A 115,343-nucleotide genomic window follows, 5' to 3' on the forward strand; every position below is an offset into this window, starting at 1 on the left:
AGACGCAAGTTCAATCTCCCGGGAAAAGCGCCACCCTGGGTGGAGCGGCCCGGGAAGACGCCCCGGGAACGGGCACCCCACGACACGATCAGGCCGGCAGTGCGGCCGGCTGGAGGGAACGCGATGGGACGGACACTGGCGGAGAAGGTCTGGAACGACCACGTGGTGCGGCGCGCGGAGGGCGAGCCCGACCTGCTCTACATCGACCTTCACCTGCTGCACGAGGTGACCAGCCCGCAGGCCTTCGACGGCCTGCGGTTGGCCGGGCGTCCGGTCCGCCGCACCGATCTGACGATCGCCACCGAGGACCACAACACCCCGACGCTGGACATCGACAAGCCCATCGCCGACCCGGTCTCCAAGGTGCAGTTGGAGACGCTGCGCCGCAACGCGGCCGAGTTCGGGGTCCGGATCCACTCGCTGGGCGATGTCGAGCAGGGCGTCGTCCACGTGGTGGGCCCCCAGCTGGGACTGACCCAGCCGGGCATGACCGTGGTCTGCGGCGACTCCCACACCTCCACCCACGGCGCCTTCGGCGCGCTGGCGTTCGGCATCGGCACCAGCCAGGTCGAGCACGTGCTGGCCACCCAGACGCTGCCGCTGGCGCCGTTCCGGACCATGGCGATCACCGTCGAGGGCGAGCTGCCCGAGGGCGTCACCGCCAAGGACCTGATCCTGGCGATCATCACCAAGATCGGTACCGGCGGCGGCCAGGGCTACGTCCTGGAGTACCGCGGCCCGGCGATCCGCGCGCTGTCCATGGAAGCCCGGATGACCGTCTGCAACATGTCCATCGAGGCCGGCGCCCGGGCCGGCATGATCGCCCCGGACGACACCACCTTCGACTACCTCGAGGGCCGCCCGCACGCCCCGCAGGGCGAGGACTGGGACGCCGCCGTGGCGTACTGGCGGACCCTGGCCACCGACGAGGACGCGGTCTTCGACGCCGAGGTCCTCATCGACGCGAGCGAGCTGACCCCGTTCGTCACCTGGGGCACCAACCCGGGCCAGGGCGCGCCGCTGGGCGCCTCGGTGCCGGACCCGGCCTCGTTCGCCGACCCGCAGGAGCGCACGGCCGCCGAGAACGCGCTGACCTACATGGGCCTGACGGCCGGCACCCCGCTGCGCGAGGTGCGGGTCGACGCGGTCTTCGTCGGCTCCTGCACCAACGGCCGGATCGAGGACCTGCGGGCCGCCGCCGCCGTCGTGGAGGGCCGCCAGGTGGCCGAGGGCGTACGGATGCTGGTGGTCCCCGGCTCGGTCCGGGTGGCGCTGCAGGCCGTCGAGGAAGGCCTGGACAAGGTCTTCACCGCCGCCGGCGCGGAATGGCGCCACGCGGGCTGCTCGATGTGCCTGGGCATGAACCCCGACCAGCTGGCCCCGGGCGAGCGCTGCGCCTCGACCTCGAACCGCAACTTCGAGGGCCGCCAGGGCAAGGGCGGCCGCACCCACCTGGTGTCACCCCAGGTCGCCGCCGCGACCGCGGTGCTGGGCCACCTGGCCGCACCCGCCGACCTGACCGTCAACCGTGCCGCCGGCACCGTCGCCCTGGAGGTCTGAGCGCGATGGAGAGTTTCACCACCCACACCGGTCGCGCCGTGCCGCTGCGCCGCAGCAACGTCGACACCGACCAGATCATCCCCGCCCATTGGCTCAAGAAGGTCACCCGCTCGGGTTTCGAGGACGGACTCTTCGAGGCCTGGCGCAAGGACGAGTCGTTCATCCTCAACCAGCCCGAGCGGCAGGGGGCCACGGTCCTGGTGGCCGGTCCTGAGTTCGGCACCGGATCGTCGCGCGAGCACGCGGTCTGGGCCTTGCAGAACTACGGCTTCCAGACCGTGATCTCCTCCCGGTTCGCCGATATCTTCCGTGGCAACTCGTTGAAGAACGGGCTGCTCACGGTGGTTCTGCCGCAGGAGACGGTGGAGCGGCTCTGGGCGTTGACCGAGGCCGATCCGAACGCCGAGATCACCGTCGACCTCCAGGACCGCGAGGTGCGCGCCGAGGGCGTGACGGCCTCCTTCGAGCTGGACGAGAACGCCCGTTGGCGACTGCTCAACGGCCTGGACGACATCAGCATCACGCTGCGGAACGCTGATGACATCGACGCCTTCGAGGCGGACCGGCCGGCCTTCAAACCGCGCACCCAGCCGGTCTCCTGAGCGCCTGCATTACCCTCGCGCAACCGATGGCCCGCCCCCTTCCCGGGGGGCGGGCCATCGTTCGTCGCTGCCCCGTCGCGGGGGGGAGTTCCGTCCTGACAGTGCGTGAGACCGGACAAGATACCGCCCCCGGATTTGCCGGAAGACGGGGGCGACGCGTCGCAACTCCGAACGGATGGCACAATCAAGGCATGCACCGGCACCATGAACCTCCGTACGCGGGCGGCGATCCCGCGTCGTCGGAGTTCGTGGCCCGGGAAGCCGAGAGTCGAATTGACGATCGGCCGGACGTCGAGACCTCAGTCACTGAGGTACCGGACGACCCGGAAGTCGCGGCGCTCTACGCGCTTGTGGCAGAGCGGTTGAAGCAGGCTCACGCGCGCGTCCACGCGCTCCACGTGTCCCCGGAAGCAAAGACCGCTCTCACCCGGCAACTGTTGATCGTCACCGAGACCGCCAAGCGCGATCTCCCGGCGGCGGCACGGCGGTTGGCTCGCTTTGTGCAGGACCTCGACGAGGGGCGTCCGCCCGTCGGCTGAGGTCGCAGACGCGCAAATCCATTGCGACACTAGGGTGATTCGCGCGTTTGGTAATTGAAAGTCCGCAAATACATGCCTAACGTGCGAATTGAACGGATGGAATCATCCGGCGCCCGTTTCTGAAGGGGAAGACGTGAACAAGGCTCAGCTTGTCGAAGCGGTGGCCGAGCAGCTGGGTGGTCGCAAGGCTGCCGCAGAGGCCGTCGACGCAGTGCTCGACACCATGGTGCGTGCCGTTGTGGCCGGTGACCGGGTTTCGGTCACCGGTTTCGGCACCTTCGAGAAGGTGGAGCGCTCCGCGCGCTTCGCCCGTAACCCGCAGACCGGTGAGCGGGTCAAGGTCAAGAAGACCTCGGTGCCCCGCTTCCGTCCCGGTCAGGGCTTCAAGGACCTGGTCAGCGGCAGCAAGAAGCTGCCGAAGGACGGCCCCTCGGTCAAGAAGGCCCCCAAGGGTTCGCTGACCCCGGGCAAGAGCGGCACCACCGCCGCCGTGAAGCGCGCCGCCACCAAGCGGGCCGCTGCCGCCGCCGAGGCCGCTCCCGCCACCAGGAAGACCGCGGCGAAGAAGACCACCACCGCTGCCAAGAAGGCGACCACCGCCACCAAGGCCGCTGCGGCGAAGAAGACCACCACGGCTGCCAAGAAGGCGACCAGCACCGCCAAGACGACCGCGGCGAAGAAGACCACCACCGCTGCCAAGAAGGCGACCACCGCCACCAAGGCGGCCGCGGCCAAGAAGACCGCTCCGGCGAAGAAGACCGCCACCCGCAAGACCACGGCCCGCAAGACCGCCGCGAAGTAGTCGCGGCACGGCGGCCCGGACCTCATCAGGTCCAGGCCCTGGGCATTCTGATGGTCCGTCAGGACCGAGCACAGCCGCGGCGGCCCGCCCTCAGTCATGAGGGCGGGCCGCCGCGGCTGTGCTGTGTGCGGTTGACGATCGGTCAGTTCCCTGGATCGGGGAAGGTCTGCAGCGTCACGAAGACCACTCGGCGCTGCTCGCCGCTGCCCTCGGTGCGGATCCGCACCCGCTGCCCCGGACGCAGCAGGAGCAGCCCGCCGGCGTCGAACGCCGCCGCGTCGAAGGGCAGCGGGGTGCCGTCGTCGAGCAGCACGGAGCCGGCCCGGGTGTCGGGATCGAAGGTGAACGCGGTGGCCTGCATGCCAGCAGCATAGAGCGGGCGGCCCGGACCGGCCGGACAGCGGTCGGTCTCAGACCAGCGCCGCCGCCACCGCCCGGGTGTGCGGGCCGACCCCGAGCGCCAGCGCCTCGGCGAGGTCGGCGGCGGTGTCCACGTCCCGGCGCACCGAGGGCACGTGCGGCAGCGCGAGTTCGAGCGCGCCACAGGCCGCGTGCCGTTGCCGGGAGGCGCCGCCGAAGGCCGGGCGCAGCGGTTGCCCGGCGGCGCAGGCCAGCAGCGTGGTGCCGATCCCGGGGGCGTCCGCCAGGAAGGCGCGCGCCGCGTCCGGCACCGCGGCCAGCACCTCGGCGAGTTCGGCCGGGCGCAGCGCCGGCAGGTCGGCCGAGAGCGCGGCCAGGGGCGCGCCGGGGCGCAGCCGCCGCGCGTGCGCAGCGCCGTGCGCCAGCGCGGGGTTGAGCCCGTCGGCAGCCTCCCGGATCGGTTCGTCGGTGACCAGCAGGGCGCCGAGCGCGGCCAGTCGGGCCCCGGCCACCGGGTCCCGGGTGACCACCAGGACCTGGGCCACCGCCGGGCAGCTCAACGCGGCGGCCACGGTGTCCAGTGCGAAGGCGAGCGCCAGCTCGGGCCGGCGCGCTCCGGCGTACGGGCCGAGCCGACTCTTGGCGCGGGCCAGCGGCTTCACCGGCAGCACCAGGCTCCAGGCGGCCGACCGGCCCCGCGCGAGGGGGGCAAGGGGGCGTACGGTGTGCTGGGTCATCCGTGACATTCTCGCGTCGGTCCGTCAGGCTCCGCCAGAGCGCCCCCCGGCGCCGGCGTGCGATTGGTCACTCGGCGCGGACCCGCACCCGGCCCTGCTCGACATGGCCGTTCGACCCGGCGAGGATGACCAGGGTTTCCCGGACCCGTCAGTTCGGGGACGCCCGGATGCGATCATGCGATGGATTTCTGTCGCGGCACCCCAGGTGCCGCGCGACACGATGGAGGACCTGGGGTGGCCCGCCGCTCGTACGCCAGTTTCGGCAACGCCGACTACGGAATCTGGTACCGCTTCGCCGCGGTCCTGGTGAAGCCGGTGACGACCGCACTGGTGAAGCCCGAGTGGCGCGGCTGGGAGAACTTCCCCGAGGAGGGCGGCTTCCTGACGGTGGTGAACCACAACTCGGTGATCGACCCGGTGGTCTACGCCCACTTCCAGTACAACAGCGGCCGTCCGCCGCGGATACTGGGCAAGTCCTCCCTCTTCAAGGTGCCGTTCATCGGGTTCATGCTGCGCAAGACCGGTCAGATCCCGGTCTACCGCGACTCCACCGACGCCGCGCAGGCCTTCCGGGCCGCGATCTCGGCGATCGACAACGGCCAGGTGGTGCAGTTCTATCCGGAGGGCACCATCACCCGGGACCCGCAGCTGTGGCCGATGACCGGCAAGAGCGGTGCCGCCCGGGTGGCGCTGATGACCGGCGCGCCGGTGATCCCGGTGGCGCACTGGGGCGCGCACGAGATCGTCCCGCCGTACGGCAAGGGGCTGGGCGGGCGCCCGGCCAAGGTCAGCCTCTTCCCACGGAAGAAGGTGGTGGTCGCGGCCGGACCGCCGGTGGACCTGAGCCGCTTCCAGGGCAAGGAGTTGACCAGCCAGGTGCTGCGCGAGGCGACCGGGGAGATCATGGACGCGATCACCGCCGTGCTGGCGGAGATCCGCGGTGAGCAGCCGCCCGCCGAGCGCTTCGACCTGCGCCAGGCCGCCCGGAAGAAGAACGCCGAGCGGGGCGCGGCGAACGAGGAAGCGGCCGTCGAGGCCGCCGAGCGTGACGAGGAGAGCGACCGATGACCCGCTGCGCCGTTTTCGGGACCGGCTCCTGGGGCACCCCGTTCGCGATGATCCTGGCCGACGCCGGCTGCGAGGTCGCGCTCTGGGGCCGTCGCAAGGAACTGGTCGACAGCATCGCGGCCACCCGCACCAACCCCGAGTACCTGCCGGGCCTGGTGCTGCCGGACGCCGTGGTCCCCACCACCGACCCGGCCGCCGCGCTGGCCGGCGCCGACTTCGCGGTGCTCGCCGTGCCCTCCCAGACGCTGCGCGAGAACCTGGCGGCCTGGAAGCCGCTGATCGGCCCGCAGACCGTGCTGGTGAGCCTGATGAAGGGCATCGAGCTCGGCACCACCAAGCGGATGACCGAGGTGATCCGCGAGGTGGCCGGGGTCGGTCCGGAGCGGGTCGCGGTGGTCAGCGGACCCAACCTGGCTCCCGAGATCGCCAAGCGGCAGCCGGCCGCCAGCGTGGTCGCCTGCGCGGACGAGGAGGTCGCCCGGCGCTTCCAGCAGGCTTGCCACACACCGTACTTCCGCCCGTACACCAACACCGACGTGATCGGCTGCGAGCTGGGCGGCGCGGTGAAGAACGTGATCGGCCTGGCGGTCGGGATGGCCGACGGGATGGGCCTGGGCGACAACACCAAGGCCACCCTGATGACCCGAGGGCTGGCCGAGATCACCCGGCTCGGCGAGCGGCTGGGCGCCGATCCGCACACCTTCGCGGGCCTGGCGGGGATGGGCGACCTGGTGGCCACCTGCTCCTCGCCGCTCTCCCGCAACCACACCTTCGGCTTCAACCTGGGCAAGGGCATGACCCTGGAGCAGGTGATCGCGGCCACCAAGCAGACCGCCGAGGGCGTCAAGTCCTGCGAGTCGGTGCTGGACCTGGCCCGGCGCAACGGCGTCGACATGCCGATCGTCGCGGCGGTGGTCGACGTGGTGCACAACGGGCGGCCCACCCAGGAGGTACTGAAGGACCTGATGGGCCGCTCGGCGAAGCGGGAGCGCTGACCGGGCGCAGGACGGGCGGAGCGGCGCTGACCGGGAACTGAAACGTCCGCACGGTAGTCTCACTTTCGATATGAGCATCGAATCGACCTCCCCGAACCAGGCGGCGAAGCCGCGAGTCGCGATCGTCTTCGGCGGTCGCTCCTCCGAGCACGGCGTCTCGGTGGTCACCGCCGCCAGCGTGCTGCGGTCCATCGACCGGACCAAGTACGAGGTGCTGCCGATCGGCATCACCCAGCAGGGCCGTTGGGCGCTGGTCGCCGACGAGCCCGCCCGGATGGCGATCAGCGACGGGCGGATGCCCGACGTCGACCAGATCGCCGAGTCCACCGAGGGCCAGCTGACGCTGCCGGCCAGCCCGGTCAGCCGCGAGGTGGTCTGGAGCGAGCCCGGCGCCACGCCCAAGCTGCTCGGCGAGGTCGACGTGGTGCTGCCGCTGCTGCACGGCCCCTGGGGCGAGGACGGCACGCTGCAGGGCCTGTTGGAGCTCTCCGGGGTGCCCTACGTCGGCTCCGGCGTGCTGGCCAGCTCGGTCGGCATGGACAAGGAGTACACCAAGCGGGTGCTGGAGTCCTTCGGGCTCGGCGTCGGCCCGTACACCGTGATCCGGCCGCGCGACTGGGAGAGCGAGACCGGGCGCGCCGCCGCCCGGGAGCGGGTCGGGCAGCTGGGCCTGCCGGTCTTCGTCAAGCCCTGCCGGGCCGGCTCCAGCATCGGGATCACCAAGGTCAAGGACGCGACCGAGCTCGACGCGGCGATCGAGGAGGCCCGCCGGCACGACCCGAAGGTGATCGTCGAGGCGATGCTGGAGGGCCGCGAGCTCGAGTGCGCGGTGCTGGAGTTCGAGGACGGCCCGCGGGCGAGCGTGCCGGCCGAGGTGCTGGTCGGCGAGGGCTACGAGTTCTACGACTTCGAGGCCAAGTACATCGACTCCTCCGAGGTGCAGATCCCGGCCCGGCTGACCGAGCAGGAGACCGCCGCGATCCGCCGGCACGCGGTCGAGGCCTTCGAGGCGCTCGCCTGCGAGGGCCTGGCCCGGGTGGACTTCTTCCTGCTCACCGACGGCCGCTGGGTGGTCAACGAGATCAACACGCTGCCCGGCTTCACCCCGATCTCGGCCTACCCGAAGATGTGGGAGGCCACCGGCGTGCCCTACGCGGAGCTGATCGACCGGCTGCTGCAGGCCGCCCTGCGCCGCTCCACCGGGCTGCGCTGACCTGCCGTCCGACACGCCGCGGCGCCGCCCCCGAGGACCGGGGGCGGCGCCGCGGTGTTGCGGGCGGCGGTGTGTCGCTACAGATGGACCACCGGACAGGTCAGTGTCCGGGTGATGCCCTCGACCTGCTGGATCTGTGCCACTACCAGCCGTCCCAGGTCATCGACCGTGCCGGCCTCGGCCCGCACGATCACGTCGTAGGGACCGGTGACGTCCTCGGCCTGGAGGACCCCCTCGATCTTGCTGATGGCCTCGGCCACGGCAGTGGCCTTGCCCACTTCGGTCTGGATCAGGATGTATGCCTGTACCACGGAGGACCTCCCGGCGGCTCGGGGTGGCGGAGCGGGGACAAGGAACGCGGCCCGCGCGGAATCTGGTGGGGGCGGGCACGCGGCAACGACTGGTGGATCACCACGCTACCGCGCACCGGGCCCGGGAGGGGAGACCTCGCGCGGGCCGGTGGGCGTTACGCTTCGCGCGGGGCGCGCACCGCGTGCCCGGGAGCTGACGCGGAGAGGACGGCACATGCAGGGGACCGTGGGCGAGCTCGGCGAGTTCGGACTCATCAGGGAGCTCACCGCCCGGCTGCCGCTCACCCCGGCGGTGGAACTCGGCCCGGGTGACGACGCGGCCGTGGTCCGGGCCCCGGACCAGCGGGTGGTGGCCACCACCGACGTGCTGATCGAGGGCCGGCACTTCCGCCGTGACTGGTCCACCGCCTACGACGTGGGCCGCAAGTCCGCCGCGCAGAACCTCGCCGACATCGCCGCGATGGGCGCGGTGCCCACCGCGATACTGCTCGGCCTGGTGGTGCCCGCCGACCTGCCGACCACCTGGGCGACCGAGCTGATGGACGGTCTGCGCGACGAGTGCCAGGTGGCCGGGGCGGGGGTGGTCGGCGGTGACGTGGTGCGCGGCGAGACCATCACGCTGGCCATCACCGCGCTCGGCGACCTGCAGGGCCGCGAGCCGGTGAAGCGCTCCGGCGCGCAGCCGGGCGACGTGGTCGCGGTGACCGGCTGGCTGGGCTGGTCGGCGGCGGGGCTGACCGTGCTCTCCCGCGGCTTCCGCTCGCCGCGCGCCTTCGTCGAGGCGCACCGGCGGCCCGAACCGCCGTACCACGCGGGCCCGGCGGCGGCCGAGCTGGGCGCCACCGCGATGATCGACGTGAGCGACGGGCTGGTCGCCGACCTCGGCCATGTCGCCGCCGCCAGCGCGATGGACATCGACCTGCACGCGGCCGACTTCGACGTCCCGGCGCAGATGGCCGACATCGGGCAGGCGGTCGGGGTGGACCCGCTGGTCTGGGTGCTCTCCGGCGGCGAGGACCACGCGATCGCGGCGACCTTCCCGTCCGGCGTCCAACTGCCGGCCCGCTGGCGGGTGGTAGGCGAGGTCGTCGGAGCGGCCAAGCCCGGGCGCACCGGCCGGGTCACCGTGGACGGCGCGCCCTGGGACCGGACGGCCGGCTGGGACCACTTCGCCGCCGAATGAGGCAGCCGAACGAGTGAGTGTTGGACACCGGGAGGGGCGACGGCCACCACGTAGGCTGCCCGCATGCGTATCGGTGTCCTGACCAGTGGCGGCGACTGCCCCGGGCTCAACGCGGTGATCCGCTCGGTGGTGCACCGGGGTCTGGACGTGCACGGTGACGAGATCGTCGGCATCGAGGACGGCTTCCTCGGCCTGATCGAGGGCCGGGCCCGAGTGGTCGGCCATGACGACGTGACCGGCCTGCTCACCCTCGGCGGCACCGTCCTCGGCTCGGCCCGGGTGCGCCGGGAGCGGATCGAGTGGGCGGTGCGCAACGCCCCGGAGCTCGCCGCCAACCTCGGCATCGACGCGCTGATCGCGATCGGCGGCGAGGGCACGCTGACCGCCGCCAAGATGTTCAGCGACGCCGGACTGCCGGTGGTCGGGGTGCCCAAGACGATCGACAACGACATCGAAGCCACCGACGTCACCTTCGGCTTCGACACCGCCGTGCACGTGGCCACCGAGGCGATCGACCGGCTGAAGACCACCGCCGAATCCCACCAGCGGGTCCTGGTCGTGGAGTTGATGGGTCGTCACACCGGCTGGATCACGCTCACCGCGGGCATGGCCGGCGGCGCGCACGGCATCCTGATCCCGGAGAAGCCCTTCGACATCGAGGCGGTGGCCCGGATGATCGAGGAGCGCTTCTCGCGCGGCAAGAAGTTCGCCATCATCGCGGTGGCCGAGGGCGCCGAGCCGATGCCCGGCACGCTGCGCTTCGACCACGGCGGGGTCGACCAGTTCGGCCACCGCACCTTCGGCGGGATCGGCACCCGGCTGGCCCACGAGCTGGAGGACCTGCTCGGCAAGGAGGCCCGCCCGGTGATCCTCGGCCACACCCAGCGCGGCGGCACCCCCACCGCCCGGGACCGGGTGCTCGCCACCCGGTTCGGCTGGCACGCGGTGGAGGCCGTCCACCAGGGCGCCTTCGGGCACTTCACCGCGCTGCGCGGCACCGAGATCCGGCTGGTCCCGGTGGCCGAGGCGGTCACCCGGCTGAAGACCGTTCCGCAGGACCGCTGGGTGGAGTCGGAAGCGGTGCTCTGACCGGGTCGGTGCTCTGACCGGCGGCGGTGCCGCGCGGGCCGCCGGGTAGGTTGGGGCCCATGTCCGTTGAACCCTCCGTTGCAGCCCCGCCGCGCGTCCTGACCATCGCCGGTTCCGACTCCGGCGGCGGCGCCGGTATCCAGGCCGACCTGAAGACCATGCTGGCCCTCGGCACGCACGGGATGAGTGTGATCACCGCCGTCACCGCGCAGAACTCGCTCGGCGTCCAGGGTTACTGGGAGCTGCCCGCCGAGGCGGTCCGGGCGCAGTTCCGCAGTGTGGTGGACGACATCGGGGTGCAGGCCGTGAAGACCGGCATGCTGGCCTCGATCGAGCTGGTGGAGACCGTCGCCGAACTGCTCGCCGGCCTCGACGCGCCGATCGTGGTGGACCCGGTCGGGGTCTCCAAGCACGGCGACGCGCTGCTCGCGGCCGAGGCGGTCGCCACGCTGCGCGAGCGGCTGCTGCCACTGGCCACGCTGGCCACCCCGAACCTGCACGAAGTGGCGCAGCTCACCGGGATCACCGTGCTGGAGCAGGGCGAGATGCGCCCGGCCGCCGACGCGCTGCTGGCGTTCGGCCCGCGCTGGGTGCTGGTCAAGGGCGGGCACCTGGCCGGCGAGGCCGCGGACCTGCTGGCCGGACAGGACGGTGAGGAGTACTGGTTCCGCGCACCGCGCTACGACAACCGGCACACCCACGGCACCGGCTGCACGCTGGCCAGCGCGATCGCCGCGGAGCTGGCCAAGGGCCGGGAGCTGCCGGCGGCGGTCGGCGCGGCCAAGGAGTACGTCACCGGGGCGATCCGGGCCGGCTTCCCGCTGGGTGCGGGCATCGGGCCGGTCGACCACGGCTGGCGGCTGCGCGGCTGAGAATGCGCCGCGGGGCCCGGCCGATGGCCGGGCCCCGCAACAGGAAACAAGTGCTCGGAAAAGCAGGAAGCCGATCCATCCGAGGACGGATCGGCTTACCGGAGGACCGGTCGCACCGGTCTGCGCGTCAGCGCGAGACCTTACCGGCCTTGATGCACGAGGTGCACACGTTGAGCCGCTTCGGCGTACGCCCGATCACAGCGCGCACCGTCTGAATGTTGGGGTTCCAACGACGGCGGGTACGGCGGTGCGAGTGGGAGATGTTGTTGCCGAAGCCCGGCCCCTTGCCGCAGACGTCGCAGTTGGCAGCCACAGGAGTCACTCCAAGACTTCAGATCAGTTACGTTCGAAAACCCCGGCTGATCCACCCTGGCCACTCACGTGGTTCGGATCGGTTCAAGGGGGAGCCCGGGTTGTTCCAGGCAACCGGAGCAGCATACATCGAGTGCTCCCGCTCCAAGAAACTACCATGTCCGATCGCTTGATCGCTCCGTCGCGCCGCTCCTTGATCGCTGGGCGGACCGGGTGACGGATGCCCCGATAACCTGCCAGAGGCCCCATCCGCAGCAACGTCCCGTTGCCGTCGCGTTCACCTGGAGGAGACCCGGTGCTGGAGACGCTCGACGCCCCCGCCGTCCGCACCTGGTGCCGCCTCGCGCTGTCGGCCCTCGGCCAGGCCCGCGAGGAGATCGATGCGCTCAACGTCTACCCGGTGCCGGACGGGGACACCGGGACCAACCTCTACCTCACGGTGGAGGCCGCCACCGCGGCCGTGGAGCAGTGCTTCGACCACGGCGGTGATCCCGCACTGGAGAGCGCCGTCAAGGCGATGGCGAAGGGCGCGCTGCTCGGCGCCCGGGGCAACTCCGGGGTGATCCTGGCCCAGCTGCTGCGCGGCATGGCCGAGATCCTGGCTGAGCACGGCGGCACCGCGCCGGCGCTGCGCCGGGCGCTGGCCCGGGGCACCGAGGCGGCCTACCAGGCGGTGGCCGAACCGGTGGAGGGCACCTTGCTGACGGTGGCCAGGAGCGCCGCCGAGGCCGCGGCGGCGCTGGACGGGTCGGCGTCGGACGGGCCGGGGAGCTCGGCGGACCAGCTGGCCGAGGTGGCCGCCACCGCCCACCGGGCCGCCCGCGCCGCCCTGCTGCGCACCCCCGCGCAGCTCCCGGTGCTCGCCCAGGCGGGCGTGGTGGACGCCGGCGGGCGCGGGCTGGTGGCCGTGCTCGGCGCGCTGGCCGACGCGGTGGCCGGCCAGGCGCCGATGGGCCCGGTGGCGCTCGGCGAGGACCTGCCGGCCGCATCCGCTTCCCGGGGGGAGGGTGGCTGCGCGAACGAGCCCGAGCGGCTCCCCGGCCACCCCGCCTTCGAGGTGATCTACCTGCTGGACGCCCCCGACGAGGCGCTGCCCGCGCTGCGCGCCAGGCTCGGCGCGCTCGGCGACTCGCTGGTGGTCGGCGGCGGCGACGGGCTCTGGAACGTCCATGTCCACGTGGACGACGCGGGCGCGGCGGTGGAGGCCGCGCTGGCGGCCGGCCGCCCGCACCGGATCCGGATCACCCACTTCGCCGAGGCCGCCGCCAGGGCCGGGGACCGTGCCCTGCCCGCGGCCCACCCGGGGGCCGGCAGCGCGCCGAGCGGGCGCGCGGTGCTCAGCGTGGTCACCGGAGCGGGCCTTGCCGAACTGTGCCGCACGGCCGGCGCGGCCGTGCTGGCCGCCGACCCGGACGCGCCGCCGTCCAGCGCCGAGCTGGCCGAGGCGGTCCGCCGGTGCGGCGCGCACGAGGTGATCGTGCTGCTCAACGACCCCGAGCTGCGGGCCGGTGCGGGGGCCGCCGCCGACCAGCTGCGCGAGGAGGGGGTGCGGATCGCCGTGCTGCCCACCCGCTCCCCGGTGCAGGGGCTGGCCGCGCTGGCGGTGCACGAGGTGACCCACCGCTTCGACGAGGACGTGGTCGCCATGACGTCCGCGGCCGGTGCCACCCGCTACGCCGAACTGGCCGTCGCCGAGGGCGAGTCCTGGACCATGGCCGGGGTCTGCCAGGCCGGCGACGTGCTCGGCCTGATCGACGGTGATGTGGCGGTGATCGGCAGGGGGATCGCCGAGACCGGCGCCGAGGTGCTCTCCCGGATGCTGGCGGCCGGCGGTGAACTGGTCACCCTGGTGGTCGGCGAGGGCGCTCCGGCCGGGCTGGCCGACCGCCTGGTGGCGCACGCCAGGCGACAGCGACCGGAGGTCGACACGATGGTCTTCGCGGGCGGTCAGCAGAGCGCGCCGCTGCTCATCGGGGTCGAGTAGGCCCGTTCGGGTCCTTGGCGCGCACTGTCCGCGCCGTGGTGTTCCATAGGCTCTGATGGCTGCCCTGGACGAACCCCTGACGAAGCTGGTCGGCGACCGCACCGCGAAGGTGCTCGCCGACAGCCTCAAGCTGCGCACGGTCGGTGACCTGCTGCACCACTACCCGCGCCGCTACGCCGAGCGCGGTCAGCTGACCAGCCTGGACGAGTTGGAGATCGACGAGCACGTCACCGTGCTGGCCCGGATCGAGAAGGTCACCCTGATCCCGTTCCGCGGCCGCAAGGGCGACCGCCTGGAGGTGGTGGTCACCGACGGGCGCGGGCGGCTCTCGCTGGTCTTCTTCAACCAGGGCTGGCGGCAGAAGGAGCTCAAGCCCGGTCTGCAGGGCCTGTTCGCCGGCAAGGTCGGCGTCTTCAACCGCAGCCGCCAACTCGCCTCTCCCGACTACCAGTTGCTTGACGAGAGCGCGGACTCCGGTACCGCGCAGCAGTTCGCCGGCCGGATGATCCCGGTCTACCCGGCCAGCGCCCAGATGCCCAGCTGGAAGCTCTCGCTGGCGATCGAGATGGCGCTCACCACCCACCTCGACGCGGTCGGTGAGCCGCTGCCCGAGGCGCTGCGCGCCGAGCGCGGCCTGCTCCCGCTGCCCGAGGCGCTCGAGCTGATCCACCGCCCGCGCAACCAGGCCGAACTGGAGCGGGCCCGCGACCGGCTGCGCTGGGACGAGGCCTTCGTGCTCCAGGTCGCCCTCGCCCAGCGCCGGGCCGCCGCGCACGCGCTGCCCGCGGTGCCGCGCCCGGTCCGCTCCGGCGGGCTGCTGGACGCCTTCGACGGCAAGCTGCCGTTCACCCTGACGGACGGCCAGCAGAAGGTCGGCGCCGAGATCTTCGCCGACCTGGCCAGCGAGCACCCGATGCACCGGCTGCTGCAGGGCGAGGTCGGCTCCGGCAAGACGCTTGTGGCGCTGCGCGCGATGCTCACCGTGGTGGACGCCGGCGGGCAGGCGGTGCTGCTCGCGCCGACCGAGGTGCTGGCCCAGCAGCACCACCGCTCGATCGTCGAGATGATGGGGGAGTTGGCCGAGGGCGGGATGCTCGGGGGTTCCGAGATCGGCACCAAGGTGGTGCTGCTCACCGGCTCGATGGGCGTGCCGGCCCGCCGCCAGGTGCTCAGCGACATGGCCTGCGGGAACGCCGGCATCGCGATCGGCACCCATGCGCTGATCGAGGACAAGGTGCAGTTCCTGGACCTCGGCCTGGTGGTGGTGGACGAGCAGCACCGGTTCGGCGTCGAGCAGCGCGACGCGCTGCGCGCCAAGGGCGGGCAGCCGCCGCACCTGCTGGTGATGACCGCCACCCCGATCCCGCGCACGGTCGCCATGACGGTCTTCGGCGACCTGGAGACCTCGGTCCTCGACCAGCTGCCGGCCGGCCGCTCGCCGATCTCCAGCCATGTGGTGCCCGCGCTGGAGAAGCCCAACTTCCTGGCCCGCGCCTGGGAGCGGATCCGCGAGGAGGTGGCCAAGGGGCACCAGGCCTACGTGGTCTGCCCGCGGATCGGTGACGAGCCGCCGGAGCAGCCGGGGAAGAAGAGGCGCAAGGCCGACGATGGCGACCAGGAGGACCTGGGCGCCGCCGATGACGAGCGGCGTCCGCCGCTGAGCGTGGTGGAGACCGCCGAGCTGCTGGCCAAGGGCCCGCTGGCCGGGCTGCGGGTGGAGATCCTGCACGGCCGGCTGGCGCCGGAGGCCAAGGACGACGTGATGCGGCGCTTCTCGGCCGGGCAGCTCGACGTGCTGGTCGCCACCACGGTGATCGAGGTGGGCGTCAACGTCCCCAACGCGACCGCCATGGTGATCATGGACGCGGACCGGTTCGGCGTCTCCCAGCTGCACCAGCTGCGCGGCCGGGTCGGCCGCGGCAGCGCGCCCGGACTGTGCCTGCTGGTCAGCGAGATGCCGGCGGGCAGCGCGGCCCGGGCCCGGCTGGAGGCGGTGGCCGGCACCCTGGACGGCTTCGCGCTCTCCAGGATCGACCTCGAGCAGCGCCGCGAGGGCGATGTGCTCGGCCAGGCCCAGTCCGGGGTGAAGTCCTCGCTCAAGGTGCTCTCGGTACTGGAGGACGAGGAGGTCATCGCGGAGGCCAGGACGGCGGCGGCCGCGCTGGTCGCCGCCGACCCGGAGCTGACGGATCACCAGGATCTGCGGGCGGCCCTGGCGGGTCTGCTCGACGAGGACCGCGCGGCCTACCTCGACAAGGGCTGAGCTCCCGCGCGGCCCTGGAGCGCACACCGACCACCCGCTGATTGTCAGTGCCCCGCGCGACAATGGAGGTGTTCAGGACGGAGCGTCAAGCTCCGTTCCTGACACGACACTTGGGGGTCCTGCCATGGCATTCCGTCATCTCAACGAGCTCCCGCTGGGCGACAAGGTCTTCCGGGTCGAACTCGCCAGCGACGACGACCGAGAGGTCACCCTCACCCTGACCGGCTGGCGCGAGGGGGCCGCCGCCACCCCGCTGGCCGCCGGCAAGCTCCGCCTCCCGGTGGAGGACGTCGCCAGCCTGCGGATCGCGCTCAACCGCGCGCTGCGCGCACTGGCCATCGTCGCCGACGTCTCCGAGCCGATCCCCGACCGCGATGTGCTGCGCGAGCTCTACCCCGGCCACGGCGCCCCCTGGGTGCCGCAGCACGAGGAGGAGCTGGTCCGGCGCTTCCACGAGAGCGAGACCATCGCCCGGATAGCCGCCCGCTTCGGCCGCACACCCGACTCCGTCCGCAGCAAGCTGCGTGAGCTGGGTCACGACCCGCGCCGCCCCGAGTACTGCCCGCCCGACGGCTGCCTCTCCTGGTCCCGCTACGCCTCGCCCACCCTGCTCGGCGCCGTCGCCCCGCAGGAGTAACCGCCCGCCCGTCCACCGAGTCACCGCCCGTCCACCGAGCCACCGGCCGCGCGCCCGGGGCCCGCTCCGGCCCGTCCGGTGGTCGCGGAGTGCAGCGTGCCGCGCTGCCCTGCGACCACCGGGCGGGCCGGTCCGTATAGCGTGGCCACGGCAAGCAGAGAGGGAACCGAGGACTCATGACCCGCGTCATCGCCGGGACGGCCGGCGGCCGTCGACTGGCCGTACCACCTGGCCGAGGCACCCGCCCGACCTCCGACAAGGCCCGCGAGGCGATGTTCTCCACGCTGGAGGCGCTGCGCGGCACCCTGGTCGGGGCCCGCCTGCTCGACCTCTTCGCGGGTTCCGGCGCGGTGGGCCTGGAGGCGCTGTCCCGGGGCGCGGCGCACGTCCTGCTGGTCGAGGCGGACGCCGCCGCGGCCAGGGTGGTGCGGGCCAACGTCAAGACGGTGGCGCTGCCCGGCGCCGAGGTGCGGGCCGAGCGGGCCGAGCGGGTGGTGGCCGGCGCCGGTCCCGGCGAGCCGTACGACCTGGTCTTCCTGGACCCGCCCTACTCGGTGACCGACGCCGAACTGCGCGAGATGCTGATCACACTCCGCGCTGGGGGCTGGCTCACGGACGACGCACTCGTCACCGTGGAACGCAGCACCCGGGGTGGCGAATTCGGCTGGCCCGGGGGATTCGAAGCGCTGCGCTCCCGTCGTTACGGCGAGGGCACGCTCTGGTATGGGCAAGCCGTCTGACCACGGCCGCACCGGCCGGGGACCACTACCGAGAGGGAAGTACACCGCAATGCGTCGCGCCGTCTGTCCGGGTTCGTTCGACCCGATCACCAACGGGCATCTCGACATCATCGAGCGGGCCTCCCAGCTCTACGACGTGGTGCACGTCGCGGTGCTGATCAACAAGAACAAGCAGGGCCTGTTCACCGTCGAGGAGCGGATCGCGCTGATCGAGGAGACCTGCGAGCGGTACGGCAACGTCCAGGTCGAGTCGCACCACGGCCTGCTGGTGGACTTCTGCCGGGACCGGGGGATCCCGGCCATCGTCAAGGGCCTGCGCGCGGTCAGCGACTTCGACTACGAGCTGCAGATGGCCCAGATGAACCGCGGCCTGACCGGCGTGGAGACCCTCTTCGTGCCCACCTCGCCGACCTACAGCTTCCTCTCCTCGACCCTGGTCAAGGAGGTCGCCTCCTACGGGGGCGATGTCTCGCACCTGATCCCGCCGGTGGTGCACCGCCGCCTGATGGAGCGGATCGCCGAACGGGCCGCCCAGTAAAGAAAGAGGAGCCCTCGCCCCCGGGACCGGAGCAGCGCGGAGCGCCCAGGATTCTGACGTACAGTCTGTAGTCCGCCAAGCGGTACTCACGGAAAGACAGAAGCCCCGTGGACGTGCAGAACAGAGTCGACGAGATCGTCGCCGTGGTCGAGAGCGCCCGTGCGATGCCCATGTCGGCCTCCTGTGTGGTGAACCGGGCCGAGCTGGTGGCGCTGCTGCAGGGGTTGCGCGAGGAACTGCCCGCCGAACTCGCCCAGGCCCAGTCGGTGATGGCCGACCACGAGCAGATGGTGGCGGACGCGCGCGGCGAGGCCGAGCGGATCATCCAGGGCGCGCACGCCGAGCGGGGCTCGCTGATCTCCGACACCGAGGTGGTCCGCCGGGCCCAGGCCCAGGCGGACCGGATCCTCGCCGAGGCGCGCGAGGAGGTCACCCTCAAGCGCCAGGAGGCGGACGACTACGTCGACAGCAAGCTGGCCAACTTCGAGGTGGTGCTCACCAAGACGCTCGGCGCCGTCGGCCGCGGCCGCGACAAGCTGCGCGGCGAGGGCGCCTACGGAGCCGAGGACGGCGAGGAGTTCCAGCCGACCGTCAGCCCCAGCCCCGAGGTCGACGAGTACGTGGACGCCAAGCTCGCCACCCTTCAGGCGGTACTCGGCGGCACCCTGGAGGCGGTCGGCCGGGGCCGCGACAAGCTGCTCGGCAAGGCCCCGATCGACGACCTGGGCGCCTACCTGGCCGCCGCCGACCAGGCCCAGCAGCAGAAGGACCGGGCCGAGGCGGTGGCCGCCGGCTTCGCCGCCGAGGACGACGAGGAGCAGCCCTGGTACCGGGAGGAGGTCCCGGTGCAGCAGAGCTGGCCGCAGGAGTCCCCGGTGGAGGCCGGCTGGCAGGCCGCTCCCGCTGAGGGCGCCGGCTTCGCGGCCCAGGCCGCGCCGGCCTACCCGGGCCAGGAGTACGCCGAGCCGAACGCGGTCCAGTACGCCACCGCCCAGCAGACCGGGTACCAGGACGCCTACGGCGGCGGCTACGACCCGGCGGCCGGCCACGTCGACCCGTACGCCGGCCAGTACTACCAGGGCCAGCAGCAGGGCGACCCGTACGCGGCGGGCTACTACCAGGAGCAGCAGCCGGCCGGCTACCCGCCCCAGCCCGGCTACGACCCCGGGTACTACCAGCAGCAGCCGACCCAGCCCGTCCAGGCGATCCAGCCGGCCTCACTGGACGAGACCAGCTTCTTCGACACCAGCATGATCGACATGACCAGGCTGCGGGAGCTCGGCGGCCGCTGAGCCCGGGGCCGGTCGGCGAAAGTTGGGCCTGGGCGCGCCGTCGGGTACGCTGACCACTCCGGCTCTCTGCCGCCGGATTGTTCGGCTGCCCGCGTTACCGCAGGTCGGGCCGGATCCCACAAGCAACAGATCAGTCGCGCCGCGCAGAGATGCGCCCGCCGCCAGGAAGCCAGGAACCGTGAACCGCCTCGACCACCGCGACCCGCTCGTGTTCGACACGCATGAGCTCGGCCGTCGCCCCGGCTCGCTGCGCACGGTCGAGCGGACCTTCGAGGCCCCCGAGGGCCTGGGCGTCGCGGAGGTGATCGGTGTCCCGACGGGCAGCGAGATCACGCTGGAGCTGCGCCTGGAGTCGGTGGTCGAGGGAGTGCTGGTCACCGGCACCGCCGAGGCCCACGTGACGGGTGAGTGCGCGCGCTGCCTGGAGCCGGTCGAGGACGACCTCGACGTGGACTTCCAGGAGCTGTACTACTACCCGGAGGCCGACGAGCGCGGTCGGAGCCGGAAGTCCACCGAGGACGAGCAGTCCGAGGAGGACGAGGAAGAGACTTACCGGTTGGAGGGCGATTTCTTCGACCTCGAACCGGTGCTGCGTGACGCGGTGGTGCTCGCACTGCCGCTGCAGCCGGTGTGCCAGGACGACTGCCTGGGCCTGTGCTCCGAATGCGGAGCGCGACTCAGCGACGACCCGGACCACCACCACGATGCCGCCGACCCCCGGTGGGCGGCACTGCAGGGACTCTCCGCCGCCCCCGGCGACGAGGGTGACGAGAACAAGGACAGCGACACCCGTGAGGGTCTCGCCGAGAACCAGGAGAAGTAGCCGTGGCTGTTCCGAAGCGGAAGATGTCGCGCAGCAACACGCGCCACCGCCGTAGCAACTGGAAGGCCGTCGTCCCGGCCCTCGTGGCGTGCGACCGCTGCCACGAGCCGAAGCTGGGTCACATCGCGTGCCCGAGCTGCGGCACGTACAACCGTCGCCAGGTCCTCTCGGTCTGATCGGCGGGGTGGACGGATCGATGTCGGACGCTCACTCCTCCCGCAAGTCGGGTCCCCGTAAAAGCGGGGGTGAACCGGGCGGCGGGCCGGCTTCGACCGCATACGACGTCCTGGAAGGGCGCCTCGGGTTCCAACTCGAGCGCGCCCTTCTGGTACGTGCCCTGACGCACCGCTCGTTCGCCTACGAGAACGGCGGCCTGCCCACCAACGAGCGCCTGGAGTTCCTCGGCGACTCGGTGCTGGGCCTGGTGGTGACCGACACCCTCTACCGCATCCACCCGGATGTGCCGGAGGGCACGCTCGCCAAGCTGCGGGCCGCGGTGGTCAACTCCCGCGCGCTCGCCGAGGTGGGGCGCGGCCTGGAACTGGGCACCTTCATCCGGCTCGGCAAGGGCGAGGAAGGCACCGGTGGCCGTGACAAGTCCTCGATCCTCGCGGACACCGTCGAGGCCGTGATCGGCGCCATCTATCTCGACCAGGGTCTGGAGTCGGCGACCGAGTTCGTGCACCGCCTCTTCGACCCGCTGATCGCGGAGTCCTCCCAGCTGGGTGCCGGTCTCGACTGGAAGACCAGCCTGCAGGAACTCACCGCGGCGGTCGGGATCGGCGTGCCCGAGTATGTGGTCGAAGAGTCCGGCCCGGACCACGAGAAGACCTTCAACGCGGCTGCCCGGGTGGCTGGCGAGGTCTTCGGCAGCGGCACCGGACGCTCGAAGAAGGAAGCCGAGCAGAAGGCCGCCGAGAGCGCCTGGCGGGCGATCAAGGCCAAGCACGGCGACAACCCCGCCGCTCCGGCCGCTTAGGCACCGGATCCAGGAGGCCCAGCCGTGCCCGAACTTCCCGAAGTCGAGGTGGTCCGGCGCGGTCTGGCCCGCTGGGTGAGCGGTCGCACCGTCGCCGCGGCCGAGGTGCTGCACCCGCGCGCGGTGCGCCGCCAGGCCGCCGGCGGCGCGGACTTCGCCGCCCGGCTCGCCGGGGTCACGCTCGGCGAGGCCCGGCGGCGCGGCAAGTACCTCTGGGTGCCGTTCGAGGACGGCGGTTTCGGGCTGCTCGGCCACCTCGGGATGAGCGGTCAGCTGCTGGTGCAGGACCCGGCCACCCCCGACGAGACCCATCTGCGGGTCCGATTGCGGTTCACCGACGGCGGGCGCGAGCTGCGCTTCGTCGACCAGCGCACCTTCGGCCACCTCGCGGTGGAGGAGCTGGACACCGACGGGCTGCCCCACTCGCTGGCGCACATCGCCCGGGACCCGCTCGACCCGCGCTTCGACGACGCCCGCTTCCTCACCGCGCTGCGCGCCAAGCGCACCACGGTCAAGCGCGCGCTGCTCGACCAGAGCCTGATCAGCGGGGTCGGCAACATCTACGCCGACGAGGCGCTGTGGCGCTCCAAGCTGCACTACGACCGCCCCACCGACACCCTCACCCGCCCGCTGGGGCAGCTGCTGCTGGCGAACGCGCGCGAGGTGATGACGGCCGCGCTGGCGGTCGGCGGCACCAGCTTCGACAGCCTCTACGTCAATGTGAACGGTGAGAGCGGCTACTTCTCCCGGTCGCTGGACGCCTACGGCCGCGAGGGCGAGCCGTGCTACCGCTGCGGCACCCCGATCCGGCGGGCCGCCTGGATGAACCGCTCCAGCTACTTCTGCCCGCGTTGCCAGCGGGTGCCGCGCCAGCGGGCCGACTAGGACCTGGCCGGTAGTTCAGCGGTCCGCCAGTTCGCGCCGGCTCAGTGCGCGGCGGCCTGGTGTTCGCGCGCCTCCACCTGGAGGGCGCCCTCGCCCTCGCCGTAGTGCGCCACCGCGACCGCGCCGGCCACCGCGAGCACGAAGCCCAGCAGGCCCAGCCAGCCCAGTCCGGCCCGGGTCGCGTCGCCCAGCCAGAGCACCCCGACGATCCCGGGGACCACCGTCTCGCCCACCACCAGGGCGGCGGTGGCGCCGTTGACCGAGCCGATCTGCAGCGCCACCGTGTGCAGGTACATCCCGCCCAGGCCGCCGATCAGGATCGCGTACAGCGCGGGGTCGCTGACCAACTGGCCGACGTTGAAGGGGTCCACGCCGTTCAGCACCCGCACCCCGATGCCGAGCGCGCCGAAGCCGAGGCCGGAGAGCAGGCCGGCCACGATCGCCCCCTTGGTGCCGAGCCGCCGCACCAGCAGCGAGCCGCCGCCGATCACCGCGATGGAGATCAGCAGCAGCCACCAGTGGGTGGCGATCGGTACGGTGCCGGTGCCTTCGTGTCCGGCGGCGATCGCGAGCAGCACCAGCGCGCCGCAGACCACGCCGATCGCGGTCCACTCCGGGCGCTTGAGCCGCACGCCGAGCAGCTTGATGCTGCACAGCGCGGTGATCACCAGGTTGGCGCTGATCACCGTCTGGCAGAGGAAGAGCGGCAGCAGCCGGGCGGAGAGCGCGCCGAGCAGGAAGCCGACGAAGTCGAGCACCGTGCCGAGGATGAACTCCCAGGTGACCACGGCCTTGGCGGTGGAACCCAGGCTCGGCCCGCCGTGCTCGGTGACCTGGGTCTTCGCGGCACCCGCCGACTCGGCCCGGCCCTCCTCGCGGGCCGAGCGGCGCGAACCGACGGCTTGCAGCACCGAACCGACGCCGTAGCAGGTGGAGGCCGCGACGGCGGTCACCAGGCCGATGATCACAGGAACTCCGATCGGGGCGCGCGGCGCGCGAAGGGCGGGATGGGTCCCACTATGCCTTGTGGGACAGGGCGCGGTGAAACCCTGTCCCGTCCGACGGACCTGGTCAGTCGACGCAGGGGATGCCGCCCATCTTCACCGCGGGCCCCTGCATCGGCAGGTCGGCCGCCGGGTCGGGGCCGCCGGGGGCGGCGGGGGTGGACGGCGCGGCGGTGGCCGTCGAGCCGGGCGGGGTGAAGGCGGCGCCCAGGGTCAGTTGGACGTGGCCGGCCTTGACCGCGGAACTCGCCGTGGCGGTGACGCCGTAGCGGGCCGCCACCTGGTCGGCGGCGTCCTTCGCGCCGGTGCCGTAGGTCACCGTGGTCCGGCTCTGCCGGGGGCCCTGGACCGCGCGGCCCTCGGTGAAGCCGAGCGCGGCCAGCGCCTTGGCCTCGCTCTCGGCGGCGTGCGGGACGGTGGAGGTGTTGGTCACGTCGACCGTCCCGCTCGGCTTGGCCCCCTGGTCGGGGGCCGGGCTCGGGGCGGCGGGCGACTGGGGGCCCGGCGCGGTCGTGGCGGGGGCCTGGTTCGCGCTGTCCACGGTGGTGCCGGCGGGCAGCGGGTCGTGTCCGATCAGCTGCTGGACGATCCGCTTGATCTGCACCGGGTCGACCTTGTTCACGTCCTGCCCGTTGATCGTCGCGAAGCCGGCGATCGGCAGCGTGTTGGCCTCGACGTGGCCGCCCGAGAGGTTGGGCGCCTGCTGGGCGAAGTCCAGCACGTTCCACCGGTCGTCGGTCACCACGTCCTTCTTGACCACGCCGAGCAACTGCTGCATCTTGCCCAGGTCGCCGACCACGCCCTGGTCCTTGAGCTTCTTCACCACCGAGGCGATGAAGGCCTGCTGGCGATGGGTGCGGTCGAAGTCGCCGTTGGTCAGGTTGTGCCGCTGGCGGACGAAGGAGAGCGCCTGGGAGGCGTTGAGCGTGTTGAGCCCGGCGTGGAAGTCGGCACCGGAGCCCTGGCCCGCCATCGCCGGGTCCTTGGTGTCGCGGTTGAGGCAGACCGTGATCGGCTGCACCGCCTTGGCGATGTCGTAGAAGCCGAGCAGGTTGACCTCGGCGAAGTGGTCGATCGGCACCCCGAGGAAACTCTGCACGGTGGCCAGCGTCGCCTTGCGGCCGGCCTCCCGCCCCTGCCGCTCCAGGTCGGCCTTGCTCAGGCCCTTGCCCGCCAGCTTGGCCTCGGCAGCCGCCTTGGCGATGCCGTAGGCCTCCTTGATCTTGTGCATCCTGCCGTCCGCGCCGACCGTCTGGACGTAGTCGTCGCGCGGGATGGAGAGCGCGGTGACCTGTCCGCCGTTGGCCGGGATGTGCATCAGCATCAGGGTGTTGGTGTTGTAGCCGCCGACCTCGCTGCTGGAGCCGGCGTGCAGCTCGTCCTGGACGAACTCGCCCGGCAGGTCGTTGCCGTCCATGTCCTTGCGGCTGTCCAGGCCGATCAGCAGCAGGTTCACCGAGTTGTCCAGGTGCGGCGGGGCGCCGTTCCTGATCTCGTCCAGCGCACTGGAGGTGGTCATGTTGCTGGACAGCGCGTGCACCGCGTACCAGGTGAAGCCGCAGGTGCAGAGCACCGCGAGCGAGGTGACGCAGGCCATCGCGCGGCCGGCGACCAGCAGCGGCGAGCGCCGCCGGGGCCTGGGCTTGCCGGGGCGGGCAGCGCCGGCCCGGCGGTCGGGGCTGGGCCGGTCAGCCACGGCGGCTCCTCTTCTGCTGCTCCGGACGCTGGTTGCGCTCCAGGACGATCCGCGCCGCGATCACCAGCACCGCGCCCGCCAGCGCCCAGCCCATCACCGGAAAGCTGTGCACGGCCCACTTGGCGGCGCCGGTGGCCAGCGCTTTCGTGTCGGCGTACTTCTCCCGGTCGGCGAGCAGTTCGGCGCCGGCCGTGCAGCCGAGCACCACCGGGGCGACGGCGGTGAGCACCCACCACCAGCCGGCCCGGGTGGCCAGCCAGGCGGCGGCGGCCGTGCCGAGCACGGTCAGCACCGCGAAGACCCCGCCGGGCGCGGAGCCGAGCAACTCGTCGGTGAACGCGCCGATCACCGGCAGGCCGAGCGCCGCCAGCACGGTGGCGCCCGGGTTGGGGCGACGGGTACGGGTGCGCGAGCCGGTCCGCGACCGGCCGGCCGCCCGCCCGGCCGAGGCCTGGCCCGCACCGGGCGGCGGCGCGTCCGGTCCGCGCCGCGGGGCCGGCAGCTGGGCGCCGCGGGCTCGGCTCCGGGGCCGCAGCTGGTCGCTCGTGGGCGTGCTCGCCCGTTGGCCTGCCATGTCCCCTACCTCGTCCGGTCGGCCGGTGTCGCCGGCGGTCGCCGGCCTGTGACAGTTGCGCAATCTAGCAAGCGTTGGGACGACTTCGGGCCTGTCGGCGGTTCCCCGACTCCCGCTACGTAACGCTTGCGTAAGAGAATAAGTTTTGATGTGACTTTGAATCCTACTTGGTTGACATGGTAACCATCATGGGGTTCCGAACAGTTGGCGGCTCGCAGGCCGCCGTGCGGCCCGGCGGCGGTGCATCCGCTCCCAGCTGGTCCGATGAGCCGACCGGTAGCGTCTGGTTCATGAGAATCGTTCTTCACCGTTCCCGGGCGGCCGGGCCGGGCGCGGTCCTGGCGATACTGCTCGGACTGCTCCTGCTGCTGGCCCCCGGCGCCGCCGTCGCCGCGGGCGGGCTCGACGACGCGTCCGCGGCACTCAAGCAGGGCAAGGTCTATGTCGATCCGGCGATGACCGGTCAGTTCTCCCAGGCCCAGGCCGACGCCCTGACCAAGACGATCAAGGACGCCGACAAGCCGATCCTGGTCGCCGTCGTACCGGCCACCAGCCAGTACCCGGCCGCCACGGTCATCGCCGATCTGCGCACCAAGGCCGGCGTCACCGGGGTCTACGCCGTCTGGCGCGGCACCCAGTTCGCCGTCCGCACCGACGGCGCCGCGCTGAACGAGCTGACCGCCCGCAACTACGCGCAGGCCGCGTTCGATTCCCACCACGGTGATATCAACGCGACGTTGACCGATTTCGTCACCAGTGCCGCGCCGAAGGTACGGGGCCACGCGCCCGGTTCGGGCGGTTCCGGGATCAGCGCCGCGCTGATCGTGGTCCCGCTGGCGATCCTGGCGCTGGTCGGCGTCGGCGGCTTCCTGCTGGTCCGCCGGGCCCGCAAGCGCCGGGAGGAGCAGTTGGCGGCCGAGTTGCGGGCGCTGCGCACCGTGGTCGACGAGGACATCACCGCCTTCGGTGAGGAGTTGGAGCGTCTGGACTTCACGCCGGGCGCCCCCGGCGCGGACGACGCGCAGCGCGCCGACTACGAGCACGCGCTGGACGCCTATGAGCGGGCCAAGCGCACCATGGATGAAGCCCAGCGCCCCGAGGACGTCAAGGCGGTCACCGAGGCGCTGGAGGACGGCCGCTTCTCGCTCGCCACCCTGGCCGCCCGGCGCGCGGGCCGGCCGCTGCCGGAGCGCCGCCCGCCGTGCTTCTTCGACCCGCGGCACGGCCCCTCGGTCCAGGACGCCGACTGGGCGCCGGCGGGTGGCGCCACCCGCTCGGTGCCGGTCTGCGCGGCCGACGCGCAGCGCCTGGCCACCGGCCTCGACCCGGCGATCCGCACCGTGCAGACCGACCAGGGCCCGCAGCCGTACTGGAACGCCGGCCCGGCCTACGGTCCTTGGGCGGGCGGCTACTTCGACAGCTACGGTTCGGGGCTGCTGCCGGGCCTGCTGGTCGGCACCATGCTCGGCTCGGTCTTCTCCGGCCCCGGCGGCTGGTCCGACGGCGGCTACCCCGGGGGCGGCGGCTTCGACGGCGGCTTCCCCGGCGGTGCTGAGCAGTACCAGGGCGGCGACTTCTCCGGGGGCGACTTCAACCCGGCCGACTTCGGCGGCTTCAACGGCGGGGACTTCGGCGGCGGCGGAGATTCCGGCGGTGGGGACTTCGGTGGCGGGGACTTCGACGGTGGGGACTTCTCCGGCGGCGGCGACTGGTAAGGCGCCCACCCCCGGCCCCGGGCCGGGCCCGTTCCCTCGGGAGCGGGCCCGGCCTGCTTGGTTCGAGAATGGAACTGCCTGTGGCAGGCTGATTTCGTGACCACTGCCAGCACAGCCGGCCCCGGCGCCGGCAAGTCGACCGGCCGCCCCTGCTCGATCGCCGCCGCCCTGCAGATCCTCGGCGAGAAGTGGGCGCTGCTGGCCGTGCGCGAGCTCTTCTACGGCAACCACCGCTTCGACCGGATCGCGCGCAACACCGGCGCCCCGCGTGACCGGCTCACCGCCCGGCTGCGCGCGCTGGAGGAGGCCGGCGTGATCGAGCGGCGGCTCTACCAGGAGCGGCCGGCGCGCTACGAGTACCACCTGACCCGGGCCGGCCGGGAGCTGGCCCCGGTCACCCAGGCGCTGCTGGCCTGGGGCGACCGCTGGGCGGTCGAGGAGCCGCCGGTCACCCTGCGCCACCACGGCGCCGGCCACCCGGAGCACCGGCTCGACGCGGCCTGGGTCTGCCGGGAGTGCGGCGAGGAGGTCGCCCAGCCCGGTGTCACGCTGGACATCCACACTCCTGGCTGGGAGCGCTCGGGGCCGGTCGACTAGACCGGCCGACCCGACGTCGTAGGGTCGAGGGATGCACGACGAAGACGTACGGGCCACCATCTGGGTGCGCGGCACCGTCCAGCAGGTCGGCTTCCGCTGGTGGACCCGGGCCCGCGCGCTGGAGATCGGACTGAGCGGCTACGCGAGCAACCTGGGCGACGGCCGGGTCCAGGTGGTCGCCGAGGGCCCGCACGCCGACTGCGAGCTGCTGCTCGCGCTGCTCCGCGGCCCGGACACCCCCGGCCGGGTGACCGGGGTGACCGAGATCTGGAGCGCCACGGGTACGGGGTACGACGGCTTCGCGATCCGCTGAGCGGACCTGCGCAAGCCCGCACCGGGACCTGCGCTCAGGGGGGACCGGTCGGGGCCACGGTGGTTGCCAACTCCGTCCACTCGTGGTTAACTCCGCATCGTGCAGTGATCCACCCGACGTTGGGTGGTGTCACCCGCGGCCTGTGGCGTGAGTCGACCGCCATGCAGGTGACAGCGGCGCCGTAGCACGCGGTGATCGTGTTGACCCGTAGGGTCTTTGGTGAGACGCTGGAAGCCCGCGCACGCGACCGTGATTTCGGGCAGGGCCATGCCCTGTGGCCGTACATCCACAGTGCCTGACCTGGCTGGCAAGCCGGCTGCCCGGCTTTTGCGAGCGCGCGCGTCAACCCCTTCCCCTCGACCTGTACCGTACCGGTTCGGTCACTCAGCGTGGAGGACCATACATCATGGCAAAGGCGCTTCTCGGGTACGTCGGCGGTCCCGACCCGCGAATGCTGTCCGAGATGCGGCGGCTTCAGCAGCGCGTCCAGGACCTGGAAGCCGAACTTGTTCGGATGCAGGCCGAGAACGACGCACTGGTCGCTGTCGCCGACGAGCACTCCTTGCTCGACAGCATCGGCCTCGGACAGCGGGAGCCCGCACTCACCTGAAGCACAACCCAATCGACCGGCCTGTGACCGGCCGATTTTGCCGCGCGCGGATGTTTTCCGCTTCGCCTCGGGCACCTCTGCCGATCAGCTGACCGCTGATCGGAATGGGCGCCCGGCGGTGGGACGCGATCATCGGGGACGCCCTCACCGGCGTCCCTTCGTCGTTCCTTCCTGCTCACGTTCTGTTTGTCCGATGCTGCCCACGGCCCGCCCTCCCGAAACCGGCGCGTCGGACGGATACAGTCGAACGCTGTGCACCTCAAGAGTCTGACCCTGCGCGGCTTCAAGTCCTTCGCCTCGGCCACCACCCTGCGCTTCGAGCCGGGCATCACCTGTGTGGTCGGCCCGAACGGCTCCGGCAAGTCCAACGTGGTCGACGCGCTGTCCTGGGTGATGGGCGAGCAGGGGGTCAAGTCGCTGCGCGGCGGCAAGATGGAGGACGTCATCTTCGCCGGGACCAGCGGGCGGGCCCCACTGGGCCGGGCCGAGGTCAGTCTGACCATCGACAACAGCGACGGCGCCCTGCCGATCGACTACGCCGAGGTGACCATCACCCGGACGATGTTCCGCAACGGCGGCAGCGAGTACGCGCTGAACGGCGACACCTGCCGGTTGCTCGACATCCAGGAGCTGCTCTCCGACTCCGGCATCGGCCGCGAGATGCACGTGATCGTCGGCCAGGGCCGACTGGACTCCGTGCTGCACGCCGACCCGATGGGCCGCCGCGCCTTCATCGAGGAGGCCGCCGGGGTGCTCAAGCACCGTAAGCGCAAGGAGAAGGCGCTGCGGAAGCTGGACGCGATGGCCGCCAACCTCAACCGGGTCCAGGACCTGGTGGCCGAACTGCGCCGCCAGCTCGGCCCGCTCGGGCGGCAGGCCAAGATCGCCCGGCGGGCCGCCGGGATCCAGGCCGAACTGCGCGACGCCCGGCTGCGGCTGCTCGCCGATGACCTGCTGACGCTGCGTCAGGCCATAAAGGCCGAGGTGGCGGACGAACTGGCGCTGCGGCTGCGGCAGTCCACCGTGGAGCAGGAGCTGCAGCGGGCCCGGCAGCGCGAGGCGGTCCTGGAGGCGCAGGTCGAGCAGCTCGGGCCGCGCCTGGAGGCCACCCGGCAAGCCTGGTACCAGCTCTCCGCGCTGATCGAGCGGACCAGGGGCACGATCGGCCTGGCCGAGGCCAAGGTCCGGCACGCCGCCGGCGAGGGCCAGGCCGAGGAGCGGCGCGGCCGCGATCCGCAGGAGCTGGCCGCCGAGGCCGAGCGGGTCCGGGCCGAGGAGGCCGCACTGGCCGAGGCACTGGAAGAGGCGCAGTACGCGCTGGCCGAGGCGGTGGAGACCAGGGCCGCCGCCGAACGCGCGCTCACCGAGGAGGAGCAGCGGCTGAAGACGGCCGCCCGAGCCGTGGCGGACCGCCGCGAGGGGCTGGCCAGGCTGCAGGGCCAGGCCGCCGCGGCCGCCTCCCGGGCGGCCGGCGCACAGGCCGAGATCGAGCGGCTGATCACCGCCCGGGACGAGGCCGCGCTGCGGGCCGAGGCCGCGCGGGCCGAGTGGGAACTGCTCCAGGAGCAGGTCGCGGGCCTGGAATCCGGCGACGAGCAACTGGAGGCGGCGCACGGGCAGGCACGTGAGGCGCTGGCCGGCGCCGAGCGGGAGCTGAGCGCGGCCCGCGAGGCCGCCGCCGGAGCCGAGCGCGAGCGCGCGGCCCTGACCGCCCGTCACGAGGCGCTTTCGCTGGGCCTGCGCCGCAAGGACGGCACCGGTGCGCTGCTGGACGCCGCGGGGACGCTGACCGGCCTGCTCGGCCCGGCGGCCGAGCTGCTCACCGTCACCCCCGGTCACGAGGTGGCGCTGGCCGCCGCGCTCGGCGCGGCGGCCGACGCGGTCGCGGTCGCCGACCCGGACGCGGCGAGCGCCGCGCTGCGGCTGCTGCGCGAGCGGGACGCGGGCCGCGCGGCGCTGCTGATCGCGGGCCGGCCCGACCCGGCCGACCCGGACCGGCCGACCGGGCCCGCCCCTGACGGCGCCCGCTGGGCCGCCGAGCTGGTGGCCGGCCCCGCCGAACTGCTGTGCGCGGTACGGGCCCTGCTGGCCCGCACCGCCGTGGTGGCCGATCTGGACGCCGCCCGCCGACTGCTGGCCGCCCACCCCGAGCTGACCGCCGTCACCGCTGAGGGCGACCTGCTGGCGGCCCACCTCGCCCAGGGCGGCTCGGCCGGACCACCCAGCCAGCTGGAGACCCAGGCCGCGGTGGACGCGGCGGCCCACGCGATCGAGGAGCTGGCCGCGCGCTGCGCCGGGCTGGCCGAGCGGCTCGCCGAGGCCAAGGAGCACCGCCGCGGGTGCGCCGAGCAACTGGACCGGCTGGCCGCCGAACGCCGCAGCGGCGAGAAGCAGCGCGCCGAGGTGGCCGGTTCGCTCGGTCGGCTCGGCGGTCAGGCGCGGGCCGCCGCCGGCGAGGCCGAGCGGGCCGCCGACGCGGTGCGGCGCGCGGAGGAGGGCCGCACCGCGTCGGCGCAGGCCGCCGCGGAGCTGGCCGAGCGGCTCGGCGCCGCCGAGGAGCTGGCCGGGGAGCAGGCCGCGGAGCCGGACCCCGCCGAGCGCGACCGGCTGGCCGAGGCCGGGACCGCCGCCCGGCAGGCCGAGTTGGAGGCCCGGCTCGCGGTGCGCACCCACGAGGAGCGGGTCCGCTCGCTGGCCGGGCGGGCCGAGAGCCTGGACCGCGCGGCCGCCGCCGAACGCGAGGCCAGGGCCCGGGCCGCCGAGCGCCGCCGCCACGCCGCCCGGCAGGCCCAGGTGGCCGGCGCGGTCGCGGCCGGCGCCCGGCAACTGCTCGCCGCCCTGGAGGTCTCCCAGGGCCGGGCGGATGCCGAGCGCACGGCGGTCGAGCAGGCCAGGGCCGAGCGGGAGAGCGCACTGCGCGCCAGCCGTGAGCGCGGCCGGGAACTCAAGGACGAGCTGGACAAGCTGGTCGACGCCGGACACCGGGACGAGGTGCTGCGGGCCGAGAAGCGGCTGCGGATCGAGCAGTTGGAGGCCCGCGCGCTGGAGGAGTTCGGCATCGAGGGGGACGACCTGCTGGCCGGCTTCGGCCCCGACCAGCCGGTCCCGCCGGCCACGCCGGAGGAGGGGCAGGAGCCGGGGGAGAGCCGTCCCTACGTCCGGGCCGAGCAGGAGAAGCGGCTGCGCGCGGCCGAGAAGGCGTACCAGCAGCTGGGCCGGGTGAATCCGCTGGCGCTGGAGGAGTTCGCCGCGCTGGAGGAGCGCCACCAGTTCCTCGGTGAGCAGTTGGACGACCTCAAGCGGAGCCGGCGCGACCTGCTGGAGATCATCCGGGACGTGGACCAGCGGGTCGAGCAGCTCTTCACCGCCGCCTTCCACGACACGGCCGCCCAGTTCGAGGGCGTCTTCTCCCGGCTCTTCCCCGGCGGCGAGGGCCGGCTGCTGCTGACCGACCCCGACAACATGCTCACCACCGGGGTCGAGGTGGAGGCCCGCCCGCCGGGCAAGAAGGTCAAGCGGCTCTCGCTGCTCTCCGGCGGCGAGCGGTCGCTGACCGCGGTGGCCATGCTGGTCGCCATCTTCAAGGCCCGGCCCAGTCCGTTCTATGTGATGGACGAGGTGGAGGCGGCGCTGGACGAGACCAACCTGCGCCGGCTGATCGCGATCATGGAGGAGCTGCGGGACAGCTCCCAGCTGATCGTGATCACCCACCAGAAACTGACCATGGAGTGCGCCGACGCGCTGTACGGCGTGACCATGAAGGGCGACGGGATCTCCCAGGTGATCAGCCAGCGGCTGCGTCCGGAGCACCGCGAGCGGCGGGCCCCGGGACCCCGGGAGGCAACGGTCTGAGCACGGTTACCGCCGCTGGGGCCCGGTGTCACTGATACTGGGGTGGTTATGGAATACGTGATCCTTGCCGTAGTCATCGCCGTGATCGCCGTTGGTGCGGTCGCCGGCCTCGTCGTCAGCGGCAGACGACGTAAGGAACTGCCCCCGGTCCAGCGGCCGACCACCATCGAGCCGAAGACCCCGAGCGAGCCGCAGGTCGGTGACGAGGCGGCGGCGCCGAGCCAGGCGCCGGTGCAGACCGTCGAGGAGGTCGAACTCCCCGAGGCGGCCGAGACCGTCGAGGCCGAGCAGGCCGTCGAGGCGCCCGCCATCGAGGTGCCCGAGCCGACCGCGGGCCGGCTGGTGCGGCTGCGCTCGCGGCTGTCGCGCTCGCAGAACTCGCTCGGCAAGGGCCTGCTGACCCTGCTCTCCCGGGACCGGCTGGACGAGGACACCTGGGAGGAGATCGAGGAGACCCTGCTCACCGCCGACGTCGGCGTGGCTCCGACCCAGGAGCTGGTCGAGCGGCTGCGCACCCGGGTCAAGGTGCTCGGCACCCGCACCCCGGCCGAGCTGCGCGCGCTGCTGCACGAGGAGCTGGTCGCGCTGATCGGCACCGAGGCCGACCGCTCGCTGAAGACCGCCAAGCACGAGGACGGCCGCCCGGCGGTGGTGCTGGTGGTCGGCGTCAACGGAGTCGGCAAGACCACCACCTCCGGCAAGCTCGGCCGGGTGCTGGTGGCCGACGGCCGCACGGTGGTGCTCGGCGCCGCCGACACCTTCCGCGCCGCCGCGGCCGACCAGTTGCAGACCTGGGGCGAGCGGGTCGGGGCGCGCACCGTGCGCGGGCCCGAGGGCGGCGACCCGGCCTCGGTCGCGTTCGACGCGGTCAAGGAGGGCATCGCCGAGGGCGCCGACACCGTGCTGATCGACACCGCGGGCCGGCTGCACACCAAGACCGGCCTGATGGACGAGCTGGGCAAGGTCAAGCGGGTGGTCGAGAAGCACGGCCCGGTGGACGAGGTGCTGCTGGTGCTGGACGCCACCACCGGGCAGAACGGTCTGGTGCAGGCCCGGGTCTTCGCCGAGGTGGTGGACATCACCGGCATCGTGCTGACCAAGCTGGACGGCACCGCCAAGGGCGGCATCGTGGTCGCGGTGCAGCGTGATCTGGGCGTGCCGGTCAAGCTGATCGGCCTGGGTGAGGGTGCCGACGACCTGGCGCCGTTCGAGCCGGGCGCGTTCGTCGACGCGCTGATCGGAGACTGAGACCGGCGGCTGACAGCCGCTCGGTAGCACTGGGGCGTCCTTCCCGTCGGGAGGGGCGCCCCGGCTCTTTCGCTCAGAAGGCCGGCGGCTCAGGAAGCCAGCCAGGCTGGCGACAGCATCGGCTGGACCGCCGCCCGCTCCCGCCCGCGGTGGCACGCGTAGGCGAGGGTGCCGAGCAGCAGCCGGGCCTCCGGCGGGCGGGCCGCGCTCTCCCGGCAGGGGTGGCGCAGCCAGCGCACCTGTCCCAGGCCGGGCAGCACGGTGGGCGGCGCGGCCAGATAGGCACCCTCGCCGTGGCAGCCGAGGTCGAGCGCGGCGTCGTCCCAGCCCATCCGGTAGAGCAGGTCGGGCAGTTTCTCGGCGGTGCCGCAGGCCACGAAGAAGAGCAGCCGGCCGGTGGGCGCGGCGAGCACCGGGCCCACCTGGGTGCCCATCCGCTCCAGCCGGACCAGGGCCCGCAGCCCGGCCGGCTCGGGCACGTCCAGTACGTCGAAGCCGCGCCCGGCCGGCAGCAGCACGCTGGCCTGCGGATCGCCGTCCCAGAGCGCCCGTGCCTCGTGCGCGCTCGCGCCGGCCGGTAGTTCGCGGACCGGGACGCCGTGCGGCGGGTGCAGTCCCGGAGCCGCGCAGTGCGGCCGACCGCAGGCGCAACCGCCGCCAAGCCGCGGCCGGGCACTCGACCCGGTCCGGACCGGCGAGCCGCCGAGGGCGACCGTCCAGCCCCAGCGCCCGGCGTACTCGGCCGCTGCCATGTACGCGGTGGCGCGGGTGCGGCGGCGCGAGCCGAACCTCAGATCGCCGAACAGGTTGTCCATGCCTCCCCCAACAGAATTCGGTTGCCGGCGGTTACGGGACTGTGACGTACCGTCAAATTCTCGCGTCCGGCGTGTGTTCTCGCTCGACGGCGCGCGGCGGGCAGCGCGCGCTGTTGAATGCTTTCGCCGGTGGGGCTGCCCCGGGGCGGGTCCGGCTACCAGTGAAGCGCCGGTGGCGGGATCGCGGATCCACTCGGGGGGTGGCGAATGGTGGCGTTTCCCGGCGAAGCATCCCCCGGACGGCTCATGGCAGGTTACGTTCAGCACGCGGACCAGGGCAGTGGGTACGCGGGCGGGACAAATGAGCAGACTCCGAACGGGGTCGGGCGGGACAGGGGTGGACCCTCAATGGCAGAGAAGCAGCCCAACGAGAAACTGACGGCGTGGTTCGCCCGCAGCGGCTGGTCCAAGGGCGAGTTCGCCAGGCAGGTCAACCGGCAGGCCCGCACGCTGGGTGCGCACCACGTCAGCACCGACACCTCGCGGGTGCGCCGCTGGCTGGACGGCGAGCAGCCGCGGGAGCCGATCCCGAAGATCATGGCGGACCTCTTCTCCGAGCGCTTCGGCTCGGTGGTCTCGGTCGAGGACCTGGGCCTGCGCACCGTCGTCCCCGTCTCCACGGTGGCCGGCGGCGGGGTCGACCTGCCCTGGAGCGGGCCGCAGACGGTGCAGCTGATCAGCGAGTACTCCCGCAGCGACCTGATGCTCAACCGCCGTGGCTTCCTCGGCACTTCGCTGGCGCTGACGGCCGGCGCCGCGCTGATCGAGCCGATGCAGCGCTGGCTCACCCCGGGCCCCGGCGGCTCGCCCACGCCGATCCTGGCGGCGGCCAACGGCGGTGAGCCCTACACCGGCCGGCTCTCCGAGCCGGAGCTGCAGCTACTGGAGCAGACCACCGTGATGTTCCGGCAGTGGGACGCGCAGAACGGCGGCGGCCTGCGCCGCAAGGCGGTGGTCGGCCAGCTGCACGAGGTCACCGACCTGCTGCAGGAGACCTACCCGGTGCAGGTGACCCAGCGGCTCTTCCGGCTCACCGCCGAACTCGCCCACCTGGCCGGCTGGATGTCCTACGACGTGGGCATGCACCCGAGCGCGCAGAAGTACTACGTGCTGGCGCTGCACGCGGCCAAGGAGGCCGGCGACCGCCCGTTCGGCGCGCTGATCCTCACCGACATGAGCCGCCAGATGATCCACCTGAACCGCGGCGAGGACGCCCTGGAGCTGATCCACCTGGCCCAGTACGGCAGCCGGGACACCGCCACCCCGCGCCAGCAGGCGCTGCTCTACGCGATGGAGGCGCGGGCGTACTCCAACATCGGCGAGGTCAACCGCTGCGCCCGCGCGGTCCGGTTGGCCGAGGACACCTTCACCGACGCCGGGCCGATCGAGCAGGACCCCAACTGGCTGCGGTTCTTCTCCAAGGCGGAGCTCTACGCGGAGAACGCGCACTCCTTCCGCGACCTGGCCTACCACTCCTCGCGCAGCCCGCGGTACGCCTCGATGGCCGAGCCGGTGATGGCCACCGCGGTGGACCTGTTCCGTGCGGACAAGGAGAACCACACCCGCTCCTACGCCTTCAACCTGGTCGGCATGGCCAGCGTGCACCTGCTGCGCGGCGAGCCGGAGCAGGCGGCTTCGGTGGCCGAGGAGGCGGTGGACATCGCCGGAAAGGTGCGCTCGGAGCGGCTCAACACCCGGGTCCGCAAGACCTCGGCGACGGCGAGCCGGGACTACCGCTCGGTTCCGGCCGTCAACCGGCTGGCCGAGCTGGTGGTGGATCAGATTCCGGAGTACGAGGCGGTCTGACCCTCATCCTTTCGGTGGACCCGGGGTGATCGGTTGGGTACCCCGGGTGGTGTGCGGCGGTACGGTACCTCACGGCCTGTCATGGCACGGCCGTAGTTCACGCACCCGTAACGGGTGCGTCAACCGTGTCACCACGGCGAAACACCGAGCCGCACTGGCCGAAACCCGTCTTCGGCACTCTCCTCTTCATCGCCGACACCCCGGGTGGCACGGGACAGGGATCCCGAGGGTGGCGCGGCGGACACCTGGAGGAGACGCCGATGCCGGACGGCTTCAGCGCGGGCGATACCGCCTTCGTGCTCATCAGTGCGGCCCTGGTCATGTTGATGACCCCGGGCCTGGCCTTCTTCTACGGCGGCATGGTGAGGGTCAAGAGCACCCTCAACATGCTGGTCATGAGCTTCATCTCGCTGGCCATCGTCAGCGTGCTCTGGGTGCTCTACGGCTACACCCTCAGCTTCGGCAAGGACGCGGGCGCCGGCCTGATCGGCAACCTCGACCACCTCGGGATGCGCGGCATCGGCCTGAACGACCTGAACGGTTCGATCCCGGTCACCGCCTTCGCGGCCTTCCAGCTGATGTTCGCGGTGATCACCCCGGCGCTGATCAGCGGCGCGATCGCGGACCGGGCCAAGTTCACCGCCTGGTCGCTGTTCGTCGCGCTCTGGGTGACGGTCGTCTACTTCCCGGTCGCGCACTGGGTCTTCTTCACCGACAACGGGCACGGCGGCTGGCTGGTCGACCACCTGGGCGTGATCGACTTCGCCGGCGGCACCGCCGTGCACATCAACGCCGGGGTCGCCGGGTTCGCGCTCTGCCTGGTGCTGGGCAAGCGGGTCGGCTTCAAGAAGGACCCGATGCGCCCGCACAGCCTGCCGCTGGTGATGCTCGGCTCCGGCCTGCTCTGGTTCGGCTGGTTCGGCTTCAACGCCGGCTCGGCGCTGGCCGCCAACGGCGTGGCCGGTATGGCCTTCATGAACACCCAGGTCGCCACCGCCGCCGCGATGCTCGGCTGGCTGGCCTACGAGAAGCTGAAGCACGGCGCCTTCACCTCGCTCGGTGCCGCCTCCGGCGCGGTGGCGGGCCTGGTCGCCATCACCCCGGCCTGCGGCTCGGTCTCGATGCTCGGGGCGATCGCCATCGGCCTGATCGCCGGCGCCGTCTGCGCGGCGGCGATCAGCCTCAAGTACCGGCTCGGCTTCGACGACTCGCTCGACGTGGTGGGCGTGCACGCGGTCGGCGGGGCGATCGGCTCGGTGCTGATCGGCCTCTTCGCCACCGGCCACGTCGGCCAGAGCGCCAAGGGCCTGTTCTACGGCGGCGGTCTCGACCAGCTCGGCAAGCAGGTGATCGGCGTGGTCGTGGTCGCGGTCTACTCCTTCGTGCTTTCCTGGCTGCTCGGCCAGGCGATCCAGAAGACGATCGGCTTCCGGGTCACCGAGGAGGTCGAGGTGGCCGGCATCGACCAGGCCGAACACGCTGAGAGCGCCTACGACTTCAGCACGGTGGGGGCTAGCCTGACCCGTGCGCTGGGCACCCCCGCGGCCGCCCGGCCGGCCGAGCAGGTGGCCGCCGGGGCGTCGGTCGGGAATCCGGCCGGGAAGTCCGCCGAGAACAAGTCCGACAAGACCGAGGTCGATGCCCGATGAAGCTGATCACCGCAGTCGTCAAGCCCCACCAGCTGGAGCCGGTCAAGGAGGCGCTGCAGTCCTACGGGGTCCAGGGCCTGACCGTCACCGAGGCCAGCGGCTATGGCCGCCAGCGCGGTCACACCGAGGTCTACCGGGGCGCCGAGTACACCGTCGACCTGGTGCCGAAGGTCCGGATAGAGGTGCTGGTGGAGGACGCCGACGAGCAGGACGTGATCGACGTCCTGGTCAAGGCCGCCCGCACCGGGCGGATCGGCGACGGCAAGGTCTGGAGTGTCCCGGTGGACACCGTGGTCCGGGTACGGACCGGCGAGCGCGGGCCCGACGCGCTCTGATCCTCACGCAGCAGCGGACCCGCGAACCACCCGGCGCGGGTCCGCTCGCCCGTTCCACGGAGTCGCCGTGATGTTTGACTACCAGTCGGCCCGTGCCGACCTGTTCACCAACCCCGACCTGGCCGGCCGCGAACGCCGCGGCGCGCTGGCCGAACTGACGGACCGTTGGCTCGCCGCGCTGCTCGCCGCGGCGGGCGGTGACCAGGGCGGCGTCGCCCTGGTCGCGGTCGGCGGCTACGGACGCGGCGAGCTCTCCCCGCGCAGCGACCTGGACGTGCTGCTGCTGCACGACACGGGCTCGGTCGGCGCGCTGGCCGACCGGCTCTGGTACCCGGTCTGGGACAGCGGGGTGGGCCTGGACCACGCGGTGCGCAAGCCCGCCGAGGCGCGCGCGGTGGCCGCCGCCGACCTCAAGACGCAGCTGGGCCTGCTGGACGCCCGGCACATCGCCGGCGATGCCGAACTGACCGGTGCGCTGCGTTCGGCGGTGCTGGCCGACTGGCGGGCCAAGGCCCCTGAGCGACTGCCCGAGTTGCGCGCGCTCGGCCAGGAACGGGCCGAGCGACACGGCCAGTTGGCCTTCCTGCTGGAGCCCGACCTGAAGGAGGCGGCCGGCGGCCTGCGCGACGTGGTCGCGCTCGACGCGATCGCCGCCTCCTGGCTGGCCGACGCGCCCCGGGAGGGCCTGGACGCCGCCCAGCGCCGGCTCAGCGACGTCCGTGACGCGCTGCACCTGGCCACCGGCCGGACCACCGAGCGGCTCGCGCTGCAGGAGCAGGACCAGGTGGCCGCCGCCCTGGGCGTGCTGGACGCGGACACCCTGCTGCGCCAGGTCTACCAGGCGGCCCGGACCGTCTCCTACGCGAGCGACGTCACCTGGCGGGCGGTCGACCGGCTGCTGGTGGCCCGCCGCTCCCGCGGCCGGCGCCCGTTCCGCTTCGCCTTCGGCGGCGCCGGCCGGTCGGGCGGCGCCCAGCCGGCGGCCCGGGGCGTGGTGGCCCGCCGGCCACTGGCCGAGGGCGTGGTCGAGCAGGACGGTGAGGCGGTGCTCGCGCAGAGCGCCCGCCCGGCCGCCGACCCGGTGCTGACGCTGCGCGCGGCGGCCGCCGCCGCCCAGGCCGGCCTGGTGGTCGCGCACGCCACGGTGCGCCGGCTGGCCGCCGAGAGCAAGCCGCTGCCGGTGCCCTGGCCCACCGAGGCCCGCGAGCAGCTGATCACCCTGCTGGGCGCTGGCGAGGCCTGCCTGCCGGTCTGGGAGGCGCTCGAGGTCGAGGGCCTGATCACCCGGCTGCTGCCGGACTGGGAGCGGGTGCGCTGCCGTCCGCAGCGCAACGCCGTGCACACCTGGACGGTGGACCGGCATCTGGTGGAGACGGCGGTGCGGGCCGCCGCGCTGACCCGCCGGGTGGCCCGCCCCGACCTGCTGCTGGTCGCCGCGCTGCTGCACGACCTCGGCAAGGGCTGGCCGGGCGACCACTCGCAGGCCGGCGAGGTGATCGTGCGGGACGTGGCGGCCCGGATGGGCTTCGACCAGGACGACACCGAGACCCTGGCGCTGCTGGTGCGCCACCACCTGACGCTGATCGACACCGCGACCCGGCGCGACCCGAACGACCCGGCCACCGTCGAGCTGATCGCCAAGGTGGTGGGCACTGCCCAGCACCTGGAACTGCTGCACGCGCTGACCGAGGCGGACGCGACCGCCACCGGCCCGGCCGCCTGGAGCAGCTGGCGGGCCGCCCTGGTGGCCGCCCTGGTCGACCGGGTGGCCGTGCTGCTGGCGGGGGAGCCGGCCGCCGAACCCCTGGGCACGGCCTGCGCCGAGGAGGAGCGGCTCGCGGTGGAGGCGGCCAGGACCGGCGAGCCGGCCCTGACCCTGCGCGCCGTGCTGGTCGAGCAGGACCGCACGGCCGCCGAGCCGATGGGCGTGGAGCTGGTCCTGGCCATCCCGGACCGTCCCGGGCTGCTCGGCACGGTCGCCGGGGTGCTCGCGCTGAACCGGCTCACCGTGCGCTCGCTCACCCTGTGCGAGCTGGACCCGATCGGTGCCGGACCGGTGCTGCTGTTCTCCTGGCGGGTGGCCGCCGAGTTCGGCGAGCTGCCCGAGGCGGCCCGGCTCAGGGCCGACCTGCGCCGGGCGCTGGACGGCTCGCTGGACCCCGGCCGCCGACTGGCCGAGCGCGACGCGGCGGTGCCCAGGCGCCCCGGGATCAGCACCCCGCCCCCGGTGGTCACCGTGGCGCCCGGCGGCGCCTCGGCCACCGCCACCGTGCTGGAGGTGCGCGCGCACGACGCCCCGGGCCTGCTGCACCGGATCGGGCGCGCGCTGGACGCGGCGCGGGTTCGGGTGCGCACCGCGCACGTCAGCACGCTGGGCGCGGACGCGGTGGACGCGTTCTACCTGACGGACAGCGCGGGTGAACGGCTCGGCGAGGCCGCCGCCCGCACGGTGGCCGAGGAGGTGCAGCGGGCGCTCTGCTGACCGGGTGGGGCCCAAGGCCGGGGCGTCCGGATACCCTGGGGGCGACGACCGTACTCATACCGATGCCGCAAGGGACCCGCGACCGACGTGTTCGACACTCTTTCCGACCGCCTCGCAGCGACGTTCAAGAACCTCCGGGGCAAGGGCCGCCTCAGCGAGGCGGACATCGACGCCACCGCCCGGGAGATCCGGATCGCCCTGCTGGAGGCGGATGTCGCGCTGCCTGTGGTGCGGGCCTTCATCAAGCAGGTCAAGGAGCGCGCGCTCGGCTCCGAGGTCTCCGGTGCGCTGAACCCGGCGCAGCAGATCATCAAGATCGTCAACGAGGAGCTCATCAACATCCTCGGTGGCGAGACCCGTCGGCTGCGGTTCGCCAAGACCGGTCCGACCGTGATCATGCTGGCCGGTCTGCAGGGTGCCGGTAAGACCACGCTGGCCGGGAAGCTCGGCCACTGGCTGAAGCAGCAGAAGCACACCCCGCTGCTGGTCGCCTGCGACCTGCAGCGCCCCAACGCGGTCACCCAGCTCTCGGTGGTGGCCGACCGGGCCCAGGTGGCGTTCTACGGCCCCGAGCCGGGCAACGGGGTCGGCGACCCGGTCAAGGTGGCCCGCGACTCGATCGAGTACGCCAAGCAGAAGCAGTACGACGTCGTCATCGTCGACACCGCCGGTCGCCTGGGCATCGACGCCGAGCTGATGCAGCAGGCCGCCGACATCCGGGCCGCGATCAACCCCGACGAGGTCCTGTTCACGGTCGACGCGATGATCGGCCAGGACGCGGTCACCACCGCGCAGGCCTTCCTCGAGGGCGTCGACTTCACCGGTGTGGTGCTCTCCAAGCTGGACGGCGACGCCCGCGGTGGTGCGGCCCTGTCGGTCGCGCACGTCACCGGCCGGCAGATCATGTTCGCCTCCAACGGCGAGAAGGTCGACGACTTCGACGCCTTCCACCCCGACCGGATGGCCTCGCGCATCCTCGGCATGGGCGACATGCTCTCGCTGATCGAGAAGGCCGAGCAGACCTTCTCGCAGGCCGAGGCCGAGAAGATGGCCGCCAAGCTGCAGGGCGGCGGCAAGGACTTCACGCTCGACGACTTCCTGTCGCAGCTGGAGCAGGTCCAGAAGATGGGCTCGATCTCCAAGCTGCTCGGCATGCTGCCGGGCATGGGCCAGATCCGCGACCAGATCAACAACATCGATGACAAGGACGTCAACCGGGTCGGCGCGATCATCAAGTCGATGACCCCGGCCGAGCGGACCGACCCGAAGATCATCAACGGCTCGCGCCGGCTGCGCATCGCCAAGGGTTCGGGCGTCGGCGTCGGCGAGGTCAGCAACCTGGTCGAGCGCTTCTTCGACGCCCGCAAGATGATGACCGCGATGGCCTCCGGCAAGGGCATCCCGGGCATGCCGGGGATCCCGGGCATGGGCGGCGGCGGCAAGAAGTCGGGCAAGAAGGCGCCCGCTGCCAAGGGCCGCAAGAAGTCCGGCAACCCGCTCAAGCGGGCGCAGGAGGAGGCGGCCGCCGCCGAGCGCCGGGCACTGGGCCCGGGCGCGGGGGCGCCGGAGCCGACCCAGGGCGGTGCCTTCGGGCTCGGCGCGGGCAAGGGCCCGAGCGACTTCGAGCTGCCCAAGGAGTTCAAGGACCTGCTCTGAGCGGATCCTGAGCCAGGGCCCTGAGCCCCGGCCGAGCTGACGAGTCGAAGGGCCGGTCGTGCAGACCGGCCCTTCGCATGCCCGATGATGTTCGGATGAGTCGTGTGACCATTCGCGCCCCCAGGCCCTCCGATGCCGTGCTGTACGCCGCGGCGGTGCGGCGCTCCGCCGAGCACATCGGGCGCTGGAACCCGGTGGAGCCGGACGGGCTGCCGGACCTGCTGCAGCGTCAGAGCCCCGGGCTGCGCACCTACCTGATCGTCAACGCGGCCGACGCCGGCCTGGTCGGCAAGTGCAACGTCTCCAACATCGTGATGGGCCGCTACTGCAACGCCGCGCTCGGCTATGACAGCTACCTCCCCTACGCGGGCACCGGGCGGATGACCGAGGGCATGCGACTGGTGCTGGACACCTGCTTCGCCGACCAGACCGCCGGCGGCCTCGGGCTGCACCGGCTGGAGATCAACGTGCAGCCGGAGAACGAGCGTTCGATCGCGCTGGCCCGCCGGCTCGGCTTCCGGCACGAGGGGTTCACACCGCGGATGCTCTTCCTGGCGGGGGCCTGGCGCGACCACGAGCGGTTCGCCCTGACGGTGGAGGAGTGGCGCCCGCTGCGGGCGTCCGCCTGACCGCCCCCGGCGGCGTTGCTGATGGATCGTCAGCTTTTCGGCCCGTATGGTCCGAATCGTGACCGAACCCGTGCCGCCGCGTCAGAATCCCGACCAGCCCTGGCGGTCCGAGGGTGCGCCACCCCCACCACCGCAGCCCCCACCGCGCCGCAGGATGCCCGGCGGCTGGGTCGGGCTGATCCTGACCGCGCTGGCCGTCTTCCTGATCAGCGACCTGCTGCTGAGCTTCTTCGGCAACGGCGGCGGCACCACCGTCTCCTACACCGAGTTCAACAGCGAGCTGAACAAGGGCAACATCGCCAAGATCTACGCCAAGGGCGACGCGATCGAGGGCACCCTGAAGGCCGCCGCCCCCAAGCCGGACGGCGGCAGGGGCAGCTACACGGAGTTCACCACCCAGCGGCCCTCCTTCGCCAACGACAACCTCTACGGCACGCTGCTGGCCCAGGGCGTCGAGGTCACCGCCGAGCCGGTGGTGCAGCAGCGCAGCTTCCTGGCCAACCTGCTGATCTCGCTGGCCCCGATGCTGCTGCTGGTCCTGGTCTGGCTGCTGCTGGCCCGCCGGATGGCCGGCGGGCTCGGCGGCGGACCGCTGGGCCGCAAGGCCCCGCCGAAGCCGGTGGCGCCCGAGGAGGGCAAGCGCACCACCTTCGCGGACGTGGCCGGCATCGACGAGGTCAAGGCCGAACTGACCGAGGTGGTGGACTTCCTGAAGAACCCCGCCGACTACCGCAAGCTGGGCGCCAGGATGCCCGGCGGCGTGCTGCTGGCCGGTCCGCCCGGCACCGGCAAGACGCTGCTCGCCCGAGCGGTGGCCGGCGAGGCCGGGGTGCCGTTCTTCTCCGCCTCCGCCTCGGAGTTCATCGAGATGATCGTCGGGGTCGGCGCCAGCCGGGTGCGGGAACTCTTCGCCGAGGCCCGCAAGGTGGCCCCCGCGATCATCTTCATCGACGAGATCGACACCATCGGGCGCAAGCGCGGTGGCGGCAACGCGATCGGCGGCCACGACGAGCGGGAGCAGACGCTCAACCAGATCCTCACCGAGATGGACGGCTTCTCCGGCTCCGAGGGCGTGGTGGTGCTGGCCGCCACCAACCGGGCCGACGTGCTCGACCCGGCGCTGCTGCGCCCCGGCCGGTTCGACCGGGTGGTCAACGTCAGCCCGCCCGACCGCGACGGGCGCACCGCGATCCTGGCCATCCACGCCCGCGACGTGCCGCTCGCCCAGGGCACCAGCCTGGCCGAGGTCGCCAAGACCACCCCGGGGATGACCGGCGCGGAGCTGGCCAACCTGGTCAACGAGGCGGCCCTGCTGGCGGTCCGGCGCAAGCAGCCGACGGTCGGCCAGCGCGACCTCTCCGACGCCCTGGAGAAGGTCCAACTGGGCGCCGTGCGACCGCTGGTGATGCCGGAGGCCGACCGCCGCAGGACCGCCTACCACGAGAGCGGTCACGCCCTGCTCGGCATGCTGCAGCCGGGCGCCGACCCGGTCCGCAAGGTCACCATCGTGCCGCGCGGCCGGGCGCTGGGCGTCACCATGTCCACCCCCGAGGCGGACCGCTACTCCTACACCGAGCAGTACCTGCGCGGCCGGATCATCGGCGCGCTCGGCGGGATGGCGGCCGAGCAGGTGGTCTACGGGATGATCACCACCGGCGCGGAGAGCGACCTGGAACAGGTCACCAACATCGCCCGCGGCATGGTCGGCCGCTGGGGGATGAGCGAGCGGGTCGGCCGGCTCACCGCGATCCCGGACGACACCCAGGGCGCCTACGGGCTGTCGGCCGCGCCCAGCACCCTGGACGCGGTGGACCACGAGGCCCGGCGGATCGTCGCCGAGTGCTACGAGGAGGCGCTGGGCACCCTCGCGCAGCACCGCGGCCGGCTGGACGCGCTGGCCGCGGCCCTGCTGGAGCACGAGACGCTGGACGAGGAGGCCGCCTACCGGGCTGCCGGGATTGCGCGGACTGCCGACTGACACCACGTCAGCTCGACGGCCCTGGCGTCAGGTCCGGCGGGCCAGCACGTACTGGAAGGTGTTGGCCATCCGCACCGTGTCGTCGGCCCGGGTGAACGGGTGCAGCGCCTCGGCGACCTCCTTGGCCACCGGAGCCGCGCCCGCGTAGTCGATCGCCGCGTCGAACCAGCCGGTGGCCAGCAGTCCGCGCACCGCGCTGTCCAGGTCGGGGTAGCCGAACGGGCAGGCCACCGTGCCGCTGCCGACCACCCGCAGCCCGGCGTCGGCGGCCAGCCGGGTCAACTCGCCCGCGCCGCTGAGCCGGAACGGGTCGAGGGCGTGCCGCGGGCCGCCGCGCCGCCGGGCCACCTCCAGCACCGCCGCGCTCTGGCAGGCCTGCTCTGGCCCGAAGCCGGCCAGCGCCACCAGGCCGCCGGGCAGCACCAGGCGGGCCGCCTCCCGGGCCGTCCGCAGCGGCTCCTCGGCCAGCCGCAGCGGCTCGAAGACGGTGACCACGCCGTGCGCCGACCGGGTGGCGGGCAGCCCGGCGGTGACCCAGAGCCGACGCGCCCTGGCCAGCTCGCGCAGCTCCGGATCCGGCTCCAGGCCGGCCACCCGAGCCCCGCGTCCGGCTGCCAGCAGCAGCGCGAGCCCCGAGCGGCAGCCCAGGTCCAGCAGGCTGCCGCCGTGACCGACCGCCAACCGCTCGTGCACCGCCTCGTACAGCGGTACCAGCGTGCGCTCCTGGATCTCGGCCCAGTCGCGGGCCCGCGAGGCGGGAGTCGGTCGGGTCGCCTGGAACGGTGCTGCCGTGGCCGTGCCGTGCGCTGAAGCCATTCTGGTGGCCTCCCATCAGGTCCGGTCGGACGTGCTGCGGATGCTCCCCCCACTGCGTGCCCCCGACTCAAGCGAAGCGCGGCGCGGGCGCGCCGTCCAGAGGAGCACGCCGGTGTGCGCCAGCCCGCTGGGCGTGCGCCCCCCGGGGCCCGCCGGGCCGGGTCGTGCGGTGGCCGGGCGGTGGCAGCGATTCACACTCGGCCCGCCGGGCACCGTACGATTCGCCCCATGGCAAAGGCTCCCGTTCTCACCCCCCAGGCGGACGACTTTCCGCGCTGGTACCAGGATCTGATCAACAAGGCCGAACTGGCCGACAACGGTCCGGTGCGCGGCACCATGGTCATCCGACCGTACGCGTACGCGCTGTGGGAGCGGATGCAGCAGGACCTGGACGCGCGGATCAAGAAGGCCGGCGCGCAGAACGCCTACTTCCCGCTCTTCATCCCGCTGTCCTACCTGACCAGGGAGGCCGAGCACGTCGAGGGCTTCGCCCCCGAGCTCGCGGTGGTCACCCACGGCGGCGGCAAGGACCTGGAAGAGCCGGTCGTGGTCCGGCCGACCTCCGAGACCATCATCAACGAGTACTTCTCGAAGTGGGTGCAGAGTCACCGCGACCTGCCGCTGCTCATCAACCAGTGGGCCAACGTGGTCCGTTGGGAGCTGCGCCCGCGCATCTTCCTGCGCACCACCGAGTTCCTCTGGCAGGAGGGCCACACCGCCCACGCCAACTACGAGGAGGCGCGCGCCTACGCCTCGATGATCCACACGGACGTCTACGGCGACTTCATGACCAACGTGCTGGCGATCGACGTGGTGCCCGGCCGCAAGACGGCCAAGGAGCGCTTCGCGGGCGCCATCAACACCCTCACCCTCGAGGGCATGATGGGCGACGGCAAGGCGCTGCAGCTCGGCACCGCGCACGAGTTGGGCCAGAACTTCGCCAAGGCCTTCAACACCACCTACCAGCTGCAGGGCGCCGAGCGCGAGTACGTCTGGCAGACCTCCTGGGGTGTCACCACCCGCATGGTCGGCGCGCTGATCATGTCGCACGGCGACGACAACGGTCTGCGGGTGCCGCCGCGCCTGGCCGCCACCCAGGCCGTGGTGCTGGCGATCAAGGGTGACGACGCGGTGATCGCCAAGGTCCGCGAGATCGGCGCCGCCCTGGAGGCGGCCGGCATCCGCACCGTGGTGGACGACCGCACCGACACCCCGTTCGGCCGCCGCGCGGTGGACTGGGAGCTCAAGGGCGTCCCGCTGCGGATCGAGGTCGGCCCGCGCGACCTGGAGGCCGGCACCGCGATGCTGGCCCGCCGGATCCCCGGCGGCAAGGAGCCGGTGGCGATCGAGGGCCTGGCCGCGCTGCTGCCCGGCATCCTGGAGGAGGACCAGGCGCTGCTGCTGCGCCAGTCCCGCGAGCGCCGCGAGTCCCGCACGGTGGACGTGAAGACCATCGACGAGGCCATCGAGGCCGCCGCCACCGGCTGGGGCCGGATCTCCTGGGCCGAGCTCGGCCCGCAGGGCGAGGCGAAGCTCGCCGAGCAGGGTGTCTCGGTGCGCTGCATCGTCGCCGCCGACGGCTCGGTGCCGGCCACCGACGACCAGGAAGGCAATGTCGCGATCGTCGCGCGGGCGTACTAAATGGGTTATCCGCTCGCTGATTGAGTAACCGATAGGTGACGGCGTCTCGCCTACTGACCGGTCAACTCCCAGTGCGGGCGAACTAGCGGTACGGTGTACGGCCCGTGGCCCTGTCAAAATCGCGTCAGGGCCCGGGCCGAAACAACTCGGCGCGGCGCTCTGCCGCGCCCGGGAATCGGGCGACCCGGCGACGAACGGCGGGTGCGGACACCGAGGGGGTTGGTCTTGCGTCAGAATTCGAACGCTCAACACGGGCATTGTCACACCCAGCTGAGAGTTCTCCGGGAATTTTCGGTGAGCGCTCAAGAATGGAACGTCGGAACCTTCTCCCTCGTTGGCATAGCGTGAGCACGACACAGCCCCTCGTCCTCGCGGCCGAACTGGCCGCCGCCTGGAGCGACATCCAGGCCTACCACCGCGACCTGCCCGACCTCGCCTCGCCCGAGGCGCTGATCGGCGAGTCGTCCTCGGCCTGCGGCACCCAGCTCGGCTTCGAGCGGCTGCTGCACGAGGCCGCCCACGGTCTGGCCGCCGCCCGCGACATCCGGGACACCTCCCGGGCCGGGCGCTACCACAACCGTCGTTTCCTCCTCCTCGCCTCCGAGCTGGGGCTGGCGCACCCGGTGGAGCCGCACGCCAGTAGCGGTTTCTCCCAGGTGACCATGCTCCCCGAGACCCAGGAGCGGTACGCCGCGACCATCGAGCGGCTGGAGCGCGCCCTCGGCGCCCACCAGCAAGCGGTGGCCGGGACGCCCGACGGCGGAGTGCTACGCGCGTTCCGTGGCCCGGCGGCCCGGCACGGTTCCTCGGGCGGTGGCGTCCGGGTGAAGGCCGTGTGCGGCTGCGGTCGCAACGTCCGGGTGGTGCCCTCGGTGCTCGCCCAGGCCTCGATCGTCTGCGGCGCCTGCCAGCAGCCGTTCAAGATCACCTGAGTGCGCGTTTCCCCTGACCGGGCCCGCCCCGGTCGGGGGAGCCGTGCCCGGTGTGGCACAATCGATAGCTGATACCCGGCAGCCAACAGGAACCCTCTCGCCTACGGCTGGCGTGTCATTCGAACGACCGACCCCGCAACCCCACGCGGTGTGCGGTCGCTCACCCACGTCAACTCCAGGAGAATCCACTCCCGTGGCAGTCAAGATCAAGCTCAAGCGTCTCGGCAAGATCCGTTCCCCGCACTACCGCATCGTCGTCGCCGACTCGCGCACCAAGCGCGACGGTCGCGCGATCGAGGAGATCGGCATCTACCAGCCGACCTACAACCCCTCGAAGATCGAGGTCGACACCGACCGCGCCCAGTACTGGCTGTCCGTCGGCGCCCAGCCGACCGAGCCGGTGCTCGCCATCCTCAAGCTGACCGGCGACTGGCAGAAGTTCAAGGGCCTGCCCGCCCCGGCCCCGCTGCTCGTCGCCGAGCCCAAGGTCGAGGACTTCTCGCACCTGTTCGCGAAGGCCGTCGCCGGCTTCGAGGACGCCACCACCGGTGTCGCCATCACCCCGAAGGCCAAGAAGTCGGACAAGGCCGAGGCTGACGCCGACGCCGCTTCCACCGAGGCCTGAGCGTGATCGAGGACGCCCTCGATCACCTGGTGAAGGGCATTGTCGAGCACCCCGAGGATGTCCAGGTGCGCTCGCGCAACCTGCGCCGGGGTAACACCATCGAGGTGCGGGTGCACCCTGATGACCTCGGCAAGGTGATCGGCCGTGGCGGTCGCACCGCGCGTGCGCTGCGCACCGTGGTGGGCGCGCTCGGCGGTCGCAACGTCCGCGTCGACCTGGTCGATGTGGACAACATCCGCTGACGATCACCGTCGTCTTCTGATCCGGCCGGGACGCCTCGCGCGTCCCGGCCGGATCTGTCTTTTGCGGCAATCCGGCTTCAGGTCGACGCGGCTTCGGGCCGACAACAACTTCAGGCAACACAGCTTTCAGGCAACACCGTCTCGGTACTAGTGCTCAGGAGTGCACCGTGCAGCTCGTCGTCGGCCGGATCGGCCGTGCCCACGGCATCAGGGGGGACGTCTTCGTCGAGGTCCGCACCGACGAGCCGGAGCTGCGGCTCGGACCCGGCGCGGTGCTGCTCACCGACCCCGCCGGCGTCGGCCCGCTGACCATCGAGTCCGGCAAGGTGCACAGCGGCCGGCTGCTGCTCCACTTCGAGGGCGTCAAGGACCGCACCGCCGCCGAGGCGCTGCGCAACACGATGCTGATCGCCGAGGTGGACCCGGAGGAGCGGCCGGAGGACGAGGACGAGTACTACGACCACCAGCTGATCGGCCTGGACGTGGTGCTGCTCGACGGCACCCCGGTCGGCGAGCTCAGCGAGGTGGTCCACCTGCCGTACCAGGACCTGCTGACCGTCACCAGGGCCGACGGCACCGAGGTGCTGATCCCGTTCGTCTCGAAGATCGTGCCGACCATCGACCTGGAGAACCAGCGCTGTGTCATCGACCCGCCGGCCGGGCTGATCGACGAGGCCCAGGCCGAGGTCGACGGCGGGCCGGAGAGCGAGCGATGAGCGTCCACCAGGGGATGCGGATCGACGTCGTCACGATCTTCCCCGAGTACCTCGACCCGCTGAACGTCTCGCTGGTCGGCAAGGCCCGGGCGCGCGGCCAGCTCGACGTGCACCTGCACGACCTGCGCTCCTGGACCCATGACGTGCACCGCACGGTGGACGACACCCCGTACGGCGGCGGCCCCGGCATGGTGATGAAGCCCGAGCCGTGGGGCGAGGCGCTGGACGCGGTGCTCGCGGCGGGACCCGAGGGGGAGGTGCCGACGCTGGTGGTGCCCACCCCGAGCGGGGTGCCGTTCACCCAGGAGCTGGCCCAGGAACTGGCCGGGCGGCCCTGGCTGGCCTTCGCGCCCGCCCGGTACGAGGGCATCGACCGCCGGGTGATCGAGGAGGCCGCCACCCGGATGCCGGTGGTCGAGGCCTCGATCGGCGACTACGTGCTGGCCGGCGGCGAGGTCGCGGTGCTGGTCATGGTCGAGGCGATCGCCCGGCTGCTGCCCGGCGTGCTCGGCAACGCCGAGTCGCACCGGGACGACTCCTTCGCTCCCGGCGCGATGGCCGACCTGCTGGAGGGCCCGGTCTACACCAAGCCCGCCGAGTGGCGCGGCCGGGCGGTGCCCGAGGTGCTGCTCAGCGGCAACCACGGCAAGATCGCCCGCTGGCGGCGCGAGCAGGCCTTCACCCGCACCCTGGCCAACCGGCCCGACCTGGTGGAGCGCTGGCGGTTCGAGGACTTCGACAAGAAGGAGCGCGAGGCGCTCAGCGTGCTCGGCCTCGGCTGGGACCAGCAGCAGGGCCGATTTCTTCGACCCGCCGAGGCTGTGGAAGAATAGGCCGCTGTTGTCTGTCGCCGGGACCGCTCTTCGCGGTCCGGTGGTCCGGTGCCCCCGCCACGGGGGGATCCCCGCAAGCCGAAGCGACCCGCAACGAACCCCATTGTGACGATTTCCGTGGGCGGCCCGTGGCGCCTGCGATGGAGAGCATCATGAGCAACAAGCTCGCTGCTGTCGACGCGGCCTCGCTGCGTACCGACATCCCGGCCTTCCGCGCCGGTGACACCCTGAAGGTCCACGTCCGGGTCATCGAGGGCAACCGCTCCCGTATCCAGATCTTCCAGGGCGTCGTGATCCGCCGCCACGGCGCGGGCATCGGTGAGACCTTCACCGTCCGCAAGGTGAGCTTCAACGTCGGCGTGGAGCGCACCTTCCCGGTGCACACCCCGATCGTCGAGAAGATCGAGGTCGTCACCCGCGGTGACGTCCGTCGCGCCAAGCTGTACTACCTCCGTGACCTGCGCGGCAAGGCCGCGAAGATCAAGGAGAAGCGCGACCGCTGAGTCGCTGCCCCGGGCTCGCCCCGGGAGTGCGGCACGCTCAGGGTTGGCCGCTAAGCTCAGCCCGATGAGCACCCATGAACCGATCGCGGACCGCGACGGCACCTCTGCACCTGCGGGTGCGGGGGCGCCGTCGCGGTCCGCGGCCGTTTCGGAGCCGGCTGCCGCCGCCGAGGCCGCGGCAACCGGTGGGGACGCCGCGGCAGCCGGTGGGGAGGCCGCCGAAGATGCCCTCGCGCCGGACGGGACCGAGGAGCAGCAGCCGCCCGGCTGGAGCCTGGGCTACCTGGCCAAGCTCGGTGCCGTCTGCCTGCTGGTGCTGCTGCTGGTCGTCATCTTTGTCGCACAGCCCTTCGTGGTCCCGTCCGGCTCGATGGAGAACACGCTGCGCCCCGGCGACCGGCTGGTGGTGAACAAGCTCGCCTACCAGTTCGGCGGCACCGTCCACCGTGGCGACGTGGTGGTCTTCGACGGCACCGACTCCTTCGTGCCGGGCGGCGACAACACGATCGATCTCGGCAGCGAACTGCGCAAGCTCGGCACCGCGCTGGGCCTGACCTCGGACGACTCGATCTTCGTCAAGCGGGTGATCGGCGTCGGCGGCGACCGGGTGACCTACCGGCCCGGCGAGCGGGAGCTGGCCGTCAACGGGGTGCCGCTGGCCGAGTCGGACTACCTGTACCCCGGGGACGCGCCCTCCACCGTGGGCTTCGACGTCCAGGTGCCAGCCGGCGAGCTCTTCGTGCTGGGCGACCACCGCAGCGCCTCCAGCGACTCCCGGGACCACCTCGGCGATCCCGGCGGCGGCTTCGTCCCGGTCGGCAAGGTGATCGGCCGGGCCGACTGGGTGGTCTTCCCGGTCGGGCACTGGTCCGCGCTGGACACCCCGGCGGGCTTCGCGGCGATCGCCGCGGCGGCGAGGGGCGGTGGCCATGGGGAGTCGCGGTAGGGCGGCGCAGGCCGTGACCGTCGAGGAGCCCGGGATCGTCGAGCCGCCGGGGGCGCTGGTCGGTGCCCGCGGCCGCGCCCAGCGCCGCCGCACCGCACGGCGGGCGGCCGGCCGGGGCCGGCGCGCCCTGCTGCGCGAGGTGCCGCTGATCGCCGTGGTCGCGCTGCTGATCGCGCTGACCCTGAAGACCTTCTTCGTGCAGGTCTTCGTGATCCCCTCCGGCTCGATGGAGCAGACCATCCAGATCGGCGACCGGGTGCTGGTCGACAAGCTCACGCCCTGGTTCGGCAGCACGCCGCAGCGCGGCGACGTGGTGGTCTTCAAGGACCCGGGCGGCTGGCTGGAGAGCGCCCCCGCGGACAGCGGCGGACCGGTCGGCCGCGGCTTCAGGGACGCCTTCAGCTTCGTCGGGCTGCTGCCCTCGTCCAACGAGCAGGACCTGATCAAGCGGGTGATCGGGGTCGGCGGTGACACCGTGGCCTGCTGCGACGCCGGCGGCCGGATCACCGTCAACGGCCGGCCGATCGACGAGCCCTACCTGGCGCCGGGCAATCCGCCCTCGCGGATGCCGTTCCGTGTCACGGTGCCCCAGGGGCGCCTGTGGGTGATGGGGGACCACCGCGACCTGTCGGCCGACTCGCGCTACCACATGTCCGGGCCCTGGCAGGGCACCGTGCCGCTGTCGAACGTGGTCGGCCGCGCCTTCCTGATCGGCTGGCCGCTGGACCGCGTGCACTGGCTCTCCCGGCCGACGTACGGCACGCCGGCGGCACTGGGCCCGCCGACTGCCGGACAATCCCCCGGGGTCAGCCCGGATCCCTTGGAACCCTCGCTCGTTATGGGGATGTTGGGCGTCTCGCCTGCCGTGCTGCGAGGTCGGCGCGGGGCGTTCACCGGCGGCTCACCGGCCGCCAGGCGGCGCTGGCGGGCGGCTCGGCGGTCCGCGGGCGCGGACTGACGGTTCGCCCGGTCCATCGGGCCGCCGTGTGGGAAGACCCGGGTGGACCACTCGGGGTGATAGAGAAGTGCAGACGTTCCCGGGCTTGTCCGTGGGAACGGTTCCGAAGGCTGTGCTGGTGTCCGGCCGTCCGACCACGGACGTGCGGACCCGGGTTCACGGTCGGTCACAGGCGTGGTGCCGGCTGTGCGGCACTGGTGAGCGCGGACGATGGTCGTCCGCACAGCAGGGAGGAGATGTCGTGGGGGATCTGGTGATCGGCGCCCGCGGGGCCGGCGAGCCCGAGGGCTCCGGCGGCCGCACGGCCCAGTCCACCGAATCCGGACAGCCATCCGAGCCCACCGACGGCCATGGCGGCCACGGCGAGGGCGGGTTGCCCGAGGGCGGCGCGGGCGAGCAGCCGGCGGCCGACCAGCCGCAGCTGCCGGACGTGCCGGAGGACGTGCAGGAGAAGCCCGGCGGCGAGCGCAAGCAGCGTTCGTTCTGGAAGGAACTGCCGATCCTGATCGGCATCGCGCTGGTCCTGGCGTTGGTCATCAAGACCTTCTTCGTGCAGGCCTTCTCGATCCCCTCGGCGTCGATGGAGCAGACCCTCAAAATCGGCGACCGGGTGCTGGTGGACAAGCTGACCCCGTGGTTCGGCGCCAAGCCCGACCGCGGCGACGTGGTGGTCTTCCACGACCCGGGCGGCTGGCTCGGCGACGGCGAGACCGCCCAGCAGAGCTCCAACCCGGTGGTGCGCGGGATCCAGGACGCGCTCAGCTTCATCGGCCTGATGCCGGCGGCCAACGAGAAGGACCTGATCAAGCGCGTGATCGGGGTGGCCGGTGACACCGTCGAGTGCCAGGGCAACGGCCCGCTCACGGTCAACGGCGTGGCACTGAACGAGCCGTACGTCTACACACCCGGGATGACGCCCCCCAACCCCTGCGGCGGCACGCCGTTCGGGCCGGTCAAGGTGCCGCCGAACGCGATCTGGGTGATGGGCGACCACCGCAACGACTCGCTGGACTCGCGCTTCCACCAGGACCAGCCGCCGACCAAGACCGAGCCCGGCGGCGGCTTCGTCTCGGTGAACGACGTGGTCGGGCGGGCCTTCGTGGTGGCCTGGCCGGTGAACAACTGGGCCACCCTGCCGGTGCCGTCCACCTTCAACCAGAAGGGCATCTCGGCCGAGGGCCTGGTGCCGCCGGCCCTCGGCGTGGTGGGGACGATGCCGGTCGCCCTCTGGCTGCGTCGCAAGCGCCGCAACTAGCGGGGCGGCCGGCGCGATCGGCGCCGGGCCCGCAACGGCCTTCATCCCTGCTCGGCTCTTGCGCGGGCCGTGGTACCGACGAGTAATCTGCTCGGACGTGCCACGGCCCGCCGCCGTGTCCGGCCCGCCCCCAGCCTTCGGCCGGGAGGTACCCCCACGCCACCCAGGACGGTCCCGATGAGCAGCCTCGCCGAAGAATCCTCCGGTCCGGGCGCCGCCGCACCCACCGCTCCCGCCACCCCGGCCCGGCGCCGCCCAGGGGTCGGCGCGGTGCTCCAGGGGGTGGCCCTGGTCCTGGGCCTCGGGCTGCTGCTGGGCGGCTTCGGGATGATCGCGCTGGACTACCGGCCGTACCAGGTGCCCACCGGCTCGATGTCCCCGACCATCGCGGCCGGTGACACCGTGCTGGCCCGCAAGGTGGACGGCGCCCAGGTCGGGCGCGGCGACATCGTCGTCTTCCACGACCCGACCTGGGGCAACGCGACCATGGTCAAGCGCGTGGTGGGGGTCGGCGGCGACACGGTGGCCTGCTGCGACGCCCAGCACCGGTTCACCGTCAACGGCGTACCGCTCGACGAGCCGTACGTGGCGCCGGGGGGCCCGCCGAGCGCGGCGTTCAGCGCGAAGGTCCCGGCCGGGCGGCTCTTCCTGCTGGGCGACAACCGCAGCGGCTCGCTGGACTCCCGGGTGCACCTGGACGACCTGGCCGGGACGGTCGCGACCTCGCAGGTGCAGGCACGGGTGGAGGCGACCATCTGGCCGTTCGGCCACGCCGGTCTGCAGGGGCGTACGGTGGCGTTCGACGCGCTGGGCGGCCCGGTGGCCGCCAAACCCGGGCCGCTGGTGCCGCTGGCCTGGGCGGCGGTGGCGGGCGCGGTGATCATCGTGCTGACCTCGCTGACCGGTCCGGTGGCGGCGCTGGCCCGCCGGATCCGCGGGGCGGGGCGCCGGGGGTAGTCGGGTCCGGGGCGCGGCGCGGGGGAGCCCGGTGGGCTCTCGGGTGTTCTGGTGTTCTGGTGTTCTGGCGTTCGGGGTGTTCGGGGTGTGAGGTGGCCGATGGGGCAGGGGTTCGGATGACAGCGCAGGAGCCGGTGCGACGGCGGGAGGCCGCCCGGGTGCTGCTGCTCGATGCGGCGGACCGGGTATTGCTCTTCCACGGTTTCGATCCCGCCGAACCGGCACGCACCTGGTGGTTCACGCCCGGTGGCGGGCTGGAGCCGGGCGAGGACAGCCGGGCGGCGGCGCTGCGCGAGCTGGCCGAGGAGACCGGACTGGCCGGGGTGGAACTGGGCCCGGTGGTGGCCGTCGACCTGGCGGAGTTCAGCTACGACGGCGAGCGCTACCAGCAGCGCCAGTGCTTCCACCTGGCCCGTACGGTCGGGGTCGGACCGGTCGACCTGGACAGCTCCGGCAGCGCGCCGGACGAGCGCGAGCAGTTGAGCGAGGCGCGCTGGTGGACGGTGGCGGAGCTGCGCCGGACAGCCGATCAGGTCTACCCCGAGCGCCTGGTCGAGCTGCTGGAGCTGCTGCTGCGCGGGGGAGTGCCCGTCGAGCCGGTCCGCCTCTGAGTGCGGGTGCGGTGGTCCACAATGGGGAAGGACTCGACGAGCTGAGGGGACGCCTGTATGAGCGCGGAAGATCTCGAGAAGTATGAGACCGAGATGGAGCTCAAGCTCTACCGGGAGTACAAGGACGTCGTCGGCCTGTTCAAGTACGTGATCGAGACCGAGCGCCGGTTCTACCTCACCAATGACTACGAGCTGCAGGTGCACTCGGTCCAGGGGGAGGTGTTCTTCGAGGTCTCGATGGCCGACGCCTGGGTCTGGGACATGTACCGCCCGGCCCGGTTCGTCCGCAAGGTGCGGGTGCTGACCTTCAAGGACGTCAACATCGAGGAGCTCGCGAAGAGCGACCTGGAGCTGCCCTCGGACGAGGCCGGCTTCGGGAACTGAGTGGGGGAGCAGGGCAGGGGACCAGGGCAGGGGGGCTGGAGCGTGGGGGCTGCGTGCGGGCACTGAGCGCACGACACTGAGCGCGGGCACTGCGCACAGGAACTGAGCGCATCATCGGATGAGCTCCTCGCGGCCGCGCCCGACCGGGGGAATGTCGCTGTCCACACCCCCGGGGTTCTCCACAGCTTGACGACACCCCGTGGCCGAGAAGCCCGCGCGGCGGCAACCTCCGTATCCGGAGGTGATCGCGATGCAGAACGCACACACGGCCCTGGGCCGCTACGGCGAGGAGGTGGCCGCGCGCCGTCTCACCGAGGACGGCCTGCGGGTCCTGGAGCGCAACTGGCGCTGCCCTGAGGGCGAGCTCGACATCATCCTGCTGGACGACGACACGATCGCTGTCTGCGAGGTCAAGACCCGCTCCGAGCACAGCTTCCAGCAGCCCGAGGAGGCCCTCGGCCCGGCCAAGGCCGATCGACTGCGCCGACTCGCCGAGCGCTGGCTGGTCGAACGGTGGCCGGAGCACTTCGCCCGGTTCACCCGGGCCCTGCCCGCAACGCCATCGATCCCGGCACCGCCGACGGCCCAGGGGGCGGCCGCCGGGCCGAGCGCCGTGGGCCCGGTCCTGCCGGTGCTGCCGATCGGCGAAGTGCCGCTACCGCCCGGCGGCGTACGGATCGACCTGGTCTCGGTGGTCAGCCGGGCCCGCGGTGCCGCCCGGATCGAGCACCTGCGGGGGGTGATCTGAGATGGCTTTCGCCCGTACCTGCTCGGTGGCCCTGCTCGGAGTCGACGGCGTGGTGGTCGAGGTTCAGGCCGACCTCGAGCCGGGCGTCGCCGCCTTCGCCCTGGTCGGCCTACCCGACAAAGCCCTCAGTGAGGCCCGCGACCGGGTCAGAGCGGCGGTCTCCAATTCGGGTGAGCGGTGGCCGCAGCGCAAACTCACCGTGGGGCTCAGCCCGGCCTCGGTGCCCAAGAGCGGCAGCGGCTTCGACCTCGCGGTGGCCTGTGCCGTGCTGGCCGCCGCCGAGCGGCTGCCACCGCCCGCCATCGCCGATCTGCTGATCATCGGCGAACTGGGGCTGGACGGCCGGGTCCGACCGGTGCGCGGCGTGCTGCCCTCGGTGCTCGCCGCCGCCGACGCCGGATACCGCCAGGTGGTGGTGGCCGAGCAGACCGCGGCCGAGGCGGCGCTGGTCCCCGGGGTCTCGGTGCTCGGGGTGCGCAGCCTGCGCCAGCTGATCGCGCTGCTCACCGACGAGCCGGTGCCCGAGGAACCGCCGGACACCGTGGCGGGCGGTCCGGACCCGCTGATGGCCGGGCTGCTGCTGCCCGGCACCGCTGTGCGCCGCACCACCGCCGACTCCGAGTACGGTCCCGATCTGGGCGACGTCGCCGGGCAGGAGGAGGCCCGCCGGGCGCTGGAGATCGCCGCCGCCGGGGCCCACCACCTCTATCTGAAGGGTCCACCCGGGGCCGGCAAGACGATGCTCGCCGAGCGGCTGCCCGGCCTGCTTCCGCCGCTGACCAGGACGGAGGCGCTTGAGGTCACCGCCGTGCACTCGGTGGCCGGCCTGCTGCCCCCGGGTCGCCCGCTGATCGACCTGCCGCCCTACTGCGCCCCGCACCACTCGACCACGATGCCCGCCATCATCGGCGGCGGCAGCGGGCTGCCCCGCCCGGGAGCGGTCTCCCTCTCCCACCGAGGCGTGCTCTTCCTGGACGAGGCACCGGAGTTCCCGGTCCGGGTGCTCGACGCGCTGCGCCAGCCGCTGGAGTCCGGCGAGGTGATGATCGCCCGCTCGGCCGGCTCGCTGCGGTTGCCGGCCAACTTCCTGCTCTGCCTCGCGGCCAATCCGTGCCCATGTGGGCGCCACTCACGCCGGGGCGAGGGGTGCGACTGCACGCCGACCATGGTGAACCGGTATCAGGCGCGGCTCTCCGGGCCGTTGCTCGACCGGGTGGACCTGCGGGTCCAGGTCGACCCGGTGACCCGGACCGAGCTGCTGGGGCGCGAGCGGTCGGCCGAGCGCACCCAGGTGGTGGCCGAGCGGGTGCGGGCCGCCCGGGAGCGGGCCGCAGCTCGACTCGCCGGGACGCCGTGGCGCACCAACGCCCAGGTGCCCGGGCGGGAGCTGCGGACCCGTTGGCGGCCGACGGACGGCTCGCTGGCGGAGGCCGAACGCGAGATGGAGCGCGGGCTGCTCACGGCGCGCGGGCTGGACCGCGTGCTGCGAGTCGCCTGGACCGTGGCGGACCTGGCGGGCTGTGACGCTCCCGGAGCCGTCGAAGTGCGCACCGCGCTCGCACTGCGGCGTGGCTTCCCGGGCGGCGTCCGCTCGCTCGGCGGCGAGACAGGGGCTCGGCCATGACCCGAGCGGACGAAGTGTGTGGGGCCCACGGGAGGGAGCGGATTCAGTGGACGACAAGCCGGTGGATGACAGGTCGGCGGGCGGCCCGCAGGTGCGCGCCCCGCAGGCGGACAGCGCGCCGCCCGGCGCGGTCCAGACCGAGCTGGCGCTCGGCGTCGGCGCCGCGCCGGTGTCGCCGGTGCGGGAGCGGCTGGCCCGCGTGGCGCTGACCCGGTTGTTCGAGCCGGGCAGTCCGGTCGCGGGCCGCTGGTTGCGGTCCCACCCCGCAGTCGAGCTGATCGAGCTGCTGCGCGGCGGCGGTACGCATCGGGAGCTGAAACTCGATCAGCAGCGCCTGACCGTGCTGCGACAGCGCCTCGCCCTGGCTGACCCGGTCGCCGATCTCGAACGCCTGCGCTCCCTCGGCGGCCGGTTCCTGATGCCGGGCGACGCCGAGTGGCCCAGCCAACTCACCGACCTGGCGGACGCCGCGCCGATCGGCCTCTGGGTGCTGGGCACCGGATCGCTGCGCCTGCTCGCGCTGCGCTCGGTCGCCGTGGTCGGCTCCCGCTCCTGTACGTCCTATGGCGCGCATGTCGCGACCGAGCTGGCGGCCACGCTCGCCGAGCGTGGCTGGGTGGTCTGCTCGGGAGCCGCTTACGGTGTCGACGCCGCCGCCCACCGCGGCGCGCTGTCGGTCGGCGGCATGACCGTGGCCGTGCTCGCCTGCGGGGTGGACGTGCAATACCCGCGCGGTAACAGCGAGCTGATCCGCCGGATCAGCGAACAGGGCCAGCTGGTCAGCGAACTGCCGCCGGGCGAGCACCCGAGCCGCTTCCGCTTCGTGCTGCGCAACCGGGTGCTCGCGGCCCTGACCCGCGGCACGGTCGTGGTGGAGGCGGCACCGCGCAGCGGAGCGCTCAGTACGGCCCGGCGGGCCCAGGAACTCAATCGGCACACCATGGGCATCTGCGGACCGGTCACCTCCGAACTCTCGGCCGGCGTGCACGCGCTGATCCGCGGTGGTGGCGCCACCCTGGTCACCGACGCGGCCGAGGTGATCGAGCAGATCGGCGCGATCGGGGCCGACCTGCCGTCGCCGGCCCGGTGCCGTCCCCGGCCGCGGGACCTGCTGCACCACACCGCCGCGCTGGTGCTGGAGGCGATCCCCGGCGGACCGCTCGGCGCCCCGGTCGGCGAGCTCGCGCTGCGCACCGCGCTCCCGGCGGACCAGGTGCTCAAGGAGCTCTACGAACTGTGCTCGCTGGGGTTCGTCCAGCGGGCGGGATCGCACTGGAGAGTGATCCGTTGACAGCTGACGAATCGTGCGGTTCCCGCTCCTCGTTGGTGCGGTCACGGGCACTCGGGCCGCACGTCGGTGCCGCGCCCGTTCCGGAGTCCGTTCCCGCGACCGAGTGAACGCCACCGGAACGGGCGACGGCCAGGTGGTGGTAGCGCAGCGCAAGGACTCGGTCACGCTACGCTCGCCAATGGCTTCCCTATCAGCACATGACTCGGCAGAACGGCGCAGACCCACGTATGCCCACACACATTCCCGGACACAGGGTGACCAGTGTCGGCCTGCCCTCGGGGGGCCCCGGCACCGACTCGCGTACCGCCTCCGGTGCCCAGCCCGCGAAGCCCGTCCTGCCGACACCGAGCGTGGCGACCAGTCCCCAGGAGGCGCCGGAACCGTCGGGCGGGGTCGCGTCGCCGAGCCTTGCGCCACCGCCGAACGCGGCTCCTCCCCCGAGCGGGGCTGACGGTCCGCCAGGCAGGCCGCGACCGGCCGCCCCGCCGGCCGCCCCGCCGGCCGTCTCATCGGTCGGCCCGGTCGGCCTGGCTCGGGGGAGCGGCGGTAACCGGACGATCGGCCAGTCGGCCTCCCCGGTCGGCGTCAGTCCTGCCATCGCGGGAGCAGCCGATGCTGTCGCCGGGCAGGCGGTCAGAGGCGCCGAGTCGAACGCCGAGGTTGCCGCCAGGGCGACCACCTCCGCTGGCCCGGTGCCTTCGGACGGAGCGTCCCAGGCTGTCCGCCTGCCATCGGCGTCGCCCGCCGAGGGTTGGCCGCGCGCCCGCAGGCGCGGGTACGCGCGTGGGCAGAGCAGCGGGGCCGGGCGGGCGCAGGCCGTCGCGTTGGCACCGACCGCGCTGGTCTCGGTGCCCGCGCCCGCGCGCGTCGGCGAGCGCCGTTCCGACGGTGCGGGCCTGCTCGATGCTGCCCAGACCGGCAGCGCACCTGCCCTTGAGGTGGTCGGTCCGCCGCCCGGTCCCGGACGCCAGCCAGGGCCGTCCGCGGCCGGCGCCGCGTCGCCGGCTCGGCTCGGGCGGCAAGCCGGTCCCGTGGTCACCGCTCCGCCCGGTCCGGGCCCGGCGGCTGCGCCCACCCCGCGAACGCCTCTCAGCTCGCCGCCGCCCTCGTCGCCGTCACCCGTACCGCCCGGCCCGCGCAGTCGGTCCGATCGGCCGACCGAGTCCGCGCCGACTGCTGATCCCGCCACGCCCACGGGCCCCACGGCCGCCACCTCAGCACCCCCCGCGCCAACCGCCCCCGGCATCCCCGCCGCAGCGCGCGGTGCCGCCGCACCGCAGCGCAGCGCGCTCGAGGCGCTCTGGCGCTCCTACAAGACCACCGGTGACCCCAAGCTGCGCGAGCAGCTGATCCTTCACTACTCCCCACTGGTCAAATACGTGGCCGGCCGGGTCGGAGTCGGTCTGCCGGCCAATGTCGAGCAGGCGGACTTCGTCTCGTCCGGGATCTTCGGCCTGATCGACGCGATCGAGAAGTTCGACCTTGACCGGGCGATCAAGTTCGAGACCTATGCGATCAGCCGGATCCGTGGCGCGATCATCGACGAACTTCGCGCGCTGGACTGGATTCCCCGCTCGGTCCGGCAGAAGGCCAAGGCAGTGGAGCGGACGTACGCCACCCTGGAGGCCCGGCTGCGGCGGACCCCGCACGAGCCCGAGGTGGCCGCCGAGATGGGGATCGCCATCGAGGACCTCCACGCCATCTTCAGCCAGCTCTCGCTCGCCAACGTGGTGGCGCTGGACGAGCTGCTCCACCCGGCCGGTGAGGGCGGCGAGCGGCTGAGCCTGATGGACACCCTGGTGGACACCGGAGCCGACGACCCGGTCGAGATCGCCGAGGACCGCGAACTGCGCAAGTTGCTGGCGGGCGCCATCAACACCCTTCCCGAACGGGAGAAGACCGTGGTGACGCTCTACTACTACGAGGGCCTGACGCTGGCGGAGATCGGCCAGGTCCTCGGCGTGACGGAGAGTCGGGTCAGCCAGATCCACACCAAGTCCGTGCTGCAACTGCGGGCGAAGCTGACCGATCTGCGTTGACCGATCTGCGTTGCCCGCCCCGCGTCGGTCGACCCACGCTGACCGACCAGCCGTGGTCGACCCACGCTGACCGATCTGCGTTGACCGACTTCCGCTGCCGTCACCGGTCGGCACGCGTGGATCCGGGGGTGCGCCGCTGTCCCGGCTCTCAGACGGGCTCCGTACAGTGGGACGGTGCCGAAGATCCGCGCCGCCACCCTGGCCGAGCACCGTCAGCTGCAGCGCGCTGCCCTCCTGGACGCGGCCCGCGTGCTGCTGGCGGAGGGTGGCGTGGAGGCTCTCACGTTCCCCGCGCTGGCCACCCGCACCGGACTGGCCCGTTCGTCGGTCTATGAGTACTTCAAGTCCCGGGCCGCCGTGGTCGAGCAGCTCTGCGAACTCGACTTCCCGCTCTGGGCAGCTGAGATCGAGGCCGGGATGGCCGCCTGCGACAGTGCGGTCGGCAAGCTGGAGGCGTACGTCCGCGGCCAGCTCGCGCTGGCGGGGGACCCGCGGCACCGGGCCATCGTCGCGCTCTCCTCGGTGGAGCTGGACGAGGCCGCACGGCGCCGGATCCGCTCCGCCCACGCCGAGCTGGTGGGGCTGGTGGTGGACGCGATCGACGAACTCGGCCACCCGGAGCCGCGACTGGTGGCGACGCTGCTGCAGGGCGTGGTGGAGTCGGCGGTCAGATGCTCGGAGGGCCGGGCCGCCGCCGACCGGGACCTGATCGCCGACACGGCCGTCGCGCTCGCGCTGGGCGGGCTGGCGACCGCGGGCCCGCGTCGAGACCGCGACCAGGATTGCGGCTGAGACCCCAGCGCTGCCGCCGGTGAGTGCGACGGCAGCAGCCGGGCCTGCCCGGCGCCGAGGAGCGCGAGCGGGTCGAGGTAGCGATCGCCGCGCAGCAGGCCCCAGTGCAGGCAGTGGCCCGCGCAGTGCCCGCGAGTCGGAGCGAGCTGCCCGATGACCGCGCCGGCCGCCACCGGACTGCCGACCGGCGCACCTCCGATCACCGGCAGGTAGGTGGTGCGCAAGGGCGGGGTGCCGGTGCCGGGATGAAGCACCGTGACCACCGGACGCCCGGCGACCTCACCGACGAAGGCGACGACCCCCGGCGCGGCCGCCCGCACGGGCGCACCCTCGACGGCGGCCAGATCGACCCCGCGGTGACCGGCGGCCCAAGGCGCGGGTGGTGCCGCGAACCGCCGCAGCAGCCCGCTCGGCCCGCCGACCGGCCAGGCCCGCCTGGGGCCGAGGCCGACCGCGGTCGGTGCCCCGCCGGCCCGCGCGGCGGCCCGCGCGCTGTGCGCGAGCCGCGTGCTCTGTGCGGCCGACGGCGCGCCCGGCGGCTCCGCCAACGGCTCGGTCGGCACGCCGCGCAGACCAAGGACACCGGGCACGGCCAGAAGGAAGACGAGGACGAAGACGCCGGCGAACACGGCGATGAACGCGTCGGCGAAGACGGTGACCTGGCCGGACCGGGTCCGTAGCGAAGCTCTCATGCCCGCGAGGCTCCACCTGTTCGCCGCCCCGTGCGGGCTCGGTCCCGGAACCTGTGGACAACCTCGCTCCGGTGGACAACGCCCTTCACCCACATCGCCGTATCAGCCCCCGCATCGCCGCCTCAACCGTGTGATCATCGGGCGAACGACGACCCCGGCCCCGCCCGGCGTTCCGCCCTGCTCACGCGCGCAGAGTCGCCGGTCACTCGGCGCTTCCCGTACACTTCACACGCGACCCGGTCCACCGGGTCGACTTCGCACGCCCCGCCACCGGCGATTACGCGCGCGGACCACCGCCTCAGGCCCGGTCCGCCGTCCTCCTCCGGTGCGAGTGCCGCTCGGTCCTTCCGAGCCTGTCGCGGCTCCGCCGCCCAGGCCCGGCGGCTCGGCACGTCGGGGCGTCAGGCGTGGCGGTCACCCGACCGGCACGGACAACCGAGCAGACCCGGTCGCCGCCGAGTGCCGTGAGGCAGCAACGAGCGCCGGGCGCAACACCTGAGGAGCACGGCCATGGCCGTCGTCACGATGCGGGAGCTGCTGGAGAGCGGCGTCCACTTCGGTCACCAGACCCGTCGTTGGAACCCGAAGATGAAGCGCTTCATCTTCACGGAGCGCAACGGCATCTACATCATCGACCTCCTGCAGTCGCTGAACTACATCGACCGCGCCTTCGAGTTCGTCAAGGAGACCGTTGCCCACGGCGGCAGCGTCCTCTTCGTCGGCACCAAGAAGCAGGCCCAGGAGGCCATCGCCGAGCAGGCCACCCGCGTGGGCATGCCCTACGTGAACCAGCGCTGGCTCGGCGGCATGCTGACCAACTTCTCCACCGTCTACAAGCGGCTGCAGCGCCTCAAGGAGCTCGGCGAGCTGGACTTCTCGGACGTGGCCGGTTCCGGCCTGACCAAGAAGGAGCTCCTGGTCCTCCAGCGCGAGCACGACAAGCTGGAGAAGACCCTCGGTGGTATCCGCGACATGCAGCGCGTCCCCAGCGCTGTCTGGATCGTGGACACCAAGAAGGAGCACATCGCGGTCGGCGAGGCCCGGAAGCTCAACATCCCGGTCGTCGCCATCCTCGACACCAACTGTGACCCCGACGAGGTCGACTACAAGATCCCGGGCAACGACGACGCGATCCGCTCCGTCACCCTGCTGACCCGCGTGATCGCCGACGCCGTCGCCGAGGGCCTCAAGGCCCGCGCCGGTGTCGCCAAGGGCGATGTCAAGGCCGAGCCGGGCGCCGACCAGCCGCTCGCCGACTGGGAGCAGGACCTGCTGGCGACCGGTGACAAGAAGGCCGAGGAGGCCCCGGCCGCCGCCGAGGCCGAGGCCGCTGTTGAGGCCCCCGCTGCCGAGGCCCCCGCTGCCGAGGCTCCCGCCGCCGACGAGGCCCCCGCGGCCGAGGCGCCGGCCGCCGAGGCCGAGCAGGCCTGACGCACCGAAGGGTGAGGGGTACTCGTCGGTACACACCGGCGAGTGCCCCTCTCTCCACGTGCCGGGGCTGAACCATGAGCCCGGGCACACCCACCCCGCAGACACGCGAGACGTGAGAAGAGATTCACACCATGGCGAACTTCACCGCCGCGGACGTCAAGAAGCTCCGTGAGCTCACCGGCGCCGGCATGATGGACTGCAAGAAGGCGCTCGACGAGGCCGAGGGCGACGTCCAGAAGGCCCTTGAGATCATCCGCATCAAGGGCCAGAAGGGTGTTGCGAAGCGCGAGGGCCGCACCGCCGAGAACGGCGCTGTCGTTGCCAAGATCGCTGCCGACGCGACCTCGGGTGTGCTGGTCGAGCTGAAGTGCGAGACCGACTTCGTCGCCAAGGGCGAGAAGTTCGTCGCGGTCGCCGACGCGATCGCCGCGCACATCGCCACGTCCGCCCCGGCCGACCTGGAGGCCGCGCTGGCTTCCGAGATCGAGGCCGGCAAGACCGTCCAGCAGTTCGTGGACGAGGCCAACGCGAACCTGGGCGAGAAGATCGTCCTGGACCGCTTCGCCCAGTTCACCGGTGGCTACGTCGCGGTCTACCTGCACCGCACCTCTCCCGACCTGCCGCCGCAGGTCGGCGTCCTGGTCGAGCTCGACAAGGAGAACGCCGAGGTCGCCAAGGACGTCGCGCAGCACATCGCCGCCTTCGCGCCGAAGTACCTCTCCCGCGAGGACATCCCGGCCGCGGACCTGGAGAACGAGCGCCGCGTCGCCGAGGCCACCGCTCGCGAGGAGGGCAAGCCCGAGGCTGCCCTGCCGAAGATCGTCGAGGGTCGCGTCACCGGCTTCGTCAAGGAGAACTCCGTTCTGGAGCAGGCCTTCGCGAAGGACAACAAGAAGTCCGTCGCCAAGGTCCTCGAGGAGAACGGCGTCGCCCTCAAGCGCTTCGCCCGCTTCCGCGTCGGCGCCTGAGCCACGTTCACCAGGTTCCCGCCTAAGGTAGGAATCGCCGCCGCAGCTGGACACCAGTGAGTCGGCACCAGAACGACGAGGAGGCCATTGCCGTGCAGGAGACCGTACCGGTTCCCGCGGCAGTGGCCTCCTCGCGCGTATCCGCGGGTGGCCTGGTCCCACAGCCAGGTCGGCAGCCCGCGCAGCCGGGTCCGGGGGCGGTACACCCCGGCCCGCGAGTCAGCAGGTGAATAGCCTGTGAACCAGCAGGTGTAGAAGGAGAAGTCGATGGAGAAGACGCAGGAGTCCGCGCAGGACGGCACCAGCCGTCGCGTTCTGCTCAAGCTGTCCGGTGAGGCGTTCGCCGGCGGAGGCGGCCTCGGCGTCGACCCCGATGTCGTCCACAAGATCGCTCGCGAGATCGCCACGGTGGTTCGGCAGGGCACCGAGGTCGCGGTGGTCATCGGCGGCGGCAACTTCTTCCGCGGCGCCGAACTGCAGGTCCGCGGCATGGACCGGGCCCGCTCGGACTACATGGGCATGCTCGGCACCGTGATGAACTGCCTGGCGCTGCAGGACTTCCTGATGAAGGAAGGCATCGAGACCCGGGTCCAGACCGCCATCACCATGGGCCAGGTCGCCGAGCCGTACCTGCCGCTGCGGGCCGTCCGGCACCTGGAGAAGGGCCGCGTGGTGATCTTCGGGGCGGGTATGGGCATGCCGTACTTCTCCACCGACACCACCGCCGTGCAGCGCGCCCTGGAGATCCACGCCGAGGTGCTGCTGATGGGCAAGAACGGCGTCGACGGCGTGTACGACTCGGACCCGAAGACCAACCCGGACGCGGTGCGGTTCGACGCGCTCGAGTACTCCGAGGTGATCTCGCGTGATCTCAAGGTCGCCGACCTGACCGCGATCACCCTGTGCAAGGACAACGGCCTGCCGATCCTGGTCTTCGAGCTGCTCGCGGAGGGCAATATCGCCCGCGCGGTGAAGAGTGAGAAGATCGGCACACTCATCAGCCAGGATTCCGTCCGGGCCTGAGCAAGCAGCAGCGCCGCGCCCCGCAGGACGGCGGGGCATTTCAGTACGCCACGAGGCAACCGGACAGGGAGCAGACTGTGATCGAAGAGACCCTCCTCGAGGCCGAGGAGAAGATGGAGAAGGCCGTCTCGGTCGCCAAGGACGACTTCGCGGCCATCCGCACCGGCCGGGCCCACCCGGCGATGTTCAACAAGATCGTCGCGATGTACTACGACGCGCCGACCCCGATCAACCAGCTCGCCTCGTTCTCGGTGCCGGAGCCGCGGATGGCGGTCATCACCCCGTTCGACAAGAGCGCGCTGCGCAACATCGAGCAGGCGATCCGGGACTCCGACCTGGGTGTCAACCCGTCCAACGACGGCAACATGATCCGGGTGACGTTCCCGCAGCTGACCGAGGAGCGCCGCAAGGAGTACATCAAGGTCGCCCGCGGCAAGGGTGAGGACGCCAAGATCTCCATCCGGACCATCCGTCGCAAGGCCAAGGACGCCTTCGACAAGCTGGTCAAGGACGGCGAGATCGGCGAGGACGAGGGCCGCCGCGCCGAGAAGGAGCTCGACGACACCACCGCGAAGTACGTCGCGCAGGTGGACGAGCTGCTGAAGCACAAGGAAGCCGAGCTGCTCGAAGTCTGATGAACGACGCCCCCATGGCCCCTGGCGAGAGGGGCGTTACCCCGCAGACCCCCGTGACACCGAGCTCGCCACTGGTGGACCGGGGGCCCCGCCCCCCAGTGCAGGAGAGTCCGGTGGCCCAGCCCGAGCCGCAGCAGCCCAGCAAGCAGCGCGGTGGCCGCAACCTGCCCGCCGCGATAGGGGTGGGGCTGGGCCTGGGGGCGGTGATCATCGCTTCGCTCTTCGTGGTCAAGGTGCTCTTCCTGGCGGTGGTGGTCGCCGCCGCCTCGGTCGGCAGCTGGGAGCTGACCAGTCGGCTGGCCGAGCGCAAGGAGATCAAGGTCGCGCAGCTCCCGCTGCTGCTGGGCGGCGTGGCGATGCTGACGGCCGGTTACTGGATCGGCCTGCAGGGTGCGGCGGCCGCGCTGGCGCTCACCGCGCTGGCGCTGATGATCTGGCGGATGAGCCAGCCGCCGGAGAACTACCTGCGGGACATAACGGCGGGTGTCTTCACCGCCTTCTACGTGCCGTTCCTGGCGACCTTCGTGGCGCTGATGCTCTCCGCCCACGACGGCCCGCAGCGGATTGTGCTCTTCCTGGTGGTCACCATCTGCAGTGACACCGGGGCCTACGCGGTCGGCTACAAGTTCGGCCGCAACAAGCTGGCGCCGACGATCAGCCCCGGCAAGACCCGCGAGGGCCTGGCCGGCGGGATCGGCCTGTCGATGCTGGCCGGCGCGCTGCTGATGCAGTGGATGATCGACGGCGGCCACTGGTGGCAGGGCCTGATCCTGGGCGGCTGCGCGGCGCTGATCGCCACCCTCGGCGACCTGGTCGAGTCGATGATCAAGCGCGACCTGGGCATCAAGGACATGGGCACGCTGCTGCCGGGGCACGGCGGGATCATGGACCGGCTGGACTCGCTGCTGCCGACCGCTCCGGTGGTCTGGCTGCTGCTGGCGGCCTTCGTCGGCAGCTGAGCCGCGACAGGCAGGGCCCCGGACGGTACGGCCGTCCGGGGCCCTCGCGTATCTGCGACACTGGTTGAACCATGCCTGCACCCGGAGAACTCACGTTTGTCGCGCCGCGCGGCGCCAAGCCCCCGCGACACCTTGCCGACCTCAGCCCCGCCGAGCGCAAGGAGGCCGTCGCCGAGCTGGGCGAGCAGCCGTTCCGCGCCAAGCAGCTGTCCAACCACTACTTCGGCCGGGTCTGCGCCGATCCTGGTTCCTGGACGGACATCCCGGCGGCCGGTCGCGAGAAGCTGGTCGACGCCCTGCTGCCCGAGCTGATGTCGGTGGTCCGCCACGTCTCCTGCGACGACGACACCACCCGCAAGACGCTCTGGAAGCTCTTCGACGGCACCCTGGTCGAGTCGGTGCTGATGCGCTACCCGGACCGGGTGACCATGTGCATCAGCTCGCAGGCCGGCTGCGGCATGAACTGCCCGTTCTGCGCCACCGGCCAGGCCGGGCTGACCCGCAACCTGTCCACCGCCGAGATCGTCGAGCAGATCGCGGCCGGGATGCGGGCGCTGAAGGCCGGCGAGATCCCGGGCGGCGAGGCGCGCCTGAGCAACGTGGTCTTCATGGGCATGGGCGAGCCGCTGGCCAACTACAACCGGGTACTGGCCGCGATCCGCCGGCTGACCGACCCGGCGCCCGACGGCTTCGGCCTCTCCCAGCGCGGCATCACGGTCTCCACCGTCGGCCTGGTCCCGGCCATGAACCGGCTGGCCGACGAGGGCCTGAGCTGCCGCCTGGCGCTCTCGCTGCACGCCCCGGACGACGAGCTGCGCGACGAGCTGGTGCCGGTCAACACCCGCTGGAAGGTCGCCGAGGTGCTGGACGCCGCGTGGAACTACGCGGAGAAGTCCGGCCGGCGGATCTCCATCGAGTACGCGCTGATCAAGGACATCAACGACCAGGCCTGGCGGGCCGACCTGCTCGGCCGGCTGATCAAGCACCACCGGGTGCACGTCAACCTGATCCCGCTGAACCCGACGCCGGGCTCCAAGTGGACGGCCTCCCGGCCCGAGGACGAGCGCGAGTTCGTCCGCCGCCTGGAGTCGCACGGCGTGCCCACCACCGTGCGGGACACCCGCGGCCAGGAGATCGACGGCGCCTGCGGTCAGCTCGCCGCGGCCGGCTGACGGCAGCCCTCAGGTCAGCAGCCCGGCACCCAGCACCGAGGTGAGCGCGCCGGTGGCCAGCACCACGCCGCCGGCCGCCGCCCAGCGCAGCAGGGCGGCGCCGAAGAGCAGCCGGGGCGAGGCACCGAGCCGCAGCAGCGCGGCGTTGCCGGGGCGGCGCAGCGTCCGCAGCTCGGCCAGCCGGGCCAGCACCGCCGCCACCACGCAGCCGGTGACCAGCAGCGCCTCGGCGGCCGGCAGCCACCCGGTGCCCGAGGCCCCGGGGGCCACCCAGTGCCGGATCGAGGTCAGCACCACCGCCACGGTGAAGCCGAGCACCGCCAGCGGGGCGCTGAGCGGGCGCGCCGCGCTGGTCAGCCCGCGCCCGGCCAGCAGTCGCCGGGGGCTGGGACGACCGAGCGCCAGCAGCCGGCCGAGGCCGGCCAGCAGCGGTCCGGTCAGCAGCGCCAGGCCCAGGGCGGCCACCGCCCAGCCGCCCAGTAGTGCCGCGTTGGTGCGGCCGAGGTCGGCGGGCAGCCCCAGGGTGCGCGGGTCGTAGGCCGCCGCCGGACGCAGTGCGTAGAGCTCGGTGAACACGCCGCCGAGGGTCAGCAGGACGGCCACCGTGGTGTGCAGCGGCCCGAACCGCTGGGCCCGGTCCGGCTCCTCGCTGCCGGGCAGCCGCTCGCCGGGCCGCACCGCCAGGGCCGCGGCCAGGCCGCCGGCCAGCGGCAGCAGCGCGAGCAGCGCCACCGGCGCGGCGGGCGGCAGCGGCACGCCCATGCCCAGTTCGGGGGCCAGCGTGGGGCCGGCGATGTCGTTGCGCAGCACCAGGAAGAGCAGCAGGGTCGCCACCGCCCCCAGGGCGCAGGCGAGCGCGAGCTCACCGGCGATCAGCAGCCGGATCCACCGCGGTCCGGCGCCGGCGGCGGTCAGTCCGGCCATCCGCTCGGGCCGCTGGGCGGGCAGCGCGCGGGCCGCGATCGCCGAGAACCAGGCGATCGCCAGCAGCGGCGGCAGGCACCAGAGCAGCCGTTCCAGCGTGGCGGGCGCGCCCGGCGGGTCGCTCAGCGCGCGGCCGAGCGCCCGCAGCAGGAAGACGGCCACCACGGCGGCCGTCATGGCGGTGAGCAGCCAGCGGCCCAGGTCCAGGACCCGGTACCCCCTGACCAGGCGGAGATAGAACACCTGATAGTCCTTCAGTCCTTCGGAGCGCGAGGGCTCGGCGGCTGCCGGGCACGGGGCTGATCAGCGCCCGGCCACCGCTGCCGCCGCACGTCGAACCGGGGTGGCCGGAGCGGGAGTGCGACCGTCGACCAGGGCCACCGTCCGGTCCGCGTACTTGGCGAGTTCCGGGTCGTGGGTGGCCAGCACCAGGGTGAGCTGGTGGGAGCGGGCCGCGCTGGTCAGTATCCGCAGCACCTGGTCCTGGGCCTCGCGGTGCAGCGGTGCGGTCGGGTCGTCGGCGAAGACCACCCGGGGGAGTGGTGCCAGCGCGCGGGCCACCGCGATCCGCTGGCGCTGGCTCTGGATCAGCTCGGCCGGGCGGCGCTTGGCGCAGTCGGTCACGTCGAGCCGCTCCAGCCAGTCGTCGGCCGCGCCGTAGGCGGCCTTGTGACCGCTCCCGGCGAGCAGCAGCGGCAGCGCGACGTTCTCCCGGGCCGTCAGCTCGGGGACCAGGTGGGGTTGCGAGCCGACGAAGCCGAACCGGTCGCGGCGCAGCTTCTCCCGCCCGGCCCGGTTGAGCGTGTGCACCGGGGAGCTGTTGAACCAGACCTCCCCCGCGTCCACCGGCAGCAGCGCCGAGAGGCAGCCGAGCAGGGTCGACTTGCCGCAGCCGCGGGCCCCGGTGATGGCGAGCACCTCGCCCTCCCGGACCGCGATCGAGACGTCCCGCAGCGCCGGGGTCCCGTGGTGGGACTTGACGATCCCCCGGGCCCACAGCACGTCGTTGTCGGGCGGGGCCGCTGACATGGAATTCCTCCGCCGGTCCGAGAGGGCTCTGCCCGGGTGCCGCACCGCGGGTGCTGCACGGGAGCAGGGGAATGACAGTCGTCAGATTAGAACGACGAGGTCGCGTTGCGGTTGCGGCACACGGGGTCCAGCTGGGGTAAACCCGGACGAACTATCAGCGGATCAGTGGGAAAAACACTGCGGGGCGGTCCCGGCAGCCCTGAGGAGGAGGCTGCGCGGGACCGCCCCGCAGTGCGAGGGTGGGTCAGAACGCCTTGGTGATCAGATCTTCGCCCACGCGTCGGTGAGGCTGACCCGCAGGATCTGCTCGATCTCGTCGAAGGTCGACTGGTCGGAGATCAGCGGCGGGGCCAGCTGCACGACCGGGTCGCCACGGTCGTCGGCGCGGCAGTACAGGCCGTTGTCGAAGAGCGCCTTGGACAGGAAGCCGTAGAGCACGCGCTCCACCTCGTCGTCGTTGAACGACTCCTTGGTGACCTTGTCCTTGACCAGCTCGATGCCGTAGAAGTACCCGTTGCCGCGCACGTCGCCGACGATCGGCAGGTCGCGCAGCTTGTTCAGGGTGGCCAGGAACTTCGACTCGTTGTCGAGGACGTGCTGGTTGAGGCCCTCGCGCTCGAAGATGTCGAGGTTGGCCAGCGCGACCGCGGAGGAGACCGGGTGGCCGCCGAAGGTGTAGCCGTGCAGGAAGGTGTTGTCGCCCTTGTAGAACGGCTCGGCCAGGCGGTCCGAGATGATCGTGGCGCCGATCGGGGAGTAGCCCGAGGTCATGCCCTTGGCGCAGGTGATCATGTCGGGCTGGTAGCCGAACTTGTCGGCGCCGAACATGGTGCCCAGGCGGCCGAAGGCGCAGATGACCTCGTCCGAGACGAGCAGCACGTCGTGCCGGTCGCAGATCTCGCGCAGCCGCTGGAAGTACCCGGGCGGCGGCGGGAAGCAGCCACCGGCGTTCTGCACCGGCTCGACGAAGACGGCGGCGACGGTGTCGGCGCCCTCGTTGAGGATCGCGACCTCGATCTCGTCGGCGCACCAGCGGCCGTAGGCCTCCGGGTCCACCGTGCCGTCGGGGCCGGCGAGGAAGGCCGGGGCGCGGTAGATGTTGGTGTTCGGGGCCTTGTGGGTACCCGGCACCAGCGGCTCGAACGGGGCCTTGAGGCCCGGCAGGCCGGTGATCGACAGGGCGCCCTGCGGGGTGCCGTGGTAGGCGACCGCACGCGAGATGACCTTGTACTTGGTCGGCTTGCCGGTCAGCTTGAAGTACTGCTTGGCGAGCTTCCAGGCGGTCTCGACGGCCTCGCCGCCACCGGTGGAGAAGAAGACCTTGTTCAGGTCGCCCGGGGCGTAGTTGGCCAGGCGCTCGGCCAGCTCCACGGCCTTCGGGTGGGCGTAGCTCCAGACGGGGAAGAAGGCGAGCTCCTTGGCCTGCTTGGCAGCGGCCTCGGCCAGCTCCTCGCGGCCGTGGCCGGCCTGCACCACGAACAGGCCGGCCAGGCCGTCCAGGTACTTCTTGCCGTTGGAGTCCCAGATGTAGGTGCCCTCGCCCTTGACGATGGTGGGTACGGGGGACTTCTCGTACGACGACATACGGGTGAAGTGCATCCACAGGTGGTCGTAGGCGGTCTTCGAAAGGTCCTTCGGTGCCGGGTCGGCGCTCATCGGGTGCCCCAGGTGTAGGTCTGTTTCCGGAGCTTCAGGTAAACGAAGCTCTCGGTCCTCCGCACGCCGGGAAGCGCACGGATTCGCTTGTTGATCATTTCGAGCAGGTGCTCGTCGTCCTCGCACACCAGCTCGGCCAGCAGGTCGAACGAGCCCGCGGTGCAGACCACGTAGTCGACCTCGTCCATGGCGGCCAGCGCGTCGGCGATCGGCTCGATGTCACCTTCGATGGTGATCCCGACCATCGCCTGCCGGGTGAATCCGACGGTCAGCGGGTCGGTGACGGCGACGATCTGCATCACGCCTTGGTCGAGCAGCTTCTGGACCCGCTGCCGGACCGCGGCCTCGGAGAGGCCGACGGCCTTGCCGATGGTCGCGTACGCCCGGCGGCCGTCCTCCTGCAGCTGCTCGATGATCGCCTTGGAGACGGAGTCGAGGGGAACGCTGCTGTTCCGGTCGCGGTTGGCCACGCGGCCACTGTGCCCGATCGACCGGATGTTCGCAAGTGATTGCGTTGCTGATTTCGTTGCAGAGATCAGAAAGAGGAACGGATTTCATCGCAATGACCACGCGACTCTGTCGATAACGTCATGGCAGCGGCTACTCTGACGAGGTCACGCGCGCGCGTCCCTCCGGGGCGTACGCTCCCCACCAGTGGACCACCCAACCGGGCCGGTGGCCCATCGGACCGCGGTCACCCGGCGTCCCCGCGTGGGGTGGCCGGACCGGGCCGTGCCACCGGTCCACTGGCACCGCCCCCGACGGATCGGCCGCCCCCGCGCCGACCGCAACCCGAGGAGAGAGTCGTGAGCGACCTTCGTACGCTGCGCAACTACATCAACGGCCAGTTCGTCGATGCGGCCGACGGCCGCACCCTGCAGATCGTCGACCCCACCACCGGCCAGGCGTACGCGACCTCCCCGCTGTCGGGCGCGGCCGACGTCGACGCCGCGATGGCCGCCGCCGCCGCGGCCTTCGAGACCTGGCGCGACGCCACGCCGTCGACCCGGCAGAAGCTGCTGCTGAAGATCGCCGACGCGGTCGAGGCGCGCGCCGACGAGCTGGTGGACGCCGAGTGTCGCAACACCGGGAAGCCGCGCGGACTGACCAAGTCCGAGGAGATCGGCCCGATGGTCGACCAGATCCGCTTCTTCGCCGGTGCCGCCCGCCTGCTCGAGGGCAAGGCTGCCGGTGAGTACATGGACGGGATGACCTCGATCATCCGCCGCGAGCCGGTCGGCGTCTGCGCCCAGGTCGCGCCGTGGAACTACCCGATGATGATGGCGGTCTGGAAGTTCGCGCCGGCCATCGCGGCCGGCAACGCCGTGGTGCTCAAGCCCTCCGACACCACCCCGGCCTCCACGGTGCTGCTCGCCGAGATCGTCGGCGGCGTGCTGGCCGAGCTGGAGCTGCCGGCCGGCGTCTTCAACGTGCTCTGCGGCGATCGCGAGACCGGCAAGCTGATGGTCGAGCACGCCACCCCCGCGATGGCCTCGATCACCGGCTCGGTGCGGGCCGGCATCCAGGTCGCCGAGTCGGCCGCCAAGGACGTCAAGCGGGTGCACCTGGAGCTCGGCGGCAAGGCCCCGGTGGTGGTCTTCGAGGACGCCGACATCGCCGAGGCGGTCGAGGGCATCTCGGTGGCCGGTTTCTTCAACGCCGGCCAGGACTGCACCGCCGCCACCCGGGTCCTGGTGCACGAGTCCATCCACGACGCCTTCGTGACCGCGCTGGCCAAGGCCGCCGCGGAGACCAGGACCGGCGGCGTGGACGACGAGGACGTGCTCTACGGGCCGCTGAACAACGCCAACCAGCTCAAGCAGGTGGCCGGCTTCATCGAGCGGCTGCCCGCGCACGCCAAGGTCGAGACCGGTGGCCACCAGGTCGGCGAGGCCGGCTACTTCTACGCCCCGACCGTGGTCTCCGGCCTGCTGCAGGACGACGAGATCATCCAGAACGAGGTCTTCGGCCCGGTCATCACCGTGCAGAAGTTCACCGACGAGGACCAGGCCGTCAGCTACGCCAACGGTGTCGAGTTCGCCCTCGCCTCCTCGGTCTGGACCAAGGACCACGCGCGCGCGATGCGGATGTCGCGCCGGCTGGACTTCGGCTGCGTCTGGATCAACACCCACATCCCGCTGGTGGCGGAGATGCCGCACGGCGGATTCAAGAAGTCCGGCTACGGCAAGGACCTGTCCTCGTACGGTTTCGAGGACTACACCCGGATCAAGCACGTGATGACCGCGATCTGATCATCAGCCGGCGGCGGCCCCGGGGAGCTCGAGTACAGCGAGCTTCCCGGGGCCGCTTTGCATGCTGTCGCCCTTCCCGGTGACCATCTGACAAGATGCCGCTCCACCTGGGCGGGCCGGATCCCTACGCTGGCGGACATGAGCATCCCCACCGCCGATCCCGCCGCCGGGCAGGCCGTCAAGGCCGCCGACCGCGCGCACGTCTTCCACTCGTGGTCCGCCCAGGCCCTGATCGACCCCCTCGCGGTGGCCGGCGCCGAAGGCTCGTACTTCTGGGACTACGAGGGCAACCGCTACCTCGACTTCTCCTCCCAGCTGGTGAACACCAACATCGGCCACCAGCACCCCAAGGTGGTCGCCGCGATCCAGCAGCAGGCCGCCAAGCTCTGCACGCTGGCCCCGGGCTTCGCCGTCGAGGCGCGCAGCGAGGCGGCCCGACTGATCGCCGAGCGCACCCCCGGCGACCTCGACAAGATCTTCTTCACCAACGGCGGCGCCGAGGCGGTGGAGAACGCCGTGCGGATGGCCCGGCTGCACACCGGCCGGCAGAAGGTCCTGGCCACCTACCGCTCATACCACGGCGCCACCGCGGGCGCGATCGCCCTGACCGGCGACCCCCGGCGCTGGCCCAGCGACACCGGCAGCACCGGGGTCGTGCACTTCTGGGGCCCGCACCTGTACCGCTCGGCGTTCCACGCCGAGAACCAGGCGCAGGAGTGCGAGCGCGCGCTCGCCCACCTGGAGCAGACGATCGCCTTCGAGGGCCCGGGCATGGTGGCCGCGATCATCCTGGAGACCGTGGTCGGCACCGCCGGCATCCTCATCCCGCCGCCCGGCTACCTGGCCGGCGTCCGGGAGATCTGCGACCGCCACGGGATCGTCTTCATCCTGGACGAGGTGATGGCCGGCTTCGGCCGCACCGGCGAGTGGTTCGCCGCCGACCACTGGGGCGTCGTCCCCGACCTGCTGACCTTCGCCAAGGGCGTCAACTCCGGCTACGTCCCGCTGGGCGGCGTGGCGATCAGCGCGGAGATCGCCGCCACCTTCGCGGAGCGCCCCTTCCCCGGCGGCCTCACCTACTCGGGGCACCCGCTGGCCTGCGCCTCCGCGGTGGCCACCATCAACGCGATGGCCGAGGAAGGCATCGTCGAGAACGCCAAGCTGATCGGCGAGACCGTGCTCGGCCCCGGTCTGCGCGAGCTGGCCGAGCGCCACCCGTCGGTCGGCGAGGTGCGCGGCCTGGGCGTCTTCTGGGCGCTCGACCTGGTCCGCGACCGCGACACCCGCGAGCCGCTGGTCCCCTACAACGCGAGCGGTGCGGCGGGTGCCCCGATGGCCGAGCTGGCCGCGGCCTGCAAGAAGCGCGGCCTGTGGCCGTTCACCAACATGAACCGCTTCCACGTGGTGCCCCCGTGCACCGTCACCGCCGAGGAGGCCAGGGCCGGCCTCGCCGTGCTGGACGAGGCGCTCAGCGTGGTCGACGCGCAGCTGAACTGACGGCCGGTCAGCGCCGCACGGCGTCCAGCGCGAGCAGGGCCACGTGCAGCGACAGACAGGACTCCACCTGGTCCAGATCCACCGCCAGGATCCGTTCCACCTTGTGCAGCCGGTCGTAGAAGCTCGGCCGCGACAGATGCGCAGCGTCTGCCGCGGCCGACTTGTTCCGGCCCTGCTCGAGATAGACCCGCAGCAACTGCACCAGCTGCGAGCCGTGCTCCGCGTCGTGCGCCAGCAGCGGTCCCAGCTCCCGCTCCACGTAGGTCTGCAGCCGCGCGTCGTCGCGCAGCAGGTGGAGCAGACCGCGCAGTCGCACGTCCGGCAGCCGGTAGTACGAGGCGGTTCGGGCGCCCGGCGCGTCGTGCAGCGCGGCATCCGCCACCTGGGTGGCCTCCATCAGGGTGCGCCGGGCATCGCGCACCGACCCGACCGAGGAGCCCACCGCTATCACCGGTGCCGCCGCCTCCTTGCCGCTGTCCGCCACCAGCCGGCGCAGCGCCGCCGCGAACGCCTCCAGTGCGCTGTGCTCGTCCTGCTGCGAGCCGAGCGCGATCAGCAGGCCCACGCCCTCGTCGTCCAGCGCCCCGACCAGCGCCGAGAGCCGGCTGCCGCGGGCCGCGGTGGCCGCCAGCTCGGTGAAGTCGCGCAGTCGCGCCTGCGCCTCCAGGGCGGCCGGCAGCAGCGCGCCCCGACGGCGCAGGACCACGCCGACCAGCCGCCGCCCGTCCAGCGGCACGCCCAACGCCTGTGCCCGCAGGGCGACCTCACTGACCGTCAGCGCGTGCGTCATGATCCCGGCGAGCAGCGTGCGATGGGTCTGCCGCTCCAGGCTCTCCCGGTCGCGCACCAGCAGCCGGTTGAGCGCGAGGGTCGCGGCCCCGCGCTCCAGCAGCATCGTGCAGGGATGCGACTCCTGGTCGGGCAGCGGCCCCGGCTCGTCGACCAGCACCAGCCGCCCCCAGTCCTCGCCCCGGGCGCCGACCGCCGTCACCAGCCAGCCGCTGCGCGGGTCGTGGCCGGTCCGCCCGGTCGGCCGCACCGCGCGGGAGCGGCGCTCCCACTGGTCCAGCAGCTCGTCCTCGGTGCGTCCGGCCGGGTCGTGCGCCAGCACCTGGTGGCTCAGGTTCTCCAGCACCACCGGCAGGCCCGCCATCCGGGCGATCTGCCGCAGCACCTCGGCGGGCTCGGCGCCCTCGACCGCCAGCTCGTTGAAGACCTGGTGCACGGCCTCCGAGGCCCGCAACTGCTCCAACTGGGCGTTGACCACCAGCGCGTGCACCGCCTCGGTGACCGCCACGAAGCGCAGCTCCCGGCGCAGCACGATCAGCGGCAGGCCACGCTGCTCGGCCGCGTGCACCAGGGCCTTCGGCAGGGCGTCGAAGTAGCGGCGGCCGAACTCCACCACCAGGCCGGCCACGCCGATCCCGACCAGCTCCCGAACGTAGCGGGCCAGCCCCTCGCGGTCCTCGGGCAGCGCGATCCCGGTGGTCAGCACCAGCTCGCCGCCCTGCAGCATGCCGGCCACGTCCGGCAGCTCGCTCACGTGCACCCAGCGCACCGGGCGTTCCAGCCGGTCGGCCCCGGCCACCACCTGCGGCAGGCCACGGCGCATCACGTCCAGATCGAGTACACGGGCGACGGTGGGCAGCACGGCGGCCTCCGGAACATCAGGAGTAGGGGAACAAGGTGTCAGCTGAATCATGCAACCCCATGACGACCTGTTGCCCCCGCCGGGGGTTAGCACTCTGTAAGGCCCTTGGCGGCTCGGCTGTCGGAGTGACCCTTGCCGGGGTGCGGGACCGGCGGGCATCGTTCGGCGGACCGGAGCGGGTGGAATGGCCCGGAACGGACATCTGGAGGAGAACCGACCCATGGACCGCAGCACTGTGGTGGATCTGAGCACTTTCGGGGACGGCGCCCAGTACATCGGCGGCCGGCTCAGCACGGGGACCGGGTTCGAGCCGTACGACGTGATAAACCCGGCGGACGGCAGCATCGTCCAGCAGGTCCGGCTCGCCTCGACCGAGGACGTCGACGCCGCCGTGGCCGCCGCCAAGGCCGCGCTACCCGACTGGTCGCGCGCCACCCCCGGCACCCGGGCCGAGGCACTGCTGCGGCTCAGCGCGGTCCTGGCCGAGCAGGCCGAGGAGTTCGCGCACGTCGAGACGGCCCAGACCGGCAAGCCGATCAAGCTCTCCAGCGAGTTCGACGTGCCCGGCACGATCGACAACGCGGCCTTCTTCGCGGGTGCCGCGCGCAACCTGGAGGGCAAGGCGGCCGGCGAGTACTCGGCGGACCACACGTCCTATGTGCGCCGCGAGGCGATCGGTGTGGTCGGCTCGATCGCCCCGTGGAACTACCCGCTGCAGATGGCCGCCTGGAAGATCCTGCCGGCCGTCGCCGCGGGCAACACCGTGGTCCTCAAGCCCGCCGAGCTCACCCCCCTCACCTCGCTGATGCTCGCCCGCGCCTGTACCGAGGCCGGCCTGCCCGACGGCGTGGTCAACGTGGTCACCGGCACCGGGAGGATCGCCGGCGAGCGGCTGGTCGCCCACCCCGACGTCGCGATGGTCTCCTTCACCGGCTCCACCGGCGTCGGCCGCCGGGTGGCCGAGCTGGCCACCGCGACCGTCAAGCGAACCCACCTGGAACTGGGCGGCAAGGCGCCCTTCGTGGTCTTCGAGGACGCGGACCTGACGGCGGCCGTGCACGGGGCGGTGGCCGGCGCGCTGATCAACAGCGGCCAGGACTGCACCGCCGCCACCCGCGCCTACGTCCAGCGCCCGCTCTACCAGGCCTTCGTGGCCGGCGTGGCCGAGTTGTTCGCCGGCATCCGGCTCGGCGACCCGCGCGACCCGCGCACCGACCTGGGGCCGCTGGTCTCGTACGCCCACCGCGACCGGGTGGCCGGCTTCGTCGAGCGGGCCCGCGGCTACGGCGCCACCGTCGTCACCGGCGGCCTGGCACCCGCGGTCGGCCATGACGGCACCGACCTGAGCCGCGGCGCCTACTACGCGCCCACCCTGATCACCGACGTCGCCCAGGACAGCGAGGTGGTGCAGGGCGAGATCTTCGGCCCGGTGCTGGTGGTGCTGCCGTTCGACAGCGACGACGAGGGCCTGCGGCTGGCCAACGACACGCCGTACGGCCTGGCCGCCTCCGCCTGGACCCGCGACGTGCACCGCTCGCTGCGGGCCACCCGGGAACTCGCGGCCGGCTGCGTCTGGGTCAACGACCACATCCCGATCATCAGCGAGATGCCGCACGGCGGGTACAAGGCCTCCGGCTACGGCAAGGACATGTCGCAGTACTCGCTGGACGAGTACACCCAGATCAAGCACGTCATGTTCGACACCACGGCGGTGGCGCGCAAGGACTGGCACCGCACCGTCTTCGGCGATCGGAACTGATCGCCGTACGGCGAATCGGCACGGTTGTCCGCGACATCGTCGTAATCGTTGTAAGAGTCCGGTCCCGAGCTCATCTCTCCACGCAAGAAGGGCGGCCGACACGGCCCGCCGCCCGGACGAGCTGGAGGACGTGCCATGGAGCAGACCGGACCGATCGCCGCCGCAGTGGCCTGGCTGGCCGCCGCCGCGCCCGACCCCGAGGCCTGCCGCCGGGAGTGGGAGCGGACGGACTCGGGCCTGGCGCTGCTGCCGGCCGGCCGGCGCTGGGATGTGCTGCTGGTTCCCGGCCCACTGGGGCGTCCGGCGCTGCGCCTGCTCACCCAGTCGCCGCCGTTCGGCGGCTGGGGGCGGTTGGCCACGGGCGGACCGGTGCTGCTCGACCCGGGGGACGACAGCATCGGGTTCCTCGTCCCGGTCGGCACCGCCGCGCGGTGGGTCGGCACCGGCGTGCGGGCAGCGGGCGCGGGGGCGTGGGTCGTGGTCCCGCACCCCACCCGGCGTGGTCCGGGGCCGCGCTGGCTGGTGGTGCCGGACGGGTCGGGTCAGCTCACCGATCCGGTGGCGCTGGAACTGGCGCTGCACGAGGCGGCGGCCGGGCTGGGCGGGCCCCGAGTGCACGGGTGAGGCGCCGGTGCCCACAGCGGCCGACGAGGTGTAAGGCCGATCGGGGCATGCCCGTCAGTGTGCTCGTTGAGTGGGCCGGGAGCGCGGACCAGACTGGACGCTGAGCGGGATAGCCCCCGTTGAGCCTGACCCTGGAGGCCGAGGAATTGTGAACACGCCCACTGAGCGCCCGGCCGGCGCACCGAAGCACGTCGTCCACTGGATCGACGGCGCCCCGGTGCCGACCGCCGGTGCTGCCCCCCGTCGCGGCGACCTCTACGACCCGGCCACCGGACGGATCTCCGGCCAGGTGGACTTCGCGGAGATCGCCGAGGTCGACCAGGCGGTCGCCGCGGCAGCCGCCGCCTTCGGCGAGTGGCGCCACGCCTCGATCGCCAAGCGCACCGCCGTCCTGTTCGCCTTCCGCGAGCTGTTCAACGCCCGCAAGGACGAGCTGGCCGCGATCATCGTGGCCGAGCACGGCAAGGTGCACTCGGACGCGCTCGGCGAACTGGCGCGTGGCCAGGAGGTCGTCGAGTACGCCTGCGGCATTCCGCAGCTGGTCAAGGGCGGCTTCACCGAGCAGGCCTCCACCGGAATCGACGTCTACTCGATCCGCCAGCCGCTCGGCCCGGTCGCCGTCATCTCGCCGTTCAACTTCCCGGCGATGGTGCCGCTGTGGTTCTTCCCGATCGCCATCGCGGCCGGCAACACGGTGATCGTCAAGCCCTCCGAGAAGGACCCGTCGGCGGCCAACTTCATGGCGGAGCTGTGGAAGGAGGCCGGGCTGCCGGACGGCGTCTTCAACGTCGTCCACGGCGACAAGACCGCGGTCGACCGCCTGCTGGAGCACCCGGACATCAAGTCGGTCAGCTTCGTCGGCTCCACCCCGATCGCGCGCTACGTGTACGAGACCGGCACCCGGTACGGCAAGCGGGTGCAGGCGCTGGGCGGGGCCAAGAACCACATGCTGGTGCTGCCCGACGCCGACCTCGACCTCAGCGCCGACGCCGCGGTCAACGCCGGCTTCGGCGCGGCGGGCGAGCGGTGCATGGCCGTCTCGGTACTGGTCGCGGTCGACCCGATCGGGGACCAGCTGGTCGAGAAGATCAAGGAGCGGATGGCCACCCTCAAGGTGGGCCCCGGCTGCAACGGCGACAGCGAGATGGGTCCGCTGGTCACCGGCCAGCACCGGGACAAGGTCACCTCCTATGTGGAGTCCGGCCTCGCGGACGGCGCCGAGCTGACCGTCGACGGCCGAAAGCACCCGATCGCCGACCAGGACGCCAACGGCCAGGACACGGCCGACGGCTTCTGGCTGGGCCCGACCCTCTTCGACCACGTGAAGCCGGGCATGTCGGTGTACAACGACGAGATCTTCGGCCCGGTGCTCTCGGTGGTCCGGGTCTCCTCCTACGAGGAGGGACTGGAGCTGATCAACGCCAACCCGTACGGCAACGGCACCGCGATCTTCACCAACGACGGTGGCGCCGCCCGGCGCTTCCAGCACGAGGTCGAGGTCGGCATGGTCGGGATCAACGTGCCGATCCCGGTCCCGGTGGCCTACTACTCCTTCGGCGGTTGGAAGGCCTCGCTGTTCGGCGACACTCACGCGTACGGCCCTGACGGCGTGCAGTTCTTCACCCGGGGCAAGGCCGTGACCCAGCGCTGGCTCGACCCCTCGCACGGCGGCATCAACCTCGGCTTCCCGACCAACAGCTGAGCGCAACGTCGGCGACGCTCCACCGATCCGGCCGGCCCGCCCCGCAAGGGGTGGGCCGGCCGGTGCCGTTCATGTGCCGTTTGCATGCGCGCCGTGGAAGGCGTAGCGTGTCCTAGTCGCTCGGCAGGGAGCACCGGACACGCGTCTGCGCGGACGGTCCCGGGGCGGCCACTCTCTTGAAAACCACCTCATCAGTACAACGTGCCGCTTTCGGCGTGCTGCTTTTCGCGCGCTGCCGGAACTGGTCTGTTTTGCTGTGCCGGTAATTCGGTGAGTGCGGCCGGATTCGCTTTTCGGAGCGGAACTGGGCTAAAGTTCAACACGTCGGACGGGCCGTCAGGTCCGGTACGGCGAAGGCCTCCTGGAGGCCGAAGCGGTGCGGAAGACCTGGTAAGGTTGGAAACACCGAGAGCGAGTCGGGAAACGCCGAGAGGCGGGTCTGATAAGCTCGAAGAGAAGAAAGAACGAAGCGCCCGGAGAGCTTGCGAGAGCGGCTTGAAGGAAGCGTCCGTTCCTTGAGAACTCAACAGCGTGCCAAAAGTCAACGCCAGATATGTTGACATCCCCGGCCTCGATCGTTTGATCGGGGTTGGAGATTCCTTTTGAAGTAAAACACTAGCGAGGACGCAGTGCACGAGGTCACCCTATTCCGGTGGTTGTCGTGCCGCTCAACGCGGGTGTCGACCCGATTACGGGAAAACATTCACGGAGAGTTTGATCCTGGCTCAGGACGAACGCTGGCGGCGTGCTTAACACATGCAAGTCGAACGGTGAAGCCCTTCGGGGTGGATCAGTGGCGAACGGGTGAGTAACACGTGGGCAATCTGCCCTGCACTCTGGGACAAGCCCTGGAAACGGGGTCTAATACCGGATATGACCTTCCTCCGCATGGGGGTTGGTGTAAAGCTCCGGCGGTGCAGGATGAGCCCGCGGCCTATCAGCTTGTTGGTGGGGTAATGGCCTACCAAGGCGACGACGGGTAGCCGGCCTGAGAGGGCGACCGGCCACACTGGGACTGAGACACGGCCCAGACTCCTACGGGAGGCAGCAGTGGGGAATATTGCACAATGGGCGAAAGCCTGATGCAGCGACGCCGCGTGAGGGATGACGGCCTTCGGGTTGTAAACCTCTTTCAGCAGGGAAGAAGCGCAAGTGACGGTACCTGCAGAAGAAGCACCGGCTAACTACGTGCCAGCAGCCGCGGTAATACGTAGGGTGCGAGCGTTGTCCGGAATTATTGGGCGTAAAGAGCTCGTAGGCGGCCTGTCGCGTCGGATGTGAAAGCCCGGGGCTTAACCCCGGGTCTGCATTCGATACGGGCAGGCTAGAGTGTGGTAGGGGAGATCGGAATTCCTGGTGTAGCGGTGAAATGCGCAGATATCAGGAGGAACACCGGTGGCGAAGGCGGATCTCTGGGCCATTACTGACGCTGAGGAGCGAAAGCGTGGGGAGCGAACAGGATTAGATACCCTGGTAGTCCACGCCGTAAACGTTGGGAACTAGGTGTTGGCGACATTCCACGTCGTCGGTGCCGCAGCTAACGCATTAAGTTCCCCGCCTGGGGAGTACGGCCGCAAGGCTAAAACTCAAAGGAATTGACGGGGGCCCGCACAAGCAGCGGAGCATGTGGCTTAATTCGACGCAACGCGAAGAACCTTACCAAGGCTTGACATATACCGGAAACGTTCAGAGATGGGCGCCCCCTTGTGGTCGGTATACAGGTGGTGCATGGTTGTCGTCAGCTCGTGTCGTGAGATGTTGGGTTAAGTCCCGCAACGAGCGCAACCCTTGTTCTGTGTTGCCAGCATGCCTTTCGGGGTGATGGGGACTCACAGGAGACTGCCGGGGTCAACTCGGAGGAAGGTGGGGACGACGTCAAATCATCATGCCCCTTATGTCTTGGGCTGCACACGTGCTACAATGGTCGGTACAAAGGGCTGCGATACCGTGAGGTGGAGCGAATCCCAAAAAGCCGGCCTCAGTTCGGATTGGGGTCTGCAACTCGACCCCATGAAGTTGGAGTTGCTAGTAATCGCAGATCAGCATGCTGCGGTGAATACGTTCCCGGGCCTTGTACACACCGCCCGTCACGTCACGAAAGTCGGTAACACCCGAAGCCGGTGGCCTAACCCTTGGGAGGGAGCCGTCGAAGGTGGGACCAGCGATTGGGACGAAGTCGTAACAAGGTAGCCGTACCGGAAGGTGCGGCTGGATCACCTCCTTTCTAAGGAGCACATGGCCGGTTGCGAGCGAATGTCTCGCACGGTTGCTCATGGGTGGAACGTTGACTATTCGGCACACAGGGTTGGTTGTCTCCTAGTACTGCTTCGGCGTGGAACGGTTTCGGTTGATCTGGTGTGTCGGGCACGTTGTTGGGTCCTGAGGGAACGAGTAATCGTTGTCTCAGTGCCGGTCCCATGCGAGGCGCCCTGTTGGGGTGTTGAGGGTGGGTGTCTGGTCGTTGTTTGAGAACTGCACAGTGGACGCGAGCATCTGTGGCCAAGTTTTTAAGGGCGCACGGTGGATGCCTTGGCACCAGGAACCGATGAAGGACGTGGGAGGCCGCGATAGGCCCCGGGGAGCTGTCAACCGAGCTTTGATCCGGGGGTGTCCGAATGGGGAAACCCGGCAGTCGTCATGGGCTGTCACCCATACCTGAACACATAGGGTATGTGGAGGGAACGCGGGGAAGTGAAACATCTCAGTACCCGCAGGAAGAGAAAACAACCGTGATTCCGGGAGTAGTGGCGAGCGAAACCGGATGAGGCTAAACCGGAGTGGTGTGAGACCCGGCAGGGGTTGCCATTTCGGGGTCGTGGGAAAGTTCTTCAGTCGTCTGCCGGCGGCTGGGTGAGTCAGAAACCGTTGGTGTAGTCGAAGGACATGCGAAAGGTCCGGCGTAGAGGGTAAGACCCCCGTAGACGAAACATTAGCGGCTCACTTGAGCTTCTCCCAAGTAGCACGGAGCCCGAGAAATTCCGTGTGAATCTGGCGGGACCACCCGCTAAGCCTAAATATTCCCTGGTGACCGATAGCGGATAGTACCGTGAGGGAATGGTGAAAAGTACCGCGGGAGCGGAGTGAAATAGTACCTGAAACCGTGTGCCTACAAGCCGTGGGAGCGTCGTTCGTCAGTTTACTGGCGGGCCGTGACTGCGTGCCTTTTGAAGAATGAGCCTGCGAGTTTGCGGTGTGTAGCGAGGTTAACCCGTGTGGGGTAGCCGTAGCGAAAGCGAGTCCGAATAGGGCGTTTGAGTTGCATGCCCAAGACCCGAAGCGGAGTGATCTAGCCATGGGCAGGTTGAAGCGCGGGTAAGACCGCGTGGAGGACCGAACCCACCAGGGTTGAAAACCTGGGGGATGACCTGTGGTTAGGGGTGAAAGGCCAATCAAACTCCGTGATAGCTGGTTCTCCCCGAAATGCATTTAGGTGCAGCGTCACGTGTTTCTTGCCGGAGGTAGAGCACTGGATAGGCGATGGGCCTCACCGGGTTACTGACCTTAGCCAAACTCCGAATGCCGGTAAGTGAGAGCGTGGCAGTGAGACTGTGGGGGATAAGCTCCATGGTCGAGAGGGAAACAGCCCAGAACACCGACTAAGGTCCCTAAGCGTGTGCTAAGTGGGAAAGGATGTGGAGTCGCAGAGACAACCAGGAGGTTGGCTTAGAAGCAGCCACCCTTGAAAGAGTGCGTAATAGCTCACTGGTCAAGTGATTCCGCGCCGACAATGTAGCGGGGCTCAAGCACACCACCGAAGTCGTGTCATTCACAGAATACGTCCAACGACGCTGTGGATGGGTAGGGGAGCGTCGTGTTCCGGGTGAAGCGGCCGAGGAATCGAGTCGTGGACGGGATACGAGTGAGAATGCAGGCATGAGTAGCGATACAAGAGTGGGAAACTCTTGCGCCGATTGACCAAGGGTTCCTGGGTCAAGCTGATCTGCCCAGGGTAAGTCGGGACCTAAGGCGAGGCCGACAGGCGTAGTCGATGGACAACGGGTTGATATTCCCGTACCCGCTTTGAAGCGCCAACGTCGAACCTCTGAATGCTAAAGCCGTGAAGCCGGCCCGGAGTCTTCGGACAAAGGGACGTGGTGGAGCCGCTGATCCAACAGGGTAGTAGGTGAGCGATGGGGTGACGCAGGAAGGTAGTCCAGCCCGGGCGGTGGTAGTCCCGGGGTAAGGGTGTAGGCCGAGTGATAGGCAAATCCGTCACTCATTGAGGCTGAGACCTGATGCCGAGCCGATTGTGGTGAAGTGGATGATCCTATGCTGTCGAGAAAAGCCTCTAGCGAGTTTCATGGCGGCCCGTACCCCAAACCGACTCAGGTGGTCAGGTAGAGAATACCGAGGCGTTCGGGTGAACTATGGTTAAGGAACTCGGCAAAATGCCCCCGTAACTTCGGGAGAAGGGGGCCATTCCTGGTGATGAGACTTGCTCTCTGAGCTGGGGGTGGCCGCAGAGACCAGCGAGAAGCGACTGTTTACTAAAAACACAGGTCCGTGCGAAGCCGTAAGGCGATGTATACGGACTGACGCCTGCCCGGTGCTGGAACGTTAAGGGGACCGGTTAGCTCTGATTCGTCAGGGCGAAGCTGAGAACTTAAGCGCCAGTAAACGGCGGTGGTAACTATAACCATCCTAAGGTAGCGAAATTCCTTGTCGGGTAAGTTCCGACCTGCACGAATGGCGTAACGACTTCTCGACTGTCTCAACCATAGGCCCGGTGAAATTGCATTACGAGTAAAGATGCTCGTTTCGCGCAGCAGGACGGAAAGACCCCGGGACCTTTACTATAGCTTGATATTGGTGTTCGGTTCGGCTTGTGTAGGATAGGTGGGAGACTTTGAAGCAGCAACGCCAGTTGTTGTGGAGTCGTCGTTGAAATACCACTCTGGTCGTGCTGGATGTCTAACCTGGGTCCGTGATCCGGATCAGGGACAGTGTCTGGTGGGTAGTTTAACTGGGGCGGTTGCCTCCTAAAGAGTAACGGAGGCGCCCAAAGGTTCCCTCAGCCTGGTTGGCAATCAGGTGTTGAGTGTAAGTGCACAAGGGAGCTTGACTGTGAGACCGACGGGTCGAGCAGGTGCGAAAGCAGGGACTAGTGATCCGGCGGTGGCTTGTGGAAGCGCCGTCGCTCAACGGATAAAAGGTACCCCGGGGATAACAGGCTGATCTTCCCCAAGAGTCCATATCGACGGGATGGTTTGGCACCTCGATGTCGGCTCGTCGCATCCTGGGGCTGGAGTAGGTCCCAAGGGTTGGGCTGTTCGCCCATTAAAGCGGTACGCGAGCTGGGTTTAGAACGTCGTGAGACAGTTCGGTCCCTATCCGCTGTGCGCGTAGGAGTGTTGAGAAGGGCTGTCCCTAGTACGAGAGGACCGGGACGGACGAACCTCTGGTGTGCCAGTTGTCCTGCCAAGGGCATGGCTGGTTGGCTACGTTCGGGAGGGATAACCGCTGAAAGCATCTAAGCGGGAAGCCTGCTTCGAGATGAGCACTCCCACCTCCTTGAGAGGGTAAGGCTCCCAGTAGACGACTGGGTTGATAGGCCGGATGTGGAAGCCTCGTAAGGGGTGGAGCTGACCGGTACTAATAGGCCGAGGGCTTGTCCTCAGTTGCTCGCGTCCACTGTGTTGTTCTGAAACAACGACCCCACACCAGGTCACGGTGTGGTGCGGTTGACAGTTTCATAGTGTTTCGGTGGTCATAGCGTGAGGGAAACGCCCGGTTACATTCCGAACCCGGAAGCTAAGCCTCATAGCGCCGATGGTACTGCAGGGGGGACCCTGTGGGAGAGTAGGACGCCGCCGAACAATTCTTCTAGAGAAGCCCCCTTCCTTCGGGAAGGGGGCTTCTCTGCGTTTACCGCGTTTACTGGGTTTACCGGCCGCCGCGCGCTACCCTCACTGGCACATGAACCGGCAGGTGGGCCGGCAGGCGGAGAGGCGCGCGGCGTTGCAGAACCTGACCCTTTCGTGGCAGAGCTCGGGAGCCACGGCGGCGGTCCTGCTGGGGGCCTCCTACGTCGTTCACCGCGCGCTGCCGACCCGACGGACGGCGATCGCCGTACTGCGCGAGGCCGGCACGCTGCTGGCACTCTTCGCACTCTGGCAACTGGTCGGTCAGTTCTCGCTGATGAGTACCGACCACGCACTGGACCGCGCCGAGTGGATCCACCGCACCGAACTGCGACTGGGCCTGCCGGACGAGGCCTCCCTGCAACGGATGATCACGCCGTACCCGGTCCTGGTACGGCTGGCGAACTACTACTACGCGACCATGCACTTCGGTGTGATGATCGCGGTGCTGCTCTGGGTCTTCCTGCGGCATCGGGCCCGTTATGCGTGGGTGCGGACCACGGTCGTGCTGGTCACCGCGGCCTGCCTGGTGATCCAGTTCCTGCCGGTCGCGCCACCCCGGATGCTGCCGGACGCCGGCTTCGTCGATGTGGCGGCCGAGTACGGGCAGTCCGTCTACTCCGGGGGCGTCGGTGGTGTCCACGCCGACGAGCTCTCGGCGATGCCCTCGGTCCATGTCGCCTGGTGCGTGCTGGTGGCCGTGGCGGTGATCGCGATCAGCCGCTCACCCTGGCGCTGGCTGATCCTCCTTCACCCGCTGCTGACCATCACCGTGGTGGTGGCGACGGCCAACCACTTCTGGGCCGACGGGCTGGTGGCGCTCTGCCTGCTGCTGCTCGCCTACACGGTGCAGTACGGCGCGGGCCGCCGGCGCGCCCGGCGTCGACGGGGTGCCGCCCAGGGTGAGTTCTCGGCACAGCCGCGGCCCACCCGCCCGGTCGGCGGCCGTTGACCCATCGGCCGCCGAACCGCTGAGGGCGGGGCCTCCCGAGGAGACCCCGCCCGAGGCCGGGCCGGCCGGTGATCACCGGCCGGCCCGTGCCCTGTCACTTCATCGGCAGAGCCGCCCGGCCCCAGCCGCTGTTGGTCAGCGCGGCGGTCGCCCAGTACCAGCTGATCAGGCCGGCCACCGCCGCGAGCCAGCCGGCTGCCTTGAGCAGCCCGTCGGAGCTGCCGAAGGTGCCGAACGCGGCCAGCAGCATCGCGAGCGTCAGCAGGCCGTAGACGGCCCGGCTGAAGAGTCCGGCCTGCCAGCTCGCGGCCGTCAGGGTCAGGGCCAGCAGCGCCCAGAGGAGCAGGAAGAGACCGGCCGCGTTCCGTCCACCGGCCATCGAGCCGACGCCTGCCGCCCAGACCGCCCAGAAGGCGCCCAGGCCGGTGAAGGCGGTGCCGCTGAAGGTGTCGCCGGACCGGAACTGCCAGAGGCCGGCGATGAACAGCGCGACCCCGCCGACCAGGTGCGCGAGGCCGGCCGCGTCGGTGACGTGGGTGTGGTGCAGGATCCCGGTCTGCAGCAGGCCGTAGGAGAGGAGGGTCAGGCCGAGTGCGAGGTATCCGAGGGGACCCGCGTCGAGTGCGGCGGGTCGGGCGTTGGCCCCGGTAGCGTCACTGCTCACCGGAGGCTCCTTTCTGATGGTTCAAGGTGTCTGGGCGGTGCGGGGTGCGGGGTGCGGGGTGCGGGGTGCCTGGTGGCGCCGGCACATGGCTCGGCGAGCGTCCGGGCAGCGCGATGCGGCCGGGCGCGCGGAAGTGCGCGAGTGGGAGAGGGGGGTGACGGCGACAGCGGAAACGGCAGCTGTCGCGGTGGCCCTGCCGGGGGACCCTGCGGGAGGGCACGGGGGCAGCGGCCTGCTGCGTCCCCGCAGCTCAGCGCTGCCGGGACTGGGTTCGCCGGGGGGATTCCCGGTCAGCTGGTCTGTACCCGCGACGAACCGCTTGTACCCTTGTGAATCGTAGAATTTGTTCGTTTGTCAGCTGAGTCGTCATCAGAAGGTGACCATTGCTGACCCCTCAGCCCTGCCGCGGCACCGGCACCCGCAGCGCGATGATCGCCATGTCGTCCGACGGCGGCTCAGGCGCGAACCGCTCCACGGCCCGCTGCACCCGGGCGGCAACCGCGCCGGCCGTCAGCCCGGTGCAGCCGGCCAGCACCTCGGCCAGTCCGTCCTCGCCGAGCATCCGCATGCCCTCCCGGCGCTCGGTCACGCCGTCCGTCACGCAGAGCAGCACCTCGCCCGGCGCCAGCACCACCTGCTCGACGGTCAGGTCCAGGTGCTCCAGCACCCCGAGCAGCGGCTGCGACTCGGCAGCCGGCGTCACCCGCCCGTCCGTCCCCAACCGCAGCGGCAGCGGGTGCCCGGCGCAGACCAGGCTGAGCTCGATGCTCCCGTCCCCGCGCGGCGTCAGCTCCCCGTACAGCAGGGTCAGGAAGCGGCCCCGGTCGCCCTCGTCGAGGATCGCCCGGTTCAGTCGGCTCAGCACCTGCGGCGCGTCCAGGCCTTCGCGGGCCAGCAGCCGCAGCGAGTTGCGGGCCAGCCCGGTGACCGAGGCGGCCTGCGGTCCGGTCCCGCAGACATCGCCGATCGCGAAGCCGTAGGTGCCCTCGCGGATCGAGAACAGGTCGTAGAAGTCGCCGCCGACCTCGTTGCCCTCGCCGGCGGCCTGGTAGTAGACCTCGACCTCGACGCCGGGGATCTTGGGCAGCTCCGGCGGCAGCAGACTGCGCTGCAGGGCCTGGCTGGTGGCGGTCCGCTCCGAGTAGAGCCGGGAGTTGTCCAGGGCCAGGGCGGCCCGGCGGGACAGGTCCTGGGCCAGCTCCAGGATCTCCTGACGGAAGATCACCCCGGCCGTGGTGCCCAGCACCAGCAGCCCGATGACCCGGTTGCGGGCGAACAGCGGCAGTGCCACCGTCTGGCCGATCAGCCCGGCGGGTTCGGCCCCGGTGAGCGCCCGGGCCGGGCCGTCCCAGCCGGTGGTGCCGCCGGCCGCGATGTCCAGCGGCGCCTGGGTGGCGCGCAGCAGCGCGCGCAGCGGGTCGATCCGGTCCTCGTCCTCGTGCAGGACGAAGGCGAGTTCGGCGGGGCCGGCCTGCTCCGCGATGGTGTAGACGGCGCACCAGGCGGCCAGCGTGGGCACCGCCATCTGTGCCATCAGGGCGAGCGTCTGCTGCAGCTCCAGCGTGCCGGCCAGCAGGTCGGAGGCCTCGACCAGGAAGGAGAGTGCGCCGCGGCGCAGCCGCTCCCGCTCGGCCAGCCGGGCGTTCTCCACGCTCAGCGCGATCCGGTCGGCGGCGAACTGCAGCCGCATCGCCTGATCGTTGTCGTACTGCCCGGGCAGGCCGGCCGCGACGCCGAGCGAGCCGATCAGCCGCCCCTCGACCTTGAGCGGCACGGTGATCAGTGAGCGCAGCCCGGAGCCGCCGAGCAGCGGGGCCGCGCCCGGACGGACCGCCAGGTCCTGGTGGACGGCGGGCAGCCGGGCGGAGTCGTACCGGCCCTGGCCGGCGTCCACCGGGATCCGCACGTCCTTGACCCGGCCGGCCGGCAGGCCGGTGGCGGCCCGGACCTCGAACTCGCTCTCGTCGTCGGTGATCAGCAGCAGGTAGGCGGCGTCGCCGTCGAGCAGGTCGCGGGCCCGTTCCACGGTCTGCTGGAGCATGCCTGACAGGTCGTCGGCCGGCACGCCGTCCAACTGCAGGTCCAGCGGCTCGACGGTGGCGCTGCTCGGGCCGGCCGGCGCGGTGCGGGCGGGGGTGCGCAGCACGGCGCGGTCCCGCTCACGGACCATCAGGCAGAGCGTGGACGGGGCGCCGGTGGCGTCCAGCATCCGGACCTGGGAGCCGTAGACCTCGATGGTGCGCTGGTCCGCGCGCCGGATGCCGAAGGAGCCCTCCCAGCGGGCCAGCCGGAGCACCTCCGCCAGGTCCGCCTGCTCGCCGGGCGGCTGCGGCCAGACCACCAGATCGGCCCAGCGACTGCCGAGCACCGCCTCGGTGGGCTGGCGGAACAGCCCTTCCGCGTCGGCGTTCCAGGAGCTCACCAGGCCCTGCTCGTCCACCTGGACGACGGCCACCAGGACCGGTCCGTCGGTGCTGGGCAGCACCTCGCCGGGCGCCTGCGGCAGGGCGTAGCGGGTGCCGGGCAGGGCGCGCTGCAGCGGCAGCCGGAACCAGACGGTCTTCTGCCCGGCGGAGTACTCCACGCCCCAGCGGCTGGAGAGCGCCGAACACATCAGCAGGCCGCGGCCCCCCTCGCCCTCGGCGTCGGCGAAGTGTTCGGAGACGGCGTTCCCGGTGACCGGCCCGGCGAAGGCGGGCAGGCCGCGTTCGGGATGCCGGTCGGTGACGCCGATCTGGACCGAGTCCTCCTCGCGCAGGCAGCTGACCTCGGCGGCGGTCCCCGCGTGCACCACCGCGTTCGTGACCAGCTCGCTGACCAGGACGATCGCGTCGTCGACGACCTCGGGCAGCCCCCAGCCCAGCAGCGCGTCGCGGACGAAGCCGCGCGCGGCGGAGGCCGAGCGGCCGTCCGGCTCGAAGGTGGCGGCTGCGCGCGCGGTGACCACGGGCTGCTTCTCCTCTGGTTCGGGTACGGCTGCTCGGCGTCTGGTGCGGCCCGGCGCCGAGCGGTGGGACCCGGTGGCACCGGCCAGGGCGAGGTGCAGCGCTCCACCCTACTTTCCGGTTGGTCTCCCCGTGGGAAAGGGGGAGTGAAACAGCCGCTGCGGAGTGATTCTCCCCACCCCGTGCACCCGGAACCTGCCTATCACGTCCTTCCCGCCCGGGGGTCAGCCTGGTGAACTGGGCGTAGCCGGTCGGTCGGTGCTGTCAGACTGGGGGATCCGCAGGAGCGGCGCAGCTTGCCGGGCCGGCGGACACCAGCCAGTCGCGACGTGGGAGGGTCCCGTTGAGTACCGCCACCAAGGACGCTGCCGGTCAGAGCACCTCCGGGCAGAAGAGCACGGCCGCACCCCGCGGCGCACGCGCCGCCGCCGCGCCCCGTGGCGGGGCCGGGCGCCGTGCCGGGCACAACCGCGGCGCCGAGCCGGCCGAGCTGCGCAAGCTGCTCGGCGCGCTGACCGCGATGCGCGACGGCAACTTCCGGCGCCGGCTGACCGTCCCCGGCGACGGGCCGATGGCCGAGATCGCCGCGATGTTCAACGAGGTGGCGGAGCGCAACCAGCACCTGACCGGCGAGCTGGCCCGGGTGCGCCGCGCGGTGGGCCGCGAGGGGCGGCTGACCGCCCGGCTGGAGAACGGCGCGGGTGAGGGCGCCTGGGCCTCGGCGGTGGACAACTGCAACGCGCTGATCGACGACCTGGCGCGCCCGATGGCCGAGGTCGGCCGGGTGCTGGCGTCGATCGCCGAGGGCGACCTGGACCAGCGGATGGAGCTGCGCTCCAACCAGCCGGACGGCGGCAGCCACCCGCTGCGCGGGGAGTTCCTCAAGGTCGGACGGACCGTCAACGGCCTGGTCGACCAGCTCTCCGAGTTCACCGACGAGGTGACCCGGGTGGCCATCGAGGTGGGTACCGAGGGCAAGCTCGGCGGTCAGGCCCGGGTGCGCTCGATGTCCGGCAGCTGGAAGGACCTGGCCGACTCGGTCAACACCATGGCCGGCCGGCTCACCGCGCAGGTGCGCAACATCGCCGAGGTGACCACGGCGGTGGCCAAGGGCGACCTCTCGCACAAGGTCACGGTCGATGTGGCCGGCGAGATGCTGGAGCTGAAGAACACCGTCAACACGATGGTGGATCAGCTGAACTCGTTCGCCGCCCAGGTGACGCGGGTGGCGCGTGATGTGGGGACCGAGGGTCGGCTGGGTGGTCAGGCGCAGGTGCCGGGGGTCGCGGGGGTGTGGCGCGATCTGACCGATTCGGTGAACTTCATGGCGAACAACCTCACCGACCAGGTGCGCAACATCGCGCAGGTGACCACGGCGGTGGCCCGCGGTGACCTGTCGCAGAAGATCGAGGTGGATGCCCGGGGCGAGATCCTGGAGCTGAAGAACACCATCAACACCATGGTCGACCAGCTCTCCGCCTTCGCCGCCCAGGTGACGCGGGTGGCGCGTGATGTGGGGACCGAGGGTCGGCTGGGTGGTCAGGCGCAGGTGCCGGGGGTCGCGGGGGTGTGGCGCGATCTGACCGATTCGGTGAACTTCATGGCGAACAACCTCACCGACCAGGTGCGCAACATCGCGCAGGTGACCACGGCGGTGGCCCGCGGTGACCTGTCGCAGAAGATCCAGGTGGATGCCCGGGGCGAGATCCTGGAGCTGAAGAACACCATCAACACCATGGTCGACCAGCTCTCCGCCTTCGCGGACGAGGTGACCAGGGTGGCCAGGGACGTCGGCACCGAGGGCATCCTGGGTGGTCAGGCCAGCGTGCCCGGGGTCTCCGGCACCTGGAAGGACCTGACCAACAGCGTCAACCTGATGGCCAACAACCTGACCAGCCAGGTCCGCAACATCGCCGAGGTCACCACCGCCGTCGCGCTCGGCGACGTCTCCAAGAAGATCACCGTCGACGCGCGCGGCGAGATCCTCGAACTGGTCACCACCGTCAACACCATGGTCGACCAGCTGAGCGCCTTCGCCGACGAGGTGACCCGGGTGGCCCGCGAGGTCGGCACCGAGGGCATCCTGGGTGGCCAGGCCCGGGTGCGCGGGGTCTCGGGCATCTGGAAGGACCTGACCGACAACGTCAACTTCATGGCGTCCAACCTGACCAGCCAGGTGCGCAACATCGCGGAGGTGGCCACCGCGGTGGCCCGTGGCGACCTCTCCAAGAAGATCACCATCGAGGCGCAGGGCGAAGTCGCCGCCCTGGCCGGCACCCTGAACACGATGGTCGACCAGCTGAACGCCTTCGCGGTCCAGGTGACCCGGGTGGCCCGCGAGGTGGGCACCGACGGCATCCTCGGCGGCCAGGCGGACGTCCCCGGTGTGGCCGGCATCTGGAAGGACCTGACCGACAACGTCAACCAGATGGCCAACAACCTGACCGGCCAGGTGCGCAACATCGCCCTGGTGATCACGGCGGTGGCCCGTGGCGACCTGTCGCAGAAGATCGACGTGGACGCCCGGGGCGAGATCCTGGACCTGAAGACCAGCATCAACACCATGGTGGACCAGCTGAGTTCGTTCGCCGACGAGGTCACCCGGGTGGCCCGCGAGGTGGGCACCGACGGCCGGCTCGGCGGTCAGGCCCGGGTCCCCGGGGTGGACGGCACCTGGCAGGACCTCACCGAGGGCGTGAACGAGCTCGCCAACAACCTGACCCGGCAGGTGCGCGCCATCGCCCAGGTCGCCACCGCGGTGACCCGGGGCGACCTGTCCTTGCGGATCGACGTCGACGCCTCCGGCGAGATCGACGAGCTCAAGGACAACATCAACCAGATGATCGCCAACCTGCGCGAGACCACGCGCACCAACCAGGAGCAGGACTGGCTGAAGACCAACATGGCCCGGTTCTCCGGCCTGTTGCAGGGCCGGCGCGACCTGGAGGCGGTCGCCTCGCTGATCATGTCCGAGCTGACCCCGGTGGTCTCGGCCCAGCACGGCGCCTTCTTCCTGGCCCAGCCGGTCGGCCGGACCGCCGAGATGATCACCGAGGACGACGACGAGTCGGACACCGTGCTGCGCCTGATCGGCTCCTACGGCTACCAGCGCCGTTCGATGCCCACCACGTTCCGCCCGGGCGAGTCGCTGGTCGGCCAGGCCGCGGTGGAGAAGCGCCCGATCAGCCTGACCGAGGCGCCCCCCGGGTACCTGCGGATCTCCTCCGGCCTCGGCGAGGCCAACCCGGCCCACGTGGTGGTGCTCCCGGTGCTCTTCGAGGGCCGGCTGCTCGGTGTGATCGAGCTGGCCACCTTCAGCTCCTTCACCACCGTGGTGATGGACTTCCTGAACCAGATCGCCGACCTGATCGGCGTCACGGTCAACACCATCAGCGTCAACACCAAGACCGAGGGGCTGCTGCTGGAGTCCCAGCGGCTGACCGCCGAACTCTCCATGCGCTCGGCCGAACTGGAGGCCCGTCAGGAGGAGCTGGAGCGCACCAACGAGGAGCTCCAGGAGAAGGCCGAGCAACTCGCCCAGCAGAACCGCGACATCGAGATCAAGAACAGCGAGATCGAGGAGGCCCGCAAGGTCCTGGAGGAGCGCGCCGAGCAACTCGCCCTCGCCTCACGCTACAAGAGCGAGTTCCTGGCCAACATGTCGCACGAGCTGCGCACCCCGCTCAACTCGCTGCTGATCCTGGCCAAGCTGCTCTCCGACAACAACGAGGGCAACCTCTCGCCCAAGCAGGTCGAGTTCGCCGACACCATCCACGGCGCCGGCTCGGACCTGCTGCAGCTGATCAACGACATCCTCGACCTGTCCAAGGTCGAGGCGGGCAAGATGGACGTCCGCCCGGCCAAGATCGCCCTGGTCCAGCTGACCGACTACGTCGAGGCCGCGTTCCGGCCGCTGACCGCCGACAAGGGCCTGGAGTTCGAGGTCACCGTCTCGTCCGACCTGCCGCCCACCCTGCACACCGACGAGCAGCGCCTCCAGCAGGTGCTGCGCAACCTGCTCTCCAACGCGGTGAAGTTCACCGACTCGGGCTCGGTGCGGCTGACCATCGGGCCGGCCGGACCGGTGGTGCCGCAGCACGTGCGCGAACAACTGCTGGAGTCCGGTCAGATCGACGACCCGGACGCCCGGTTGGTGGCCTTCTCGGTGACCGACACCGGCATCGGCATCCCCGGCAACAAGCTGCGCGAGATCTTCGAGGCGTTCAAGCAGGCCGACGGCGGCACCAGCCGCAAGTACGGCGGCACCGGCCTGGGCCTGTCGATCAGCCGGGAGATCGCCCGGCTGCTGGGCGGCGAGATCCACGCCGACAGCGAGTTGGGCGAGGGCAGCACCTTCACGCTCTACCTGCCGCTGCGCAGCGAGGCACCCGAGCAGCAGGCGGACCGCGACCGGCAGCCGGTCGGCGGGGCGACGGCGGGTCAGGGCGCACTGCGGGCCTCGGTCGGCGTCACCCCGACCGGCCTGCCGGTGCCGGTCGGTGAGAACCCGGCCGACCACTGGGCCCAGGAGGTCCGCGAACTGGCCGAGGAGCGCCGCCGGGAGGCGGCCGAGCGACGCCGCGCCATCGAGGCCGATCCGGCACCCGCCGGCCGCGGCGAGGAGCTGCCCGCGCCGCGGGCCGGTGCGGCTCCGCACTTCGAGGGCCGGTTCGACGGTGAGGAGGTGCTGATCGTCGACGACGACGTGCGCAACGTCTTCGCCCTCACCAGTGTCCTGGAGCAGTACGGTCTGACCGTGCTCTACGCGGAGAACGGGCGCGAGGGCATCGAGATGCTGGAGCACCACGAGAACGTGGCGCTGGTGCTGATGGACATCATGATGCCGGAGATGGACGGCTACGCGACCACCGAGGCGATCCGCCGGATGACCGACTTCGCCGGGCTGCCGATCATCGCGCTGACCGCCAAGGCGATGAAGGGCGACCGGGAGAAGAGCCTGGCGGCGGGTGCCTCCGACCATGTGACCAAGCCGGTGGACACCGACCACCTGCTCGGTGTGATGCGGCAGTGGCTGGGGGCGCGCGGCGAACTCGCGTAGGACGTGGACATCGGCGTTTACTGGCGAGCCGGACCGGGAACCCGCTAGGGTCACTCATCGTTGCGAACAGTGACCGGATGGCGACGGTGTGCAGATCCGCGCGCCGCAACCGTCCGGGGCGGCAGGTGCGGGATCGGCCTGTTGTGACCATCCGATAGGGCAGGGCTTGGGGGTGCGGCTAGCATGACCGGGTCGGTGGCAGGCGGTACACAGGTGCCGGCGCGCGGGAAATCACTGGGCTATCCGGCAGGAGGGCGGGTCGTAGTGCAGAAGGCGAAGATCCTCCTGGTCGACGACCGACCGGAGAACCTGCTGGCGCTGGAGGCCATCCTCTCGGCGCTGGACCAGACGCTGGTCCGTGCCGCCTCGGGGGAGGAGGCGCTCAAGGCGCTGCTCACCGATGACTTCGCGGTGATCCTGCTGGACGTCCAGATGCCGGGCATGGACGGTTTCGAGACGGCGGCGCACATCAAGCGCCGCGAGCGGACCAGGGACATCCCGATCATCTTCCTGACCGCGATCAACCACGGCCCGCACCACACCTTCCGGGGGTACGCGGCCGGCGCGGTGGACTACATCTCCAAGCCGTTCGACCCCTGGGTGCTGCGCGCCAAGGTCTCCGTCTTCGTCGACCTCTACGTGAAGAACTGCCAGCTCAAGGAGCAGGCGGCGCTGCTGCGGCTGCAGTTGGACGACGGCCGCCAGAGCAACGGCCGCCAGGGCGGGGATTCGGCGGAGCCGCTGCTGGCCGAGCTGTCCGCGCGGCTGGCCTCGGTGGAGGAGCAGGCCGAGGCACTGACCAAGCAGCTGGGCGACTCGCCCGAGACCGGGGCGGCGGCCACCGCCGCCCACCTGGAGCGCAAGCTGGTCGGCCTGCGGGCCGCGCTGGAGGCGCTGCGACCGGGCGCCGAGCAGGCCTGAGCCACTCGGGTGAATCGGCGGCCGGCTGACGGCGTGTCGGCCGGCCTGGGCGACACGCCAGGGGCATGACGGTCGGTCATGTGTCCACGGCTCAGGGCCGCCGGTAGGCTCTGGTGCCATGGCCTCACGGACGCCCGGCAGCACGGCACGCAAATCGACTCCGGGACCGGCGAAGAAGGCCGCCCCGGCGAAGAAGGCCACGGCCCGCAAGGCGTCAGCCGCCAAGCCGCCCGTCAAAGGCGCCGCCGCGAAGGCCCCGGCCAAGGCCGCCGCGCGGAGGGCTCCGGCCAAGAAGGCAGCCGCCGCACCGGTGGCCCCGGCAGCCCGGCCCAGGACTCGGCAGCCGATCCTGTTCCGCGCCGTGCGCGCCTGCTGGCTGGGCCTGGCGCACAGCGTGGGCGCGCTCTTCCGCGGCTTCGGCGACGGCGCCAAGGGCCTGCACCCGGCGCACCGCAAGGACGGCGTGGCGCTGCTGCTGCTGGCCCTCGCGCTGGTCACTGCCGCCGGCACCTGGTTCAGCCCGCAGGGCTGGCTGGGCGACGCCGCCACCAACGTGGTCAGCGGTCTGTTCGGCCGCGTCGCGGTCCTGGTCCCGCTGCTGCTGGCCGCGACCGCGATCCGGCTGATGCGTCACCCGGGGCTGCCGGAGGCCAACGGACGGATCGCGATCGGTCTGAGCACGCTGGTGCTCGGCGTCCTCGGCCTGGTCCACATCGGCTGCGGCGCCCCGGGGATGCAGAGCGGGGCGACCCGGATCCGGCAGGCGGGCGGGATCCTCGGCTGGGCCGCCTCCACCCCGATGCTGGCCGCCGCCGGGCCGCCGCTGGCCGTGCCGCTGCTGTTGCTGCTGGCCTTCTTCGGCCTGCTGGTGGTCACCGCCACCCCGGTCAACAAGATCCCCGAGCGGCTGCGGCTGCTCGGCGAGCGGCTGGGCGTGCTGGAGCCCTCGATGGCGGACGAGCTGGACGGGCTGGACGAGTACGGCGAGCCGTACGCCACCGGCGACCGCGAGCTGTCCACCGAGCCGCCGGAGGACGCCGACCCGGACGCGCTGCCCTACACCGTCGAGGAGGACCCGGACGACGAGGTCGGCGCCCGCCGGCGCCGGCGCGGGCGGCGCAAGCAGGTGGACGAGGCGGAGCCGGCGTCCGCCGTCCCCGACATGTTCGTCAAGGACCCGTTCCAGACCCGCGACATCGCCGCCGGTGTGGCCGCCGACCTGGACGGCGCGCTGCTGCACGGCGTGCCGGCCTCGCCGGCGGTGGCCAGCATCATGCACCAGGTGCAGGACCGCACCGCGCCGCCGGAGGAGCCGGCCGTGCCACCGGCCCGTACCGCGGCGGCCGGTGAGCCCGCCGCGCCCCCCGAGCACACCCCCGCGCCGGCCCGGATGGAGCAGCTCCAGCTGCTCGGCGGCGCCGAGTACGTGCTGCCCTCGCTGGACCTGCTGGAGCGCGGCGGCCCCGGCAAGACCCGCAGCGAGCTCAACGACCTGGTGGTCGCCCAGCTCACTTCCACCTTCGGCGAGTTCAAGGTGGACGCGAAGGTCACCGGCTTCACCCGGGGCCCGACGGTCACCCGCTACGAGGTGGAGCTCGGCCCGGCCGTCAAGGTCGAGCGGATCACCGCGCTGGCCAAGAACATCGCCTACGCGGTGGCCAGCGCCGACGTGCGGATCATCAGCCCGATCCCCGGCAAGTCCGCGGTCGGCATCGAGATCCCCAACGGCGACCGCGAGATGGTCAACCTCGGCGACCTGCTGCGCTCGCGCAGCGCCGCCGAGGACACCCACCCGATGGTGGTCGGCATGGGCAAGGACGTCGAGGGCCACACGGTGCTCGCCAACCTGGCCAAGATGCCGCACATCCTGGTCGCGGGTGCCACCGGCGCGGGCAAGTCCTCCTGCATCAACTGCCTGATCACCTCGATCCTGGCCCGGGCCACCCCGGACGAGGTCCGGATGGTGCTGGTCGACCCCAAGCGCGTCGAGCTGACCGCCTACGAGGGCATCCCGCACCTGATCACGCCGATCATCACCAACCCGAAGAAGGCGGCCGAGGCGCTGCAGTGGGTGGTCCGCGAGATGGACCTGCGCTACGACGACCTGGCCGCCTACGGCTTCCGGCACGTGGACGACTTCAACGCCGCGGTCAAGGCCGGCAAGGTGACCCCGCCGCTGGGCAGCGAGCGGGAGCTGCGGCCGTATCCGTACCTGCTGGTGATCGTCGACGAGCTGGCCGACCTGATGATGGTCGCGCCGCGCGACGTCGAGGACTCGGTGGTCCGGATCACCCAGCTGGCCCGGGCGGCCGGCATCCACCTGGTGCTCGCCACCCAGCGCCCCTCGGTGGACGTGGTGACCGGCCTGATCAAGGCCAACGTGCCGTCCCGGCTGGCCTTCGCCACCTCGGCGATGGCCGACTCCCGGGTCATCCTGGACCAGCCCGGCGCCGAGAAGCTGATCGGCAAGGGCGACGCGCTCTTCCTGCCGATGGGTGCCAGCAAGCCGGTCCGGATGCAGGGCGCCTTCGTCACCGAGGCCGAGATCGCGGCCGTGGTGCAGCACTGCAAGGACCAGCTGGCCGCCAGCTACCGCGAGGACGTCACGGTCGGCGCCGGGCCCAAGAAGGAGATCGACGAGGAGATCGGCGACGACCTGGACCTGCTGATCCAGGCGGCCGAACTGGTGGTCTCCACCCAGTTCGGGTCGACCTCGATGCTGCAGCGCAAGCTGCGGGTGGGCTTCGCCAAGGCCGGGCGGCTGATGGACCTGATGGAGTCGCGCGGCATCGTGGGTCCCAGCGAGGGCTCCAAGGCCCGGGACGTCCTGGTGAAACCCGACGAACTGGACGGCGTGCTGGTCACCATCCGCGGGTAGCGGCTGAGGGGATGTCAGCGGCCCGCCGGGCCGCCGGGATCCCCTGGCCGGGCCCTGCGCGTTCGGTCGTACTCAGGTTGAGAAACGATTCACCCGCACCCCTAGACTGATTCCTCAGCAGGTGGCCTCCGCTCGAAAGGCGCGCCCAGTGACCATCGGCAAGTCCTCGGACCGCGACAACCGCCGATCCTCCGACGCCTCCAGCCCCGCCGAGCCGCGTCCGGCCGGCCAGCACGACACGACCATCGGCCGGACCCTGGCCGAGGCCCGACTGGCCGCCGGGCTGACGGTGGATGAGGTGAGCTCCGGCACCCGGGTGCGGGTCCCGATCGTGCACGCCATCGAGGAGGACGACTTCAGCCGCTGCGGAGGAACCTTCTACGCCCGCGGCCACATCCGCTCGATCGCCCGCGCCGTCGGCGCCGACGGCGACGCGCTGGTGGCCCGCTACGACGAGATCCACGGCACCGAACCGGTGGCGCTCGCCCCGGTGTCCACCCTGGACGCCCGGCGGATCAGGGCCGACCGGGGCCGGCCGAGCTGGACCGCCGCGATGCTGGTGGCGATCGGCGCGGTGGTCCTGCTGATCGCCTTCAACCTGGTCAGCGGCAAGTCCGGCGGTGCGGCGGTCGGCGCGGCCAGCTCCCCGCTGCCCAGCCCTTCGGCGCCGGCCTCGCCCGGTGACACGCCCGCCCAGCCGCCCGCGCCGGCCTCCAGCGTCGCCCCGATCGCCGCCGCTCCGGCCGACAAGGTGACCGTCAAGCTGGTCGCCGACAGCGGCGCCAGCTGGGTCTCGGCGCTGGACGGCGACGGCAAGTCGCTCTTCCAGAACAACCTGGACCAGGGCCAGGACCAGACCTTCACCGACCCCAAGCAGATCAAGCTGGTGATCGGCAACGGGGCCGCCGTGCACCTGTACGTCAACGGCAAGGATCTCGGTCCCGCCGGCAAGGACGGCCAGGTGGTGCACCTCACCTACACCCCCGGCGACCCGCAGGCCGGCTAGGCCCGCCTGGTGCCCGGCAGCGCCCGATCTTCGCCGCGCGGACTCCGGGGGAAACGGCACCGGGGGCCGCGCGTTAATCTTGGCCCTATGCCTGAACGCCGTACTGTCGCCCTGGTCACGCTCGGATGCGCCCGCAACGAGGTCGACTCCGAGGAACTCGCCGGGCGACTGGAGGCCGATGGCTGGCAACTGGTCGATGACGCGAGCGAAGCGGATGTCGCCGTCGTCAACACCTGTGGCTTCGTCGAGGCCGCCAAGAAGGACTCCGTGGACGCCCTGCTGGAGGCCAACGACCTCAAGGGCCACGGCCGGACCCAGGCCGTGGTCGCGGTCGGCTGCATGGCCGAGCGCTACGGCAAGGAGCTGGCCGACGCGCTGCCCGAGGCCGACGGCGTGCTCGGTTTCGACGACTACGCCGACATCAGCGACCGGTTGCAGACCATCCTCTCCGGCGGCCAGCACGCCGCGCACCTGCCGCGTGACCGTCGCAAGCTGCTCCCGCTGACCCCGGTCGAGCGCCAGGCCGCGGCGGCCGAGATCGCGCTGCCGGGGCACGGTGCCCCGCAGGACCTGCCCGAGGGCCTGGCGCCCGCCTCGGGACCGCGCACCCTGCGCAAGCGGCTGGACGACAGCCCGGTGGCCTCGATCAAGCTCGCCTCCGGCTGCGACCGGCGCTGCTCGTTCTGCGCCATCCCGGCCTTCCGCGGCTCCTTCGTCTCCCGCCGGCCCTCGGACGTGCTGAACGAGGCCGTCTGGCTGGCCGAGCAGGGGGTCAGCGAGGTGGTCCTGGTCAGCGAGAACAACACCTCCTACGGCAAGGACCTGGGCGACATCCGCCTGCTGGAGACCCTGCTGAGCGAGATCGCCGCGGTGCCCGGCATCGAGCGGGTCCGGGTCAGCTACCTGCAGCCCGCCGAGATGCGCCCCGGCCTGATCGAGGCGATGACCTCGACCGCCGGCGTGGTCCCGTACTTCGACCTCTCCTTCCAGCACTCGGCTCCCGCCGTGCTGCGCCGGATGCGCCGGTTCGGCAACACCGAGCAGTTCCTGGACCTGCTGAGGACCATCCGCGACAAGGCCCCGCAGGCCGGTGCCCGGTCCAACTTCATCGTCGGCTTCCCCGGCGAGAGCGAGCAGGACTTCGCCGAGCTGGAACGGTTCATCACCGAGGCCGGGCTGGACGCGATCGGCGTCTTCGGCTACTCCGACGAGGACGGCACCGAGGCCGCCACCTTCGAGGGCAAGCTGCCCGAGGACGTGGTGGCCGAGCGGCTGGCCAAGCTGACCCGGCTCGCCGAGGAGCTGACCGCGCAGCGGGCGGAGCAGCGGATCGGCAGCGAGGTGACGGTGCTGGTGGAGGCCGTCACCCCGGTGGAGGGCGGTGACGAGGACGACGAGGATCTGCTGGTCGAGGGCAGAGCGGCCCACCAGGCTCCGGAGACCGACGGCCTGACCACCCTGGTCGGGGCGCCCGAGGCCGAGGTAGGCCAGTACTACCGGGCCCGCGTGGTGGCCAGCGAGGGTGTCGACCTGGTCGCCGAGGCGATCGAGCTGGTCCGCAAGGCGGCCGCGGCATGACCGGCGGGCCGGGCAGCCCGGCAGCGGCCCGCCCGGCCCATCCGGGGGCGGTGCCGGTGGTGGGGCCCTCGCTGTGGAACCTCGCCAATCTGCTGACCATGCTCCGTCTCGCCCTGGTGCCGGTCTTCGCGGCGCTCCTGCTGGCCGACGGCGGGCACAACCCCAAGTGGCGGGCGGTGGCCTGGGCGGCCTTCGCGATCGCCATGATCACCGACCTGTTCGACGGGGAGATCGCCCGTCGCAAGGGCCTGGTCACCGACTTCGGCAAGATCGCCGACCCGATCGCCGACAAGGCGATCATGGGAGCCGCGCTGATCGGCCTCTCGGCGCTGGGGGACCTGCCGTGGTGGATCACGGTGGTGATCCTGGCCCGGGAGCTGGGCATCACGCTGCTGCGGTTCTGGGTGATCCGCTACAGCGTGATCCCGGCCAGCCGGGGTGGCAAGATCAAGACCCTGACCCAGGGCATCGCGGTGGGCATGTACGTGCTGCCGCTGACCGGCTGGCTGGCGACCGCGCGCGCGGTGCTGCTGGGGCTGGCGGTGCTGCTGACCGTGGGCACCGGGGCCGACTACGTCCGCCAGGCCGTCCGGCTGCGCCGGGAGGGCCAGGCCAGGGAGAGGGCACAGCGATGACCGAGTTCGTGGCGGCGGCCGAGCGAGTGCACGCCGAGCTGCGCGCGCTGGGTGCCACCCTGGCGGTCGCCGAGTCGCTGACCGGTGGTCTGCTGGCCGCGCGGCTGGTGGAGGTCCCGGGTGCCTCGCAGACCTTCCGCGGTTCGGTGACCGCGTACGCCACCGAGCTGAAGGCCTCCGTGCTGGGTGTGGACGAGGGACTGCTCGCGATCGAGGGGCCGGTCCACCCGGTGGTGGCCCGGCAGATGGCCGAAGGGGTGCGCCGACTGCTGGGTGCCACCTACGGACTGGCCACCACGGGCGTGGCCGGACCGACCGAGCAGGACGGCCGGGGAGTCGGCACAGTGCACCTCGGTTTCGCCGGTCCGGGGGGAACTGTCGCGAGATCGCCCCGGCTGTCGGGGGACCGTGCCACAATCCGACGCAAGGCCGTGGCCGGGGCTCTGGAGCTGTTCCTGGACCGGATCGCGACCGAGCAGAGCGCTACCGGCACCACAGGCGTCAGCTGAACAACGCCTGAACAGGCAGAATCCGGGGAACCTCTCTACGGGAGGGGCGTGCCGGCGCCCGGGGCGGGAACAACAGGGGAGGGGAGAGGCTTGCAGCCCAGAGTGAACACGACCACGGTCCCCGCACACGAAGCGGGCAAGGCGGTACGGTGGGGACGTGACATCTCGATCCGCAGTCCGAGGAGGGAGCCACCGATGATCCTGCTCCGTCGCCTCTTGGGTGACGTCCTGCGTCGGCAGCGCCAGCGCCAGGGCCGCACTCTGCGAGAGGTGTCGGCCGCCGCACGAGTCTCGCTCGGCTACCTCTCCGAGGTCGAGCGCGGGCAGAAGGAGGCCTCCTCCGAACTGCTCTCAGCGATCTGCGACGCGCTCGACGTCCGGATGTCCGAGGTCATGCGCGAGGTGAGCGACGAGTTGTCGCTGGCCGAACTCGCCGCGATGGCCGCGCTCTCCGAGGACGGCCTGCTGCGTCCGGTGCTGGAGCCCGTGCCGTTGCCGGCGCCGGGCGACCGGATGAGCTCGATCACTCCCAAGGCCGCGGCTGTGGACGTCGTCGCTGCCTGACCTCGCCCTGTTCACGGGGGGCCGAGAGAAGGAGTCACCCGTGCACCGGTCGACCGAAGGCGGGCCCGCGGGCCGAATAGGCCGTGGCGGCCGACGCCGGTTACCGCTTCCGCTCGGTGTGCGTCGGCTGCTGTCCGCCGTACCGCTGGGCATCGTGATCACCGGTGCGCTCTGCTGGTGGCTGCTGCCCGGGGGCAGCGGATCCGGTGCGGTCCTCGCGCTGCTCACGCTGGGCGGCTGGGGCCTGGGTGTGCTGCCGGTGCACAGTGACCGGCAGCCGGTGCGGTCCCGGCGCCGGCTAACCGCGCAGCCGCAGCCCGCGCGGAGTGGCGTGGAACCCGCCGGTCTCCAGGACCGCGCCGAGTGCTGAGCCCAGCGCGGCCTCGCCGTTCGCCCGCTCCACCGTCAGACCGCTGAGCAGGCCGTGCCGCACCCCCTCGGCCAGGGCTCGCACCGCCGCTGCCAGCACCGCCTCGTCCTCGGTCCAGCAGAGCAGTGACTTCCCGCCGCGCTCCAGGTAGAGCGCGAGTTCGCCGTCGACCAGCACCACCAGCGCCCCGGCCTTGCGGCCCGGGCGGTGGGCGCCGGCCTGCTCACCCGGCGGCTCGGGCCAGGGCAGTGCCGCCCCGTACGCGTTGGCCGGGTCGGCCGCCGCCAGCAGCTGGGCCTGCGGCTGGGTGGCCTGGGCCGCCGCCGGGCCCGCCGCACCGGGCCAGTCGGTGGCGGCGCGCTCCAGGCGGCTGTTGACCGAGCGCAGCCGGTCCACCGCGCCGTCCATCGCGAACTGCGCACCGCCCAGCCCCTCGACCAGATAGCCGCGGCGGGCCCGGCCGCGCTCCTCGAAGGCGGAGAGCACCCGGTAGACGGCCGCGAAGCCCCCCTGGACCCGCTCGGCCTGCGCGGTGCCCCGGGTGAGCACCCCGTGCCGGTCGAGCAGCACCTGGGCCTGGGCGGCGGCCCTGGCGGTCGGCTCGGCCGGCTCGGGCAGCAGTGACCAGCGACCACCCACCGTGGGGTCGGCGGGCCGGGCCGGGGTGCGGCCCAGGGCGCCGTAGCGCCCGCGTGGCACGCTGCGCGGGGCCCGGTGCGCGGTGCCGCCCGCCGTGCGGGCCGAGCCGAGCAGCGCGCGCACCGGACCCAGCGTGTCGTTGGTGATCCGCCCCGCCCAGACCAGATCCCAGAGCGCGGTGACCAGTTCGGCCGGCGGCTCGTCCGGCAGTTGCCGACGCAGTTGCTCGAAGAGGACTCCATAACCGCTGGAGAGCGCCTCGAGCAGCGCTTCATGCTGCGGGGTGAGAGTCAGCGGGAGCGGCTCGGGGCGGAGCAGGTCGGCGTTCTCGGTCAGGTGCAGGCTGATCCAGCCGTCCTTGCCGGGCAGCGCCCCGGCCCCGGACCAGCCGATCTCGCCGTCGGCCATCAGCTTGTCCAGCAGCTCGGGCCGGTAGTCGCTCAGCCGGCCGGGCAGCACCAGCCGCTCCAGCGCGGAGGCGGGCACGGCAGCGCCCTGGAGCTGCTCGACCACCCGGAACAGGCCGTCCTCGCCCCGCAGCTGATGACCGCTCAGGTGCTGCCACTGCGGCAGGAAGGCGGCCAGCGCGCGCGGCGGAACCGCCTCGACCTCCTGGCGCAGCGCTGCCAGCGAGCGGCGGCGCAGGCGGCGCAGGCTCTGCGCGTCGCACCACTCGGGCTCGCCGGTGCCGCCCGCTTCCATCGGGCGGAACTCGCCGGCCACCAGGCGCCCGGTGGCGGTCAGTCGCTGCAGGGCACCGGTGACCACGGCGGTGCCCAGGCCGAAGCGGGTGGCGGCCTGCTGGGCGGTGAACGGGCCGTGGGTGCGGGCATGGCGGGCCAGCAGGTCGCCGAGCGGGTCCTTGACCGGTTCGGTGAAGGCCTCGGGGATGCCGACCGGCAGCGGAGTGCCGAGCGCGTCGCTGAGCCGCCCCGCGTCCTCGATGGCGGCCCAGCGCTGCTCGCCGGCGATCCTGACCGGGATGATCCGGCGGGCGGCCTGCAACTCGGCGGGCCACGGGGGCTCGGCGCCGCGCACGGCGAGTTCCGCGGTGCTGAGCGGGCCGAGCAGGCGCAGCGCGTCGGCGACCCCTTCGACGTCCTTGATCCGGCGCTCGGGGGTGAGCCGCTGCAGCTCCGTCTCCAGCTCGGCCAGCACCGCCGGATCGATCAGCTCCCGCAGCTCGGCCTGGCCGAGCAGCTCGGCCAGCAGCCGGGAGTCCAGCGCGAGCGCGGCGGCCCGGCGCTCGGCGAGCGGCGAGTCGCCCTCGTAGAGGTACTGGGCGACGTAGCCGAAGAGCAGCGAGCGGGCGAAGGGCGAGGGCTCGGGGGTGGTGACCTCGACCAGGCGCACGGCGCGTGACTCCAGGTCACGCATCAGCTCGACCAGGCCGGGCAGGTCGAAGACGTCCTGGAGGCACTCGCGCACGGCCTCCAGCACGATCGGGAAGGAGCCGAACTCGCCCGCCACCTCGAGCAGCTGGGCGGCCCGCTGGCGCTGCTGCCAGAGCGGGGTGCGCTTGCCCGGGCTGCGTCTGGGCAGCAGCAGGGCGCGCCCCGCACACTCGCGGAACCGGGAGGCGAACAGCGCCGAGCCGCCGACCTGGTCGGTGACCAGCTGCTCGATCTCGGCCGGGTCGAAGAGCGCGGCGTCGGCGCCGACCGGGGCCTGGTCGGGTGCGGGAGCGCCAGGAGCGGGGAAGTCCAGCAGATCGGCGTCCGGCAGCCGCAGCACGATGCCGTCGTCACCGTGCATCACCTGCGGGTCCAGGCCGTGGCGCTCGCGCAGCCGGGCACCGAGCGCCAGCGCCCAGGGGGCGTGCACCTGGGCGCCGAAGGGGGAGTGGATGACGATCCGCCAGTCGCCGAGTTCGTCACGGAAGCGCTCGACCACGATGGTGCGGTCGTCCGGCAGGTGGCCGGCGGCCTGGCGCTGCTCGGCCAGGTAGCCGAGCAGGTTGCCGGCCGCCCAGTCGTCCAGCCCGGCGCTCAGCAGCCGCGCCCTGGCCTCGGGCTCGGGCAGTCCGCCCAGCTCGCGGACGAAGGCGCCCAGCGCCCGGCCCAGCTCCAGCGGGCGGCCCAGTGAGTCGCCCTTCCAGAACGGCAGCCGCCCCGGCACCCCGGGGGCCGGGGTGACCAGCACCTTGTCGTGGGTGATCTCCTGGATCCGCCAGGAGCTGGTGCCCAGGGTGAAGACGTCGCCGACCCGGGACTCGTAGACCATCTCCTCGTCCAGCTCTCCCACCCGGCCACCTCCCCCTCCCTTCTTCGGGTCCGAGCCGGCGATGAAGACGCCGAACAGGCCCCGGTCGGGGATGGTGCCGCCGGAGGTGACGGCCAGGCGCTGGGCGCCGGGGCGGCCGGTGACGGTGCCGGCGACCCGGTCCCAGACCAGCCGGGGGCGCAGCTCGGCGAAGGCGTCCGACGGGTAGCGGCCGGCCAGCATGTCGAGCACCGAGTCGAAGGCCGACCGGGGCAGGGAGGCGAACGGGGCGGCCCGGCGGACCAGGGTGAGCAGCTCGTCCACGTCCCAGGTGTCCAGCGCGGTGATCGCGACCAACTGCTGGGCCAGCACGTCCAACGGGTTGCGCGGCACCCGCAGGGCCTCGATCCGCCCGGCCCGCATCCGCTCGACGACCACGGCGGACTGGACCAGGTCGCCGCGGTACTTGGGGAAGACCACACCGGTGGAGACCGCGCCGACCTGGTGCCCGGCTCGGCCGACCCGCTGCAGGCCGGAGGCGACCGAGGGCGGCGACTCGACCTGGACCACCAGATCGACCGCGCCCATGTCGATGCCCAGCTCCAGGCTGGAGGTGGCCACCACGGCGGGCAGCCGGCCGGCCTTCAGCTCCTCCTCCACCAGGGCGCGCTGCTCCTTGGAGACCGAGCCGTGGTGGGCCCTGGCCAGGATCGCCGGCGCGCCCTTGGCGGCGCCGGCCTCGGCCATCAGCTGGGCCGGGCTGTGGTGCTCGGGCAGCGGGGCGCCGGTGGCCCGCTCGTGGGCGATCTCGTTCAGCCGGTTGCACAGGCGCTCGGCCAGCCGGCGGGAGTTGGCGAAGACGATGGTCGAGCGGTGCGCCTGCACCAGGTCGACGATCCGCTCCTCGACGTGTGGCCAGATCGAGGCAGCCCGCGCCGGGTCCTCGGTGGCGGGGCCGGTGGCCGGGGCCGGTGAGAGCTCGCCGAGGTCGGCGACCGGGACCACCACGGACAGGTCGAAGCGCTTGGCGGCGGGCGGCTGCACGATGGTCGCGCCGCGCTGCGGGCTGAGGAAGCGCGCCACCTCCTCGACCGGGCGGACGGTGGCGGACAGGCCGATCCGGCGGGCCGGGCGCTCCAGCAGCTCGTCCAGCCGCTCCAGGCTGAGCGCCAGGTGGGCGCCGCGCTTGGTGCCGGCCACGGCGTGCACCTCGTCCAGGATCACCGTGTCGACACCGCGCAGCGCCTCCCGGGAGGCGGAGGTGAGCAGCAGGAAGAAGGACTCGGGGGTGGTGATCAGGATGTCGGGCGGGTGGCTCTGGAACTTGCGCCGGTCGGCCGCCGGGGTGTCACCCGAGCGGATGCCCACCTGCACCTCGGGCTCGGGCAGCCCGAGCCGGATCGAGGCCTGGCGCAGACCGGCCAGCGGCGCGCGCAGGTTGCGCTCGACGTCGACGGCCAGGGCCTTCAGCGGGGAGATGTAGAGCACCCGCAGCCGCTTGCGGGGCTCGGCGGGGGGAGGGGTGCTGCTGAGGTGGTCCAGCGCGGAGAGGAAGGCGGCCAGCGTCTTGCCGGAGCCGGTGGGGGCCACCACCAGCACGTCGTTCCGCTCGCGGATGGCCGCCCAGGCGCCGGACTGGGCGCTGGTCGGGCCGTCGAAGGCGGCTTCGAACCAGGCCCGGGTGGCCGGGGCGAAGCCGGCCAGCGGGTCGCGGGGGGAGGGCTGTTCCGCCATGCCCCCATAGTGCCGCGCGGCACTGACAGCGACGGCCGGGACGGTACCGCCGGATGGCTGCGCGGCCGGGTCAGAAAAGACGCAAAGCAGGTATTCCGCTCATATCGTGATGCTTCGTGCGGTCCGCGTGTGGGCCCGCCCGAGGAGCGGAGGACACCCGATGGCCGAGGTGCGACTGGTCTCCCGTGGTCCGCTGCGCCGCCGGGCGCTGCTGCTGCGCAGCGCGCCGACCGTGCTGGCGGCGGCCCTGCTGCTGGGGGGCGCGGTCCCCTACCTCTCCGGGTCCGAGCGCGGCTACCTCAGCTACCTGGTGCTGGCCGACCGGCTGGACTCCCAGGGGGCCGCCACCGCTCAGCAGGCCGCGCGGGCGGTGGGCGGCCAGGTGGTGCAGGACTATCCGCAGATCGGGGCGGTGCTCGCGTACGCGAACGACGGCCGGTTCGCGGAGCGGCTGCGCGTCCGACCCGGAATCGCCGCCGTCGGTGCGACCCGGACCGCCCCCGTGCCGGGACCGCCCGGTGCCCTGTCCGGGGCCGGGGGCTTCCACGGCTCGGGCTCGGACTCGGACCGCTTCGCGGGTGGCAAGGCGGTGGTGGACGGCAGGGCGGTGGCGGACGGCATGGAGGGCGACAGCACGCCGACCGTGCCCGACCCCGGGGAGCGGGTCGGCTGGAACCTCGCCATGATGGGCGCCGCGGCCACCGCCCAGGCCCCGGCCGCGCTGCTCGCCGCGCCGGCGCCGACCGGGGCCCGGGACGCCGCGCGCGAGTCGGCGCTCCGTCAGGTCCTGGTGGCCGTACTGGACTCGGGAGTCGATGACACCCACCCGGACCTGCGCAACGCGGTCAGCCCCGGCGACTCGGCCTCCTGCGCCGACGGCCGGCCCGACGCCCGGTTCGGCGCCTGGCGCCCCGACAGCGGGGTCACCGAGAGCGGCCACGGCACGCACGTGGCCGGACTGATCGGGGCGGCCCGGGACGGCCACGGGGTGGTCGGCGTCGCCCCCGGGGTGCGGATCGCGGCCGTGCGGCTGCTCGGCCCGCTCGGGCAGTACTACCCGGAGAACATCGTCTGCGGGCTGCTCTGGGCCGCCGACCACGGTGCGGTGGCGGTCAACGACAGCTACTTCGCCGACCCGTGGAAGTACAACTGCCCCGAGGATCCGGACCAGGGCGCGATGAGCCTGGCGGTGGGCCGCGCGGTGGCCTATGCCCAGCGGCGCGCCCTGGTGGTCGCCTCGGCCGGGAACGACGGGCAGGACCTGGCGGGGCCCAGGGTCGACCAGCGCAGCCCCAACGACCGGCTCTCCGGCCCGGCGCAGGACCGCCGACTGGGTACCGAGTGCGTCCGGCTGCCCGGCGAGCTGCCCGGGGTGCTCTCGGTCAGCGCGGTCACCAGGACCGGGGCCCTCGCCCCCTACTCGAACTTCGGCGAGGGGCGGATCGCGCTGGCGGCCCCCGGCGGCGACCCGGACGCCGGGCCCGACGACGCGATCGTCTCGGACTGGCCGGGCGGACGGTACGCGGCGCTGGCCGGTACCTCGATGAGTGCCGCCCATGTCACCGGCGCGATCGCGGTGGCCGCCGCGCTGCACCCGGGCTGGGGCCCGGACCGGCTGCGCGGGCTGCTGCTGGCGCAGGCCGGGGCGAACTGCCCGATCGGCCCCGGCCTCTGCCGCGACCGGCGCAGCTACGGGGCGGGCATCGTCGCGCTGCCGCGGTGAGCGCGGGGCGGGCGATACTGGGCGGCATGAGGCTGACCGAGTTCTGGCGACGGATGGACGAGCACTTCGGGGCTGGGTACGCGGAGTCGTTCGCCCGGGACCACGTGATGAGTGAGCTGGGCGGTCGCACCGTGCACCAGGCGCTGGAGGCGGGCTGGGAGGCCAAGGACGTCTGGCGGGTGCTCTGCCAGGTGATGGGGGTCTCGGCGCAGCTGCGCTGAGTCGCGGTGCACCCGATCGGCCGGGGTCGGGTGTGCGAACATTATCGAACTGGTGTTCCCTATACTGGTTTCCCGGCGAGTTTTCCACAGGCCGAGCCCGTTCGGGGCGGATTGTCGGTGGGACGCGCTAGCGTCGAGGACGATGAAGCGCACAGCACAGAACCCGAGGGTGGCAGCCATGGCAGGGACGGACCGCGAGAAGGCTCTTGAGACCGCACTCGCCCAAATTGAGCGGCAGTTCGGCAAGGGCTCGGTGATGCGCCTGGGCGACCAGGCCCGTGCCCCGATCGACGTGATCCCCACCGGGTCCACCGCGCTGGACGTGGCGCTCGGCGTCGGCGGCCTGCCGCGTGGCCGGGTGATCGAGATCTACGGCCCCGAGTCCTCCGGCAAGACCACGCTGACCCTGCACGCCGCGGCCAGCGCGCAGAAGCTCGGCGGCACGGTCGCGTTCGTCGACGCCGAGCACGCCCTGGACCCGGAGTACGCCCGCAAGCTGGGCGTCGACACCGACTCGCTGCTGGTCTCCCAGCCGGACACCGGTGAGCAGGCGCTGGAGATCACGGACATGCTGATCCGGTCCGGCGCGATCGACCTGATCATCATCGACTCGGTGGCCGCGCTGGTGCCGCGCGCCGAGATCGAGGGTGAGATGGGCGACTCGCACGTGGGTCTGCAGGCCCGCCTGATGAGCCAGGCGCTGCGGAAGATCGCCGGTGCGCTGAACCAGTCGAACACCACCGCGATCTTCATCAACCAGCTGCGCGAGAAGATCGGTGTGATGTTCGGCTCGCCGGAGACCACCACCGGTGGCCGGGCGCTGAAGTTCTACGCCTCGGTGCGCCTGGACATCCGCCGGATCGAGACCCTCAAGGACGGCACCGAGGCGGTCGGCAACCGCACCCGGGTCAAGGTGGTCAAGAACAAGGTCGCCGCACCGTTCAAGCAGGCCGAGTTCGACATCCTCTACGGTCACGGCATCAGCTGGGAGGGTGGCCTGATCGACATGGGTGTCGAGCACGGCTTCATCCGCAAGGCCGGCGCCTGGTACACCTACGAGGGCGACCAGCTCGGCCAGGGCAAGGAGAACGCCCGCAACTTCCTGCGCGACAACCCGGCGCTGGCCGAGGAGATCGAGAAGAAGATCAAGGTCAAGCTGGGCATCGGGGTCGACCCGGACGCGCCCGTCGAGGGTGCGGCCGCTCCGGCCGGCGAGGTGGCGGACGGCGCGGTCAAGCCGATCACCGCCACCGCGGCGAAGGCGGCCCCGGCCAAGAAGGCGGCGGCGGCGAAGGCCTGAGCGACTGATGAGGAGCGAGCCGGGGGGCGAGTCGGCGCAGTCGGGCGAGTGGGGGCCGCGCGACTGGTGTGCCAGCGGCATCGGGGGCGAGAGCTTCGACCTCGCCCCCGAGCCTGCCGTCGGCCGTCCGCGTCGCGCTGTTCCGGTGCCCGGGTCGGCGCGCAAGCCCGAGTCCGAGTGGGCGGGGCGGACCGGTCGGTGGGGCGAGGAGCGGTCCAGCGCGGACCAGCCGGTCAAGGACTGGGCGATCGAGGCGTCAGCGACTGAGGCCGTCGCGGTCAAGGGGGAGCAGGAGGGCGAGCGCCCGGACTGGGTGGTGGATGCCGAGGAGGGGGCGGCGTCCGCCGCCGAGCCGCCGGTGTCGCCCGCCCGGGCCCGCAGGCCCGCCGGTGGGCGCGGCACCGCCTCGGCCGGCGGCACGCGACGCGGCTCGGGGACGCGCGGCTTCGGCGAACGCTCGGGGGGTGCGCGGGAGGGGCGCGCGCGGGCGCGCCGGGAGTCCGGCGAGCCACCCGCCGCCCGCGAGCCCGGCCGCTCCCGCGCAGCCGCCGGGCAGGCGGCGGAGCAGGATCCGGCCGCCCGGGCCAGGGACATCTGCCTGCGCCTGCTCACCGGCACGCCGCGGACCCGTAAGCAACTGGCCGACGCGCTGCGCAAGCGGGAGATCCCGGACGAGGTGGCCGAGGAGGTGCTCTCCCGCTTCGAGGAGGTCGGCCTGATCGACGATGCCGCCTTCGCCGCCGCCTGGGTCGAGTCCCGGCATGCCGGTCGCGGGCTGGCCCGCCGGGCGCTGGCCCAGGAACTGCGCACCCGGGGGGTGGCCGGTGCGCTGGTCGAGGAGGCGGTGGCCCAGCTCGACCCGGACGAGGAGGCGGCCACCGCCCGGGTCCTGGTCGAGCGCAAGCTGCGCACCACCGCGGGCCTGGAACGGCAGGCCAGGATGCGTCGCCTG

At 71.8% G+C, this 115,343-nt stretch carries 93 protein-coding genes, 3 rRNA genes and 1 pseudogene (1 of these 97 cut by a window edge); 79 read left to right on the forward strand and 18 right to left on the reverse strand.

Annotation, left to right across the window (positions count from 1 at the left end; all coding sequences use genetic code 11):
- The first annotated feature begins 123 nt into the window (after nucleotides 1–123).
- The 4 genes from leuC (at nucleotide 124) to OG403_RS24520 (ending at nucleotide 3,503) form a co-directional block, all read left to right on the forward strand.
- On the forward strand, nucleotides 124–1,560 hold the full coding sequence (gene leuC, locus OG403_RS24505) for a 3-isopropylmalate dehydratase large subunit (protein ID WP_329567864.1): 1,437 nt from the start codon (nucleotides 124–126) through the stop codon (nucleotides 1,558–1,560).
- 5 nt (nucleotides 1,561–1,565) lie between these two features.
- Nucleotides 1,566–2,162: a 3-isopropylmalate dehydratase small subunit gene (gene leuD / locus OG403_RS24510; protein WP_329567866.1), complete on the forward strand. Its 597-nt coding sequence runs from the start codon at nucleotides 1,566–1,568 to the stop codon at nucleotides 2,160–2,162.
- Between the two features lie 191 nt (nucleotides 2,163–2,353).
- Nucleotides 2,354–2,701: a hypothetical protein gene (locus OG403_RS36750; RefSeq protein ID WP_442910971.1), complete on the forward strand. Its 348-nt coding sequence runs from the start codon at nucleotides 2,354–2,356 to the stop codon at nucleotides 2,699–2,701.
- Between the two features lie 133 nt (nucleotides 2,702–2,834).
- Complete coding sequence (locus OG403_RS24520; RefSeq protein ID WP_329567868.1) at nucleotides 2,835–3,503, forward strand: HU family DNA-binding protein; 669 nt, start codon at nucleotides 2,835–2,837, stop codon at nucleotides 3,501–3,503.
- A gap of 142 nt (nucleotides 3,504–3,645) precedes the next feature.
- On the opposite strand, the gene OG403_RS24525 is transcribed toward OG403_RS24520, so the two are convergent.
- Nucleotides 3,646–3,864: a hypothetical protein gene (locus tag OG403_RS24525; RefSeq protein ID WP_280694159.1), complete on the reverse strand. Its 219-nt coding sequence runs from the start codon at nucleotides 3,862–3,864 to the stop codon at nucleotides 3,646–3,648.
- A gap of 49 nt (nucleotides 3,865–3,913) precedes the next feature.
- Nucleotides 3,914–4,600, reverse strand: coding sequence for a 2-phospho-L-lactate guanylyltransferase (gene cofC / locus OG403_RS24530; RefSeq protein WP_329567873.1), 687 nt, complete (start codon nucleotides 4,598–4,600; stop codon nucleotides 3,914–3,916).
- 234 nt (nucleotides 4,601–4,834) lie between these two features.
- Between cofC and OG403_RS24535 the strand changes: the two genes are divergently transcribed.
- The 3 genes from OG403_RS24535 to OG403_RS24545 all read left to right on the forward strand — a co-directional run bounded on the left by OG403_RS24535 (nucleotide 4,835) and on the right by OG403_RS24545 (nucleotide 7,876).
- Nucleotides 4,835–5,668, forward strand: a complete 834-nt coding sequence (locus OG403_RS24535; RefSeq protein ID WP_329567875.1) for a lysophospholipid acyltransferase family protein — start codon at nucleotides 4,835–4,837, stop codon at nucleotides 5,666–5,668.
- Nucleotides 5,665–6,663 carry an NAD(P)H-dependent glycerol-3-phosphate dehydrogenase gene (locus tag OG403_RS24540; RefSeq protein WP_329567877.1) on the forward strand — a complete coding sequence of 333 codons (999 nt, stop codon included), beginning with the start codon at nucleotides 5,665–5,667 and terminating at the stop codon, nucleotides 6,661–6,663. Before OG403_RS24535 ends, OG403_RS24540 begins: the two co-directional genes overlap by 4 nt.
- Before the next feature lie 70 nt (nucleotides 6,664–6,733).
- Entirely contained in the window at nucleotides 6,734–7,876 is a 1,143-nt protein-coding gene (locus OG403_RS24545; RefSeq protein WP_329567879.1) for a D-alanine--D-alanine ligase family protein, read from the forward strand.
- Nucleotides 7,877–7,953: 77 nt separating this feature from the next.
- Here the strand turns inward: OG403_RS24545 and OG403_RS24550 are convergent, their stop codons facing one another.
- Entirely contained in the window at nucleotides 7,954–8,187 is a 234-nt protein-coding gene (locus tag OG403_RS24550) for an Lrp/AsnC family transcriptional regulator (protein WP_329567881.1), read from the reverse strand.
- A gap of 214 nt (nucleotides 8,188–8,401) precedes the next feature.
- Here OG403_RS24550 and OG403_RS24555 point away from each other — a divergent pair, with 214 nt between their 5' ends.
- From OG403_RS24555 to thiD, 3 genes are all read left to right on the forward strand, one after another.
- Nucleotides 8,402–9,370: a thiamine-phosphate kinase gene (locus OG403_RS24555; RefSeq protein ID WP_329567883.1), complete on the forward strand. Its 969-nt coding sequence runs from the start codon at nucleotides 8,402–8,404 to the stop codon at nucleotides 9,368–9,370.
- A gap of 63 nt (nucleotides 9,371–9,433) precedes the next feature.
- Nucleotides 9,434–10,459, forward strand: coding sequence for a 6-phosphofructokinase (locus OG403_RS24560; RefSeq protein WP_329567885.1), 1,026 nt, complete (start codon nucleotides 9,434–9,436; stop codon nucleotides 10,457–10,459).
- Nucleotides 10,460–10,518: 59 nt separating this feature from the next.
- Complete coding sequence (gene thiD / locus OG403_RS24565; RefSeq protein ID WP_329567887.1) at nucleotides 10,519–11,331, forward strand: bifunctional hydroxymethylpyrimidine kinase/phosphomethylpyrimidine kinase; 813 nt, start codon at nucleotides 10,519–10,521, stop codon at nucleotides 11,329–11,331.
- A gap of 127 nt (nucleotides 11,332–11,458) precedes the next feature.
- On the opposite strand, the gene rpmB is transcribed toward thiD, so the two are convergent.
- Complete coding sequence (rpmB, locus tag OG403_RS24570) at nucleotides 11,459–11,644, reverse strand: 50S ribosomal protein L28 (protein ID WP_035846000.1); 186 nt, start codon at nucleotides 11,642–11,644, stop codon at nucleotides 11,459–11,461.
- 294 nt (nucleotides 11,645–11,938) lie between these two features.
- Here rpmB and OG403_RS24575 point away from each other — a divergent pair, with 294 nt between their 5' ends.
- The 10 genes from OG403_RS24575 to mutM all read left to right on the forward strand — a co-directional run bounded on the left by OG403_RS24575 (nucleotide 11,939) and on the right by mutM (nucleotide 21,784).
- Nucleotides 11,939–13,627, forward strand: coding sequence for a DAK2 domain-containing protein (locus OG403_RS24575; RefSeq protein WP_329567890.1), 1,689 nt, complete (start codon nucleotides 11,939–11,941; stop codon nucleotides 13,625–13,627).
- A gap of 55 nt (nucleotides 13,628–13,682) precedes the next feature.
- Nucleotides 13,683–15,890: an ATP-dependent DNA helicase RecG gene (gene recG / locus OG403_RS24580; RefSeq protein WP_329567891.1), complete on the forward strand. Its 2,208-nt coding sequence runs from the start codon at nucleotides 13,683–13,685 to the stop codon at nucleotides 15,888–15,890.
- Between the two features lie 124 nt (nucleotides 15,891–16,014).
- Nucleotides 16,015–16,527, forward strand: a complete 513-nt coding sequence (locus OG403_RS24585) for a hypothetical protein (protein ID WP_329567893.1) — start codon at nucleotides 16,015–16,017, stop codon at nucleotides 16,525–16,527.
- A gap of 176 nt (nucleotides 16,528–16,703) precedes the next feature.
- Nucleotides 16,704–17,267 carry a 16S rRNA (guanine(966)-N(2))-methyltransferase RsmD gene (gene rsmD, locus OG403_RS24590; RefSeq protein WP_329567895.1) on the forward strand — a complete coding sequence of 188 codons (564 nt, stop codon included), beginning with the start codon at nucleotides 16,704–16,706 and terminating at the stop codon, nucleotides 17,265–17,267.
- Between the two features lie 49 nt (nucleotides 17,268–17,316).
- Complete coding sequence (gene coaD, locus OG403_RS24595; protein WP_329567897.1) at nucleotides 17,317–17,805, forward strand: pantetheine-phosphate adenylyltransferase; 489 nt, start codon at nucleotides 17,317–17,319, stop codon at nucleotides 17,803–17,805.
- A gap of 113 nt (nucleotides 17,806–17,918) precedes the next feature.
- Nucleotides 17,919–19,097, forward strand: a complete 1,179-nt coding sequence (locus tag OG403_RS24600) for an ATP synthase F0 subunit B (protein WP_442910972.1) — start codon at nucleotides 17,919–17,921, stop codon at nucleotides 19,095–19,097.
- Nucleotides 19,098–19,275: 178 nt separating this feature from the next.
- Nucleotides 19,276–19,920 (forward strand): YceD family protein, encoded by a 645-nt coding sequence (locus OG403_RS24605; RefSeq protein WP_329567901.1) that lies wholly within the window; start codon nucleotides 19,276–19,278, stop codon nucleotides 19,918–19,920.
- Nucleotides 19,921–19,922: 2 nt separating this feature from the next.
- Nucleotides 19,923–20,096: a 50S ribosomal protein L32 gene (gene rpmF, locus OG403_RS24610; RefSeq protein WP_030056747.1), complete on the forward strand. Its 174-nt coding sequence runs from the start codon at nucleotides 19,923–19,925 to the stop codon at nucleotides 20,094–20,096.
- Nucleotides 20,097–20,116: 20 nt separating this feature from the next.
- Nucleotides 20,117–20,899, forward strand: coding sequence for a ribonuclease III (gene rnc / locus OG403_RS24615; RefSeq protein ID WP_329567903.1), 783 nt, complete (start codon nucleotides 20,117–20,119; stop codon nucleotides 20,897–20,899).
- Nucleotides 20,900–20,923: 24 nt separating this feature from the next.
- Nucleotides 20,924–21,784, forward strand: coding sequence for a bifunctional DNA-formamidopyrimidine glycosylase/DNA-(apurinic or apyrimidinic site) lyase (gene mutM, locus OG403_RS24620; RefSeq protein WP_329567905.1), 861 nt, complete (start codon nucleotides 20,924–20,926; stop codon nucleotides 21,782–21,784).
- Between the two features lie 41 nt (nucleotides 21,785–21,825).
- Here the strand turns inward: mutM and OG403_RS24625 are convergent, their stop codons facing one another.
- From OG403_RS24625 to OG403_RS24635, 3 genes are all read right to left on the reverse strand, one after another.
- Complete coding sequence (locus tag OG403_RS24625) at nucleotides 21,826–22,752, reverse strand: hypothetical protein (protein ID WP_329567907.1); 927 nt, start codon at nucleotides 22,750–22,752, stop codon at nucleotides 21,826–21,828.
- 103 nt (nucleotides 22,753–22,855) lie between these two features.
- Nucleotides 22,856–24,484 (reverse strand): LCP family protein, encoded by a 1,629-nt coding sequence (locus tag OG403_RS24630; protein WP_329567909.1) that lies wholly within the window; start codon nucleotides 24,482–24,484, stop codon nucleotides 22,856–22,858.
- Entirely contained in the window at nucleotides 24,477–25,058 is a 582-nt protein-coding gene (locus OG403_RS24635) for a DUF6542 domain-containing protein (protein ID WP_329567911.1), read from the reverse strand. The genes OG403_RS24630 and OG403_RS24635 overlap by 8 nt, the downstream gene beginning before the upstream one ends.
- Nucleotides 25,059–25,348: 290 nt before the next feature.
- Here OG403_RS24635 and OG403_RS24640 point away from each other — a divergent pair, with 290 nt between their 5' ends.
- The 6 genes from OG403_RS24640 to ftsY all read left to right on the forward strand — a co-directional run bounded on the left by OG403_RS24640 (nucleotide 25,349) and on the right by ftsY (nucleotide 33,393).
- Entirely contained in the window at nucleotides 25,349–26,773 is a 1,425-nt protein-coding gene (locus OG403_RS24640; RefSeq protein WP_329567913.1) for an EGFR-like transmembrane domain-containing protein, read from the forward strand.
- Nucleotides 26,774–26,869: 96 nt separating this feature from the next.
- Entirely contained in the window at nucleotides 26,870–27,370 is a 501-nt protein-coding gene (locus OG403_RS24645) for a winged helix-turn-helix transcriptional regulator (protein ID WP_329567915.1), read from the forward strand.
- 31 nt (nucleotides 27,371–27,401) lie between these two features.
- Nucleotides 27,402–27,683 carry an acylphosphatase gene (locus tag OG403_RS24650; RefSeq protein WP_329567917.1) on the forward strand — a complete coding sequence of 94 codons (282 nt, stop codon included), beginning with the start codon at nucleotides 27,402–27,404 and terminating at the stop codon, nucleotides 27,681–27,683.
- A gap of 406 nt (nucleotides 27,684–28,089) precedes the next feature.
- Nucleotides 28,090–28,293 (forward strand): hypothetical protein, encoded by a 204-nt coding sequence (locus OG403_RS24655; protein ID WP_035846027.1) that lies wholly within the window; start codon nucleotides 28,090–28,092, stop codon nucleotides 28,291–28,293.
- A 252-nt stretch (nucleotides 28,294–28,545) separates the two neighbouring features.
- On the forward strand, nucleotides 28,546–32,145 hold the full coding sequence (gene smc, locus OG403_RS24660) for a chromosome segregation protein SMC (protein WP_329567919.1): 3,600 nt from the start codon (nucleotides 28,546–28,548) through the stop codon (nucleotides 32,143–32,145).
- 48 nt (nucleotides 32,146–32,193) lie between these two features.
- The gene (ftsY, locus tag OG403_RS24665) at nucleotides 32,194–33,393 is read left to right on the forward strand and encodes a signal recognition particle-docking protein FtsY (protein WP_329567921.1); all 1,200 of its coding nucleotides are present in this window, start codon (nucleotides 32,194–32,196) and stop codon (nucleotides 33,391–33,393) included.
- A gap of 89 nt (nucleotides 33,394–33,482) precedes the next feature.
- On the opposite strand, the gene OG403_RS24670 is transcribed toward ftsY, so the two are convergent.
- Nucleotides 33,483–34,208 carry a bifunctional DNA primase/polymerase gene (locus tag OG403_RS24670; protein ID WP_329567923.1) on the reverse strand — a complete coding sequence of 242 codons (726 nt, stop codon included), beginning with the start codon at nucleotides 34,206–34,208 and terminating at the stop codon, nucleotides 33,483–33,485.
- A 348-nt stretch (nucleotides 34,209–34,556) separates the two neighbouring features.
- Between OG403_RS24670 and nsdA the strand changes: the two genes are divergently transcribed.
- From nsdA to ftsH, 7 genes are all read left to right on the forward strand, one after another.
- A complete protein-coding gene (gene nsdA / locus OG403_RS24675) occupies nucleotides 34,557–36,014 on the forward strand; it encodes a transcriptional repressor NsdA (RefSeq protein WP_329567925.1) in 1,458 nt (485 codons plus the stop codon).
- Between the two features lie 260 nt (nucleotides 36,015–36,274).
- On the forward strand, nucleotides 36,275–37,663 hold the full coding sequence (locus OG403_RS24680) for an ammonium transporter (RefSeq protein WP_329567927.1): 1,389 nt from the start codon (nucleotides 36,275–36,277) through the stop codon (nucleotides 37,661–37,663).
- Nucleotides 37,660–37,998, forward strand: a complete 339-nt coding sequence (locus tag OG403_RS24685; protein ID WP_329567929.1) for a P-II family nitrogen regulator — start codon at nucleotides 37,660–37,662, stop codon at nucleotides 37,996–37,998. The genes OG403_RS24680 and OG403_RS24685 overlap by 4 nt, the downstream gene beginning before the upstream one ends.
- Before the next feature lie 70 nt (nucleotides 37,999–38,068).
- Nucleotides 38,069–40,480: a [protein-PII] uridylyltransferase gene (locus tag OG403_RS24690; protein ID WP_329567930.1), complete on the forward strand. Its 2,412-nt coding sequence runs from the start codon at nucleotides 38,069–38,071 to the stop codon at nucleotides 40,478–40,480.
- A gap of 87 nt (nucleotides 40,481–40,567) precedes the next feature.
- Nucleotides 40,568–42,136 (forward strand): signal recognition particle protein, encoded by a 1,569-nt coding sequence (gene ffh, locus OG403_RS24695; protein WP_329567932.1) that lies wholly within the window; start codon nucleotides 40,568–40,570, stop codon nucleotides 42,134–42,136.
- Nucleotides 42,137–42,231: 95 nt separating this feature from the next.
- On the forward strand, nucleotides 42,232–42,765 hold the full coding sequence (locus OG403_RS24700) for a GNAT family N-acetyltransferase (protein WP_329567934.1): 534 nt from the start codon (nucleotides 42,232–42,234) through the stop codon (nucleotides 42,763–42,765).
- A 58-nt stretch (nucleotides 42,766–42,823) separates the two neighbouring features.
- Nucleotides 42,824–44,743 carry an ATP-dependent zinc metalloprotease FtsH gene (gene ftsH / locus OG403_RS24705; protein ID WP_329567936.1) on the forward strand — a complete coding sequence of 640 codons (1,920 nt, stop codon included), beginning with the start codon at nucleotides 42,824–42,826 and terminating at the stop codon, nucleotides 44,741–44,743.
- 27 nt (nucleotides 44,744–44,770) lie between these two features.
- Here ftsH and OG403_RS24710 read toward each other — a convergent pair whose 3' ends face one another.
- The gene (locus OG403_RS24710; protein WP_329567937.1) at nucleotides 44,771–45,559 is read right to left on the reverse strand and encodes a class I SAM-dependent methyltransferase; all 789 of its coding nucleotides are present in this window, start codon (nucleotides 45,557–45,559) and stop codon (nucleotides 44,771–44,773) included.
- 228 nt (nucleotides 45,560–45,787) lie between these two features.
- Here OG403_RS24710 and proS point away from each other — a divergent pair, with 228 nt between their 5' ends.
- The 18 genes from proS to OG403_RS24800 all read left to right on the forward strand — a co-directional run bounded on the left by proS (nucleotide 45,788) and on the right by OG403_RS24800 (nucleotide 62,656).
- The gene (gene proS / locus OG403_RS24715) at nucleotides 45,788–47,200 is read left to right on the forward strand and encodes a proline--tRNA ligase (protein WP_329567938.1); all 1,413 of its coding nucleotides are present in this window, start codon (nucleotides 45,788–45,790) and stop codon (nucleotides 47,198–47,200) included.
- A gap of 344 nt (nucleotides 47,201–47,544) precedes the next feature.
- Nucleotides 47,545–48,132: a hypothetical protein gene (locus tag OG403_RS24720; protein WP_329567940.1), complete on the forward strand. Its 588-nt coding sequence runs from the start codon at nucleotides 47,545–47,547 to the stop codon at nucleotides 48,130–48,132.
- Nucleotides 48,133–48,325: 193 nt separating this feature from the next.
- The gene (rpsP, locus tag OG403_RS24725) at nucleotides 48,326–48,757 is read left to right on the forward strand and encodes a 30S ribosomal protein S16 (protein WP_184935375.1); all 432 of its coding nucleotides are present in this window, start codon (nucleotides 48,326–48,328) and stop codon (nucleotides 48,755–48,757) included.
- A 2-nt stretch (nucleotides 48,758–48,759) separates the two neighbouring features.
- Nucleotides 48,760–48,999, forward strand: a complete 240-nt coding sequence (locus OG403_RS24730; protein WP_266293475.1) for an RNA-binding protein — start codon at nucleotides 48,760–48,762, stop codon at nucleotides 48,997–48,999.
- A gap of 167 nt (nucleotides 49,000–49,166) precedes the next feature.
- Nucleotides 49,167–49,715, forward strand: coding sequence for a ribosome maturation factor RimM (gene rimM / locus OG403_RS24735; RefSeq protein ID WP_329567945.1), 549 nt, complete (start codon nucleotides 49,167–49,169; stop codon nucleotides 49,713–49,715).
- Between the two features lie 14 nt (nucleotides 49,716–49,729).
- The gene (gene trmD, locus OG403_RS24740; protein ID WP_329572522.1) at nucleotides 49,730–50,548 is read left to right on the forward strand and encodes a tRNA (guanosine(37)-N1)-methyltransferase TrmD; all 819 of its coding nucleotides are present in this window, start codon (nucleotides 49,730–49,732) and stop codon (nucleotides 50,546–50,548) included.
- Nucleotides 50,549–50,700: 152 nt separating this feature from the next.
- Nucleotides 50,701–51,051 carry a 50S ribosomal protein L19 gene (gene rplS / locus OG403_RS24745; protein WP_329567947.1) on the forward strand — a complete coding sequence of 117 codons (351 nt, stop codon included), beginning with the start codon at nucleotides 50,701–50,703 and terminating at the stop codon, nucleotides 51,049–51,051.
- A 64-nt stretch (nucleotides 51,052–51,115) separates the two neighbouring features.
- Complete coding sequence (lepB, locus tag OG403_RS24750) at nucleotides 51,116–51,997, forward strand: signal peptidase I (protein WP_329567949.1); 882 nt, start codon at nucleotides 51,116–51,118, stop codon at nucleotides 51,995–51,997.
- Between the two features lie 13 nt (nucleotides 51,998–52,010).
- The gene (gene lepB, locus OG403_RS24755; protein ID WP_329567951.1) at nucleotides 52,011–52,955 is read left to right on the forward strand and encodes a signal peptidase I; all 945 of its coding nucleotides are present in this window, start codon (nucleotides 52,011–52,013) and stop codon (nucleotides 52,953–52,955) included.
- Nucleotides 52,956–53,196: 241 nt separating this feature from the next.
- Nucleotides 53,197–54,210, forward strand: a complete 1,014-nt coding sequence (lepB, locus tag OG403_RS24760; RefSeq protein WP_329567953.1) for a signal peptidase I — start codon at nucleotides 53,197–53,199, stop codon at nucleotides 54,208–54,210.
- Nucleotides 54,211–54,387: 177 nt separating this feature from the next.
- A complete protein-coding gene (lepB, locus tag OG403_RS24765; RefSeq protein WP_329567955.1) occupies nucleotides 54,388–55,167 on the forward strand; it encodes a signal peptidase I in 780 nt (259 codons plus the stop codon).
- A gap of 116 nt (nucleotides 55,168–55,283) precedes the next feature.
- Nucleotides 55,284–55,778, forward strand: a complete 495-nt coding sequence (locus OG403_RS24770) for an NUDIX hydrolase (protein WP_329567957.1) — start codon at nucleotides 55,284–55,286, stop codon at nucleotides 55,776–55,778.
- A 57-nt stretch (nucleotides 55,779–55,835) separates the two neighbouring features.
- Nucleotides 55,836–56,162, forward strand: coding sequence for a DUF2469 domain-containing protein (locus OG403_RS24775; RefSeq protein ID WP_184935368.1), 327 nt, complete (start codon nucleotides 55,836–55,838; stop codon nucleotides 56,160–56,162).
- A 250-nt stretch (nucleotides 56,163–56,412) separates the two neighbouring features.
- Nucleotides 56,413–56,910, forward strand: a complete 498-nt coding sequence (locus OG403_RS24780) for a YraN family protein (protein WP_329567959.1) — start codon at nucleotides 56,413–56,415, stop codon at nucleotides 56,908–56,910.
- Nucleotide 56,911: 1 nt separating this feature from the next.
- Nucleotides 56,912–58,534, forward strand: coding sequence for a YifB family Mg chelatase-like AAA ATPase (locus tag OG403_RS24785; protein ID WP_329567961.1), 1,623 nt, complete (start codon nucleotides 56,912–56,914; stop codon nucleotides 58,532–58,534).
- Between the two features lie 46 nt (nucleotides 58,535–58,580).
- Nucleotides 58,581–59,825, forward strand: coding sequence for a DNA-processing protein DprA (dprA, locus tag OG403_RS24790; RefSeq protein ID WP_442910973.1), 1,245 nt, complete (start codon nucleotides 58,581–58,583; stop codon nucleotides 59,823–59,825).
- Nucleotides 59,826–61,069: 1,244 nt separating this feature from the next.
- Nucleotides 61,070–61,864 (forward strand): RNA polymerase sigma factor WhiG, encoded by a 795-nt coding sequence (whiG, locus tag OG403_RS24795; RefSeq protein WP_329572526.1) that lies wholly within the window; start codon nucleotides 61,070–61,072, stop codon nucleotides 61,862–61,864.
- Nucleotides 61,865–62,038: 174 nt separating this feature from the next.
- Nucleotides 62,039–62,656 carry a TetR/AcrR family transcriptional regulator gene (locus OG403_RS24800; protein WP_329567963.1) on the forward strand — a complete coding sequence of 206 codons (618 nt, stop codon included), beginning with the start codon at nucleotides 62,039–62,041 and terminating at the stop codon, nucleotides 62,654–62,656.
- A 128-nt stretch (nucleotides 62,657–62,784) separates the two neighbouring features.
- Here OG403_RS24800 and OG403_RS24805 read toward each other — a convergent pair.
- Nucleotides 62,785–62,976: pseudogene (locus OG403_RS24805) on the reverse strand (M23 family peptidase); the annotation flags it as partial.
- Between OG403_RS24805 and OG403_RS24810 the strand changes: the two are divergent.
- From OG403_RS24810 to rlmN, 7 genes are all read left to right on the forward strand, one after another.
- Nucleotides 62,902–63,336 carry a hypothetical protein gene (locus OG403_RS24810; RefSeq protein WP_329567965.1) on the forward strand — a complete coding sequence of 145 codons (435 nt, stop codon included), beginning with the start codon at nucleotides 62,902–62,904 and terminating at the stop codon, nucleotides 63,334–63,336. The pseudogene OG403_RS24805 and the gene OG403_RS24810 sit on opposite strands and share 75 nt — an antisense overlap.
- A gap of 522 nt (nucleotides 63,337–63,858) precedes the next feature.
- Nucleotides 63,859–64,779 (forward strand): 30S ribosomal protein S2, encoded by a 921-nt coding sequence (gene rpsB / locus OG403_RS24815; protein WP_329567967.1) that lies wholly within the window; start codon nucleotides 63,859–63,861, stop codon nucleotides 64,777–64,779.
- Between the two features lie 131 nt (nucleotides 64,780–64,910).
- Entirely contained in the window at nucleotides 64,911–65,747 is an 837-nt protein-coding gene (gene tsf / locus OG403_RS24820) for a translation elongation factor Ts (protein WP_329567969.1), read from the forward strand.
- A gap of 267 nt (nucleotides 65,748–66,014) precedes the next feature.
- Nucleotides 66,015–66,770, forward strand: coding sequence for a UMP kinase (gene pyrH / locus OG403_RS24825; RefSeq protein WP_329567971.1), 756 nt, complete (start codon nucleotides 66,015–66,017; stop codon nucleotides 66,768–66,770).
- Nucleotides 66,771–66,847: 77 nt separating this feature from the next.
- On the forward strand, nucleotides 66,848–67,405 hold the full coding sequence (gene frr, locus OG403_RS24830; RefSeq protein WP_329567972.1) for a ribosome recycling factor: 558 nt from the start codon (nucleotides 66,848–66,850) through the stop codon (nucleotides 67,403–67,405).
- Entirely contained in the window at nucleotides 67,405–68,364 is a 960-nt protein-coding gene (locus OG403_RS24835; RefSeq protein ID WP_329567974.1) for a phosphatidate cytidylyltransferase, read from the forward strand. Before frr ends, OG403_RS24835 begins: the two co-directional genes overlap by 1 nt.
- A 71-nt stretch (nucleotides 68,365–68,435) precedes the next feature.
- Entirely contained in the window at nucleotides 68,436–69,536 is a 1,101-nt protein-coding gene (gene rlmN / locus OG403_RS24840; RefSeq protein ID WP_329567976.1) for a 23S rRNA (adenine(2503)-C(2))-methyltransferase RlmN, read from the forward strand.
- A gap of 9 nt (nucleotides 69,537–69,545) precedes the next feature.
- Here rlmN and OG403_RS24845 read toward each other — a convergent pair whose 3' ends face one another.
- The 4 genes from OG403_RS24845 to OG403_RS24860 all read right to left on the reverse strand — a co-directional run bounded on the left by OG403_RS24845 (nucleotide 69,546) and on the right by OG403_RS24860 (nucleotide 73,615).
- Nucleotides 69,546–70,703: a hypothetical protein gene (locus OG403_RS24845; protein WP_329567978.1), complete on the reverse strand. Its 1,158-nt coding sequence runs from the start codon at nucleotides 70,701–70,703 to the stop codon at nucleotides 69,546–69,548.
- A gap of 60 nt (nucleotides 70,704–70,763) precedes the next feature.
- Nucleotides 70,764–71,489, reverse strand: coding sequence for an ABC transporter ATP-binding protein (locus OG403_RS24850; protein ID WP_329567980.1), 726 nt, complete (start codon nucleotides 71,487–71,489; stop codon nucleotides 70,764–70,766).
- Between the two features lie 261 nt (nucleotides 71,490–71,750).
- Nucleotides 71,751–73,145: an aspartate aminotransferase family protein gene (locus OG403_RS24855; protein ID WP_329567982.1), complete on the reverse strand. Its 1,395-nt coding sequence runs from the start codon at nucleotides 73,143–73,145 to the stop codon at nucleotides 71,751–71,753.
- Nucleotides 73,142–73,615, reverse strand: a complete 474-nt coding sequence (locus OG403_RS24860; RefSeq protein WP_329567984.1) for an Lrp/AsnC family transcriptional regulator — start codon at nucleotides 73,613–73,615, stop codon at nucleotides 73,142–73,144. Before OG403_RS24860 ends, OG403_RS24855 begins: the two co-directional genes overlap by 4 nt.
- A 336-nt stretch (nucleotides 73,616–73,951) precedes the next feature.
- Here OG403_RS24860 and OG403_RS24865 point away from each other — a divergent pair, with 336 nt between their 5' ends.
- Both OG403_RS24865 and OG403_RS24870 read left to right on the forward strand, forming a co-directional pair.
- Nucleotides 73,952–75,397, forward strand: a complete 1,446-nt coding sequence (locus OG403_RS24865; protein ID WP_329567986.1) for a gamma-aminobutyraldehyde dehydrogenase — start codon at nucleotides 73,952–73,954, stop codon at nucleotides 75,395–75,397.
- A 138-nt stretch (nucleotides 75,398–75,535) separates the two neighbouring features.
- Nucleotides 75,536–76,894 carry an aspartate aminotransferase family protein gene (locus OG403_RS24870; RefSeq protein ID WP_329567988.1) on the forward strand — a complete coding sequence of 453 codons (1,359 nt, stop codon included), beginning with the start codon at nucleotides 75,536–75,538 and terminating at the stop codon, nucleotides 76,892–76,894.
- A 7-nt stretch (nucleotides 76,895–76,901) separates the two neighbouring features.
- On the opposite strand, the gene OG403_RS24875 is transcribed toward OG403_RS24870, so the two are convergent.
- Nucleotides 76,902–78,545, reverse strand: coding sequence for a PucR family transcriptional regulator (locus tag OG403_RS24875; RefSeq protein ID WP_329567990.1), 1,644 nt, complete (start codon nucleotides 78,543–78,545; stop codon nucleotides 76,902–76,904).
- Between the two features lie 220 nt (nucleotides 78,546–78,765).
- Between OG403_RS24875 and OG403_RS24880 the strand changes: the two genes are divergently transcribed.
- From OG403_RS24880 to OG403_RS24910, 7 genes are all read left to right on the forward strand, one after another.
- A complete protein-coding gene (locus OG403_RS24880; RefSeq protein ID WP_329567991.1) occupies nucleotides 78,766–80,304 on the forward strand; it encodes a gamma-aminobutyraldehyde dehydrogenase in 1,539 nt (512 codons plus the stop codon).
- Nucleotides 80,305–80,439: 135 nt separating this feature from the next.
- Nucleotides 80,440–80,928 carry a hypothetical protein gene (locus tag OG403_RS24885; RefSeq protein ID WP_329567992.1) on the forward strand — a complete coding sequence of 163 codons (489 nt, stop codon included), beginning with the start codon at nucleotides 80,440–80,442 and terminating at the stop codon, nucleotides 80,926–80,928.
- 148 nt (nucleotides 80,929–81,076) lie between these two features.
- Complete coding sequence (locus tag OG403_RS24890; protein ID WP_442910974.1) at nucleotides 81,077–82,630, forward strand: CoA-acylating methylmalonate-semialdehyde dehydrogenase; 1,554 nt, start codon at nucleotides 81,077–81,079, stop codon at nucleotides 82,628–82,630.
- Nucleotides 82,631–83,332: 702 nt separating this feature from the next.
- A 16S ribosomal RNA gene (locus OG403_RS24895) occupies nucleotides 83,333–84,854 on the forward strand.
- Between the two features lie 273 nt (nucleotides 84,855–85,127).
- A 23S ribosomal RNA gene (locus OG403_RS24900) occupies nucleotides 85,128–88,246 on the forward strand.
- Between the two features lie 83 nt (nucleotides 88,247–88,329).
- Nucleotides 88,330–88,446, forward strand: a 5S ribosomal RNA gene (gene rrf, locus OG403_RS24905).
- Together the 16S, 23S and 5S rRNA genes form the textbook arrangement of a ribosomal RNA operon.
- 100 nt (nucleotides 88,447–88,546) lie before the next feature.
- Nucleotides 88,547–89,443: a phosphatase PAP2 family protein gene (locus OG403_RS24910; protein WP_329567994.1), complete on the forward strand. Its 897-nt coding sequence runs from the start codon at nucleotides 88,547–88,549 to the stop codon at nucleotides 89,441–89,443.
- Between the two features lie 94 nt (nucleotides 89,444–89,537).
- Here OG403_RS24910 and OG403_RS24915 read toward each other — a convergent pair whose 3' ends face one another.
- Together OG403_RS24915 and OG403_RS24920 are read right to left on the reverse strand one after the other, a co-directional pair.
- Nucleotides 89,538–90,107, reverse strand: coding sequence for an acetate uptake transporter (locus tag OG403_RS24915; RefSeq protein WP_329567996.1), 570 nt, complete (start codon nucleotides 90,105–90,107; stop codon nucleotides 89,538–89,540).
- A 394-nt stretch (nucleotides 90,108–90,501) separates the two neighbouring features.
- Nucleotides 90,502–93,054: a SpoIIE family protein phosphatase gene (locus OG403_RS24920; RefSeq protein ID WP_329567997.1), complete on the reverse strand. Its 2,553-nt coding sequence runs from the start codon at nucleotides 93,052–93,054 to the stop codon at nucleotides 90,502–90,504.
- A gap of 518 nt (nucleotides 93,055–93,572) precedes the next feature.
- Between OG403_RS24920 and OG403_RS24925 the strand changes: the two genes are divergently transcribed.
- The 8 genes from OG403_RS24925 (at nucleotide 93,573) to OG403_RS24960 (ending at nucleotide 106,202) form a co-directional block, all read left to right on the forward strand.
- Nucleotides 93,573–98,111, forward strand: coding sequence for a HAMP domain-containing protein (locus tag OG403_RS24925; protein WP_329572530.1), 4,539 nt, complete (start codon nucleotides 93,573–93,575; stop codon nucleotides 98,109–98,111).
- Between the two features lie 264 nt (nucleotides 98,112–98,375).
- On the forward strand, nucleotides 98,376–99,032 hold the full coding sequence (locus tag OG403_RS24930) for a response regulator (RefSeq protein ID WP_329567999.1): 657 nt from the start codon (nucleotides 98,376–98,378) through the stop codon (nucleotides 99,030–99,032).
- Between the two features lie 118 nt (nucleotides 99,033–99,150).
- Entirely contained in the window at nucleotides 99,151–101,910 is a 2,760-nt protein-coding gene (locus tag OG403_RS24935) for a DNA translocase FtsK (protein WP_329568001.1), read from the forward strand.
- 148 nt (nucleotides 101,911–102,058) lie between these two features.
- Nucleotides 102,059–102,916, forward strand: a complete 858-nt coding sequence (locus OG403_RS24940) for a helix-turn-helix domain-containing protein (RefSeq protein WP_329568003.1) — start codon at nucleotides 102,059–102,061, stop codon at nucleotides 102,914–102,916.
- 87 nt (nucleotides 102,917–103,003) lie between these two features.
- Complete coding sequence (gene rimO, locus OG403_RS24945) at nucleotides 103,004–104,494, forward strand: 30S ribosomal protein S12 methylthiotransferase RimO (RefSeq protein WP_329568005.1); 1,491 nt, start codon at nucleotides 103,004–103,006, stop codon at nucleotides 104,492–104,494.
- Entirely contained in the window at nucleotides 104,491–105,129 is a 639-nt protein-coding gene (gene pgsA, locus OG403_RS24950) for a CDP-diacylglycerol--glycerol-3-phosphate 3-phosphatidyltransferase (protein ID WP_329568007.1), read from the forward strand. The genes rimO and pgsA overlap by 4 nt, the downstream gene beginning before the upstream one ends.
- Nucleotides 105,126–105,638, forward strand: a complete 513-nt coding sequence (locus OG403_RS24955; protein ID WP_329568009.1) for a CinA family protein — start codon at nucleotides 105,126–105,128, stop codon at nucleotides 105,636–105,638. The genes pgsA and OG403_RS24955 overlap by 4 nt, the downstream gene beginning before the upstream one ends.
- Before the next feature lie 195 nt (nucleotides 105,639–105,833).
- Nucleotides 105,834–106,202, forward strand: a complete 369-nt coding sequence (locus tag OG403_RS24960; protein WP_329568011.1) for a helix-turn-helix domain-containing protein — start codon at nucleotides 105,834–105,836, stop codon at nucleotides 106,200–106,202.
- Between the two features lie 298 nt (nucleotides 106,203–106,500).
- Here OG403_RS24960 and OG403_RS24965 read toward each other — a convergent pair whose 3' ends face one another.
- Nucleotides 106,501–111,147 (reverse strand): ATP-dependent helicase, encoded by a 4,647-nt coding sequence (locus OG403_RS24965; RefSeq protein WP_329568013.1) that lies wholly within the window; start codon nucleotides 111,145–111,147, stop codon nucleotides 106,501–106,503.
- Nucleotides 111,148–111,307: 160 nt separating this feature from the next.
- Between OG403_RS24965 and OG403_RS24970 the strand changes: the two genes are divergently transcribed.
- From OG403_RS24970 to recX, 4 genes are all read left to right on the forward strand, one after another.
- Nucleotides 111,308–112,870: a S8 family serine peptidase gene (locus OG403_RS24970; protein ID WP_329568015.1), complete on the forward strand. Its 1,563-nt coding sequence runs from the start codon at nucleotides 111,308–111,310 to the stop codon at nucleotides 112,868–112,870.
- Between the two features lie 26 nt (nucleotides 112,871–112,896).
- The gene (locus OG403_RS24975) at nucleotides 112,897–113,091 is read left to right on the forward strand and encodes a DUF3046 domain-containing protein (RefSeq protein WP_329568016.1); all 195 of its coding nucleotides are present in this window, start codon (nucleotides 112,897–112,899) and stop codon (nucleotides 113,089–113,091) included.
- Between the two features lie 178 nt (nucleotides 113,092–113,269).
- Entirely contained in the window at nucleotides 113,270–114,391 is a 1,122-nt protein-coding gene (gene recA / locus OG403_RS24980; RefSeq protein WP_329568018.1) for a recombinase RecA, read from the forward strand.
- Between the two features lie 358 nt (nucleotides 114,392–114,749).
- On the forward strand, nucleotides 114,750–115,343 hold the 5' portion of the coding sequence (gene recX, locus OG403_RS24985; protein WP_329572532.1) for a recombination regulator RecX. 123 nt of this gene lie beyond the right edge of the window; the window shows 594 of its 717 coding nt (coding positions 1–594); it begins with the start codon at nucleotides 114,750–114,752; its stop codon lies off the right edge, out of view.

The organism is Kitasatospora sp. NBC_01266, from assembly GCF_036242395.1.
Classification (GTDB): Bacteria; Actinomycetota; Actinomycetes; order Streptomycetales; family Streptomycetaceae; genus Kitasatospora.

Bases quoted from the DNA above. Each gene is read 5' to 3' on its own strand.
- lepB (WP_329567955.1), top strand. From the start codon at position 54,388: ATGAGCAGCCTCGCCGAAGAATCCTCCGGTCCGGGCGCCGCCGCACCC.
- OG403_RS24640 (WP_329567913.1), top strand. From the start codon at position 25,349: ATGAGAATCGTTCTTCACCGTTCCCGGGCGGCCGGGCCGGGCGCGGTC.
- OG403_RS24935 (WP_329568001.1), top strand. From the start codon at position 99,151: ATGGCCTCACGGACGCCCGGCAGCACGGCACGCAAATCGACTCCGGGA.
- OG403_RS24785 (WP_329567961.1), top strand. From the start codon at position 56,912: ATGGCTTTCGCCCGTACCTGCTCGGTGGCCCTGCTCGGAGTCGACGGC.
- leuD (WP_329567866.1), top strand. From the start codon at position 1,566: ATGGAGAGTTTCACCACCCACACCGGTCGCGCCGTGCCGCTGCGCCGC.
- OG403_RS24955 (WP_329568009.1), top strand. From the start codon at position 105,126: ATGACCGAGTTCGTGGCGGCGGCCGAGCGAGTGCACGCCGAGCTGCGC.
- OG403_RS24555 (WP_329567883.1), top strand. From the start codon at position 8,402: ATGCAGGGGACCGTGGGCGAGCTCGGCGAGTTCGGACTCATCAGGGAG.
- rnc (WP_329567903.1), top strand. From the start codon at position 20,117: ATGTCGGACGCTCACTCCTCCCGCAAGTCGGGTCCCCGTAAAAGCGGG.
- OG403_RS24835 (WP_329567974.1), top strand. From the start codon at position 67,405: ATGAACGACGCCCCCATGGCCCCTGGCGAGAGGGGCGTTACCCCGCAG.
- tsf (WP_329567969.1), top strand. From the start codon at position 64,911: ATGGCGAACTTCACCGCCGCGGACGTCAAGAAGCTCCGTGAGCTCACC.
- trmD (WP_329572522.1), top strand. From the start codon at position 49,730: ATGCGGATCGACGTCGTCACGATCTTCCCCGAGTACCTCGACCCGCTG.
- OG403_RS24525 (WP_280694159.1), bottom strand. From the start codon at position 3,864: ATGCAGGCCACCGCGTTCACCTTCGATCCCGACACCCGGGCCGGCTCC.
- proS (WP_329567938.1), top strand. From the start codon at position 45,788: ATGGCAAAGGCTCCCGTTCTCACCCCCCAGGCGGACGACTTTCCGCGC.
- rpsB (WP_329567967.1), top strand. From the start codon at position 63,859: ATGGCCGTCGTCACGATGCGGGAGCTGCTGGAGAGCGGCGTCCACTTC.
- OG403_RS24780 (WP_329567959.1), top strand. From the start codon at position 56,413: ATGCAGAACGCACACACGGCCCTGGGCCGCTACGGCGAGGAGGTGGCC.
- OG403_RS24910 (WP_329567994.1), top strand. From the start codon at position 88,547: ATGAACCGGCAGGTGGGCCGGCAGGCGGAGAGGCGCGCGGCGTTGCAG.
- OG403_RS24585 (WP_329567893.1), top strand. From the start codon at position 16,015: ATGGCATTCCGTCATCTCAACGAGCTCCCGCTGGGCGACAAGGTCTTC.
- OG403_RS24850 (WP_329567980.1), bottom strand. From the start codon at position 71,489: ATGTCAGCGGCCCCGCCCGACAACGACGTGCTGTGGGCCCGGGGGATC.
- OG403_RS24775 (WP_184935368.1), top strand. From the start codon at position 55,836: ATGAGCGCGGAAGATCTCGAGAAGTATGAGACCGAGATGGAGCTCAAG.
- nsdA (WP_329567925.1), top strand. From the start codon at position 34,557: ATGGCAGAGAAGCAGCCCAACGAGAAACTGACGGCGTGGTTCGCCCGC.
- OG403_RS24560 (WP_329567885.1), top strand. From the start codon at position 9,434: ATGCGTATCGGTGTCCTGACCAGTGGCGGCGACTGCCCCGGGCTCAAC.
- OG403_RS24770 (WP_329567957.1), top strand. From the start codon at position 55,284: ATGACAGCGCAGGAGCCGGTGCGACGGCGGGAGGCCGCCCGGGTGCTG.
- thiD (WP_329567887.1), top strand. From the start codon at position 10,519: ATGTCCGTTGAACCCTCCGTTGCAGCCCCGCCGCGCGTCCTGACCATC.
- OG403_RS24545 (WP_329567879.1), top strand. From the start codon at position 6,734: ATGAGCATCGAATCGACCTCCCCGAACCAGGCGGCGAAGCCGCGAGTC.
- OG403_RS24960 (WP_329568011.1), top strand. From the start codon at position 105,834: ATGATCCTGCTCCGTCGCCTCTTGGGTGACGTCCTGCGTCGGCAGCGC.
- OG403_RS24540 (WP_329567877.1), top strand. From the start codon at position 5,665: ATGACCCGCTGCGCCGTTTTCGGGACCGGCTCCTGGGGCACCCCGTTC.
- rplS (WP_329567947.1), top strand. From the start codon at position 50,701: ATGAGCAACAAGCTCGCTGCTGTCGACGCGGCCTCGCTGCGTACCGAC.
- OG403_RS24855 (WP_329567982.1), bottom strand. From the start codon at position 73,145: ATGAGCGCCGACCCGGCACCGAAGGACCTTTCGAAGACCGCCTACGAC.
- OG403_RS24635 (WP_329567911.1), bottom strand. From the start codon at position 25,058: ATGGCAGGCCAACGGGCGAGCACGCCCACGAGCGACCAGCTGCGGCCC.
- pgsA (WP_329568007.1), top strand. From the start codon at position 104,491: ATGACCGGCGGGCCGGGCAGCCCGGCAGCGGCCCGCCCGGCCCATCCG.
- OG403_RS24870 (WP_329567988.1), top strand. From the start codon at position 75,536: ATGAGCATCCCCACCGCCGATCCCGCCGCCGGGCAGGCCGTCAAGGCC.
- coaD (WP_329567897.1), top strand. From the start codon at position 17,317: ATGCGTCGCGCCGTCTGTCCGGGTTCGTTCGACCCGATCACCAACGGG.
- recA (WP_329568018.1), top strand. From the start codon at position 113,270: ATGGCAGGGACGGACCGCGAGAAGGCTCTTGAGACCGCACTCGCCCAA.
- recG (WP_329567891.1), top strand. From the start codon at position 13,683: ATGGCTGCCCTGGACGAACCCCTGACGAAGCTGGTCGGCGACCGCACC.
- OG403_RS24700 (WP_329567934.1), top strand. From the start codon at position 42,232: ATGAGTCGTGTGACCATTCGCGCCCCCAGGCCCTCCGATGCCGTGCTG.
- OG403_RS24690 (WP_329567930.1), top strand. From the start codon at position 38,069: ATGTTTGACTACCAGTCGGCCCGTGCCGACCTGTTCACCAACCCCGAC.
- OG403_RS24965 (WP_329568013.1), bottom strand. From the start codon at position 111,147: ATGGCGGAACAGCCCTCCCCCCGCGACCCGCTGGCCGGCTTCGCCCCG.
- ftsY (WP_329567921.1), top strand. From the start codon at position 32,194: ATGGAATACGTGATCCTTGCCGTAGTCATCGCCGTGATCGCCGTTGGT.
- OG403_RS24670 (WP_329567923.1), bottom strand. From the start codon at position 34,208: ATGGACAACCTGTTCGGCGATCTGAGGTTCGGCTCGCGCCGCCGCACC.
- pyrH (WP_329567971.1), top strand. From the start codon at position 66,015: ATGGAGAAGACGCAGGAGTCCGCGCAGGACGGCACCAGCCGTCGCGTT.
- OG403_RS24810 (WP_329567965.1), top strand. From the start codon at position 62,902: ATGAAGCACCGTGACCACCGGACGCCCGGCGACCTCACCGACGAAGGC.
- OG403_RS24975 (WP_329568016.1), top strand. From the start codon at position 112,897: ATGAGGCTGACCGAGTTCTGGCGACGGATGGACGAGCACTTCGGGGCT.
- OG403_RS24680 (WP_329567927.1), top strand. From the start codon at position 36,275: ATGCCGGACGGCTTCAGCGCGGGCGATACCGCCTTCGTGCTCATCAGT.
- OG403_RS24925 (WP_329572530.1), top strand. From the start codon at position 93,573: ATGCGCGACGGCAACTTCCGGCGCCGGCTGACCGTCCCCGGCGACGGG.
- OG403_RS24650 (WP_329567917.1), top strand. From the start codon at position 27,402: ATGCACGACGAAGACGTACGGGCCACCATCTGGGTGCGCGGCACCGTC.
- leuC (WP_329567864.1), top strand. From the start codon at position 124: ATGGGACGGACACTGGCGGAGAAGGTCTGGAACGACCACGTGGTGCGG.
- OG403_RS24685 (WP_329567929.1), top strand. From the start codon at position 37,660: ATGAAGCTGATCACCGCAGTCGTCAAGCCCCACCAGCTGGAGCCGGTC.
- OG403_RS24970 (WP_329568015.1), top strand. From the start codon at position 111,308: ATGGCCGAGGTGCGACTGGTCTCCCGTGGTCCGCTGCGCCGCCGGGCG.
- lepB (WP_329567949.1), top strand. From the start codon at position 51,116: ATGAGCACCCATGAACCGATCGCGGACCGCGACGGCACCTCTGCACCT.
- OG403_RS24885 (WP_329567992.1), top strand. From the start codon at position 80,440: ATGGAGCAGACCGGACCGATCGCCGCCGCAGTGGCCTGGCTGGCCGCC.
- cofC (WP_329567873.1), bottom strand. From the start codon at position 4,600: ATGACCCAGCACACCGTACGCCCCCTTGCCCCCCTCGCGCGGGGCCGG.
- OG403_RS24880 (WP_329567991.1), top strand. From the start codon at position 78,766: ATGGACCGCAGCACTGTGGTGGATCTGAGCACTTTCGGGGACGGCGCC.
- OG403_RS24655 (WP_035846027.1), top strand. From the start codon at position 28,090: ATGGCAAAGGCGCTTCTCGGGTACGTCGGCGGTCCCGACCCGCGAATG.
- rsmD (WP_329567895.1), top strand. From the start codon at position 16,704: ATGACCCGCGTCATCGCCGGGACGGCCGGCGGCCGTCGACTGGCCGTA.
- OG403_RS36750 (WP_442910971.1), top strand. From the start codon at position 2,354: ATGCACCGGCACCATGAACCTCCGTACGCGGGCGGCGATCCCGCGTCG.
- OG403_RS24710 (WP_329567937.1), bottom strand. From the start codon at position 45,559: ATGGCTTCAGCGCACGGCACGGCCACGGCAGCACCGTTCCAGGCGACC.
- rimO (WP_329568005.1), top strand. From the start codon at position 103,004: ATGCCTGAACGCCGTACTGTCGCCCTGGTCACGCTCGGATGCGCCCGC.
- rlmN (WP_329567976.1), top strand. From the start codon at position 68,436: ATGCCTGCACCCGGAGAACTCACGTTTGTCGCGCCGCGCGGCGCCAAG.